This window comes from Pseudomonas sp. R9.37 (assembly GCF_963878885.1).
Lineage (GTDB): Bacteria > Pseudomonadota > Gammaproteobacteria > Pseudomonadales > Pseudomonadaceae > Aquipseudomonas.
The window spans coordinates 1-95181 of sequence record NZ_CAWNZA010000009.1; the positions used below are offsets into that span (position 1 = coordinate 1).

The following is a 95181-nucleotide window of genomic DNA, read 5'->3' on the forward strand; positions in this document are numbered from 1 at the left end:
TATCGCTATGACGATGTTGGGCGACAGGTTGCGCGTGAGGATGAGCATGGGGCGCTGACCCAGTATCAGTGGGACAGCGTCGGCCGGTTGATTCTTGTCGTACTTCCTGGCGGCGCAACGCGGGAATACAGCTACAACCCGTACGGAAAAATCACCTCCGAACGTGACGAATTGGGTCACGTCACCCGTTACGAATACGCCGACGGTTTGCACCTGATCAGTCGCCGTCTCAATGCAGATGGCACCCAGGTTAAATACCGCTACGACAACGTGCGGTTATTGCTGACCGAGATCGAAAACGAAGTCGGCGAGACCTACCGGCTTGATTACCACCCCAACGGCCTGATCCAGCAGGAAATCGGTTTTGACGGCCAGCGTACGGCCTACGTGTATGACCTCAACGGCAACCTGCTGGAAAAAACCGAACACGGCGACGATGGCAGTCAGCTAGTCACTCGCTACGAGCGAGACCCTTCCGGGCGGCTCGTACGAAAAACCCTTCCAGACGGTGGAGTGGTTGAATACGCCTACGACCGCCAAGGCAACCTCCTCAGCGTCGACGACGGCCACTGGGCGTTAGCCTACGAATACGACAGCCAAAACCGCCTCACCGCCGACCACCAAGGCTGGGGCACCTTACGCTACGGCTACGACGCCTGCGGCCAACTGAAAAACCTGCGCCTGCCGGACAACAACCGCCTCACCTTCAACCACGACAAAGGCGGCCACCTCGCCACCGTCGAACTGAATGGCAAAACCCTAACATCCCACCTGTTCAACACCGGCCGCGAACGCCAGCGCCAGCAAGGCGAACTCCTCAGCCACTACCACTACGACGACCAAAACCGCCTGCACGCCCACGCGGTGACCCAGGAAGAACACAAGCACTACCGCCGCCACTACGACTACGACAAAACCGGCAACCTCACCCGCCTGCTCGACACCCGCAAAGGCGAACACCACTACCACTACGACCCCCTCGCCCGGCTCACCCGCGCGGATCACTCGCAAGACCAGCAAGAGCGTTTCGGCCACGACCCGGCTGGCAACCTGCTGATGCAGGACCGCCCCGGCCCGGACATCGTGGCGGGGAATCGGTTGGTGATTCAGGGCGATCATCATTATGACTATGACGCGTTTGGCAACCTGATCCGCCAAAGACGCGGTAAAGGGCACCAACTCGTCACCGAGTATCGCTACGACTGTCAGCATCGGTTGATCGGCATCACCCAACCGAACGGGCAAACCGCTAGTTATCGCTATGACCCATTCGGTCGGCGGATCAGCAAAACCGTTGATGGGATAACCACAGAGTTCTTCTGGCAAGGCGACAAGCTGATTGCGGAGCATCACGCGGATCGGCATCGCAGTTACATCTATGAACCGGACAGCTTTCGGCCGCTCGCCCTGCTGGAAGGTTTTGGCCCGAAAGACACAAAGCCCTTCCACTATCAACTCGACCACCTAGGCACACCGCAAGAACTCACAGCGCCCGACGGCGAAATCGTCTGGTCCGCGCACTACCGCGCCTACGGCCAGATCAGCCGCCTCGACATCAACAAAATCGACAACCCACTGCGCTTCCAAGGCCAATACTTCGACCCGGAAAGCGGGCTGCACTACAACCGCCATCGCTACTACAATCCAGATATTGGTCGCTACCTGACACCCGACCCGGTGAAGCTGGCGGGTGGGGTCAATGCGTACCAGTACGTGCCTAATCCTACGGGGTGGGTTGATCCGTTAGGATTGTCTTGCATCGCTGGTGGCTGCCCTGGACAGTTAGAAAAAAAGTCACCGAAAAATCCAGAGCAAAGACCTCCGGGAACGAGCGATTCTGCGCAGTCATCTACGTATGAGCAGGCGTCAAATAAAGCCTTGAACTGGCTGCTCGAAAATGATTTTCGCGCAGAAAAACCAACCCTAGGAAAATTCGGCCCACGCAAAGGAGAACCAATCGGGATGCAAACGGCTGACGGTAAAACTGGCTACCGCGTTGAATACGACGACAGAAGCGGTGCTCACATAAACGTTTGGTCTGGAAAGCAAAAAGGACCTCATTATCTTTTTAATGGAAGTCCCAAAATGGTACTTCAACTGACAAAAAGGTTCGTAAAAAAATGAACTACCTAGACGAAGAGGTAATTGGAGACCTTGAGGGTCTAAAAATAACATTTAGCATTTTGCCCGAGCTAGAGCACGAAAAACTTGTTGACAGCATTAATGGGAATATCCCTTTTTCCGGAAGCCAAATTGCGTGGTCAAAACTACAGAACAGCATAAATTTTGACTCAAGCACCTCGATCAACCCACTACTATTACTGACCCAAGAAATCAACAAGACAAATACGGAGAAAATGTATTTCGTAGGTGATTCCTGTTCGGTAGCTTACTCAGTAGGGCGTGAAAGTCTGGGCGAGGTGCTCAAGGTTTTCTCCGAATTGCCTCAGCATACTTATATAGTGCCAGAGCCCATGACCTGGATCGCATGCCTATCGTTCGAAGGCTATATTGACTTCGCAAAACTTCTCGCAAAGTGAAATCAGCCAATCAACATTCGACTATGAGCAGTTGACATGAGGATAAGAATAGCTGACGTATTCGAAGGAAAAAATACTTTAATTATGAGATTCCACTCACCCGTCGGAAGTGGCACCGCCCTATGGAACGACGCTGTGCCAAAATCCGGTGACATCGTTGATGTTGAGTTCGATTTGGATGAGGTTTTTTCTTGGGGAAAAAATATGACGCCCTCCTCTGAGAAAACGCCAAAAATCATTGCGATAGGCGACATCACTTATATAACCGCTGAGCTATTCCATAGCGAAAATGAAGAATGCACCGCATTAAGACTCGGCGATTCAACAATCCTCATCGAGCTTGATGGGCCTATACCTCAGGCACCTGGATTCGTTGAGATTAGAGCAGCTAGAATTCAGCTCTACCCAACAAACGTTTAACCCCACGCCACCACCAACAACCCCACCCCCAACACCAAACACAACGGCGAATAAAAATACGTATCCAACTTGGCAAACCTCGACCCACCCACCTTTTTGAAAAACCCCACCAACTCCGAATCGCCAATCGCCCTGGCAAACATCACCACGGCAATCGCGCTGATCCCCCACTGCAGCGCGCCATGGGACACCGGCGAGAAATACAGCCCGGCCCGCAGGCAGACGAGCAATGCAATCGCCACCAAGCCCATCGCGACGAGGAAGGTGCCGAGTGCCGAGGGTTTGAACGCTGGTCGCGGCCCGTGGGCGAATTCGCCGGGCAGTTGGGGGATGGCGGCGAGGCTGCCGAGTTTGCCGCCGGCGGCCCAGTACAAATGCACCATGCTGATGCAGGTAAAAACCCCGACGATCCATCGCGCGATGACAAAGCTCATGGCGGGCGCTCCCTGAAAATGTGCGAATGATGATAGTCGCCCTGAGATTTTTTGTAGGCATTTCGTCGGCGGCTGATGGTAAAGTGCCGCCCCATGAAAATCGCCCGTGCCGACCGCTCGCTCATTGCCTGGATGCTTTACTGCTGCGTCCTGTTCAATGTGTTCGCGTGCAGTATTGGGCATGGGCAGATGCTGGGGATGCAGCTTAACGGCATCGGCGGCCAGTTCTGCACGGTGGACCCGCGTACCCAGGCACCCGCGCAAACCAACTCCACGGATGAGAATCTGCCGACGTTGTCCAAGGCGTTCGGTTGCCCGTTGTGTTCGACCGGCGGTATGGGCCCGGCACTGAGTTCCAGCCTGAATGTGGCGGTGTTGCCACAGCCCCATGCGCCACCACCGGCGGTGGTGCTTGCCGCTGACATCCCTGCCCGTTTCACCTGGCCTGCGGCCAACCCGCGCGCGCCTCCCGCTCTCGCCTGATCCCTTCGCTTTCTGATTTGCACTGGCCACCGTTCCCCTCGGGGAGTACGTACGGCTGTGCGTTGTTTTCAAGCCAAGTTTTTCAGGATTCAACCATGAAATATTTACCCCTGTTGGCGGGCCTGTTCGGCTGCCTGCCTGTCTGTGGCTGGGCGCTTGAGTTGGCCCCCACCACTATTGATGGTGAGCAAGCCGCCGAGCCCGGCCTGGCGCTCGACCAATCCAGCGGCATGGCGTCGCGGCTGGGCTTGAGCGTGCGGGAAACCCCGGCGTCAGTGGCCATCGCCACGCGCAACGATATTGAGCGCCATGGCGCCAAGACCTTCCGCGATGCGGCCAACACCTTGCCCGGCGTTAACGCCAGTGCGCCGCCGGGGTTTGGCGGGTTTGTGTCTTACCGTGGGTTTACCAGCAGCCAAATCACTCAGATGTTCAATGGCATCAACGTCGCCACCGGCTTGGCTCGGCCGGTGGATGCGTGGATCTATGACCGCGTCGAACTGGTCGGCGGCCCCTCCTCCTTGATCAACGGTGCCGGCTCCGTGGGCGGCTCGCTGAACTACGTGACCAAGCTGGCAACCCGCGAGGAACAGGCGGCCGAAGGCCAACTCACCTACGGCAGCTACGACACCGCCGGCATGGCCTTTGGCCTCAACCACGCACTGACCGAACCGGGCGCCGAGGTGCAGCATTACGCTCGACTGGATGTGAGCCGCAACACCAACCACAGTTACATCGACCGCGACCAGCGGGATGCCTGGAGCGTGGCGTTTTCGCTGCTCAGCGACCTGACGCCCAACCTGTCCCACACCTTGGCGCTGGAATATCAGGATGAACATGAGGACAGCCCGTACTGGGGCACGCCGGTGCTCAACCCCAAGGCGGGTGAGTTGAAAATCGACCGGCACAACCGGTTCAACAACTACAACGTTGCCGATGGTCGTTACGAGCAGCGCACGATCTGGGCGCGTTCGATCATTGATTATCGGATCAACGACAGCACCACGCTGAAGAACACGCTCTATCACTTGGACAGCCAGCGCGACTACCGCAACCTGGAGACCTACCAATACAACGCCGATAACAGCGCGGTGAACCGTTCAACGGCCTACCAGGTGCGTCATCAGGGCGAACAGAACGGCAACCAGTTCGAACTGCGCCATGACGATACGTTCTTCGGCTTGTCGACCACCTGGTCCGGCGGCTTCGAGTACAAGGTCAACAGCACCACCAACAACCCACTGAACGTGCCGGGTAACAGTAGCGTGGACCCGAACCATTACACCCCGGGGCACTTCTACGATATACCGGGCACCCGGCCGGGCTTCGTCAAGGACAAAACCAATGCGGTCACCACCAAGGCACTGTTCGCCGAAAACCGTCTGGGCCTCACCGACAAACTCTCGCTGCTGACCGGCCTGCGCTACGACGCTATCGACCTGGACGTTACCAACCACAGAACGGTGACGGCCACCAACCCACGTCACTTCAAGCGCAGCTGGGAGCCGGTGACCGGTCGCGTGGGCCTGACTTACCAGTTCATCCCATCGGCCAATGTGTATGTGCAATACAGCACCGCGGCCGAGCAGCCGTCGACCACCACCCAAGTGTTCGACGTGTCGACCGGCAAACAGTGGGAAGTAGGCAGCAAGTTCGATTACCTGGACGGTCGCGGCTCGGCCACCGTCGCGGCCTACAAGATCGAACGCAAGGATTTTGCCGTCACCGACCCGCTGGACCCGAACAACAGCATTCCAGTGGGCGCGCAGTCCTCCAAGGGCATTGAGTTGGCCAGCTCATTGCGCATCACGCCAACGCTGCTGGCCGAGGGCAATTTCGCCTGGGTGGATGCCGAATACGATGATTTCAACGAAAAAATCGCCAGCGGCGCGGTGGTCTCACGCAAGGGCAATACGCCCACCAACGTACCCAAGCGCGTGGGCAACGTGTGGCTGACTTATGACTTTACGCAAGATTGGCAGGGGGGCGTGGATGCGCGGTATGTCGCGCAGGTGTATGCGGACAATGCCAATACCCTGACGGTGCCGGCCTACACGCTGTTCGGGACGTTCCTGCGCTACCGGGTCGACTCGCACACCTCGGTCACCGGCCGGGTGCGCAACCTGACCAACGAGGTGTATGCCGAGTTTGCGCACGTGTCGCCAGCTTATTATTTGGGGTCGCCACGCACATTTGAAGTGGCCGTTCAAACCAAGTTCTAAGCCTGAAATACAATAAAAATGTGGGAGCGGGCTTGCCTGCGATAGCATCACCTCGGTCTACCTGATAAACCGAGGTGCCTGCATCGCGGGCAAGCCCGGCTCCCACACAAGCCCACATTTGGATGCTCATCCATGCAAGGCCGTCGGCTTACTTCAGACTCGCCTCAACCTTCTGCGCCACATCCTCCGTCAACCACGCCTTCCACACCTCAGGATGCTCCTTGAGAAACGCCTGGGCCACTTCGCGTGGCGCCGTATGATTCTCGCTCATGGTCGCCAAGGCCTTGTTCAGCGGCTCGATGGGAAACTGAACCTTGGTAAAAAATTCGGCAATCTGCGGGTTTGCCTGCTGGAACGGCGTCGATACACCAATGCTCAACTTGGACGCTAATGACCGAGTGGGCCTCGGGTTGGGATTATCCGCGTCGGTCAGGGTCTTCCAGGCATCGGCATCAAACGGCGGCTCTTCCAGCTGGATCAGTTTGTAACGCCCCATCAGCGGCGTCGGCGACCAGTAGTAGAACAACACCGGTTTGCCACGACGGATCGATGACGCAATCTCGGCATCCAGGGCGGCGCCCGAACCACTGCGAAAATTCACGTAGCTGTCGTCCAGGCCGTAGGCCTTGAGCTTCTGCTTGTTGACCACTTCCGAGGTCCAGCCGATAGGGCTGTTGAGGAAGCGCCCCTTGCCTGGAGATTCCGGGTCTTTGAACACATCCTTGTAACGCGCCAGGTCTGTGACGCTTTTGAGGTCTGGCGCCAGAGGCTTGAGGCCCTTGGCAGGGTCGCCCTTGACGACATACTCCGGCACCCACCAGCCTTCGGTGGCGCCCTTGACCGTGTCGCCCAGGCCTACCACTTTGCCCTCGGCCTCAGCCTTGATCCACACCGGGCTGCGGCCGGCCCATTCTTCGCCAATCACCTGGATGTCGTTTTTCGCCAGCGCGGTTTCCAGGGTGATGGTAGTGCCGGGCAAGGTATCGGTGGGCAGGTCGTAGCCCTTCTCAACGATAAAGCGCAGCACCTCGGTGATCAGGCTGCCACTTTCCCAGTTCAGGTCGGCAAAATGCACCGGAGCCTGGGCGGCCGATACCGGCAATGAAGCCACCGACAGGCTCAACGCCGTCAGGGACGCTGCCAACAGGGTTCTCAATCCTTTCATGCCTTTTGCACCTCGCATTTTCGCAGCCATGGCGGACGGCTTTGCTGCCAATGCGCGAAGCCTCTGATTAGTTAAGTCAACTCAACTGTAGTAGAGGTTCCGGAAGAGCAGAAATACACGCGAGGTTTATCGACTACTCACTGGCCTTGAAGGTCACCAGTTCACCCTTGCGCCACTTGGCGGCCTTGCCGGTCACGGCCTTGAGCGTTTTGGTGAGGTTTTCCTGCAGTTGTTCGTGTGCGGCAAACACCAGCATTACGCTGTGGCCTTCCTTGAATACGATGCCCTGGCCTTCGGCTGAAGAAACAAAGGCGTAATCGCCCAGGCCATACACCGTCAATTTGATATCACGGAACTTCAATTCGAATTTGCCGCCTTCACGGCTCGGCAGCACCGCCGCGCGAAAATGGTCGCCGACCTTGAGCTCCAGGCGCGGTTTGTCATCCACCACCATCGCCGCTTCGGTGTCGATTTCGGCAATGTAGATGCCTTCCGGCGTCTGTTCGGTGATGTAAACAAAACGGGATTGAAACTGCTTGACCAACTTTGCGCGCAAATCACCCAGCACGAATAACGCGTGCATATCCAGATTACTGACTGCCAAGGAAACGCCCCCACATCAAAAAAGCACGGACCGCCGCAGCGGACAGCACAAAAAAACGGCCGTAACGGCTCGATCACACATTCATTAAAAAACTGAAGAGAACCCGCTGCTGCGCTGTAAGACTGTACACAGATACGTGATGGACCTTGTGCAAGTCATCAGGCGCCACAGGAAATCACAGGTTCAAGGACCTGAGAATACAGGCCGGTCAGCTTCAGAGAATAACCCAATTAAAAACGCAGTTTCCGACAGCATACACATCACAAAATACCTGGCCATGGAACCAGGCCAACGCTGTGGACAATACTAAAACAGCAACGCGGGTCAAAACCACCTGAAAACGCTGCGGGCAAGTCAAACAAGATCGACCGACAGGAGCCGGCCATGCACACACGTCAACTCAATGCTACGTCTTCCCGCACTCGTTCATCATGTCCAGACGAGCGTCAATACTACTGCCTGGACAGCCCCGACGGGTACTCCAATTCCGTTCTTTACCAAGTTGTACCGGCGGGCCGCGATTTCTTTCATATTCTGGAAGTGACCAGCGGCAGGATCAGAGGCTTTCGCAGCAACCACATCCGGGCCTGCGAATTGGCTAAAAAGCTCGAAGCCAACCCGCTGACCTTTCACCCGGGAATCGTTTCGTCATCTGGATGAGTTTACTGCGCCGCCGCCCCTCAACAACTGCCATACTGGCCCGTCCATTGAAGTTTGCCCCTATCGGGTCAGGTTTTATCAGTGCAGTTACCTTGAAGGGAAGGCTATACGTGACGGAATTTGATATTGGCGAATTTTTCATCCATGGCGATGCGAGGGAAGTTGACGGTGAGTTTCAAGCGGTGATCATCATGCGGGCCAAACCACCGCTGACCACGGTCACAACACACCAGGTAGAAAAAGATCGTTGGTTCAAAACTGTCGATGCCGCTGTAACGGCGGCAAAAGATGCCGCCAAGGCACTTAAAACCGCCGTGGATTCAGGTGCACTCAATTCCTGACAATCCGATAGAACTCTGCCGCCTCCTGCGCCTCACATGCACAACGACCATCACCTTGCATGGAGAACACTATGGACGCGCCAATCCCCACTCTCGAAACGCTGTTTGAACAATTGGGCCTGGATTCAACTCCGGAGGCAATCGACGCATTCATCGATGCGCACCCGTTGGCTGAAGACGTGAAGCTGATCGATGCGCCTTTCTGGACGCCGCAACAAGCGGCGTTTCTGAAAGAAGAACTGCGTGAGGACGCCGAATGGGCTATCCCCGTGGACGAACTGAACCAGCGCCTGCATCAACCCCACTAAATAGCCTCAATGCAGGCTGTCGGATTGCTCCAGGCGTAGTAACGCCTCCCAGGCAGCCCTGCACTCCTGCGCTTCTTCGCGGCTGGCGAACGCCGTGCCGCGTTGCTCGCCATTGAGCAGCACAACCCAGCAGGCTTTCTGACCCAGCGAGCGCAGGGTTTCGGGAACACCACTGCCGATCATCACGGCGACATCGACTTTGTTTTGCATGGAGCTTCTCCGCCATATTAGTTAGCTACCTAACAATGTTGGCCATGCTACGGTTTTCTTCCCGTTGGAAAAAGCTATCCCTGGAATATCTCCCTTGCATAAACAGCAACAATCGCTAGCGCGCCGGCTTCGCCACCTCCGGTTTATAGCCCAAACGCAAGCCGCCCCAATGCCGCCCGTTGACCATGATCGGCACCGACAAGTCGTGCATCAATTCGCCGGTATCGCGGGTATAGGTCTGCAGTAGCACGGCCTGTTGATGGCTGCCACAGCGGATACCGGTACGGTCTTCGAACTTGCGTTTGGTGCGGTTCTGCACCGCATCGACGTGCGCGTCGCCGGTGAGCGCCTGGGAAAAAGCCTTGTTGTGTGTCGGTACATAACCCTGAGGCGTGCAGGCAATGGCGAATACCAACCCCTCATGGCGCGGCAGCAGCGCTTCCTGGATCGCCGGCAAAACCTCATCGGTGTAACGGTCAAAACGCGTGTGGTATTTGCTCGGGCTGGTATTCGGGATGGGCGTGTAACTGCGGTCAAACAAGTCCTGCAGGCTGATGCGGTTTTGCAATACATCGGCTTCGAACTGCTCGGCGATGCGGTGTGCGCCCTCGCGGGCTAAATCGTAGATGCGCTGGTGATAGTCATCCAGGCCGACTTCTGCCAAGCGCTCACTGATGGTTTCGGCTTGCCCTTCCATTTGCACGGCGGCGTCGGCCAGTTGGCGGGTTTGCTGGTCACTCACGGTCAGATCGCTGCGCATCTGCTCCACCGCATGGAACAGGCTGTCGAGTTGCGCGCGGTTGGTATCGGTGCCCTGCGCAATTTCATTCACCTGCCCTTCCACGTCCGCCGCCAGGCTGGCGATGCTCTCCAGTTGCTCGCCGGCGTGTTCCACCTGTTCGACGCCCGTGTGCAGGTCCGCCGACAACTGTCGAATCTGCTCCACCACTTGCGCCGTGCGTTGCTGGATATCGGCGACCATCACTCCAACCTCATCGGTCGCCGTGGCAGTACGCCCGGCCAGGCCGCGCACTTCATCGGCAACCACGGCAAATCCGCGCCCATGCTCACCGGCTCGCGCCGCTTCAATGGCCGCGTTCAAGGCGAGCAGGTTGGTCTGGCTGGCGATCGATTGGATCACCAGCGTGACGCGCTGGATTTCTTCACTGCGCAGGCTCAAGGCTTCAATCAACTGGCGACTGGCGTCGGCACGCTGGCTGAGCTGGCGCATGCGCGTGATTGACTCGGCCAGCACTTCACGGCCCTGCGTACTGTGCTGATGCGCCTGGCTGGCCGCACCCAAGGCTTGACGGCTGAGTTGGGAGGTGACCTGCTCAGTGCCGATCATGACTTCCGCGCTGCTGACGATTTGCCTGGCTGCGCTCAACTGCGATTGCAAACGGGCCGCCAATTGCTTGACCGAATAGGCCACGCCGGCAGCAGACAGCGCGTTATGGCTGGTGGTGTAGGAAAGATCGCGAGTCAGTTCGCCCATCGTATCGGCGACTGGGGCAGGCGCCACGCGGTGCGTTCGACTTTTAAGGGTGGGCAGCCATATCACCAGCAAGGCCAGCGGCAGGCACAGGTACAGCGGCAAGCCAGCCAACGCCAGGCCCAGCAGAACCAGCACCAGGGCGGTGCTCTGCAAAAGCGGCGTCAGCCAGCCGGGCAGCGCGCGCACCCGCGTGTGCACGGGCACTGCCGCGCCCATCAGAGATCCGTCTCCAGCCATCGTCGTTACCCCACTGCTTGTCGTTATTGTTTCTGCATTAAACGCCACTATCGGGCCATTATCCATGGGCCGTTAGTGGGAAGCTTGCAGCAGATCAATAGACAGGGGCGTAACCGGTATTGCTCTTGAGCGCCGCATCAGCAGCGCCCAACTTCAGAACATCAGGCTTGACGCTGATGCTTGTCGATCTGCTCGTGGCGCTCTTGCGCTTCGATGCAGTACTTGGTGGTCGGGCTGATCAGCAGGCGCTTAAGGCCGATAGGCTCGCCGCTGTCGTCGCACCAGCCAAAGGAGTCTTCCTTGATGCGTTCCAGTGCACGCTCAAGCTGCGGCAGCATGCGCTGGTCGCGATCGATGGCATTGACCAGCCAGGTGCGCTCTTCTTCAACGGAAGCCGCGTCAGCCGGGTCAGCCGGGGTGTCCAGGCTTTCGATGGCGATACGGTTCTGTTCAATGCGCTCGTGGTGTTCCACTTTCATGTCTTGCAGCAGCTGCTCGAAAAAAGCGTGCTGTTCAGCATTCATGTAGTCATCCGCCGGCATGGCCAGCAACTTTTCCTTTGTCATTGATTTCTCTATAAAAAATACGTGCATTAAGGCGAATAAGGGAGCGTTCCGGCAGACCTCTGCAGGCCTCGCAAAGGCGCCGTCCATTTCAAGCGCCACCCGGCACTCAATTTACGAGGGGCGGCAGTCTAAGGCCGACTTGAGGGCTCAGCAACTGAAAAGACAGGCATTTTTTCCCAATTAACCCCCAAAGGCACCAGGACGGGCTTGGCGAATGGTCATCGGAGTGCGTTTATAGCAAGAAATTCAGTGTTGTGGAGCTATATAGAAGACAGACGGTTGAATAAGGCCACCAGGCCTATGCGCAAGGGCGATTCAACAGATTCCAGCACGCGGTGGCGGCAGTTGGATACCTCCCGGCGAAAATTCGCCCCGGTATAGATAGAGGCTCCGAAGTTTCACTGCCGAACAGGACCTCTCATGCCCGCCATCCCCTCCGCCCATCGCGCGCTCCCCGCACAAGCTGTCAGCACACAATTTGCCTCACGCCCGACGCTGGACACTGTCACCCGGCAACTGCTGACAGAGCTGATCCGGCAACGCTATCCAACCTTGGTCATTGATCTGTCCCGTACACAATTGGCGATACCCCATCCCACCGGCGGCTGGACTCTGCATCCGCTCATGGCCCGCGTGCTCGAGTTTCTCGCCACCGGCACCGCGCTGGACTTAAGTGACCGTCACGGCGAGTCCTGCTACCTGACCGACGCCCCGCCTAGCCGTCTCAAGCTTGCCGCCCCGGCGACCTCCGCCCTCGACATGAACATCATCGAGAACCTGATCAAGGAATTACCCTTGACCCTGCCGACAGCCCTGCAAAACGCCCTGGCCACTTATTGGCGCGAAGAGGCCGACAACGGCGTGTCGCGCTGGCGCTGGCTCAGCGATTGGCTGGCCGACAACCTCAGGGTCGCCGCCATCAGCCAGGCGGAGTTGGACGGCCCTGAGCGTGAAATGCTTGAACAACTGATCAACTACCCCGACCGCGACGAACGTATCCGTCGATTCGGGGCCAACGCCGTGCGCGCCTATTACCCGCGGGCGACGCTCAAGGAAGGTCAACAGACACTCCCCCTGCTTAGCCCCCACCTGTTGTTGACCCAGGCAACCCGGGTCCTGCTCTGCCAAACCACCGGTGCCTGCGAACGTTTTTCGTCCATGGACGCCAGCCTCCAGGCCTGGGCCCTACAGGTTGCGCAGCCCTACGTGGTCGAGCACATCACCACCCAACAATGGGAGCCAGACGGCAACGTTTTCGACATCCAGGCGGCACTGATGCTCAATCAGCAACTGCAAGACCTGGGTGCCCTCACCCTGCCCACCCGCCTGGAACTCGATACACTTCGCGTGCTGTGCCTGGAGATCGGCAACCCCGCCCACTCTTTTCTTGATGCGCCGGCCTCTGCCGCGAAGCTACAGACGACACTGCGCCAACAAGCCCCGGCCTGGCTGCAACATGCCTGCGCGGCTGACCAGATACGCTATGGACGCTATAGCCTGGCCTTGGCCAGCGCCAAGAAACGCAGCAACGGCCACACCTTTCTCAGCGATATTCCAGACATCTACACCTTCGCAACCAATGCCCTGTTGCAACAGCTGAAACATGATGAGATCACCTTCGACAAGGTGACGCCCGAACAGTCGAAGGCCGCACAGTTTCACCCCGATGACCTGCAATTGACATTCAGCGTGGCCGTCGGATACCCAGGAGGCTCCGGCTTCGTCGAGCCCGTACACATGAGCCTCACTGACCTGGCCATCACCAACCTGCAGGGCCAGCCCCATGGGCAACTCACCGTACGACATCGCCGCTCGCTGCCCCTGCCAACCTGGCTGACGCCCGACTACATCAAAGGCCGCGGCGGCCTGATCGAGCAGGTCGATATTGGCAAGGCCTACCCCGAACTGCTCGACACCCAATTGCTCGGCGACAGTGACCAGGCGCGGCAACGCACAGAGCGCTTCGCACAACACACCGTCGCACAGTTGCCAATGCTGGCCCTGGAATGGGCGCTGAACAATCAGCACGGCATGACCCTGCGCGGGGCTGACTACGTGGCTGCACTGATGGGCGAGCGCATTGAGCAGCGCCAGGTCGAAGGCCAGGCCATCGTCATTCGCCACCTCGCCTTGGTGCGCAAATCCCAAGCGACACCGGATGTTGTCACCAATATGTACATCATCGAATCCGAGAGCGCCCTCGCCGGCCCACACCTGCTGTACCGGCCCTTGTATGCCGATCCCCTCCGGGAGTTCGCCAGCCGCGAGGACTTGCTGCAGGCCATTGCCCATCCTGGTGAATTGCAGACCAGTGTGCTGACCTGGTTGTCCGACGGCGCGAGGCCGGTCTACGCCAACGGTGGATTCCAGGAACCCCATTACCCGCGATTTGGCATGGGCGATGAGTTCAGCGTCCCTGACGTACCGCAACCCGCCACCCTGGCGACTGATGGCAGCAACGACGAGCTGAGGCAATTTCTGTCCAGCGGCCAACTGATGCAGTTTTTGTATGGCAGTAACGCACGGGCGCTGGTCGATCAGGCTGATCGCGCCTCGGTTTCCAACCACGAGAGCCGCTGGCGCGTGCTGCTTGAAGGCGCCGGCCTGCTGTTCAACACCCTGCTGCTGCCCCTGGCCAGAGGCCCCCTTATGCTCACGGGTTGGCTGCTCAGCCTGATGAGCAGTGCCAGCCATGATATTCCAGCCCTTGGCAGCGATGATCCGGTGACCCGTGAATTGGCGCTGGTTGACCTGTTGCTGAACATCGGCATGCTGATGCACCAATGGCTACCGCCGACGACATCGCCCTCGACACCGCTGGCTGACGATGTCAGGCAACAAGCGCTTCGTTCACCGCTTACCAGGCTGGGCAACGAGCACTGGCCACCCCCACCCGCCCCTGCGGTGCACCAAGGTTCTACCGTACTGGAAAACGAAGGGCTAGCGAGGGACGCCACGGTGTTCGATTTCAGCTTTTCCAACGCCCACCTCCAACTCACGCCCAGCCAACGCGAGCGGCTGGCCGGGTTCAGGGCACCCAAGCCCGAGCCATTGCCCACGCCCCAGTTGGACGGGCCACGCAGAGGGCTGTATTCGTACCTGGGAGACTGGTACGCCTTGCTGGATACCCAGTGGTACAAACTGAGCCCTGACCGCGACGCAGGCGTGGTGATTGTCGACCCCATCGACCCCACCCGGCTGGGGCCTTTCCTGCAAACCGACGGCTTGGGCAACTGGTCGCTGGACTTGCGCCTGCGCCTGCGCGGTGGGATGCCAGCCAAACGCATTGCCGCCGAACGAAAGCGCCAGGCCGAGCGCAAAATACAGCTCAACGCGCAATACGAGCAATTTTCCAACGACCAACAAGCCCAGCAAAAAAAAGCTGACGATGCAGAAATGCTCATGACCCTGGCGGCCGCCAACCCCAAGTACTCCGACGCAGCAAAGGCCAGCACCCGCAGGGCCTTCGACAGGGCTTTATACGAACAGAGTGAGGGGTATCGCAAAATACTCGACAGTCGCAAAGAGCGTGAAGCGTTGCACATCCCCTTCCCGGCCCAGGTCAGTGCCATACTTTTGGAAAACACCATCAATAACGCGCGCAAGTCAGTCGTGATCGCCGACATGGACCGCCAAGCGCTCTATGCCATGCACCGGGAGTTCATGGGCGGGAAGATCGAACCGACACCCGCCATGCTCGCCAACGTTGCCCATCACTTACAATTTCTCAATGAGATGAGTGAAATCAATGAGCGGCAGATAAAGGCCCTGGAACTCAAGGATCACTACCTGTTGGAATTATTCAATCTGGGCCAGCCCGGCCTGGAAAGCTATAACCGCCTGACCATGAACCGCCCTGCCGAGCTTGGCGCATTGGCGATCAAATACCAGCAACTCAATACCCTTAAATACCTGAGCGTCAAAACCTGGGAGCATAGCGCCAACACCGAGTTGTATTCCGTGCTTGAGTCACTGCACCCCCAAGTGCGCACTCATGCTGAACTCAGCACCCTTAGCCTGACGCCGGATGACCGCCTGAACGTACTGGACAGTCTCTTCCGGCACTACGGCCAGGCGCTGGACGCGCTGCAAAGCATCGCCATGGTTCATGCCGACAACTTGCACATGACGTCTTTCCAACACATACAAAAACTGCTGACAGAGCTGTACCAGGATGCCATGCAGCAGTTGGCCGCCGAGATCAAGCCTGAACCCAACGCGGTCAAGCACCCTCCCAAGCATCCTCGGCCTGCTGACGGCGGCCCGCAGAAAAAGGTGATCAAGACCCGCAAGCAAGGCGTTTTGATCGGCGACCTGAAGCCTGCCGACGCAACGTTGCCAATCGATCGGGTCGAAGTGCGCTCCGTAGAGGGTGACCAACTGTTGGGCACTTACTCACAGCACGAGCACCAATGGGACGAAATCATAGAGGTACGCCCCAGCGCCCCGCTGCTGCCGCCAGGCACGCGGGCACTGAGTGTGGTCAAAGGTGAAGCGCGCAAATACCTGCAAGAGCTCATGCCGATCCTCAAGCGTGAGGCCGGCTATGCAAAGGTTTCCAAGTTTCCTGTCGAGATCCAGGAGAGTCTGCAGAAGGAGGCTCGCCGATTCACCGAGCTGGCCGACGAACTCTATCGATCCATCCAGGCCAAGCCGGAGGATTCAAGAGTACTTACCGACCAGACCCTGCTGGACGAGATGCGAGCGGCGGTCACGACCTTGACCACCAAGGGCCAGGAACTGCGCGTCCAGTACTCGCTGGAACTGCCACCGAACGACGCTAACCTGGTGTACTTGCTGGGCCGGGACCTCGTACAACTGGCCAGGCTCGGCTCACGCATTGAGATGCGAGGCGTCCGGCAGGATTTCATCCAGGAGTACGCGGTCAACGACAAACGCGGCTATCCGCTGTGGTATGCACATTTTCATTACGCCAAAGCCGACACACCGAAGCACGACTACACCGTGGCCCACCTGAAAAAAAAGAATCAACGTAAGGACAGTTATTACTCGCTCCTGGCCAACGCCCGGGGCCCACAAAGCGTGGTGGATGTGCACCATGGCACAATCGGCCGTGAACTGGCAGAGCGCCGGTTCCTGCCTTTGGCTCCGTAAACCCTGGAGCGAGCTTGCTCGCCAGGATCGTCGACGATGCACGGGGAGTCTGGCACCGCGCAGCGCTCTCGGGTTCTTCGCGAGCCAGCTCCTCCATCGGCTCAGCGCTTGAGCTTGCGCTTATTGCGGTACTGGTCGATCACCACCGCGATCACGATGATCAGCCCCTTGATGATGTCCTGGATGTACGCATCCACGCCGACAAAGGTAAACCCGCTGGCCATCACGCCCAGGATCAACGCGCCGATCACGGTGCCGGTGATGCGCCCCACCCCGCCCGCCAGGCTGGTGCCGCCGATCACCGCTGCGGCAATCGCATCCAGCTCATAGGACATGCCCATGCCGGCCTGGCCGGTCGCGGCACGTGCCGAGGCGACGACGCCAGCCAGGCCCGCGAGCAACCCGGCGATGCTGTAGACGATGATCAAATGGCGCTTGACGTTGATCCCCGACGTGCGCGCCGCCTGCATATTGCCGCCGATGGCGTAGGTGTACTTGCCGTACTTGGTGTAGCGCAGCGCGATATGGAAGATCACCGCCACCACCAGAAAGATGATCACCGGCATCGCGCCATGGCCGATCGCCGTGTACGAATCCGACAGCATGCTCACCGGCTGGCCTTCGGTGTAGTAACGCGCCAGGCCGCGGGCCGAGACCATCATGCCCAGGGTCGCGATAAATGGCGGGATCCCCGTAACGGCAATGATGCTGCCGTTGATCGCCCCTGCAAGCAGCCCGACCCCCAAGCCCATCGCCACCGGTATCCACATCGGCAAGTTCGTCAGGCTGGGAAACACCGCGCGGGAAAAATCCGAAGTTTGCGCCAGGCTGGCGGCAATCATCGCCGACAGCGCCAGCACCGAGCCTGAGGACAAGTCGATGCCCGTGGTGATGATCACCTGCGTCACGCCAATCGCCAGCAGGCCGATGATCGACACTTGCAGGATCATCAGCACCAGACGCTGGGAGTTCATCAGAAAACTCTGGTCGCGCACGATCCAACCGAACAGTTCAAACACCAACCCGATGCCGATCAGCACCAGGAAGATGCTCAGCTCGGTGGGCAAGCGCCTGCGGTGCTTGACCGGTGCCGTGGCAGGCTTGTTGTCTGTTATTGCGTTCATAGCCAATCACCTTCTTGTTCTGTGGCACAGGCCAACCGCAGGCCTGCGCTGCTGTTCGTCAGTGGACTACGGTCATACCGGAAGCCAGCTGCATGACTTTTTCCTGCGTCGCCTCCGCACGGTCCAGGGTGCCCATCAGGTCGCCCTCGTGCATCACCATCACCCGGTCGCTCATGCCCAGCACTTCAGGCAGTTCGGACGAAATCATGATCACCGCCATGCCTTCGCTGGCGAGAAAAGAGATCAAGCGATAAATCTCGGCCTTGGCGCCGACGTCGATGCCACGGGTGGGCTCATCGAGAATCAGCAGGCGCGGGTTGGTCATCAGCCAGCGCGCCAGCAAGGCCTTTTGCTGGTTACCGCCGGACAAGGTGTCGATGCACTGCTCCAGAGACGGGGTTTTCACCCGCAGCTTTTTGCACATGTCTTCACACAACGCGCGCAACGCCTTTTGCTGGATAAAACCGTTGCCCGAGTAATGCGGCAGCACCGCCATTTCCATGTTTTCCAGCACCGACAGGCACGGGAACAGGCCGCTGAGCTTGCGGTCCTCGGTCAACAGCGCAAAGCCTTTCTCGATGGCCATGTGCGGGTCGCTGATGCGCACCGGCTTGCCGTCAAGGGTGATCTGCCCGCCAGAGCTTGGGGTAATGCCGAAAATCGTCTCCGCCACGTTGGTGCGGCCCGAGCCCATCAACCCGGCGATGCCGAGGATCTCCCCGGCGTGCAGGTCGAATGACACCCCCTTGAACACGCCGTCCAGTCGCAAGTCGCGCACCGACAGCAGCAGCTCGCCGATGGGCGTCTCACGCACCGGAAACAACTGGCTCAGTTCACGGCCGACCATCATCGAGATCAGGCTGTCGCTGTTCATGCTGTCGGCGCGCTGCAGGCCAATGTAATGACCGTCGCGAAACACCGCGACTTCATCGGCGATGGCGAACACTTCATTCATTTTATGCGTGATATAGACGATGCCTTTGCCCTGGGACTTGAGGTCGGCAATGATCGAAAACAGGTGGGCCACTTCCTTTTCGGTAATGGCCGAGGTTGGTTCATCCATGATCAGGATGTCGGAGTCGTAGGACACCGCCTTGGCAATCTCGACCATCTGCCGTTCGGCGATACTCAGGTTGCCGACGTGTTCTTCAGGGTCCAGGTTGATGCGCAAACGCGCCAGCAACTCGGCGGTGCAACGGTGCATTTCGCGGTGGTTGACCATGTGCAGGCTGTTGAGCTGCTCGCGGCCGATCCAGATGTTTTCGGCGATGCTCATGTGCGGCATCAGGTTGAGTTCCTGGTGGATCATCGCGATCCCGGCCTTTTGCGCCGCCAGCGGCGTTTCAAACACGATCGGCTTGCCGCGCAGACGTATTTCACCGGCGTCGGGCTGGTAGATGCCGGCGATAATCTTCATCAGCGTCGACTTGCCTGCACCGTTCTCGCCCATCAGCGCCAGCACCGAGCCAGGGCGAACGCGCAGTTGCACATCGGCCAGGGCCACGACGCCGGGAAAGCCTTTGCTGATGTTGAGGATTTCCAGCAGGTAGGGTTCTTCCGGCGCCAGGGGCTGGATACCGGGAGGCTGCGAGACAACCGCTTGAGCAAGCATATCGGGTACTCCATCAGCAGGACGACCGTGGCCGCCCTGCTCGCTTATTGTTGTTATGAAGGACTACTTGAAGTCTTTGACGTTGTCCGGCGTGATCAGCTTGAACGGAATAATCACGTTCTGCTCGACCGGCTCGTGCCTGGCCATCTTGCGCGCCGCTTCGACCGAGCCGACAGCCTGCCCTTTCGCGTCCTGGAACGCTGACGCGGCCATGTCGCCCTTGGTAATCGCGTTCAAGCCGTCCGGCGTGCCGTCGACCCCGGCGATCAACACGCTGCCCGGTTGGGTGCCCGCCGATTTCAGCGCCATGGAGGCGCCGATGGCCATCTCATCGTTGTTGGCCAGCACCGCATTGAACTCACGCCCCTGGGTCAGCCAGTCGTTGACCAGCGTCATGCCGCGGTCACGCAGCCAGGTGCCGGTCTGTTCCTGTTCGATGGTGATGCCGGGGTACTTGGCCAGAACCTCTTTCACGCCTTTGGTGCGGTTGGTGGTGGAGTTGTTGGCCAGGTCGCCCAACAGGATCACGATCTTGCCTTTGCCACCGAGTTTGTCGGCGATGTACTGCATTTGCAGGCGACCGGCCTCGACGTCATCGGAGGTCACGGCCACCACATCTTTAGGCAAGTCTTTCTGATCAGGCCGGCGGTTGACGAACACCAGCGGAATGCCCGCCTTGGTCGCCGCACTGATGATGTTCTTGGTCGACGCGGTATCCACCGGGTTGACGATAATCGCGTCGACTTTCTGGCTGATGAAGTTCTCGACCTGGCTCAGTTGCTTGACCACGTCGGCGCGGGCGTCTTCAAACTGCAGCTGCACGCCATCTCCCTTGGGGTAGGACTTGGCTTGCTTGTCCATGTCCTCGCGCAGGTAAGTCAGAAAGGTGTCGTCGAAGGCGGACATGCTCACGCCTACTTTGATATCGGCAGCCGAGGCAAAACCGCTGGCAAGCAGCATGGACAAGGCCAGCGCGGTGAAACGGATCGGGGTCTTCATGAACGGTCTGTCTCCAATTTCTTGTTGGTTTTGTGGACGTTGCGTTTTTCAGAGCGAGGAAGCCGGCAGCCGCACGATCGGTGCTCCCGGAATGCAGCACACCAGGGCGTCTTTGTTTTCGACGCACAGCACATTGAGGAAGGAGAAATAAAACGGCCGGGCGCGGGGCAGACCGCGTGGCGCTTGCTGGGCAGGGCGTAAAACTCGCAGTACAGCGTTGAAGATTTTCATCTGACGGTACCTGGTTGTTTTTGATCTTGTTTTTGTTGAGTCGCCTGGATCAAGCCCGAAGCGTACTTTTTGCAACCTGGAAAAGACTTTATTGGAAAATAATTTCCATATCAACCTGTTTTAGAATTTTATTCTATTTTTGTTGAAACCACCTGCTGGCGCTCGCTGCTAAGGCGTGCGGCGTCCAATATACGGGTGGTTTCCAGTGCGTCATAGGCGTTGACCGGCAGCGCTCCCTGCCCTTGCACGGCACTGTGCAACTGGCGATAGAACTGCGTCCAGCAGCCTTTCTCCGATGGCACACGCTCGCGTTCCGCACCTTGCTCAAACCAGCCCCAGCGTCGGTGCTCTTCAGCGCCCCAGTGCTCGCCTTCGGTTTTCGGCGTCTTGCCCGCCATCAGCGCTTCTTCCTGGCCATCAAGCCCGTCCACGGTGTAACACCCCCGGGTGCCGCTGACGCGAAAACGCGGGGCCTGGCTGTTCTGCAGCGCACTGCCCCACAGGTGGGAAATCACGCCGTTGGCGTGGGTCAGGGAAACGAAGAAACCGTGGTCCAGCGTCGGGTATTCCGCGCTGAAGTGTAATTGCGCGAACACCCGATCCACCGGGCCGAACAGTTGCAGTGCCTGGTCCACCAGGTGGCTGCCGAGGTCACGCAGCCAGCCGCCGCCGCTGGCATTGCCTACCGATTGCGGGTTGTAGCGCTCCACACACGATTCAAACCGGGTGATCTCGCCCAGCGCGCCGGTGTCGATCAGTTTGCGCAAGGTCAGGAAATCCGAATCCCAGCGCCGGTTCTGGTAGACGCTGAGCAACACACCCTGGCGTTCGGCAGCGGTGATCAGTGCCTGGGCCTGTTCGGCATTGCTGGCGAACGGTTTGTCGCTGACCACGGCGACGCCGTGTTCGATGGCTTCCAATACCAAGGCCGGGCGGCCTTTGAGGGTGGTGGAAATCACCAGGGCATCAACGCCGGCCTCGACGATCTGGCCGATGGAGTCGTAGGCCTTGAGGCCGGGATGGTCAGCCGCCAATTGCTGGCGCCGCTCAGGTGAGCGTGTCACCACGCCGACAAACGTTGCGCCGGGCAACGTTGCAATCAACGGTGCGTGAAAAAAACGGCCGCCGTGGCCGTAGCCAACTAGTCCGATTCGCATAGATGCGCTCCTTCATGAAGTGGAAACCCAGTTCAAATGTGGGAGCAGGCTTGCCTGCGAAAGCAGCGTGTCAGTCAATGAACCCGCCACTGAAAGACCGCTATCGCAGGCAAGCCAGCTCCCACACTGACTGCATTCCACCTGCCCGAAAATGATCCTTGATCGTTCCTGCGCAGAGCGTTGGAACGATCGGTTGCTTATTGGCACAGCTCGCGGGTCACCCGCTCCAGCATCATCCGGTTGGACTCATCCGGCCGGTCTTCCCAGGCAAACACCGAAACCGTAGCGATGCCGTCGAACTTGATCTCGCGCAAGGTGCCGAAAAACGCCTCCCAGTTGACCTCGCCCTGACCGATGTCCAGGTGCTGATGCACGGTGGCAGTAACGCCCGGCGGGTTGACGATGTAGCGCAGGTTCGACGACGCGCGGTGGTTATAGGTGTCGGCAATGATCAAGTGGCTGAGCTTGGAACCGGCGTACTTGAGCATCGAGGCGATATCGCCTTTGCCGTCGTCATAAAAGAAGGTGTGCGGCGCGGCGTAGAGGTAGTTGATCCAGTCGCGGTCGAGGCCGCGAATGATGTCCACCGATTCGTTGTTGCGCTCACAGAAGTCATACGGATGCGCCTGGATATCCAGCTTGATGCCTTCGCGCTCGAACTCCGGGATCAGCTCATCCATGGAGCGCATGAACTGGTTTTCGCACACCAGCGGGTTGTCGGACTGGCCGGTGAACTCGGTGTTGACCAGCTCGCAGTCCATTTCCACGGCGATCTGGATCGCACGCTTCCAGTTGCGCACGGCGGCGACGCGCAGGCCTTCGTCGGCCGCGGCCCAGTGGTACATCGGCAGCAGGGATGACAGGTGCACACCGGCGTCGCTCAAGGCCTTGCGAAATTCCTTGATGCGCGCACGGTCAACGCGAGCGCCTTTGTAGAACGGCAGGAAGTCTTCGCGGGGCGACAGCTCGATGTGCTGGTAGCCCAGCTCCGCGGCCTTGTCGACCATCTGGCCAAGGGGCAGATGGCGGTACATGTAGGGGTCTAAGGCGATACGCATGTTCAGAGGCTCCCACATTTAATGCATTTGAAGTGTGGATTTGGGCTTAGCCGTAAAAATGCGGGCGTGGCGGCAGGCCGACTTTCACGATCTGCTCACTGCGCTGCGCCTCAATGCACGCATCCGCCGCCACCGCTGCCGCAAACCCATCCCACGCCGACGGCCCACCCACTTGCCCGGCGCGTACGCTGTCGATGAAGGCCTGCAATTCGACGTCGTAGGCGCCGATGAACCGGTCCTTCCAATCCATCAAAATCGCATTCGACAGCTTGGCCTCGCTGCGCAGTTGCACTTGCGAAGGCTCAGGCAGTTTGGCAATACCGGTCTCGCCCACCACTTCGCACTGAATGTCATAGCCGTACTGGCAGTTCACGAACACTTCCACATCGATGCGCGTGCCCCTGGCGGTTTCCAGCAGCACGATCTGCGGGTCGCGCAAGTGGGCCAACGCCTTGCTCGATTTGCGCGGGAACACCACTTGCACTGACACGTAGTCGTCGTTGAGCAGCCAACGCAACACGTCGAGTTCATGGATCAAGGTGTCGGTGATCGCCATGTCGGTCTTGTAGTTTTCGCCCACCGTCGGGTTGCGGTGCGCGCAGTGCAGCATCAAAGGCTCGCCGATCTGGCCGCTGTCGATGACCGCCTTGAGGGCGCGATAACCTTCGTCGTACGGGCGCATGAAGCCTACCTGTACCAGGCGCTTGCCGAAGGCGACTTCGGCATCGACGATCTTGCGGCAGCCTTCGGCCGTCACCGCCAGAGGTTTTTCGCAGAATACCGGCTTGCCGGCGGCGATGGCAGCAAGCACGAATTCTTCGTGGCTCGGCCCCCAGGAAGTCACGAGAATTGCCTCGACCTGCGGCGAGTTGATCAACGCATGGCCGTCCGCGTACACCTCGGCGGTCAGCTTCAAATCAGCGACGACCTTGGCGGCTTGCTCAAGGTTGATGTCGGTCACCGCCACCACCTGGCTATTGAGCAAGGTCTGGCTGCACCGACGGATATGGTCCCGGCCAATGGCGCCTGTACCGATAACGCCCAACTTCAAAGACATACAAACACTCCTCTTGTTATTAGTACTGCCGGGCCTTGGCCAGGCGTTCATTGAGTTGTTTGGCCACCGCGTCAGTGCGCGCGCTGGTCGAGACCTGCGCCACACCGACCCGCCACCACGACAGGTATTTGTGGATCATGGTCTTGGGCAGAACCTTGATATCGATCAGCGTCGACACCGTTTGCGTACGCGCATCGGCCAACGCCGCCTGCAACTGCTCCACCGTGCCGACCTTGTAGGTCTTGCAGCCGTAGGCCGCCGCACTCATGGCGAAATCCACCGGCACAAAACCGCCGTCGAGCTTGCCCGTCTGCGGGTTACGAAAGCGGAACTCGGTGCCGAAGCTGTCCATGCCGTGTTCCATCTGCAGGTTGTTGATGCAGCCGAAGGTCATGTTGTCGAGCAGCACCACGTTGATCTTGCGCCGCTCCTGAATCGAGGTGGCCAGCTCCGAGTGCAGCATCATGTAGGAGCCGTCACCCACCAGCGCATAGACCTCGCGCGCCGGCTCGGCCAGCTTCACGCCCAGGGCCGCGTTGACCTCGTAGCCCATGCACGAATAGCCATACTCGACGTGGTAGGTGTTCACGCCCTTGCTGCGCCAGCTGCGCTGCAAGTCGCCGGGCAAGCTGCCGGCGGCGGCGACGATAATGGCGTCGTCGGCCAGGGTTTCGTTGAGCACCCCGAGCACGCGGCTTTGGGTCAGGCAGGAACCGGTCAGCTCGATAAACTCACGCAGCACGGCCGGGTCCATGTGGTCGTTGATTTCCGGGACGAAATTGTCCGTCTGGTAGTCGGCCTGGTAGATGCGGTCCACCTCGGCGTCCAGCTGCGCCTTGGCGTCGCGCGGCTGATCCGCCCAGTCGGAACGGTAGTCACCCAAGGCATCCGCCAGTGCTTCGAGGCCCACCTTGGCGTCCGCCAGCAGTTGCACGCCGTCCAGTTTCAGGGCATCGCACGGACTGATATTGAGGTTGAGAAACGTCACTTCGGGGTGCTTGAACAGTGACTTCGACGAGGTGGTGAAGTCGGTGTAGCGCGTGCCGATACCGATGATCAGGTCCGCTTCCGGGGCCAGCAGGTTTGCCGCCAGGCAGCCGGTTTCGCCGAGACCGCCCAGGTTCAGCGGATGGCTGGACACCACCGCGCTCTTGCCTGCCTGGGTTTCGGCGAAGGGGATGTCGAAGCGTTCGGCAAACGCTTGCAGCGCGGCATTCGCGCCGGCGTATTTGACCCCGCCGCCGCAGACGATCAGCGGTTTGCGCTTGCCTCGAAAGGCAGCCAACGCATCGCCGATCATCGCTTCAGTCGGCGGACGGCGTTCGATACGGTGCACACGTTTTTGCAGGAAGTAGTCGGGATAATCCCAGGCTTCAGCCTGTACATCCTGCGGCAGGGCCAACGTGACGGCGCCGGTTTCCGCGGGGTCAGTGAGCACGCGCATCGCATGGATCGCAGCGGTCATCAGTTGCTCGGGGCGGTTGATGCGGTCCCAGTATTTACTCACCGAGCGGAAGGCATCGTTGGTGCTGATGCTTAAATCGTGAAACTGCTCGATCTGCTGCAGCACCGGGTCAGGCTGGCGGCTGGCATAGACATCGCCGGGCAACAGCAGCAACGGAATACGGTTGGCCGTGGCGGTTGCGGCGGCGGTAATCATATTTGCCGCGCCCGGCCCCACCGACGAGGTGCACGCGTAAATCTTGCGGCGCAGGTGCTGCTTGGCAAACCCGATGGCGGCGTGGGCCATGCCTTGCTCATTGCGGCCCTGATGCACCACCAGATCGCCGCTGTCCTGCTCCAGCGCCTGGCCCAGCCCCAGCACGTTGCCGTGGCCGAAAATGGTAAAAACCCCGGCGACAAACTTGCTCTGCACGCCATCGACTTCGATGTACTGGTTATCCAGAAACTTCACCAGGGCCTGGGCCATGGTCAATCTTGTTGTGGTCATGTTCGCACCTTGTATGAATGCAAATCTGTCGATCAACAGTGAACCAATGTGGGAGCGGGCTTGCTCGCGAATGCGGTGGGTCAGTAAATAAATCGGGTGACTGACACACCGCATTCGCGAGCAAGCCCGCTCCCACAGTTTGGCCGGCGTCAGGTCCGGGGGTTTTGTAGATGGGCGATGCTCGCCCCCAATGCCTGCTGGATATCTGCCAGCGCATGCACGCTTTCGGCAAACGGCTCGAACGACAGATAACCGCCGTAGCCGGTGCTGAGCAAGGTGTCGATCTGCGCGGCATTGCCGAGGATATCGTCCTCGCCCACCAGCACGCGGTGGCCGTCGCGGATGGTATTGAGCGGTGCGTCGCGATCCTCGACGCCGGAGATATGCACCAGGCCGGTCAGCTGCGGGAAGAATTCCTGTTCGCCAGCCAAGTGATGGTGAAAGGTGTCATGCACCAGCCGGAACACATCCAGGCCGCCAATCGCCTGGATCGCATCCACGGCCACACGCTTGCGGCGCAGCGCGCATTCTTCAAAACCCAGTGGCTCGATGAAACCGAGAATCCCGTACTCGCGCAGGATCGGCGCCAACTCGCTCAACGCCGTGCGCAAACCGGCCGCGCGCTGGGCTGCATTGCGGGTATCGCCGCGCTCGTTCAGCGGGCACATCACCAGGCCTTGCGCGCCGCATTCACGCGCATAGGTGGCGAGTTTGAGCGCCTGGGCACGGCGCTCGTCATTCCACACGTCAAACGGGTACAGCGCGTTGATCGACAGCACCGTGATGCCGTGCACCGCGCACAGCTCACGCACGCGGCTGGCCGGGGTGCCGTATTCGATTTCATGACCTTTGAGGTCGTTGCGAATCTCGATGGCATCGCACTTGAGGGCCGCCGCCAACTGGATGAAATCCGGCAGGGAAAGGTCGGGCGCGACCATGCGGTTAAGGGCAAAACGTAGCGGCGACTTCATTGTTGTTGTTCTCCGTTCAAACCAGTCAGAGGTCCAGCAGCCAGCTGTGCTGCGGGTCGTTATGGAAATGCCAGGCGCGCTTGGGGCCGGCCATCACGTTCAAGTAATACGACTCGTAGCCATACGGCACACTGACCGGGTGATACCCCTTGGGCACCACCACCAGGTCGCTGTTTTCCACGGCCATGGCCTGGTCGATGCTGCGATCGTCGGTGTACACGCGCTGGAACACGAAGCCCTGGGGCGGGTTGATCTGGTGGTAGTAGGTCTCTTCGAGAAAACTTTGGTGCGGCAGGTCATCGGTGTCGTGCTTGTGCGGCGGGTAGCTGGACGAGTGCCCGGACGGCGTGCGCACTTCCACCACCAGCAGCGAATGGGCCGGCTCGCTGTCGGGCAGGATGTCGCACACATACCGGGTGTTGGCGCCCTTGCCGCGCACGCTGCGCTTGCACTGTTCAGGACGAATCAGGCGCGGTTCAAAACCTATGGCACCGGGTGCAGCGCACACGGCAATTTGCACATCGCTCAACGCGGTCACCTGCGCATCGGTGCCGGGCGGCAGGTAGGCGGCGAAGGGTGATTTGTCTTCAAAGACCGAGTGGCGATCACCGAGGTTCTGCCAGTTGAAACCTTCGCCCTCGATATTCACCCGGCCGCTGAGCAGAACCAGGCATAGCTCTTTATCGCCGGCGGTGACCGGCAGGGTTTCACCCAGGCTCAGGCGGTAGGCGGCAAAGCCTACGTACTCCAGGCGCCCTTCATCCAGGGCAACCATGGTTTGCCCGCGTTTGCTGCTTTTGACCAACAAGCTCATCACTTAAGTCCTCTCGCTGAGAAGCGTGCGCAACGTGTCGTAGCCCTTTTTCGCGTAGATATAGCTGGGCGCCACGGCCGGGTCCTGCTCGGCTTCCACCACCAGCCAGCCCTCGTACTTGGCCGCCAACAGCACGTCGAGCAACTCGGCAAAGTCGATATCGCCGTCGCCGGGCACGGTGAAGGTGCCGTTGACGATGCAGTCTGGAAAGCTCCACATCTGGTTGCGCGCCAGTTGCACCACCGGTTTGCGCACGTCCTTGAAATGCACGTGGCAGACGCGCTCGATGTGTTTGCGCAGCACCTCGACGGGCTCGCCGCCGCCCATGTAGCAGTGACCCGAATCGAACAGCAGGCCGACTTCCGGGCCGGTGCGGCGCATCAACTGGTCAATGTCTTCGGGGGATTCGACGTAGGCGCCCATGTGGTGGTGGTAGGCCAGGCGCACGCCCTGGGACAGGGTGAAACGCGCCAGCTCGGTGAGTTTGTCAGCGTAGGCCTGCCAGGCGTGTTCGCTGTGAAAACGCGGACGTTCGATCAGGCGCACCCTGGCGCCCTGAATCGAATCGGCGACTTCGCCGTAGACCAGCACCTTGGCGCCGTTGAGTTTGAGCAGCTCGACGTGGCCGGCGATGGCCTCGATTTCTTCCGCCACCGAACGCCGTGCCAGGCGGCTGGAATACCAGCCGGACACCAGCGCCAGGTCATAGGGGCGCAGCACGTCGCCGACGCCTTGGGCGTCCTTGGGGAATTTGCCGTTGAGTTCAAAACCTTCGTAGCCGATCTCCTTGCCTTCGCTCAGCGCAGTGCTCAAGGGCGTTTCACCGCCCAGGGCCGGCAGGTCGTCGTTGCTCCAGGAGATCGGGTTGATGCCAATTCGGATTGCGGGCATGGCTGCACCTTTTGTTTTTATCTGACTTAAGCCTGGTGAGGTTTGCTTTGTGTGGGAGCTGGCTTGCCTGCGATGGCATCAGCCCGGTCTATCTGATGGACCGAGTTGTCTGCATCGCAGGCAAGCCAGCTCCCACATTTGAACAGGTTTAACTTCTAGCACTGCGCCAGGCATTGATGAGCTGTTCGAACGTGCCCTGCACCTGTTGGATCAGCGTTTCATCATCAATCTCCCCCGCCATCCATGCGCGGCTGGGTTCCTGGAAGATCGTGCGGCCCACCGCGAACCCACGGCAGGTGCTGCTTTGGCTTGCTTGCTGGAAGCCGTCGGCGAGGCATTCGGCCGAAGCGTTCAGGCCCAGCAGCACCACGCCACGGCAGTACGGGTCGCGCTCCTGGATCAGTTCGTCGAGTTTTTTCCAGTCTTCGGCCGACTGCGCCTCGATCTTCCACCACGCCGGGTAGATGCCCAGGTTGTACAGGCGCTTGAGGCTGCGATAGAGCACGTCGGGATAGGTGGACGGGTGATCCTTGGGCGGGATGACTTCCAGCAGCAGCTCATGGCCGCTGACCAGCGAAGCCTCGTACACCGCCTTGAGCTGCGCTTCCTGTTCCAGGCGCAGCATCGGCTCATCGTCGGGGTGGTATTGCACCAGGCACTTGATGATTTGCTCCTGGGGCCAGGCAATCAGGTTGCTGCCCACCGAGCGCCCGTGTTCAAACGCCAGCGGCCGCGAGTTCTGCACTTCCACCGGGCGCGCGATCCACCAGCCGCGACCGCTGGCGGCGTTGAGTGCGTCCTGGCCGAAACGCTGGTCGGCCAACAGGCCCACATCGGCGTCGACGCCCTGCTCGCGCAGTTTGGCTTCGACGCGTTCGATGGCCTGGATAAACAGCTGCTTGATGTCGCTGATGCGGGTTGGGGCCTGGCCGCCTTTTTGCGCCAGGTCCACCAGTTGCCAGCGATGGTCGAAGGCAAACACGAACAGCTGCTTCCAGGCTTTGCGCGGCACCGTGACGCGGTGCAGACGCTGCAAGGTGACGTCTTGATCTGGCCGGGTGATGGGCACCGGGCTGTTGAACAGGTAATCCAGCTCGGCAGGCGTGGGCATGGCCGGCGCGCAGGCGTGGCGGGACACCACCAGGCCGCCACAGGCGTTGGCCAACTGGCTGCAACGCTCGTCGCTGGCATCGTTGATCCAGCCGCTGAGAAAGCCCGACATGAACGCATCACCGGCGCCCAGCACATTGAGCACCTCAACGCGCACGCCGGGGTAGATGGCGCCGTCTTCCAGCCGCGCGGGGATCGCGCCGTGGATCACCGTGCAGCCCTGCGGGCCGAGCTTGACCACCAGGGTGGCCGGGGTCAATTCACGCACAGTGCGCAGCGCGGTGAGCAAATCTTCACTGCCGCCAGCGATCAGAAACTCCTCTTCGGTGCCGACGATCAGGTCAAAGCGCGGCAAAATTTTCTGTACGTGCTGGCTGACGTTCTGGTCGGCGACAAACCGGGTCTCGCCGTCGGCCTTGCCCGCCAGGCCCCACAGCACTGGACGGTAGTCGATATCGAGCACGCGCTTGACGTTGTGCTTGGCCGCGTAGTCCAGGGCCTGGATGCTGGCCTTGTACACGCCATCGGTGGAGAAATGCGTGCCAGTGATCAACAAGGCTTTGCTGGAGGCAATAAAGGCCTCGCTGATGTCTTCGGCGCGCAAGGCCATGTCGGCGCAGTTTTCGCGGTAGAACACCAGCGGGAAGGTTTCGCGGTCCTTGAGGCCCAGCAGCACCAGCGCGGTGAGGCGTTCCGGGTCGACCTTGATACCGCTGACATCGCAGCCTTCGCGGGCCAGGGATTTCACCAGGAAGCGGCCCATGTGGTCGTCGCCGACCCGGCTCAACATCGCCGATTTAAGCCCCAGCCGCGCGGTGCCAAAGGCGATATTGGCGGAGGACCCGCCGAGGTACTTGGCGAAGCTGGACACGTCCTCAAGTCGCGCACCCACCTGCTGTGCGTAAAGGTCGACGCCCAGGCGTCCGAGGCAAATCAGATCCAATTGACGCCCACTGGCAAAACGAGTCTGGCCCATGCTGGCTCCTGTTATTTTTATCAGCCTGCGTGGTGCCGCCGTGGTGGCGGCACACGCTCTTGGTGAAAGCAGACTAGAACGTCCGGCGGCCGCAATCAATATTTATTCCATAATTATTTTTAGTGGAATATTTTTTCCAATAAGCCAGCATAATGGCCTGCCAGCCCTCCTGCATCGTTTCAGCAGGCCACGGCTGCCGTGATGCCGGGGTATTTTTTTGCGCCTACCCTGTAGACTTGCGCCCACCCATCAGCGCATCAGAAGAACACGCCAGAAGGATTGCCCATGTCCCGCACCGATCCCGAGACCACCCTGGAAGAGACTATTGCCAGCCCTCCGATCAATGCCGAGCGCCTGTTGCAGCTGATCACCGACGAATACGAAAGCCTGCCACGCCAGCTCAAACGCATCGCCAGCTACATGAGCCAGCAAAGCGACCGGATCATGGTCGACCGCATCAGCGACATCGCCCGCGAGTGCGAAGTGCACCCCTCGGCCATCGTACGGTTCTCCCAGCGGTTCGGTTTCAGTGGTTTCAGTGAGATGCAGGCGCTGTTTCGCGAGGCCTACACCCACAAGACCACGCCGGTGCAGAACTACCAGCAACGCATCCGCAGCATGATCGCCAACAAGTCGCAGAAGGCCAGCGGCGGCGACCTGGCGCGCGAATGCGTGAACGCCACCCTCTCCGGCATCGAACGCCTGGGGCTGGAACTCGATGATGTGGCCTTCGAGAAAGCCGTGGACCTGGTGGTCAATGCCGACAATATCTACGTGGTCGGCGTGCGTCGCTCCTTCGCGGTGGCCGATTACCTGGTCTATAACCTGCAGCACACCAACAAGCGCATTCACTTGATTTCCGGTTTGGGCGGCAGTTACCGCGAGCAGATGCGCAGCGTGCGTGCCAATGACCTGGTGATCGCCATCAGCTTTACGCCCTATGGCAAAGAAACTCAGCACTGCCTGCGTATTGCCCAGCATCATCAGGCCAAGACCTTGATCATCACCGACAGCAACCTGTCGCCCCTGGCCAAGCGGGCGAATGCGGTGCTGTTGGTGAATGAGGGGTCGTCGTTTGCGTTTCGCTCGCTGAGCGCCACCTTGTGCCTGTGCCAGGCATTGTTTATTGCGGTGGCGTATCGGTTGGAGTTGAAGGTCGATGAGATTCATGAACAGGTGGGGTTCGACGACTGATCTTCTGGCACGGCAGGTTCCCTGTGGACGCCGGCTTGTGTGGGAGCGGGCTTGCCGCGAATACGGTGTGTCAGTATCAGATAGGTTGACTGACGCACCGCTTTCGCGAGCAAGCCCGCTCCCACATAAAGCCAGTTCCTGTCGTTTGGTTAGTGTTTGGCTTTGCAACGGCGCATCAGGTGGTACGCCGCGGGGATGACGAACAGGGAGAGCAACGGCGCGGTGAGCATGCCGCCGATCATTGGCGCGGCGATGCGGCTCATGACTTCGCTGCCAGTGCCGTCGCCCAATAGCATCGGGAGCAAGCCGGCAATGATGACCGCCACGGTCATGGCTTTGGGGCGCACTCGCAGTACGGCGCCTTCGGTGATGGCTGCCAGCAGGTCACCGTCCTTGCGCTCGGCCCAGGCGTTTTTCAAGTAGAGCAGCATGATCACGCCGAACTCCGCCGACACGCCCGCCAACGCGATAAAGCCCACGCCCGTGGCCACCGACAGGTTGAAGCCCAGCCCGTACAGCAACCATACGCCGCCGGTGAGTGCGAACGGCAACGTCCCGAGAATCAACAGCGCCTCATCCGTACGACGGAAGGTCAGGTAGAGCAGCACAAAAATGATCAGCACAGTCGCCGGCACGACCAGTTTCAGACGTTGATTGGCGCGTTCAAGAAATTCGAACTGCCCCGAATAGCTGAGGCTCATGCCCGGCTGCAACTGCACTTGCCCGTTGATCGCCTCACGCAGATCCTTCACCACCGACGCCAGGTCACGGTCGCGCACGTCGATATAGACCCAGCCGGAAGGCCGCGCGTTTTCACTTTTGAGCATTGGCGGCCCGTCACTGATTTTGAGCCTGGCCACCGTACCAAGCGTGATCTGACTGCCTTGCGGCGTGTAGATCGGCAGGGTTTCCAAGGCCGTTACCGAGTCGCGCCATTCCCGCGGATACCGCAGGCTGATGGGGAAACGCGCCAGGCCTTCCACGGTCTCGCCAATGGTTTCGCCGCCAATCGCCCCTGACACGATCGACTGCACATCGGCAATGTTCAGCCCGTACTGCGCGGCGGCGCCACGGTCGATGTCCACGTCGATATAGCGCCCGCCAGTCAGCCTTTCAGCCAGCGCCGAACTCACCCCCGGCACACCTTTGGCGACCTTCTCGACAGCCTGGGTCACGGCATCGATCTGCATCAGGCTGGAACCTGCCACCTTCACGCCAATCGGGCTTTTTACCCCGGTGGCGAGCATGTCGATGCGGTTGCGAATCGGCGCAATCCAGATATTGGTCAAGCCTGGCACCTGCACCACGCGGTCCAGCTCTTTCACCAACTGTTGCGGGGTCATGCCGGCGCGCCATTGGTCCCGGGGCTTGAACTCGACAGTGGTCTCGAACATCTCCAGCGGCGCCGGGTCGGTGGCGGTTTCGGCGCGGCCGGCCTTGCCGAACACATGGGCGACTTCCGGCACGCTTTTGATCAGGCGATCGGTGCGTTGCAGCAGTTCGCCCGCCGTCTGCGTCGACAGCCCCGGCAGCGCCGAAGGCATGTAGAGCAAGTCCCCCTCATCCAGCGGCGGCAAAAACTCGCCGCCCAGCTTCGACAGCGGCCACACCACGCTGGCGACCATCAGCAGCGCCACCAGCAAGGTCGCGCGCGGCCAGCGCAGCACCGCTTCGAGGGCCGGTTGATAGAGCTTGATCAACCCGCGATTGAGCGGGTTGCGCTGCTCGTCGGGGATGCGCCCGCGAATCCAGTAGCCCATCAATACCGGGATCAACGTCACTGATAACCCGGCCGCTGCCGCCATGGCGTAGGTCTTGGTGTAGGCCAGCGGGCCGAACAGCCGCCCTTCCTGGGCTTGCAAGGTAAACACCGGGATAAACGACAGGGTGATGATCAGCAGGCAGAAAAACAGCGCCGGCCCGACTTCTACCGCCGCCTGCGTCATCACCGTCCAATGCTCCTCACCTTTGAGATCGCGTCCGGGATTGGCGTGGTGCCAGGCTTCGATTTTCTTGTGGGCGTTTTCGATCATCACCACGGCCGCATCCACCATCGCGCCGATGGCTATCGCGATACCGCCCAGGGACATGATGTTGGCGTTGATCCCTTGGAAGCGCATGACGATAAACGCGATCAACACGCCCACCGGCAACGAGATGATCGCTACCAGCGACGAGCGCAGGTGCCACAGGAATATCCCGCACACCAGCGCCACCACCAGGAATTCCTCGAGCAGTTTGTGGCTGAGGTTATCCACGGCGCGGTCGATCAGTGTGCTGCGGTCGTAGGTGGTGACGATCTCTACGCCAGGCGGCAGGCTGATTTTCAACTGCTCCAGCTTGGTTTTCACCGCAGCAATGGCCTCACGCGCATTTTTACCGCTGCGCAGGATCACCACGCCGCCGACCGCCTCGCCTTCGCCGTCGAGTTCACTGATGCCCCGACGCAGGTCCGGGCCGAGTTGAATCGTGGCCACATCGCCGAGGGTCACCGGCACATTGTTGCGGTCGAGACGCAGTGGAATGGCGCGAAAATCATTGAGCGTTTTCAGGTAACCGGACGCGCGCACCATGTATTCGGACTCACCCAGGTTCAGCACCGAACCACCGGTTTCCTGGTTGGCCTTGGCGACAGCGTCCGCCACTTGGGCTTGGGTGATGCCGCGACTGGCCATGGCCAGCGGGTCAAGCTGCACCTGGTATTGCTTGACCTGGCCGCCAATGGTCGCCACCTCTGCCACATTCGGCAGGGTCTTGAGCTCGAATTTGAGGAACCAATCCTGCAAGGCGCGCAATTGCGCCAAGTCGTGCTGGCCGGTGCGGTCAACCAGCGCGTATTGGTAGATCCAGCCAACGCCGGTGGCGTCCGGCCCCAGCGACGGCTTGGCCGACGCCGGCAGCCGTGCCTGCAATTGGCTGAGGTATTCCAACACCCGCGATCGCGCCCAATACAGGTCGGTGCCTTCGTCGAACAGCACGTACACGTAGCTGTCGCCAAAGAAAGAAAAGCCACGCACGGTCCTGGCGCCCGGCACCGAGAGCATGGTGGTGGTCATCGGGTAAGTGACCTGGTTTTCCACGATCTGCGGCGCCTGGCCCGGGTACGGCGTGCGGATGATCACCTGCACATCCGAAAGGTCCGGCAACGCGTCGACCGGCGTGTTCTGCAGCGCCCAAATGCCCCATGCGGTGATGAACAGCGTGGCGAGCAACACCAGAAACCGGTTGGCCACCGACCAGCGAATCAAAAGCGCGATCATGGCCGGGCTCCCGGTTGCATGCTCATTTCAGACGTGTCGGACGCTGGCGCTATTAACCCGCGTAAACTGGCTTCAGAGTCCAGCAGAAATTGCCCGGACGCGACCACCTGCTGACCTTCCTGCAAGCCACTGCGGATTACGGTCTGGTCCTGGTTCTCGGCCCCCACCTCGACTTCCAGCGGTCGATAATGCCCGCCCTCCTCGGCCAGCATCACCAGCACACGCTTGCCGGTGCGAATCAGGGCTTCGCTGGGCACCTGCAACACCGCTTGCCCGCTGGTTTGCGCCAGGCGCACCTGGGCGGTCATGCCAGGGCGCAAGCTGCCGTCGGGGTTGGGCAGTTCGACGCGAACCTGCACGGTGCGACTGTCCAGGGCGTTGGCCGGCAAGATCGCACTGAGGGTGCCGTTGATGGCCTCGCCCGGCAAACCGGCAAAGTGCGCCACCACGCGTTGCCCCACGGCTAACGTCGCGCCTTGCGCCTGCGGCACGGCGACCTGCAACCACACCTGCTCCAGGCCATTGACCCGCGCCAGGGTTTGCCCGGCTACCACGGTCATGCCGTCGCGCACCTCAAGGGTCTGCAGCGCGCCGCTCAAGGGCGTGTTGACGGTCATCACTGATTGCACCCGGCCACTGCGCTCCATCTGCGAGATCAGCCCGGCAGGCATGCCACTCAGGCGCAGACGCTGGCGGGCTGCCGCCAACAGGCCACTGTCAGCGCTGCGACGCAGCGCAAGGAACTCTTCCTGGGCGGCGGCCCACTCGGGCACCAGGATGTCTGCCAACGGCGCGTCGGCCTTGAGCACATCACCCGGCGCCCGCGCGTAAACACGCTCGACGAAACCACCGGCCCGGGCCTGCACCACTGCCACATCACGCTCGTTGAAGGCCAGGATGCCCGACACATCCAGCGAGGACGTCATCACGCCACGGGTGACTGTGGCCAGGCGCACGCCAATGGTCTGAGCCTGGCGCGGATCGATCTGCAGCGTTGGGGTATCCGCTGCGGCGCCCTCGGCGTAGCGCGGCACCAATTGCATGTCCATGAAAGGCGACTTGCCGGGCTTGTCGAACTTCTGCTGCGGGTACATCGGGTCGTACCAGTACAACGCGTGCTTGTCGTCGCTGACAGGCGCCAAGGTTGCGGGGTGCAACTGCGCCAATCCGTAGCCCGCACCCAGGCCGAGCAACAACACCGCGGCTGCGATTCGATTATTCATGCGTGGGCTCCCCGTAGGCGAAGTACAGCTGCGCGCCGACCAGGGCACGCTGCTCGATGGCATCGATCTGTTTGAAACGGGCTTGAACCAGTTCCCGGCGGGCGCTGACCACGCTGATCAAATCGCCTTTGCCCGCGCGATAACCGGCCAGGCTCAGGGCGACCTTCTCTTCGGCCAGCGGCACGAGGCTGTCCTGACTGCGTTGCACGGCGCGGTCCAGGCGCTGGTAAACCGCCAGGTCGTCATCCAGCCTCTGGGTATGTTCACGGGTGGCAGCTTCGCGTTCGGCATCCAGTTGATCGAGTTCGGCCAGCCTGGCGGCAATGCCCGGGTTCTGGCGGCGACCGGGGAAGATCGGCAGATCTACGCTCAATTGCAGGCTGACCATGTCGCCGTATTCACGGCCGCGGTGCTGGTAGTCCACTTCCCAACTCCAATCCGACGATTTCTGCGCCTTGGCTTCCTGCAAGCGCGCTTGGGCCTCGCGCGTGCGCGGCACGAAGGCTTGCAACTCGGGATGCTGATGCAGGTTGTGACTGTAGCCGCGGTTGTCGATGTGCCAGTTGGGCAATTGCCCGCTGGGTGCTTCGTTGGCGGCTGCGCCGATCCAGCGCTTGAGGGCGGCGCGGGCCTGGGCGCGTTGTTGGGTCAATTCGTCTTCGCGCTCGGCCAGCTCGGCGGCTTCCTGTCGGGGGATCACCGTATCGGCGGCCTGCCCGCGGCCACCGGCCAATTGCGCCCGCACACTGTCTTGCAGCAGGCGATTGTTTTCGTAGAAGTCCGCGAACAAGGCCTGCTTGCGCTCCACCGCGTAGGCGCGAATCCACGCCTGCGCCGTGGCCTGGCGCACGTTGAGGCGCTCGATTTGCCCTTCGGCCGCCGTGCGCTGCACCGTCGCATCCGCCAGCTCAACTCGGGCCTTGCGCTTGTCGCGGCTGGGCACCTGTTGCTGGAGGCCGACCATCTGATCGGTCATGTCGTCGCCATACAAGGTGCCGCGATTGGGCCCGCCGACGGGAAAATTCTGCAGGCCTACCAGCAGTTTCGGGTCGGGCAGTTCACCGGCCGGGATGGCGGCTTGCGTTGCCGCTTGCAGCCTGGCCGATTCGGCGCTCAGGGACGGCGCGTTGTTCTGCGCCAGGCGCAGGGCGTCATCCAGGGTCAACGCAGAGGCAAGCGCCGGCCATGTCAGCACGCCCACCACCAGGGCGCGCCTGTAGAGGGAATTCATCGTCAAGATTCCTGATCTGTTGCACTGCGTGCCGCTTTACGCGGCCCACAGCAAGGCCATCCCGAATCCGGGATGAAGCTTGAGGTTCAACAGAAATCAGTAACGGGGTGGGCGCCAGACGCCGGACGGCGTGCGGTCGGGGATGAAATCAGAAGTGAGGCTGGCCGTCAGCGGATGGGCCAGGGTCAGCGGTGCCTTGAGCACCGGCATCGACAGTTGCAGCAGGCCGCCGGTCTTGCATTCCTGCCCCGGTTTGCAGGCTTTGCCAGGGTTGGCAGCGTCCTGGCAGCAGTCCGGGGCCATGTCCGACATCATCTGCATGTCGGACATTTTCATCGGGCACGGCTCGGTGCTCGACGGCACACCCGCCATCCCGGTCAGGGGAAGCGTGAGGCTTAACAGCAGGACCAGGATTAAACGCAGTAGACGGCTCATGGGGCGCGAGTCTAGCCAAGCGCGGGTTAAGCCGCTATTAACAATTGCGTGAGCACTCGGCCGTGATAGCGAATCTGCGCCAGGGTCAGCGCGGTGTAGCCGATGATCACCGCCGGCGGCAAGCTCGCCGCGACGCAGAACTTGCCCAGTGGCTGCAAGGTCAGCCCGGCGGCGGCGGCGCGGGTGCAAAATTCGGTTTCCTCGACGCCGCTTGGCAGCCAGAGCACAAAGTGCAGCCCGGCTTGCTGGCCGCTCACCGGGTATTCGTCCGGCAGGCAGCCGAGCAGCGCATCGCGGCGCGCCTGATAAGCCTGGCGCGAAGCCCGCAGGTGCCGCACAAACGCGCCGCTGGCGAGAAACTCCACCAGCCCCAACTGATCCGTCGCGCCCACCGAATGCCCGGTGAGTTGCAGGGTGCGCAGCAACGCGGGGCGCAACGCCTTGGGCACCACCATGAAACCCACGCGCAGGCCCGGGAACAGGTTCTTGTTGAAACTGCCGCAGTAGATCACCCGGTCGCGGGAATCCAGAGCTTTGAGCGCCGCCAGTGGTGCGCTGTTGTAGTTGTATTCACTGTCGTAGTCGTCTTCGATCACCCAGGCGTGGGCGCGGGCGGCCCAATCCAGCAGCGCCAGGCGGCGCGACACCGACAGGGTCATGCCCAGCGGCGCCTGGTGCGCCGGTGTCACATAGGCCAGCCGCGCCGTGTCGGGGAGCTGCGCGGTATCAAGGCCTTCGGCTGTCACCGGGACCGGCACGACCTGCGCACCGGCCAGGCTGAACAGGCGGCGTGCCGGTGTATAACCGGGGTCTTCCACGCACGCGGTGTCACCGGGTTTGAGCAGCGTGCGCGCGATCAGGTCCAGGCCATGGCGAATACCGGTGGTGACAATGATTTCGTCCGCCTCGCAGTGCATGCCGCGATAACTGCGCGCGTAGTCGGCGATCTGTTCACGCAATGCGGGCAAGCCGCCCGGGTGGGCGGCCTCCAATACCCCTGTCCCCGCAGACAGCAAGCCTCGGGAGATGCACCGCGCCCAGGTTTTGAGGTCGAACAGGCTGGCGTCCGGGCGTCGCGCGACAAAAGGGACGTGGCTTTGCACGCCCGCGTCGGGCTGATCCGGTATGGCCGCGCGGCGTGGACGTGCGCTGGGCGCCGGCGCCGCAATGAATTGCTCGGGGATCACCGCGCTGACGCGCGTGCCCGAACCCGCCACGCGCTGCACGTAACCTTCACTGTGCAAGCGCTCGAACGCCGCTTCAAGCGTGCCGCGCGACACCAGCCAGCGTTCGGCCAGGCTGCGGGTCGACGGCAAGCGGCTGCCGGCGGGCAATTGCCGATTGAGGATGGCGGCGCGCAATGCGTCGTAGGCGCCCTGCTGCTTGCCGGCGTCCAGGCTATCGGGGCGCGGCAGGTCCAGGTGGGCGGCGGCTTTTCCTCGGCTCATAGTGGTCCCTTGGTTAGAGGCACAAGTGGCCCTGAGGATTAAACCACATACCCGCTAGAGTTCGAACTCGACTCCCTGCGAAGAAGCTTCCCATGACGCAACGCGCCCTCTCCTCCGGGTTCTGGCTGGTGCTACTGACCGTACTCATCGGCCTGCCACGTATCACCCTGGACATGCACCTGCCAGCCCTGCCGGCCATGGCCGACGACTTCCTTGCCAGCGACAGCCAGTTGCAGCTGACCCTCACGCTGTACGCCCTGGGCTCGGCCATTTCCTTGCTGATCAGCGGCCCGTTGACCGACCGCTTCGGGCGCCGCCCGGTGCTGCTGAGCGGGTTGTGTGTGTACGCGGTCGCCACCGTGGCCTGCGCGCTGGCCGACAGCATTGGTGTGCTGATCGTCGCCCGCCTGTTCCAGGCCCTGGGCGGCTGCTGCACCACGGTCATCGGCCGGGTGATCGTGCGCGATTACTTCGCCCGCGATGAACAGGCACGCCTGCTTGGCCTGATCTCCATGGCCATGGCGATTTCGCCGATGGCCGCACCGGTGCTGGGCAGCCTGATGCTGCCGTTCATCCATTGGCGCGGCCTGTTCATCGTATTGGCCGTGATCGGCGTGGCGCTGTGCCTGGTGGTGTTTCGCCGGCTGCCGGAAACCCGTCCACCGGAAGTCGCCGCCGCGCCGCCGAGCAACCTGCTGCGCCTCTACGGCCAGCTGCTGCGCGACCGTTATTTTCTGCGCTACTCCCTGGCGATCGGCTGCGTGTACAGCACGTATTTCCCATTTATCAGCGAGTCGTCGGCTCTGCTGCAACGCGGCTTTCACCTGTCTGCCACGGCCTACGCGCTGGTGTTTGCCGCGACGATCAGTGGCTACATGCTCGGCGCCAACCTGTTCCGCCGACGGGTGCTGCGCGTTGAAGCCAATCAGTTGATCAATGCCGCCATCGGCTTGAATGTGCTGGGTTGCGTGATGCTCGCAGGGGCCACGGTCGCCCTGCCGCAGGCCTGGCTGGCGATTGTGCTGCCGATGGTGGTGATCATGGTGTCGGTGGGGATGGTGATTCCGGCCTGCCAGCTGTCGGTGTTGCAGCCTTACGGCGCGATTGCCGGGACGGCGTCGGGGTTGTTCTTCTTTATCCAGATGTTCCTGACGGCCGTGAGCAGTTGGGCCACCGGGTGGCTCTCGGACGGCACCTCGCAACCCCTGGTGATCATGACGTCAGTGGCGAGCGCATTGCTGGTTGCAGGTTGGTGGGCCTTGCAACAAAAAGCCGCGCCTGTGGGTCAGGCGCGGCTTGGGTGAAGCGCGATCAGGATCAGTGCATGAAGATCGCGATCAGAATGATGACCGGGATAGGCACACCGAGGAACCAAAGCAGTAATGAGCGCATGTTGTTCTCCTTGATTAACGAACGTAGTTTTCAGTTTCGACGTACACCACGGCGTCACGACGACGACCGCCGAAGGTGGCAGCGAAACTGGCAAAGAAGGCACCGATCAACAGCGCAATGAAGGTCCACAGCGAGGTGTAGGCAGCCACTTTGGCGGCAGTGTCGGCAGCTTGCTTGGCTTTGACCTTGGCGTCTTCGATGGCTTTGCGGGCATCGCCGTACACCTTGTCGATACGCGCTTCGGCGTCAGCCTGGCTGAGGTTGGTGCGCTGGCTGATCAGCTGAGCGAGGTAGGTACGGTCTTCAGGGGCCAGTTGGCCATCGTTGCTCAGGGTGCGAGTGAAGATGCGCGCTACAACGCCATGCACGGCGTCATCGCTGACGGCGGCTGGGCGATCATCGCGAAACAGGCTGTCGACGTAGTAGTCAAAGTCGCCGCTGTTGGCGCCTTTGGCTGCACTGCCGGCTGCCTGAGTCAGTCCACTGGCGGCGCTCGAGGCGACACCGGCGCCGGCTTTAACGCCGCCGCTGACCACACTGCTCACCGAGCCGACGACCAGTACCGCGGTCACCAGCGTAGCGACTGCCCAAGCGAGGAAACCATGGGCGGTGTCGCGAAAGTACACCTCGTCACCGTGCATGTTGGCCCACTTCACACGCAAGCGGCCGGCAATGTAGCCGCCCAGGCCCGAAGCGACGATCTGGGTGAACGCCAGCCAGACAATTGTGGAAATGCCAAGCCCCTTGGCGCTGATACCGCTGTCGGCCCACGGCGACACCGCCGAAAAGCCCAGGCCGAAGCCCAGCAGCACCAGGATCAGCGACAGTGCGGCCGCCGCAGCGGCCCCGGCGAAAATCGCCCCCCAGGAAACCCCAGAGTGCGAGCTCGATTCTTGCAGCGTGGATGACGATGTGATCATTGTTGTTTTGCTCCCGGCAGGAAAAATAGTGTTACAACTCTCAAAAGGGACAGTGCAGGCACCATGCCAGCCGGGCGAAAAAATAAATTCGTTATATTTCAACAAGATACAAAAATTGAACTAACTTAAACCATGCAAGTTGCAAGAAATGATCGAAAACAGCGTGCTTTATGCAATCCCCCAACGCCCACGGCCTGTGTGGGCGCTGGCCGGCATGAAAGTTGTGTCAGTTTTGCCAAGATGAAGTTTAATTTAGGAAGCGTTCAGGCATTTCTTGGCAAAATGCCCCCACTTCTAGTGTGAATCGCTCACCAGGTAATCCTATGACCCGTATTTTGACCATCGAGGATGACGCCGTTACAGCCCGCGAGATCGTCGCCGAGCTGAGTAGCCATGGACTGGATGTAGATTGGGTGGACAACGGCCGTGAAGGCCTGGTCCGCGCTGTGAGTGGTGATTACGATCTGATCACCCTCGACCGTATGCTGCCGGAACTCGATGGCCTGGCCATCGTCACGACCCTGCGCACCATTGGGGTGTCGACGCCGATCCTGATGATCAGCGCCCTCTCCGATGTCGACGAGCGGGTACGCGGCCTGCGGGCAGGCGGCGATGACTACCTGACCAAGCCATTTGCGTCCGACGAAATGGCCGCCCGCGTCGAAGTGCTGCTGCGGCGCAAAAGCACGGTCAAGGAGTTCGAAACCGCCTTGCGCGTGGCCGACCTCGAACTGAACCTGATCAGCCGCGAAGCCAGCCGCGCCGATCAGCCGTTGAGCCTGCTGCCCACTGAATACAAACTGCTCGAATTCCTGATGCGCAATACCGGGCAGATCCTCTCGCGAATGATGATCTTCGAAGAAGTCTGGGGTTATCACTTCGACCCGGGCACCAACCTGATCGACGTGCACATCGGTCGCCTGCGCAAAAAAATCGACCCGCCGGGCCTCACGCCGCTGATCCGCACGGTACGAGGTTCCGGTTATGTCATTGCTGAACCCCTCTAAAGGCTGGCGCTCCTCCAGCAGCCGCTTGCTGGCGCTTTACAGTTCGTTGTTCGTGGCCTGGAGCTGCATCCTCATGGGGGTGCTGTATTACGAGGTCTCGGGTTACCTGGGTGACCTGTCGCGTCACTCGCTGATGCAGCGCCAGCACCTGTTTCAACGCTTTGACGGTGAAGAACTGGTGGAAGCCCTCACCACCAGCATGACCTTCGACATGAAAGGCGTGGACGCCTACGGCCTGTTCGATGAGCAGTTTCGCCCTTTGAGCGGGCCGATCCGCGCAGTGCCACCGGACCTGCCGCTGGACGGCAAGATCCACGCCCTGGCCAACTGTGTCGACTCCGACGACCCTAAATTGCCCAAGGACAGCTGCGATGCGGTGGCCACCCACACCGAAGACGGCCGCTGGCTGGTACTCGTGCGCGCCAACGGTTCACTGTTTGGCGTGACCCGGATCATCTGGCATGCGCTGCTGTGGGCACTCTCCCTGACGATTATCCCCGGTGCTGCCGGTTGGCATTTGTTACGCCGTCGCCCGCTGCGGCGCATCCGCGGCATACAGGCCAGCGCCGAGGCCATCGTCGCCGGTGACCTGACGCACCGCCTGCCGTTGTCTGACCGACGCGACGAACTGGACATGCTCGCCGCCATCGTCAACGCCATGCTCGACCGCATCGAGAAGCTGATGAACGAGGTCAAGGGCGTGTGCGACAACATCGCCCACGACCTGCGCACGCCGCTGACGCGCTTGCGCGCGCAGCTTTACCGCATCAAACAAGAGGCAGAGGAAAACTCCGTCTACGCAGTGAAACTGGACGATGCGATTGCCGAAACCGATACGCTGATGGCGCGCTTTCGCGGGCTGTTGCGCATCTCGGAGCTGGAAGACCACCAGCGCCGTTCGGGTTTCCTGGTGATGGACCCGCTGCCGCTGTTGCGCGAACTGCATGACTTTTACCTGCCCCTGGCGGAAGAAGGCGAATTGCAGCTGCGCCTCGAAGTGCCCGACTCGCTGCCGTGGATCACCGGCGACCGCGCACTGTTGTTCGAAGCCTTGGCCAATCTGTTGAGCAACTCGATCAAGTTCTCGCCACCCAACGGTGAGGTGATCCTGCGTGGCGTCAATGATGCCGGCAGCACGCGTATCGAAGTGCACGACTCCGGCCCGGGCATTCCGGCGGCGGAGCGCGACGCAGTGTTCCAGCGCTTCTACCGCGTGGATGAAAGCGACCAGCAAGGCGGGTTCGGGTTGGGCTTGTCGATTGTGGCGGCGATCATCAACCTGCATGGGTTCAAGTTGGAAGTCGGCAACAGCCAATGCGGGGGTGCATGCCTGCTGCTGGAGTGTCGGCAGCAATTGATGCCTGAAGCCTGAAAATCATCTCAGTAAAAATGTGGGAGCGGGCTTGCTCGCGAATGCAGAGTCTCAGTCACCGCAAGCCTTGACTGACCCACCGCTTTCGCGAGCAAGCCCGCCCCCACATCAGGCGTGTGTCGCCTGTTAGAAGTTGGCGCGCAGCGCCTCAAGCCCACCGCTGTACACGCCGGCGAACAACTCCTCCACCGCCGCGTCCGTGGTCCCCGCCGCCGGGGTGAACACGCCGGACCACGTCACTTTCGCCGACGCATCGGTCAACGCCTCAACCTGCAACGTCGCCAGGTAAGCACTCACCGGAAACGGCGACTGCTCGATGGTGTAGCTGTAAATGCGCGCCACGTTATCAAAGCTCTGCAAGCGCTCGACCACCACACCGCCGTCCGCGGTTTGCAAGTGCCGCACACGCCCGCCGTCGCTCGCCTCGCTTTTGACGATAAACGGCAGCCAATCGGGCAGCGTGTTAAAGCCGCCAATCAATTGCCAGACCTGATCGGCCGAAACCGGAACCTCAATCACAGAAGAAGCTGTCGCCACAATAAATACTCCAAAAAAATGACAAAAATTCAGATCGCCATGCTGTCGACAACACCACCGTCGACGCGCAATGCGGCGCCCGTGGTTGCAGAAGACAAGGGTGAAGCAATGTACGCCACCAGGTTGGCCACTTCATCCACATTTGCCGCGCGCTGGATGATCGACGTGGGCCGCGCATTGCGCACAAACACGTCCGCCTCTTCCCGCGCACTGCGCCCGGACTTGGCGGTGGCGTCTTTGAGCATCTGCTCCAGGCCGTCGGTAAAGGTCGGCCCCGGCAGCACCGCATTGACCGTCACACCGGTGCCGGCCAGACGCTTCGCCAAACCATGGGAGACCGCCAGGTTGGCACTTTTGGTCACGCCGTAGTTGATCATGTCCGCCGGCGTTGCCACCCCGGATTCCGACGACAGGAAGATCACCCGCCCCCAGCCCTGCTCAACCATGCCCGGCACATAATGGCGCGCCAGGCGCACGCCGGAGATCACATTGACCTCGTAGAAGCGCGTCCACTCGCTGTCCGGTGCGTCGAAGAAATCCACATCGTTGAAGATGCCCAGGTTGTTGACCAGGATGTCGGCGCGCGGTTCGGCAGCGAACAGTTTATCGGCACCTTCAGCTGTGCCGAGGTCCGCTACCAGCCCGCGCAGGTCAGCGTTCGGCACCGCCTGACGAATGCTCGCCAGGGCGTCGTCGACCTTGCCCGCGTCCCGCCCGATCACCACCACGGTGGCGCCGGATTGCGCCAGCGCCTGGCTGATGCCCAGGCCGATCCCGGCAGTGCTGCCGCTGACGATGGCTACTTTGCCACTTACATCGATTTTCATCTGAGAACTCCTGAAGTTAGCGCGGCAGCGGTGCGCTGGCCGAAATCAACTGTGCATCGCGCAACGCCTGCCAAAAGGCTGCCGGAATCTTCTCTGACAACGCCGCGACGTCTTCGGCAATCCGCCCCGGACGACTGGCACCCGGAATCACTGCGGCCACTGCCGGGTGAGCCAGGGAGAATTGCAGCGCTGCGGCTTTCACGCTCACGCCAAACGCCTGGGCAATCGCTTTGATCTGCTCGACCTTGCTGATAATCGCCGGGCTGGCCTTCTGGTATTCGAAGTGCGCACCACCGGCCAGAATCCCCGAGCTGTAAGGGCCGCCAACGACGATTTCGACGTTCTGCGCCAGTGCGGCATCCATCAGGCGTTGCAGGGCACGCTCGTGGTCCAGCAGGGTGTAGCGGCCGGCCAACAGGAAACCGTCGGGCTGCGCTTCGGTCAGGTCAAGGGTCAGCTCGCACGGCTCGACGCGGTTCACGCCCAGGCCCCAGGCCTTGATCACGCCTTCTTCACGCAAGCGGGTCAGCACTTTGAAGGCGCCGGTGCGGGCCTGGTTGAAGTAGTCCAGCCACTGGTCGCCGTAGAAATCCTGGGCGATGTCGTGAATCCACACGATGTCCAGACGGTCGGTCTGCAGGCGCTTCAGGCTGTCTTCGATAGAGCGCAGGGTGGCGTCGGCGCTGTAGTCGTTGAGCATCTTGTTCGGGCGGCCATGTTCGAACACACCGCTTTTTTCGCCGAGGTCGCGGGCGCTTTCTTCGACTTCGTCGAGAATCACGCGGCCGACTTTGGTGCTGAGCACGAAGTCATCGCGGTTGTACTGCGACAGGGCTTGGCCCAGGCGGATTTCCGACAGCCCCGAGCCGTAGAACGGCGCGGTGTCGAAGTAGCGCACGCCGCTGTTCCAGGCAGCCTCGACGGTGGCCTGGGCTTCGTCTTCGGGAATGGCGCGGAACATGTTGCCCAGCGGTGCGGTGCCAAAGCCCAGTTGGCCGGGCAGTTTGTCTTTCAAGCTCATGGTGGATCCTCAATCGGGTTCAGGGTCGCTGTGACCGTTGAGCAGATCCTAGATTGCATAGATCGGACCGTCCAAGACATACTGCGACCAACTTAAGTCCTGCGAGGTCTTACATGATTGATCTGCGCCAATTGCGCTACTTCGAAGTCGTTGCCGAAGAAGAACACGTCGGCCGCGCCGCCGAACGTTTGCACATCTCCCAGTCGCCCTTGAGCCGGCAGATCGCCCAGCTCGAAGAGCGTTTGGGCCTGACCCTGTTCGAACGCAGCCAGCAGCGCATCCGCCTGACGCGCGACGGCCAGACGTTTCTGGCCGAAACCAAGGCGCTGCTGACCCACGCCAATCGCCTGGAATCCCTGGGCAAACGCCTGGGCCGCGGTGAAGAAGGCGGTTTGTGCATCGGCTATATCGAAAACGCCATGCACGCCGGTGTGCTGCCCAACGCCTTGCGCGTGTTGAGAGACGACCGCCCCACCGTGCATATCAAGCTGTACAACTTGCCGTCGCTCGAACAGCTCGAAGGCCTGCGCCAGCGCAGCCTGGATATCGCCCTAGTCAGCGAGCCACCGGCCGCCGATGACCCGGACCTGACCGCGTTGCAAGTGCTGGACGACCCCATGCTGCTGGCCCTGCCTGAACATCATCCGCTGGCCAAACACAACGAACTGCTGCCCGAACATCTGGCCGATCAGGAATGGATTGGCGTGCAACGCAAAGCCGGCGCTAACCCTGCCGATGATTTCGTCGCGGCCTGCATTCGGGCCGGTTTTACCCCGCAAATCCCGATGGAAGCCAGCGAGCCGTTCACCGCATTGGGCCTGGTGGCCTCGGGCTTGGGCGTGGCCATGGTGCAAAAAGGCTTGAGCCGCAATGCCCCGCCCGGCGTGGTGTTGCGCGAGCTGCCGTGGATGACCTACACCACACCGTTGTGGGCGGCGTGGCATCGGGTCAACCTGCGCCCGCTGGTGGAAACCTTCCGCAAAGTGCTCACCGAACCCGAAGGCTGACAATACCTTAAAGGTGGGAGCGGGCTTGCTCGCGAACGCGGTGGGTCAGCAGCACATGCATCGCCTGACACCCTGTTTTCGCGAGCAAGCCCGCTCCCACCCGGGTCAGCCAAACCTCTCGCGCAGGCGCAACCACAACATCCCCAGCGCCAGCAGCGGCGAGCGCAAGGCCTTGCCGCCCGGAAACGTCATGTGCGGCACCTGGCTGAAAATGTCCAGCCCGTGGCTGTGGCCCGCATGAATGGCTTCGGCCAAAAGCGTTGCGCACCAGTGGGTCACGTTCAGTCCATGCCCGGAATAGCCCTGGGCATAGAACACATTCGGGTGCTGCTTGAGCCGCCCGACTTGCGCAAAGCGGTTGGCGGTAATGCCGATCTTGCCGCCCCACTGGAACTCGATGGTGGTGCCCGCCAACTGCGGGAATACCTTGAGCATCTTGGGCTGCATATACGCGGCGATGTCCACCGGATCACGCCCGGAGTAATGGCACGCACCGCCGAACAACAGTCGGCGGTCGGCGGAAAGTCGGTAGTAGTCCAGCCCGACTTTCTGGTCACACAGCGCCAGGTTCTGCGGGATCAATTGCTTGGCGACTGCCTCGGACAACGGCTCGGTGGCGATAATGTAACTGCCCGCCGGCAGCACCTTGCCGCTCAAGCGCGGTTCCAGTTCATCCAGGTGCGCATTGCACGCCAGCACCAGGTGGGCGGCGCGCACCGTGCCAGCGGCGCAGCGCACTTGCACGGTGTCGCCGTGGATCAGTTCGACGACCTGGGTGCGCTCGAAAATCCGCACCCCGAGCGACTCGGCCACCTGCGCCTCGCCGAGTACCAAGTTCAGCGGGTGCAGGTGCCCAGAGCCCATGTCCACCAAGCCACCGGCATAGACCGTCGAACCGACCACCTGCTGCATGTCCTGCGCTTCGACCAGCCGAGTTTCATGGGCATACCCAAGCGCCGCCAGGCTCTGCTGCTCGCCCTTGAACGCAGCGAATTGCGCGGTGGTATTGGCCAGTTCGCAAAAGCCCCAGCGCAGATCGCAGTCAATGCGGTGCTGACGAATGCGCTCGCCTACCAGCGCCACCGAATCAATCCCGGCCCGCTCCAGGTAACGCACGCCCTCCTCGCCTACGTACCTGGCGAACCCCGACACGTCATGGCCGATGCCACGAATCAACTGCCCGCCATTGCGCCCGCTGGCGCCCCAGCCGATGCGCCGAGCCTCCAGCAGAATCACCGAGAGCCCGCGCTGGGCCAGCTCGATGGCCGTATTGACCCCGGTAAAACCGCCGCCGATCACGCACACATCGGCGCTCAGGTCGGTGCCCAGCGATGGACGCTCAGGCATGGCATTGGCCGAAGCACGGTAATAGGACCGGGCGTGGTCACTGGATGAAATCATTTGTTGGTCTTCACTTTGCTCCAGGCGCGGGTCATCAGGCGCATGGTCGCCGGCGTCGGCGTGGTGGAAATGTAGAGTTTGTCGAGCACTTCCTGCGACGGGTACACCTCAGGGTTGTTCACCAGTTCCGGCGCCATGAACGGCTTGGCAGCGGGGTTGGCATTGGCGTAGCCGACCGAGGCACTGACCTTGGCGATCACTTCGGGGTCGAGCAAATAGTTGATGAACGCGTGGGCTTCTTTCGGGTTGCTGGCATCGGCCGGAATCGCCAGCAAGTCGAACCACAGGTTGGAGCCTTCCTTGGGAATTGAGTAGGCGATGTTCACACCGTTTTTGGCTTCCTTGGCGCGGTTGGCGGCCTGGAACACGTCACCGGAATACCCGAAGGCCACGCAGATATCGCCGTTGGCCAGATCCGAGATGTACTTGGAGGAATGGAAGTACGTGATGTACGGGCGCAGTGTCAGCAGCTTGGCTTCGGCCTGTTTGTAGTCCTCGGGGTTCTCGCTGCGCGGGTCCTTGCCCATGTAATTGAGGATCGCCGGGAACAGCTCGTCCGCCGAATCGAGGAAGGCGACGCCGCACTCGTGGAGTTTTTTGATGTTCTCGGGTTCGAACAGCACCGCCCACGAATCGATATGGTCGATGCCCAGCACTTGCTTGACCTTGTCGACGTTGTAGCCGATGCCATTGGTGCCCCACAGGTAGGGCACCGAATGCGCATTGCCCGGGTCGTTTTTCTCCAGCAGCTTGAGCAGTTTGGGGTCGAGGTTCTTGAAGTTGGGCAGCTGCGAGCGGTCGAGCTTGAGGAACGCGCCGGCCTTAACCTGGCGCGCCAGGAAGTGGTTGGACGGCACCACCACGTCATAGCCGGTGCGCCCCGCCAGCAACTTGCCCTCCAGGGTTTCGTTGGAATCGAAGACGTCGTAGACCACTTTGATCCCGGTCTTGGCCTGGAAATCAGCCAAGGTGGTCTCACCGATGTAGTCGGTCCAGTTATAGACGCTGACCGTCGGCGCGGCTTGGCTGGCACTGCTGAACGCGGCCACCAGGGCCAGCGGGAGAAGCTTTTTCACAAGACGCATATCGACACCCCTTTTGAGTTTTTTTAGACGCTCAACAGCAGGAACTCACGTTCCCAGGAACTGATCACCCGCTTGAAATTCTCATGTTCGGCGCGTTTGACTGCCACGTAGCCGCGCACGAACTTCTCGCCCAGGTACTGCTTGACCGTGTCGCAATCCTCCATCCGCGCCAGCGCGTCTTCGAGGGTGAACGGCAGGCGCAGGTTGCGGCGCTCGTAGGCGCGCCCTTCCACCGGGGCGCTGGGCTCGATCTTTTCGATCATGCCCAGGTAGCCGCACAGCAAGCTGGCGGCAATTGCCAGGTACGGGTTGGCGTCCGCGCCCGGCAAACGGTTCTCCACGCGCATTGCCTCGGGGCTGGAAGTGGGCACGCGCAGGCCGACGGTGCGGTTTTCTTCGCCCCACTCCACGTTGACAGGGGCCGAGGTGTCCGGCAGGAAGCGGCGGAACGAATTCACGTTCGGCGCGAACATCGGCAGCAGCTTTGGGATGTACGTCTGCAACCCGCCGATGTGGTGCAAGAACAGCTGGCTCATCGTGCCGTCGGCATCGACAAACACCGGTTTGCCGGTGGCGATGTCCACCACGCTCTGGTGCAGGTGCATGGCGCTGCCGGGCTCATCGGCCACCGGCTTGGCCATGAACGTCGCGGCCACATTGTGCTTGAGCGCGGCCTCGCGCAGGGTGCGTTTGAACACGGTGATCTGGTCGGCCAGGTGCAGGGCATCGCCGTGGCGGAAGTTGATTTCCATCTGCGCCGGGCCGTCTTCGTGGATCAACGTGTCGAGGTCCAGGCCCTGCAGCTCGCACCAGTCGTAGACGTCTTCGAACAGCGGATCGAATTCGTTGGCGGCGTCGATGGAAAATGACTGGCGGCCGGTTTCGGCGCGACCGGAGCGTCCCACCGGGGTTTTCAACGGCAGGTCCGGGTCCTCGCAGCGCTGGGTCAGGTAGAACTCCATTTCCGGCGCCACAATCGGCTGCCAGCCTTGCTCGGTATACAGCTGCAGCACCTTTTTCAGCACGTAGCGCGGCGACAGCTCAATCGGATTGCCCTGCTTGTCATAGGTGTCGTGGATCACAATCGCGGTGGGTTCGATAGCCCACGGCACCACGTACGTGGCGTTGGACACCGGGCGGCAGATCATGTCGATGTCGGCCGGGTCGAGCAGGTCGTAATAGATATCGTCGTCGACAAAGTCCCCGGTCACCGTTTGCAGCAACACACTTTCCGGCAGGCGCATGCCTCGCTCATGCAGGAACTTGTTGGTGGGCGCAATCTTGCCGCGTGCGATGCCAGTCAAATCACTGATCACGCATTCGACTTCGGTAATCTTGTGTTCTTTCAGCCAGGCGGACAGCTGATCGAAGGGGGCGTTCATAAGGACCTCGTCATGGGTTGGGTGCATGCGCCGGCTTGTACTCGCGGCGCATTGAGGTCTATCTTGATGCCGCCGCCCTGCGGCATCTATCCACTTTGCACCAACCACAACGCACCAATAGAGTGCGCCCAGGTTACCCATGACACAGGCAACAGCTTTGCGCGTACAGGCTTTCACTACCGGTGATGTGGCCGCTCAATGCAGTGCGACACCCGGTTGGGTGCAGCAGTATCAGCAGATGTCCCCGGGGCATTTTGCCGGGCAGATCCGTTACCTCGACCTGCAAGGCGTGCAGGTGTACGAAGAGTGCATGAACACGCGCGTGGAGCAGAACTTCAACGCGCCGCCCGGTGCATTGGCGTTCTGTTTCGATGGCAGCGACAACGCGCTGTACCTGCTCAATGGCGAAAGCCGCAACACCTGGATCACCCCGGAAAACTACCGCGAAGTGGCCGTGGTGTTCGGCCCGCAATTCGTGCAGCGCCATGGCCTGGATGTGGCCAAACTCGAAGGCCTGTTCATGGCCCCGCTGACCTGTCAGCAGAATGCGCTGTTCACCCGTTGGCTCAGCGGCACCCTGACGCGGTTGTCCGCCACACTCGACCCGATCAGCCGCGATGCCCTCACCCAGCAGTTGCTCGACGATTGCCTGTTCATCCTCGACAACGCCTGCGTGTGCTTGGACCGCGGCTCATTGCAGCGACGCAGCGAAGAACGCCTGCTGATGGCGCGCATCGGCGAGTGGGCAGCGGATGCGCCGGATGAAACCGTCAACTTGCTGGAGTTGGCGCAGATCGCCGGTGTGCCGCTGCGTCAGTTACAGCAAGGCTTCAAGACCTACACCGGAATGAGCCCGGCGCAGTGGTTGCGTCTGCGCCGGTTGAACGGCGCGCGGCGCGAGCTGTTAACCGCAGCCGACACCACCGTGGCCGAAGTCGCGATGAACTGGTCGTTCTGGCATTTGGGGCGGTTTTCGAATAGCTACCGCGCATTGTTCAAGGAACTGCCCAGTGAAACCCTGAAGCGCTCCAGCTGAAAGATGGGACGACAGAACCGTTCTCAGTAACTTGTAAAACCCCGCACTTCCCCCTAGCTTATGCGCCCCCCGTCCTGCGCTATAAGGCCCTGCCTCCATGGTTTTGCGTTTTCGTCCTGCCGTTCACTCACGTTTCGCCCTCGGCCTGCTGCTCAGCGGCGGCATCGGTAGCAGCCTGGCGGCTGAAATAGAGCTGCCGGCGGTGAACGTCCAGGGCCAGGACGAGTCCGGCTACCGCAGTGAAACCGCATCGGTCGGCGGCTTCGATGAGGCGCCGTTGCTGGACACCCCGGCCTCGATCACGGTGATCAACGCCGCGCTGATCAAGGACCAGCAAGCGCGTCTGCTCAGCGAAGTGCTGCGCAACGATGCCTCGGTCGGCGACAGCTATGCACCGATTGGTTATTACGAAAACTTCGTGGTGCGCGGCTTCTCGCTCAATGCGGCAAGCAGCTACAAGATCAATGGGCGTACCATCACCGGCGAGCAGAACGTCGCCCTCGAAAACAAACAGCAAGTGGAAGTGCTCAAGGGCCTGGCCGGTTTGCAGAGCGGCATTGCCGAGCCCAGCGGAGTGATCAACTACGTGACCAAACGCCCGCAAGACGTGCGCTCGGTCACGGTGTCCACCGACGATCGCGGCAGCGGTTACATCGCCACCGATGTCGGCGGCTGGTTCGGCAGCGGGCAGCAGTTTGGCCTGCGCGCCAACGTGGCCCATGAAGACCTCAACAGCTATGTGGAGCACGCCAATGGCCAGCGCGATTTCGTGTCCCTGGCGTTCGACTGGACTATCAGCCCCGACGCCGTGCTGCAACTGGATGCGGAATACCAGAACAAGCAACAGCGTTCGGTGCCCGGCTATCAATTGCTGGGCGGCACCGAGGTGCCCCACGATGCTTCGCCGAAAAAACTGCTGGGGCACCAGAGTGGTTCCAAACAGGTGGGCATCGACTCGCTGAACCTCAACGGCAAGTTCGAATACCGTTTCAGCGATCAGTGGAAAGGCACTCTCAGCGCCGCGCGCAGCAAGGTGGTGATTGATGACTACAGCGCGTTTGCCTGGGGCTGTTATGGCTCGACCAGCTGTAGTTCATCGAGCGTGCCCAACCATTTCAGCCCCGAAGGCAACTACGACGTCTACGACTATCGCAGCCCCGACGACACCCGCCGCGACGATGAAGTGCAGGCGGCGATGACCGGGCTGTTCGACACCGCAGGCATCGGCCATGAGCTGACCTTGGGCACCAGCGCGTTTCGCCGGGTGATCGACAAGCGCAAATCGGTCAATGAGTCCATTGGCACCAGCAACATCGACGCCGACTCACCGACATTCACGCCCACTGACGTGCCGCTCAATGATAGCCACCGCAACCTCGACAGCCGCCAATACGGGCTGTTCGTCACCGACCGCATCCGTTTCAACGAGCAATGGCAAACCATTCTTGGCGGCCGCGAAGTGCGCCTGGATGAAAAAGCCTATGACGATAATGGCAACCAGGCTCGCCACACCCAGCAATACGTGTTCCTTCCTCAAGCTTCGTTGATTTACAAACCAGTGGAAAACATCTCGCTGTACACCAGCTACAGCAAAGGCCTGTCGCTGGGCGGCACGGCGCCTTGGTTCGCTGAAAACGCCGACGATACTCTGGCTCCAACCGTCTCACGGCAAATCGAAGCCGGCGTGAAATACGACTGGCGCCGAATTAGCTTCGCCGCCGCCGTATTCCAGACACATCAGGCCTATCAGTACGCCAAACCGGAAGATGGCAAGTTCACCTACGTGCAACAAGGCCAACAGAAAAATACCGGCCTGGAACTCTCCGCCAACGGCTGGGCCACCGACCGCCTGCAAATCGCAACCAGCGTGGCAGCGATTCGCGCGCGCGTGAGCAACAGCGGCACGCCGGAATACGAGGGCCACCAGGCGATCAACGTGCCCACGCTGCGCGCCAGCGTGTACGCCGACTACGCGTTGCCGTGGGTGAACGGTCTGGCGCTGCTCGGCGGTGTGCAATACAGCGCGAAGAAATACGCCAACCGCACCGGCAATGTTGAGGTAGGGGATTATGCAGTGGTCAATGTCGGTAGCCGCTACACCACCAAAGTCGACGGCTACGAAACCGTGTTTCGCCTGAGCGTCGACAACCTGTTCGACAAGCGTTACTGGCGCGACGCCGGCGAATACATGGGCGATGACTACCTGTTCCAGGGCGCGCCGCTGACGGCGCGCCTGAGTGCTTCGGTCAACTTCTGAACACTCGCGGCGCTGCCAGACACAGCGCCGCCACGCCACAGATCAACAGGCTCCAGCCCAGGTTCTGGGCCCAGGCCACCAGCCCAAGCCCGGCGCCGATCATCAAGTAATACAGCAAGCCGAACACTGCGGCGGCCGTGCCAAGCCGGTCGGGATAGCGCACCAGTGCGGCACCCAGCACATTCGGGATTGCCATGCCGAATGCCAGCACCACCAACAGCATCGGCCATACAAACAGCCAGCTATCTTGCAGCAGCACGACGAGCAAGCCCCCCAGTGCCGCCAGGCCGGCGGCGGTCAGCACCAACTGCTCACCGTTCATGCCACGCTTGAGCAATCGCTTGTTCAGCCACGCCCCAAGCCCCGAACCCAGCGCCAGCAGCACGCCGCTGTAACCGAATTGGGCAGCGGACAAACCCAGCCGCGCAAAAATAAACGGCCCCACGCTGTAATAGCCGAACAGCGCAATATTGAACGCCGCCACCAGGCCGACCGAGCGCCAGATTCCTGCGTCCCTGAGCATCAGGCCCAGCGTTTCGGGCAGCGACGCCGTCGACACTGAGGCAGGACGCGTCTCGGGCAAGGCCCACAGGCACCAGCCCCACAACGTAAGCGCCGCCAGCAGCAACCCGGCCAGCATGCCGCGATAACCGAAGTACTGCACCAGCGTCGCGCCACTGAACAAACCCAGCGCAGGACTCGCAGCCAGAGCGATGCCCATTATCGAAAACACCTGGGCCAACTGCGCACCGTGGAAACGATCGCGCAGCACGGTCTGCGTCACCACCGAGCCGACCGCCGCACCGAACGCCGCCAGCGCCTGGGCCAGTAACAAGGCATTGAACGTGGTCACACTCAAGGCCAATACCGACGCCGCCACATATAAGGCCAATCCGGCCAACATCACCGACCGCCGCCCCCAGCGATCACACAGCCGGCCCCACACCACCACCCCGAATGCGAACGCCAGGAAATACACCGACAGGGTCTGCCCTGCCCGTTCGGGGCCAACCGCAAACGCTTCGCCGATATCACCCAGTGCCGGGCTGTAAAGGGTCTGGGCCAATTGCGGAAACATCAGCAGCGCCACGGTCAGCACCAGCAGGTTTTGAACTTTCATTGACGACTCCCTCGTATGAACAACGCGAGGAGTTTAAGGACCGGCAACTGGGGTATTATCCAAACTTCGCCATTTTATCGATCAAATCGGACAACCTATGGCCTGGCTTGCCGCCGACGCGTCTTTCGACCCCGACCGCCTCCCGGCGCCGGTCATCGGCATCGCCGCGCTGCTCGGCGACCATGACTCCGGCCTGCATCGCCACCAGCGCGGGCAACTGTTGTTTACCCAACAGGGTTGCACCCGCATCACCCTCGACAACCAACTGTGCCTGCTGCCGCCCTCCCGCGCGGCATGGATCCCCTGCGGTGTACCCCATCGCGCGGTGATGCACAAAACCGTGGATTACCGTTCGGTCTACCTGAGCCCGGCATTGGCTGATCAGTTGCCCAAACAGGTGCGGGTCATCGAAGTCAGCGCCTTGCTGCGGGCGGTGCTGGAGCCCATGGCAATGGCGCCGTTCGAGACCGATTGGCACGCCGGTCGGCATGCCCACCTACTGGGGTTGTGCCTGGATGAAATCCAGCAAGCCGCCGAGCAACCGATGCTCCTGCCCTTGCCGCAGGACAAGCGCCTGGCCCCGTTGCTGGCCGATCTCGACAGGTTGCCGCCAACGCTGCAAGCGCTGGAAAAACAAATTGGCGCCAGCACCAAGACCATCGGCCGGATTTTCCTGCGGGAAACCGGCCTGGGGTATCAGCAATGGCGCCAGCAGTGGCGCTTGATGCGGGTCATCGAACTGCTCGCCACCGGGCGCAGCCTGGGTTACTGCGCTTTCGCGCTGGGCTTTGCCAGTGACAGTGCGTTGATCGCCTTTTTCAAGGGCATGACCGGCACCACGCCACGTGGGTATTTCAAATCAAGCTGAAGGCTTACTTGGGCATCTTGCGAAAGCCCACGGCCAGGCGGTTCCAGCTGTTGATGGTGGCGATGGCCACGCTCAAATCGACCTGCTCCTGGGCGCTGAACTCGGCGGCCAGCGCGTTGTAGTCTTCGTCTGCGGCGTGGGTCTGGCTGATCAGGGTGAGGCTTTCGGCCCAGGCCAGGGCGGCACGCTCACGTGGGGTGAAAAACGGCGTTTCACGCCAGGCCGACACGGTGTACAAGCGGCGCTCGGTTTCGCCGCCCTTGCGGGCGTCGGCGGTGTGCATGTCGAGGCAGAAGGCGCAGCCGTTGATCTGCGAGACGCGCAGGCGCACCAGTTCCAGCAGCGGGAGTTCCAGAGACAGTTTGCCGACAGCGGCTTCCAGGGCGAGCATGGCTTTCATGGCATCCGGGGAAGCGGTGTAGAAATCGGTACGGGTTTGCATGGTGATACTCCAGAACGGTGGGGATTGATGGCTAGAGTAGTCACCGTGAGTGCCTGGAGAAATATCCAATTGCGGGGAAGATTGGGTGGCCAATGTGGCGCCCGTGCGGAAAGGTAAACGATCACCCCGGCAACGGAATCACCCGCAGCCGCCTGACCGACTTGTACGAAAAACTCGAATAGATCTCCTTGACGCAAGGCAACGTTTGCAACACCTCGCGCGCAAACTCCCCGAACGACTCAAGGTCCTTGGCCACCACCTCAAGCAAAAAGTCATAACGCCCGGACACGTTATGGCACGCCACAATCTCGGGAATTTCCAACAGCCGCTGCTCAAACGCGCGGGCGATTTCCTGGGTATGACTTTCCATCATGATGCTCACAAACGCGGTCACCCCATACCCCAGCGCCTTGGGCGACAGGATCGCCTGGTAGCCGCTGATCACCCCGCTCTCTTCCAGGCTGCGCACCCTGCGCCAACAGGGCGAGGTGGTCAGCGCCACCCGGTCAGCCAGCTCGGCCACCGTCAGCCGGGCATTGCCTTGCAGCGCGTTTAAAAGGGCTTTATCGGTGCGATCCAGACTCACGGGCATAATGTGCCTCTATTCATTGTTTTTATCGACGTTTCGACCCTTAACCCGCGCATTACCAGCAAACTTTGCAACGTTCATCTTTGGTTATGAGCATAGCATCGTAGGAAATAAGGAGCGTGCGACATGAACAATAAACACACTGCATTCGGCTTTTCCACTCGCGCCATCCACCACGGCTATGACCCCAAGGACCACCACGGCGCCCTGGTGCCGCCGATCTATCTGTCTGCCACGTTTGCATTCCCCACGGTCGAATACGGCGCTGCCTGCTTTGCCGGTGAAGCCAGCGGCCACTTCTATACGCGCATCTCCAACCCGACCCTGGCGCTGCTGGAGTCGCGCATGGCCACCCTGGAAAACGGCGAGGCCGCCGTGGCGTTCAGTTCCGGCATGGGCGCGATTGCCGCGACGTTCTGGACCCTGTTGCGTCCGGGCGATGAGGTGATTGTCAGCCAGACCCTCTACGGCTGCACGTTCGCCCTGCTGCACCATGGCATCGGCGAATTCGGCATCAAGGTGCGCCACGTCGACCTGACCGACCTGGCGGCCTTGCGCGCGGCGCTTTGCCCCGCGACCCGCATGATCTACTGCGAGACGCCGGCCAACCCCAACTTGCGCCTGGTGGACATTGCGGCGGTCGCCGCGCTTGCCCACCAGCAGCCCAACGTTACCGTGGTGGTCGACAACACTTACTGCACGCCCTACCTGCAACGGCCTCTGGAACTGGGCGCCGACGTGGTTGTGCACTCGGCGACCAAGTACCTCAGTGGCCATGGCGATATCACCGCCGGTATCGCCGTGAGCAACCAGGCCCTGGCGCAGCGCATTCGCCTGCAAGGCCTCAAGGACCTGACCGGCGCGGTGATGTCACCGCAGGATGCGTCGTTGCTGATGCGCGGCCTCAAGACATTGGCCCTGCGCATGGACCGCCATTGCAGCAATGCACTGGCGTTGGCCGAGGCGCTGCAGGCACACCCGGCCGTGCAGTGGGTGACCTACCCCGGGTTGCGCTCTTTCCCACAATACGAATTGGCGGCGCGGCAGATGAAGCAGTCCGGCGGCATGATCGCCTTTGAACTCAAGGGCGGCATTGCAAGCGGCCGCCGCTTCATGAACGCCCTCAACGTGTTCACCCGTGCGGTCAGCCTGGGCGATGCCGAATCACTGGCCCAGCACCCGGCCAGCATGACCCATTCCACCTACACGCCCGAAGAACGTGCGCAACACGGCATCAGCGAAGGCCTTGTGCGTTTATCGGTCGGGCTGGAGGACATCGCCGACCTCCTGGAGGATGTCCATCAAGCCCTGGCCAAGTGCACCCGCACCGTCGTACCCCGCCGGGCCCAAGTTGAAGAGCACAGCGTGAAATAAGCCTTGGGCACCCACCAACGCTTTCCTACAAACGGTGGTCGGACTGGTCTGACCATCGTTATGCGTTTTTAATCTGATTTTTTCCAGATTGGATCCCCATGCTTTCGCCAGGCTGTACTAGCATAGGTTCTCGACGGGTGCATTATCACTGCAGGTTATTCACCCTGGTTACCTTCTTAAATCCCGTCGCGATAAGGCTGAATACCTGCACTCGAAACTCATGGACGAATTGATGAACTCACACCTGTTCCCACATATAGGCAAGGTCATCGCCAGCACCGGCAGTCGCCATTTCCCACGCATGCTGCATGACCTCATCCTGACTCAACTGGCAGTGGACGCCACCCATATCACGCAATTGCGGGTCAGTGCCGAAGGCCACACCCGCCGCAGGATCAGCCCGGTCTACACCGATTCGGTAGCCGCATTGGGTGAAGAACAACCCGCCGCTCAACTGCACCTTACGCGCCGCAGGGACGATGTGCGCTATGTGCTGTCGGTGTACCGCTCGCACCAGTCAGAAAGCTTTTCGCCGCAGGAACGCAGCATGCTGCAGGACTTCTCCACGCTGCTGCTGCCCATGGTCGAAAAACACATCACCGCGATCCAGCCTTGCCGCCCGGCCAGCGAACCGCTGATGCCGGAAAACCAGGGCATCGAAACCCTGCGCCGGCGCATTGAAGAACGCCTGGTGCAATCGGGCCTGACGCTTTCCAACCGCGAACTCGAAGTGTGCGTCGGCCTGCTGGCCGGGCGTACCGCACCGCAATTGGCAGAGCAACTGGCACTCAAGGTCAACACCATCGAGAGCTACCTCAAACGTGCGGCGATCAAGCTGGGCATCAGCGGGCGGCATTCGTTGTTGCGGTGGATGTACGCGACCGAGGAAGGCACGCTCACCACCCTGTGAATCACCCAAAAACCTGTGGGAGCTGGCGTGCCTGCTCCCACATTTGACCGTTGCCGTCAGTCCCTGGCCAACGCCTCAATCGGGTCCAGCCGCGCCGCATTCCTGGCCGGGACAAAGCCAAACACAATGCCGATCAGGGTCGAACACGCAAACGCGGTAATGATCGAGCCCAGGGAAAACACCATTTCCCATTCCTTCACAAACAATGAAAACAGATAGCCGATCGCAAAGGACAACGAGATCCCGATCATCCCGCCGATCAAACACACCATCACCGCCTCCACCAGAAACTGCTGGCGGATGTCCGACTGGCGCGCGCCCACGGCCATACGAATACCAATCTCGCGCGTCCGCTCGGTCACCGACACCAGCATGATGTTCATCACCCCGATACCGCCCACCAGCAGCGAAATCACCGCGATCAGCGACAACAGCAGCGCCAGCGAGCGGCTGGTTTTCTGCACCGTTTGCATGATGCTGTCGAGGTTATTGGTGAAAAAATCCTTGGTGCCGTGACGTTGCAGCATGAGTTTATTGACGTTTTCTTCCACCACTTTGCTCGGCTGGCCGTCCTTGATGCGCACGGTGATGCTGTCCAGATGGCGCTGGCCCAACAGACGCCCCGCCGCCGTCTCATAAGGCACCCACACGTTCAGCGCCTTGCTGGCGGCAAACATGTTTTTGTTGTCGGCCGTCACACCAATCACCGTGCACGGCAGATTGCCGACCAGGATCACCTGGCCCAACGGGTCCACATTCGGTCCGAACAAGCGATGGCGGGTGTTGTGGTCGATCACCACCACCTGGGCCTGGCGCCGCGCGTCGCTTTCGCTGAAGGCAATCCCGGCTTCCAGCTTCAACCCCTTCACTTTGAAATAGCGGTCGCTGACGCCATTGACCTGCGCATCCAGGTCGATATTGCCAAAGCGCAGCAGCAGGTTGCGGCCCACCACCGGCGTGGCGCTGTCGACGTAATACAGCTGGTTCAACGCCTCCACGTCCGAGGGCATCAATGTTTCGATAGCGGAGGCGCGGCTGTCACCAAAACTGGTGCCGGAAAAGATATCGATGGTGTTGCTGCCAATCGCCTGGATGTCCTTGAGCACGTAACGCTTGGCGCCCTCACCAATGGCCGAGATCGACACCACCGAGGTGATGCCGATGACAATCCCGAGCATCGTCAGCAGGGTGCGCATGCGATGGGAAATCAACGCCACCCAGGCCATGTTGAATGCCTCCTTGAACAACCCCAGGCTCGCCACCAGACGCCGTGCACCGCTGCGCCGGGTCTCGATGGGCGCCTCAGCGGGCACCTCCAGGCCGACGCTGTCGTTGGCCTTGTCGCTGACAATCTCACCGTCACACACCTCGACAATGCGCTGGGCATTGGCGGCCACCTTGGGGTCGTGGGTGACGATAATCACTGTGTGCCCGGCGGCGTGCAGCTCGGCGAGGATGCGCATCACCTCCTTGCCGCTGTGGGTGTCGAGGGCGCCGGTGGGTTCGTCGGCGAGAATCACTTCACCGCCGTTCATCAACGCGCGGGCGATACTCACGCGCTGTTGCTGGCCGCCGGAAAGCTGGCTCGGCCGGTGGCTGGTGTGCCCCGCCAGGCCCAGGCGGGTGAGCAAATCCCGCGCGCGGCTGTGGCGTTGCGTCTCTGGCGTGCCGGCGTAGATCGCCGGCATTTCCACGTTGTGCAAGGCGCTCAGGTGCGCGAGCAGATGGTAGCGCTGGAAGATAAAACCGAAGTAATCGCGGCGCAGTTCCGCCAGTTGTTCATCACCGAGCGAGCGGGTTTCGATGCCATTGATTTTGTAGCTGCCGGCGGTGGCGTAGTCCAGGCCGCCGAGGATGTTCATCAGGGTGGATTTACCCGAGCCCGAGGCGCCGATAATCGCGACCATTTCTCCGGCATGGATGGTCAAGTCGATGCCCTTGAGCGCGATGAATTCGCGCTCGCCGGCCATGAAACTGCGGGTGATGCCCTTGAGTTCCAACAGTGGCTGGGTCATGCGTCAGTTCCCCGCCGCAACAGGCGATGCGTCACCGATCACGACCTTATCGCCCTCGACCAGGCCGTCCAGAATCTGCACTTTGACGTTGTTGTTGATCCCTGTCTTCACATCCCGCGACACGGCTTTGCCCTTGGCATCCAGCACGCGCAGCGGGTAGCTGCCATCAGCGTTGCGCGAGCCGAGTGCCGCCACCGGCACCATCAGCGCGGCCTGGGCGGTGTCGAGCACGATACGCACCTGAGCGGTCATGGCGATGCGCAGGCGATGGTCAGGGTTGGGCACGTCGAACAGCGCGTTGTAGAACACCGCGGTGTTCTGCTTGGGCGTGCCGGCGGTCTGGGTTTCGAGGAAGTTCTGCGGCGCCGGCTCGGTCCCGCGCAGCTTGGCGTAGTAGCGCTTGTCGGCCTCGCCGAGGATGGTGAAATACACCTGCTGGCCCGGGCTGATGTGGATCACATCCGCCTCGGACACCTGCGCCTTGACGGTCATGGTGTCCAGGTCCGCCAGCTTGAGCAGCACCGGCGCCAGCTGGTTGGCGATCACGGTCTGGCCTTCCTGGGTGACGATGCCGACCACATCCCCGTCAATGGGCGCGACGATGCGGGTATAGGCCAGGTTGACCTTGGCGGTGTCGATCTGGATGTGCGCACTCTTGATCTGCGCATCCAGGGACAGCAGGTTGGCTTGCTGCACCTGGAAGGTGGATTCCGCGTCTTCAAAATCCTGACGCGACACCGACTCGTCGATCTGCAAGCCTTTGTAGCGCTCGTAGACAGACTTGGCCTGCTTGAGCTGCGCCGCCGTGGCGCGGCGCTGGGCCTGCAGGTTCTCTTCATCGACCTGGGCTTTGCGCAAGGTGTTTTGCAGGATCAGCGGGTCGATTTCGGCGAGCCATTGGCCTTTTTTGACCTTGTCACCAACCTTCACCTTGAGCGACTTCAACTGCCCCGAAACCTGGGCGCCGACGTCAACCTGTTTGATGCCTTCGAGCACGCCCGTGGCCAATACGGCATTTTCGATATCGCCCCGTTCAGCCGTGGCGGTGAGGTATTGCGGTGTGTCGGCGGGCGCTTGCACCGTGTACACGACAAGGCCGATGGCAACCGCCAGTACCGCGAGCATTCCGAGTTTGCGAAACGTTGACTTATCCATAAATGACCATAAAAAGATGAAGAGGGTCTGAAGCGAAAACGGCCTGGCGTGGCCGCTGGATTACCTGCGGTTGCTGAGTGTCTGGCGCCCTACGTCGGGCTGATACGCCGCTGTCGCAGGCAAGCCAGCTCCCACCTCAGGAGCGCCACGCGTCAGGAACAGATCAAGCGGCTCTTGATTGGCTTTTGACCTTGATCTTGCTCTGAGACGCCCCGTTAAACCACGCTGGCCGAACGCAGGCTTTGGAGCGTGGGTAACCCGGCAGGACGCCGGGTTAGCCGCGTTGGGCCAAGGATGGCCCATCGCGGCGGCCCACGCTCCAAAGCCTGCATGAGGGCACACCGAGCCAAAGCGAGGTGCCGAGTGGTGGGGCGAAGACCTTTTGGTTACTTTTGTGTCTTTACAAAAGTGACCCGCTGTAAGAGCGGAACCATAAGTGGCCGTGACCGCAGCAATGGATAGGTACACTGCCGCACCGCTATCGCCGGCAAGCCAGCTCCCACCTTCAGATCGGTGTATGCCGCTCACGACACCACCTCCCCAATCACCACACCCTCAAGCCACCACCGCGCCAACCCCTGAACGTTCGGCGTTTTAAGCAACGTAAAGTGGTTCCCCGGCCCATACCAAACTTCCAGCCCGCTGCCCTGCCGTCGCCACCCCTCAATCATCAGGCTCTGTTCGCGCTGATTGCCCGCCGCATCCAGCGAAGGGTCCTCAGCCAACACCAACCGCACCACGCCGTGGTAACGCTGATGCGGCTGATACACCGTGCGCAACGCCGCGGCATAAGTGCGCGCCGGTCCGTCCATGGCATCCACCGCAGAGCGCCCCGGCAACAGCCCAACGCCCACCATTGCCGCATGCAGCCATTGCCGCTGCGCCACTTCATCACGCCCAGCAAAGTCCACACGGTCGATACCCAGCGACTTGCCGGCGGCCAGTTGCATCGCCTCGATCAATCGCAACATCGCCGCCGTGGTGGTGTAAGGCCGCCCGGCGCCGCCCGGCGCTTCGCTGTCAATCACCGTCAACGACGCCACCTCACGGCCCATCGCCTGCAACCGCAGCGCCATCTCCAACGCGATCCAGCCGCCAAACGAGTGCCCCACCAAGTGCACCGGCCCCTGCGGACACTCCTGTGCAAGCGCCGCCAGATAACACTGCGCCGCCGCTTCGACCTGGCTATGCGGCACCGCCTGGCCATCGAGCCCGCGCGGCTGCAAGCCGAACAGCGGCCAGTCACGCCCCAGCGCTTCGCTCAACCCCACATACCCGGTGACGCTATCGCCCGCACCCGGCACGCAGAACACCGGCGCATACCCTGCCCGCCCACTCTGAATGCGCAGCAGCGGTTGATGCGCCACCTGCGCCACCGGCAAACACTCGGCCAACGCCTCGCTCATCGCCCGCCCCAGCGCCTGAATATGCGGCGCCTGCATCATGCTCTGGTGATCGCCTGGCACCTCCACCCGGCGCAACTGCCCAGGCGCCAACGCATCCTCCCACCCCAGCGAAACACTGCGCCGCGACAACTCGGTGGGCCGCTCTTGCGCGCTGAACAAATGCACCGCGACCGGCAACGGGAACAGGCTGTAATGCGCCAGCGCATGCCCATGCCCGACCTCCCGTTCGATAAAACTCAAGAGGTCCGCGTCCGCAGCCGCTGCCATTTGCGCGTATAGCAAACCTTGATCGCGACAGCGTTGCAGCAGGCCCGCAAAGTCCAGCTGTCCAATGCCCGCCTCCAAGTATTCAAGGCTCGCCAGCTCATCCACACCTCCCTGTGCTTTCCAATACGCCGTGCACTGCAGCAACAAATGCCGTTTCAGCGCATCCGGCCCGCTCCAGCGCGCCTTGCCCTGATCGGTCATGCGCGGCACATAGCTGTCGATCAAGCCGAGGAAGGCCACCGCCTCATCCTGCCCGAGTAATTGCATCGCCACTTCATAGGCCAGCACGCCGCCAAACGACCAGCCCGCGAGCCGATAGGGCCCGTGGGGCTGGATGCGCCGAATCAACCCGACCAGGCGCGCGGCCAGGCCTTCCATGGTGTTCAGATGCGCTTCGCCAAGCGCCGCACCCGGCAGGCCATAAATGGGATAGTCGCCGGGCAGGTGTTGGCCCAGCGCCGGGAAGTACACGTCCATGCCACTGAATTCATGCAGCAGAAACAGCGGCGGCTGCGAACCGCTGCTGCGCACGGTAATCACCGACGTCTCGCGCGCCGGCGCCTGCGTGCGCTGCTGCAGCATCGCCGCGACGCCAGCCACGCTGGCATGCTGGAACAGCTCAGCCAGGGACACCTGCAACCCGGCCTCTTCCATCAGGTTGACCAGCCGGATTGCCAGCAACGAATGCCCGCCCAGCTCGAAGAAGCTGTCATGTCGCCCAACCTGCTCCAGCTTCAAGACTTCGGCCCACAGGTTGGCCAGTTGCTGTTCCAGCGCATCGCCAGGCGCTTCGAAATCACGGCGATTCAACGCGTCCAGCGCCGGAACCGGCAAGGCTTTGCGGTCGATCTTGCCATTGGCCGTCAGTGGCAAATGCGCCAGCGGTACATAGGCCGATGGCAGCATGTAGTCCGGCAGCTGGCCTTGCAGGTGCGCCCGCACGCTGTCGAGGTCAACAGGTAAGTCAGCCCAGGTGAAGTAAGCCGCCAGGCGCTTGTCACCCGGCACGTCCTCACGCGCCAGCACCACCACGTCCTGAATACCCGCGAAGGTCGCCAGGCGCGCTTCGATCTCACCCAGCTCAATACGAAAACCACGGATTTTCACCTGGTCGTCATTGCGTCCGATGCACTCCAGCAAACCCTCCTGGGTCCAGCGACCAAGGTCACCGGTGCGGTACATCAAGGCACCGGCGTTGAAGGGGTCGTCGACAAACTTTTCAGCGGTCAGCTCAGGGCGGTTCAAATACCCCCTGGCCACGCCATCGCCGCCGATGCAGATCTCACCGGTCACCCCCACCGGCACCGGCTGCAACCAGGCATCCAGCACGTGAATGTGCGTGTTGGAAATCGGCCGGCCGACGGGCACGCTGTCGGCGTCATCGGCAATCGCCTGCACTTCATGGGTGGTGGCATAGGTGGTGGTTTCCGTCGGCCCGTAGCAATGCACCAAACGCAGCCCTGGCGCCTGCGCCAACAGGCTGCGGAACGCCGCCGGGTCGGCGCGCTCGCCGCCGCAGAGCAACATGCGCAAGCCGGCCAGCGCTCGCGGAATCAGCTGCACGTACTGGTTGAACAGCGCCGTGGTGACGAACAGCACAGTCGCGCCCTGCAGCGCACTGCCGAACGCGGCCGGGTCGAGCAAGGTCGCGTGGTCGATCACCTGTACCTGCCCACCGTTGAGCAACGCGCCCCACACGTCCATGGTGCTGGCGTCGAACGCCGGGTTGGAGGCGAAGGCAATGCGGTCGGCCGCATTGAAGTCGGCGTAGCCGTTGTTGAGCACCAGCCGCGTGATACCGCGATGCGGCACCAACACGCCCTTGGGCGTACCCGTGGAGCCGGAGGTGTACATGATGTACGCCACACTGTCCGAGGACTGTGACAGGTCCGGGTTGTGGCTCGGTTGCGGGTCAAGAGTCAGGGTGTCCAGGTCCAGACGCCGGGCGGCGTAATCGATGGACGCGTCGCTGCGGGTCAGCAGCCAGCTCGCGCCGCTGTCCTGCAGCATAAAGCCCTGGCGCTCGGCCGGCGCGTGGATATCCAGCGGCACATAGGCTGCCGCGCATTTGAGAACCGCCAGTTGGCTGACCAGCAGATCGAGCGAGCGCGGCAGCAGGATCGCCACGTTATCGGCGGGCCGCACGCCCAGGCTCAGCAGGTGATGGGCCAGGCGATTGGCGCGGGTGTTCAATTGGCCGTAGCTCACTGCCTGCTCGCCATGCAACGCCGCCAGCGCGTCTGGCCGCGCCTGCGCCTGGGCTTCGAACAGGCGCTGTACCGTGTGCTCGCGGGGGAATGCACGCGCGGTGGCGTTGAACACCGCCAGCTGTTGGCGTTCGGCGCTGGGCAGTATCGGCAGGCGGCTGATGGCGATTTCACGGTTGTGCTCCAGCGCATGCGCCACGTGTTCGAGTGCCTGGTGCAGGTAGCCACACAAACGTCGGGCACCCTGCCCCATGGCGTGCACGCTGAACCCGTCGCCGAGGTCATCGACACTCACCGACAGCCCGTAGGTGGTGTGTTCCTCGGCCTTGAGCAACTCGATGCCCTGCCAGGCCTGCGCCACGCCGCCGGTTTGCGCCGCGCTGTGGCGGTAGTTGAACAGCACGCTGAACAGCGGCGTCGCCACCGGCACTGCGCTGCAACGCTGGGCCAGCGCCAGCGGCGCGTGCTCATGGCCGAGCAGTTGGGTCAGGCGAGCATGAGTCGCACGCAACGCCGTACGCACCGAGTGCTCACCCAGATCGACCCGCAGCGGCAAGGTGTTGATAAACACGCCCATGGCGCGCTCGGCGCCTTCGCCGCCCTGCAGACGGCCGAGCATCACGGTACCGAACACCACACGCTCGCGGCCGCTGACCTTGCCCAGCACATGGGCCCAGGCCAGGTGCATCAGGCTGGCGGCGCTCACGCCCGCTTGACGGGCCTGGGTGCGCAGGCGCTGGCTCAACTGAGGGTCGATGGTCAGATGCGCTTTTTCATCGACACCCAGGTTTTCGACCTCGGTGGGCTCGTCGATCTCAGCGAGCATGTCGCGGAAAAACGCCTCGTGATCGTTAACCGCCAAACGGGTCTGGGCCACGTAATTGCGGTACGGCACTGCAGCGCCCAACGCCGCGTCGCGACCCAACAGAAACGCCTGCAGTTCGTGCTGCAGGATGTCCAGCGCGATGTGGTCCATCACCAGGTGATGAAACAGCAAGGTCGCCACCACGCGCTGCGGTTCCTGCACGTAAACCAGGCGCATCAGCGGCGCTTGAGCCACATCGAGACGCGACGGCAACGGCCCTGTTTCGACGCTTAACGAGGCTTCACGCCAAACCACCTGCACCGGTTCATGAAGGCCATCCCAATGGAAAGAGGAACGCAGCACATCATGCCGCTGGATCACCGCCTGCAACGCCTGGGCAAAGGCCTGCAAGCGCACCCGGCTGTCGAACGCAAACTGCGCCTGCAGCAGGTACGCATCGCCTTCGAGTACGGCGCGGTGGTGATAGAGAATGCCGGCCTGCAACGGCGCCAGCGGGTAGATGTCCTGCACATTGGCCGCCCCGCCGGGGATGCGGGCGACAATGCGCTCGATGGCCGGCTGATCCAGCTGGATCAGGGGCAGCATGTCCGGCGTAATGTGCGTGCAGCCGGGTGCGATGCCATTGGCCGGCACCGCCACTTCACGCCCGCTGCCCAGCGCCGCCGCCAAGGCCGACAAGGTCGGCTGGCCAAACAGCACCTTCACATCCGCCGACAACCCGAGGCGGCGCATGCGCCCCATCAGGCTCACGGCCAGCAACGAGTGCCCGCCCAACTCGAAGAAGTTGTCGTGACGGCCCACACGTTCCACGTTGAGCAGCTCGGCCCACAGGCTGGCCAGGGCAATTTCGGTATCACCCTGGGGCGCCTCGTACTCGCGCACCACCACCGACTCCAGGCCTGGCTCCGGCAAGGCTTTGCGGTCGAGCTTGCCGTTGGGGCTCAGTGGCAAGGCGTCGAGATGGACGAAAATCGCCGGCACCATAAACTCCGGCAACTGGTGCAGCAGATGGCTGCGCAGCACGTCGATTTCGCAGTGCGCACCGGTGTAGTACGCCACCAGGCGTTGCTCGCGGGCGATGACGACCGCTTCATTGATCGACGGGTACTCGGTCAGGCGGGCCTGGATCTCGCCCAGCTCGATGCGTAAACCGCGGATCTTCACTTGGTCATCATTGCGGCCCAAATATTCGATATTACCGTCCGGCAAGTAGCGCCCGACGTCACCGGTGCGGTACATGCGTCCGCGGGTAAAGGGATCATTCAGGAAGCGCTCGGCCGTCAGCTCAGGCCGATTCAGATAACCGCGCGCCACTTGCACGCCACCGATGAACAACTCGCCGACCACCCCCAACGGCACCGGCTGCAACTGGCTGTCGAGCAGGTACATGCGCGTGTTGGCAATGGGTTTGCCGATTGGCGTGTTGTCCGGCGTCACTGCGCCCGCGCAATTCCACGCCGTGACATCCACCGCCGCTTCAGTCGGGCCATACAGGTTATGCAATTCACTGCCCGGCAACTGCTGCTTGAAGCGCCGCACCAGGCTGCCCGGCAGGGCTTCGCCGCTGCACATCACACGCACCAGCCCCGCCGCCTGGCGCACATCGCCATGGGCCAGGAATACATCCAGCATCGACGGCACAAAGTGCAGCGTGGTGATCTGCTCAGCCTCGATCACATCGCACAGGTACTCAGGCTCTTTATGCCCGCCAGGGCGCGCCATCACCAACCGTGCGCCCGTCAACAGCGGCCAGAAGAATTCCCACACCGACACGTCGAAGCTGAACGGGGTTTTCTGCAGCACCGAGTCCTGCGCCTTGAGGCCATATTCGTCCTGCATCCACAGCAGGCGGTTGACCACCCCGGCGTGTTCGTTGATCACGCCCTTGGGCTGGCCGGTGGAACCGGAGGTGTAGATCACATACGCCGTCACGCCCACTGCCTTCGGGTTATCCAGCGGCTGGTGCTGCCAGCAAGGGTGGTCCAGATCGACCACCGGCACCGCACCCAGCAACTCACGCGTAGAGCCTTGAGCCAACACCACTGCCGGCGCACTGTCCTGCAGCATGTAGGCAATACGCTCCAGCGGGTAGGCCGGGTCCAATGGCACATACGCGGCGCCCGCCTTGAGGATGGCGTACAGGCCCACGACCATTTCCAGGCTGCGCTCCACGCAAATGGCCACGCGCGAATCCGGCTGCACACCCAGCGCCAGCAAGTGATGGGCCAACTGATTGGCCTGCCCATTCAACTCGGCATAAGTCAGCTGCCGTTCGCCGGCCTTGACTGCAATCGCGTCCGGGGTGCGCTTGACCTGCGCCTCGAACATCCCGTGCAGGGTCTGGTCGAGGTTGTAATTGACCTCGGTGGCGTTGAAATCAAACAGCAGGTGCTGACGCTCACGGTCATCGACCAGCGACGCATGCTCAAGCACCGCCTGGTCGTTTTCGACCATCGCCTGCAACACGCGGGTGAAGTAGCCGACGTAACGCTGCACGGTCGACTCATCAAACAGCGCCACCGCATATTCCAGCGCGCCAAGAATGCTGCCCTGCACTTCGCCAAGGTTCAGCGACAGGTCGAATTTGGCAAAGTGGCTGTTTTCGACGATGCCTTCCAGGGCCAGGTCGCCCAATGCGAGGGTCGGTGCGCTGCTGTCCTGCCACGTCAACAGGGTTTGGAACAACGGGCTGTGGGCCAGGCTGCGCGGCGGCCGGGTGATTTCCACCACCTGTTCGAACGGCAGGTCCTGATGGGCCTGGGCTTCCAGCGTCAGCGCCTTGACCCGCGCCAGCAGCGCCTCGGTGCTCAACTCGCCCGAGGTGTCGATGCGCACTGCCAGCGTGTTGACGAACAGGCCGATCAGCCCTTCAACCTCGCTGCGCGTGCGGTTGGCCACCGGCGAACCGATCACCAGGTCGTGTTGCCCGGACAGCCGCGCCAGCAGCGAGGCCCAGGCACTCATCAAGGTCATGTACAGCGTGGTGCCATGGCGTTGGCTCAAGGCCTTGAGCCCGGCGGTGAGGCGTTCATCCAGGCGCACTTCGACGCTGCTGCCGGCGTAATCCTGCTGCGCCGGGCGCGGGCGGTCGGTGGGCAACGTCAGCAAGGCCGGCGCGCCTGCCAGCGCCTGCTGCCAATAGCTGCTCTGGCGCTGCAGCACGTCGCCGCTCAGCCACAGGCGTTGCCACACGGCGAAGTCAGCGTACTGGATCGCCAGCGGCGGCAACGGGTCGGGCAGGCCGTGACTGAAGGCCTGGTACAGCGCCATCAGCTCGCGGGTCAGCACGCCCATCGACCAACCGTCGGAGACGATGTGGTGCAAGGTCAGCAACAGCACATGGTGTTCGTCGGCCATCACCACCAGCCGCCCGCGCAGCAGCGGGCCGCGCTCCAGGTCGAACGGCGCCGAGGCTTCGCCGTGAATCAAGGCATCCAGCGCCTGCTGGGGTTGTGGGTGGCGGCGCAGGTCCTGCACTTGCAGCGGCAGCACGTCTTCGGCCGGCACAATCAGCACCTGGGCGTCGTCGCCGTGTTGAGCAAAGCGGCTGCGCAGGGTTTCGTGGCGCGCCACAATCCGCGCCAGCGCCCGTTGCAGCGCCTCGACATGCAACTGCCCACGCAGGCGCAGGCCAATGGGGATGTTATAGGCGGTGTTGGCGCCTTCCATCAGTGCCAGAAACCACAGGCGCTGCTGGGCGAACGACAGTGGCACGGGTTCATCGCGGCTGGCCGGGAGAATATCCGGCAACGTGCTGCGCCCCGATTGGGCCAGGACTTCGGCGACCGCCGCCAGCTCGGCATTGGCGAACAGGTCGCCAAGGATCAGCTCGACACCCAGACGCTGGCGCACCTGGGAAACCATGCGCATTGCCAGCAACGAGTGCCCGCCCAACTCAAAGAAATGGTCGCGACGCCCGACGCGCGCCACGTGCAGTACATCGGCCCAGATCTGCGCCAGCACGCTTTCGATCTCGCCCTGGGGCGCCTCGTACTCGCGGGTAAACACCGCAGCCATGTCCGGCGCGGGCAAGGCCTTGCGGTCGAGTTTGCCGTTGGCGGTGAGCGGCAATGCCACGAGCTTCACGTAGGCAACCGGGACCATGTAGTCCGGTAGCTGCGCCACCAGATGGGCGCGGATATCGCCAACCGCCAACGGCGCGAACGACGGGTTTTCAGTGAAATACGCCACCAGCCGGTCCTCACGGACCAGCACCACCGCTTCCTGAATACCCGGCAATTGGTTGAGCTGGGTTTCGATCTCGCCCAGCTCGATGCGCACGCCACGGATCTTCACCTGGTCGTCGTTACGCCCCAGGTACTCGAGATTGCCGTCCGGCAGCCAGCGCGCCAGGTCGCCGGTGCGGTACATGCGCCCAGCGTTGAACGGGTCCTGCACGAAGCGCTCGGCCGTCAGCTCAGGGCGGTTCAGGTAACCGCGCGCTACGCCTTTGCCGCCCACGTACAGCTCGCCGGCAACCCCCAGCGGCACCGGCCGTTGCTGCTCATCCAGCAAGTACACCGTGGCATTCGCAACAGGCTTGCCGATATGCAGCGGCTGGCCCGTCTCCACCTTGCCGGACGTGGCGACCACCGTGGCCTCGGTGGGCCCGTAGTTATTGATCAACTCAAAACGCTGGGTCCGCGCGAACTGGCGCAGGCGATCACCGCCGATCAGCAAGGTGCGCAAGGTCGGGTGTTCGATCTGTTGGCTGAAGGCGTACTCGGCCACCGGCGTGGGCAAAAAGCACACGTCCAACGGCTGCGCGCACCACCACGCGAGCAAGGCGTCGATGTCTTCGGTGCCGTCATTGGCCGGCGGCAGGTGCAGGGTCGCGCCGACACACAGCGCCGGCCACACTTCCCAGGCCATCGCATCAAAGCCGAAACCGGCGACACTGGCGGTGTGGCGCCCGGCACACAGGTCAAAGGCGCGGCAATGCCAGTCCACCAGGTTGGCCACGGTGTGGTGTTCGACCATTACGCCTTTGGGTAGGCCAGTGGAACCGGAGGTGTAGATCACATAGGCGAGGTTGGAGGGCGTGACATCGACCGTGGGGTTGCTCGCCGAATGATGCTGCCAGGTAAAGCGGTCCAGGTTGATCACCGGCACTGGCAGCGCGGGCAGTCGGTCCAGCAGCCCCTGTTGCGTCAGCACCGCCACCGGCGCGCTGTCGGTGAGCAAATAATTGAGGCGTTCGGCCGGGTGGGACGGGTCCACCGGCACATAGCAGGCGCCGGCCTTGAGGATCGCCAGCAACCCGGCCAGGGTATCCAGGCCACGGCGGGCGACGATGGCCACGCGGTCGTCGGGCTTGACCCCCAGCGCCAGCAGGTGATGGGCCAACAGGTTGGCTTGCTGGTTCAGCTCGGCGTAGGTCAGTTGGCGGCCTTGCTGCACGGCGGCGATGGCCTCGGGCGTGCAGGCCGTCTGAGCTTCGATACGCCCGTGCAGCGTGGTGCCTTGAGGGAAGTCGGCGTGGGTCGCGTTGAACTGCTCCAGCACTTGTTGTTGTTCGGCGGCGGGCACGACCGAGACTTGATTGAGCGGTGTCTGTGGCGCCTGCTCCAGCGCAGTCACGAGGTTTTCCAGCGCGGTTTGCAGGTAGGCGCAGACGCGCTGCGGGTCCACCTGGGTGCTGGCGAGCAAGCTCAAGGCAAAGCCTTCGCCGAGGTCATCCACGCTCAGGGTCAGCGGGTAGTTGGTGCGTTCTTCGGCGCTGAGTGCCGCGATACCTTGCCAGGCCGACACGGCAGCGGCGCTGGCGGCCGGGGCGCTGTGGCGGTAATTGAGCAACGCGCTGAACAGCGGCGTCGGCGCGACCACGCCGCTGCAGCGCTGGGCCAGGGCCAACGCGGCGTGTTCGTGGCGCAGTAAGGTGGTCAGCCGCGCGTGGGTGGCCTTGACCCCGGCGCGCACGTCCTCGGCGCCCACGTCCACGCGAAACGGCAGCGTGTTGATGAAAATGCCCAGTGCCCGATCGGTGTCATGGCTGCCCTGCATGCGGCCCATCAATACGGTGCCAAACACCACGTGCTCTTTACCGGCCAGTACACCCAGCACCTGTGCCCAGCCCATGTGGAACAGGCTGGCGGCGCTCACCCCCAGTTGCCGGGCCTGCGCACGCAGGCGCTGGCCCAGCTGTGGTGCCAGGGGCAGGCTGACTTCGGCAATCCCGCGGGCATCGCCTTGCACGTCGTGCAGGCCAAATGGCAAGGTCGGCTCGCTGATGTCGCCGAGCATCTGGCGGAAGAAACTTTCGTGCTCCTGCTCGCTGATCCCCAACCGCGCCTGCGCCACATAGTTGCGAAACGGCACCGCCTGGCCCAGCGCTGCGCCCTGCCCCAGCAGGCACGCCTGCATTTCATGGCACACCACTTCCAGGGCGCTGTGGTCGAGGGCCATGTGGTGAAACAGCAAGGTGGCGACGATGCGCTGATTGGCCGGATCTTCGGCACGCACCAGGCGCAGCAGCGGCGCCTGGGTCACGTCGAGGCGATAGTGGCGGGCATCGAACAACGCGTGCAACTGCGCGGCGATATCGCCGTCAGCCGGGTCCAGCGCCAACACCTGCACCGGCAGTTGCGCCTGGCGCCAGACCACTTGCGACGGTTCCTGCAACCCGTCCCAGACCACGCCGGTGCGCAGGATGTCGTGGCGGTTCATCACGCTTTGCAGGGCGTGGGCAAAGGCCTCAAAACGCGCCAGGCTGTCGAACGCAAACTGCGACTGCATCACGTACGGGTCGCCCTGCTCGGCGCTGACATGATGGAACAGAATGCCTTCCTGCAGCGGCGCCAGTGGGTAGATATCCTGGATATTCGCCACGCCGCCATCGACTGTGGCGACGATGCGGTCGATCTCGTCCTGGCTCAGGGTCGACAGGGTCAGCATGGCCGGCGTGATGCGCTCGGCGCCCGCCGGGATGCCATTGGCCGGCACCGTCACTTCACCGGCCTTGGTCGGCGAATACTCACCGGCCTTGATCAACTCGATCAACGCCGGCTTGTGCTCGCGCAACGCGGCAAGAATCGCCGGGTCGCTCAGCGCCTGTTTATTGCCCTGCACCGACAACTGTTCGCCCTTGAGCGCCAGTTGCACATCCTTGGTTTTCAGCGTCGCCAACAGCTCAGAAATGCTCACAGGACGATCTCCATTCGTTCGGTTATGGCGGCGTAGCCGGCCAGCGTCGGCTGTTCGAACAACGCCCGCACATCGGCTTCCAGGCCTTCCTGGCGCAGGCGTCCGATCAAGCTCACGGCCAGCAGCGAGTGCCCGCCCAGTTCAAAGAAGTTGTCATGGCGCCCGACCCGCTCGACGTTGAGCAACTCGGCCCACAGCCGGGCCAGGAGGATCTCGGTATCACCCTCTGGCGCCGCGTACTCGCGTACGATCAGCGCGTCCATGCCCGGCGCAGGCAAGGCCTTGCGGTCGAGCTTGCCGTTGGGGCTCAGCGGCAGCGCGTCAAGGTGCATGAACAGCGCGGGCACCATGAAGTCCGGCAGGTGCTGCAGCAGGTGCGCGCGCAGTTGCTCGATGTCGGTGGGTACGCCGGTGTAGTAAGCGACCAGCCGGTCTTCGCGGGCCACCACCGCAGCCTCGTTGACCTGCGCATGTTCGAGCAGTCGCGCCTGGATTTCCCCCAGCTCGATGCGCAGGCCGCGGATTTTCACCTGGTCATCGTTGCGGCCCAGGTACTCGATATTGCCGTCGGGCAAGTAGCGGCCAACGTCGCCGGTGCGGTACAGGCGCCCATTCGTGAAGGGGTCCTTGAGGAAGCGTTCGGCAGTCAGCTCGGGGCGATTCAAGTAGCCACGCGCCACTTGCACGCCGCCGATAAACAGCTCGCCGACCACGCCCAACGGCACCGGCTGCAACTGCGGATCCAGCAGGTACATGCGCGTGTTGGCAATCGGCTTGCCGATCGGCGTGTTGTCCGGCACCTCGGGACGCGCGCAGTTCCAGGCGGTCACGTCCACGGCCGCTTCGGTGGGGCCGTACAGGTTGTACAGGCCGATGCCCGGCAGTAGCTGCTTGAAGCGCCGCACCAGGCTGCCCGGCAAGGCTTCGCCGCTGCACATTACGCGCACCAGGCCGGCCGCCTGGCTGACATCGCCGTGGGCCAGGAACACGTCAAGCATCGAGGGCACAAAATGCAGCGTGGTGATCTGTTCGGCCTCGATCACTTCGCACAGGTACTCAGGCTCTTTATGGCCACCCGGGCGCGCCATGACCAGGCGTGCGCCGGTGAACAGCGGCCAGAAGAACTCCCACACCGACACGTCGAAGCTGAACGGGGTTTTCTGCAGCACGCTATCACTGGCCTTGAGACCGTATGCGTCCTGCATCCACAGCAGGCGGTTGACCACCCCGGTGTGCTCGTTGATCACGCCTTTTGGCTGGCCGGTGGAGCCGGACGTGTAGATCACATAGGCCTGGTGCCGGGCGGTAAGGCCCGGCACGTGGGGGTTGCCAGCGGGTTGGTGCTGCCAGGTGGAGTGGTCCAGGTTGATCACCGGCACCTCACCCAGCAACGCGCGGGTGGTGTCTTGCGCGAGCACCACCACCGGCGCGCTGTCTTGCAGCATGTAGGCCAGGCGCTCGCGAGGATAGGCCGGGTCCAACGGCACATAGCCGCCGCCGGCCTTGAGGATCGCAAACAGGCCGATGACCATGTCCAGGCCGCGCTCCACGCAGATGCCTACGCGCGAATCCGGCTGCACGCCCCTTTCACGCAGCTGATGGGCCAGGCGGTTGGCGCGCTCGTTGAGCGCGCTGTAGGTCAGTTGCTGATCGCCGGACTTGACCGCCACAGCCTGCGGCGTGCGCTCGACCTGGGCTTCGAACAGGCCGTGCAGGGTTTGGTCGAGGTTGTAGTTGACGTCGGTGGCGTTGAATTCCACCAGCAGTTTTTGCCGTTCCTCACTGCCCACAATCGGCAGGCGATTGAGCGGTTGATGCGGCGCCTGCTCAAGGGCTTCAACCAGCCCTGACAAAGCGGTCTGCATGTAAGCGCACACGCGTTGCGCGTCGATTTGCGCCAGCGCGGTGACGTCATAACCATCGCCCAGGTCATCCACGTTCAAGGTCAGCGGGTAGTTGGTGCGCCCGTCGTTGACCAGCGTCTGCATGCCTTCCCAGGCCTGCTGCGCCTCGACCGACCGCGTGGCGGCGCCGCGATGGCGGTAGTTGAGCATTGAGCTGAACAACGGCGCCGGGGCTGCCACGCCGCTGCAGCGCTGGGCCAGCGCCAGCGACGCGTGTTCGTGCCCCAGCAGCGCGGTAAGCCGTGCATGGGTGGCCCGCACCGCAGCGCGCGCACCTTGTGCGTCGATGTCCAGGCGCAGCGGCAAGGTATTGATGAACACCCCCAGCGCGCGGTCGGCGCCCTCGCCGCCTTGCATGCGACCCACCAGCACCGTGCCGAACACCACGCTGTAGCGACCCGAGGTGGCCGCCAGTACCTGGCCCCACGCCAGGTGGAACAGGCTCGCCGTGCTCACGCCCAGCAACCGCGCCTGGGCGCGCAGCCGGCGGTTGAGGTCACTGTCCAGGCGCAGGCGGTGTTCCTGGATCGCGTTGCCGTCGCCGCGCACATCCTGCAAGCCGAACGGCAAGGTCGGCTCATCGACATCCCCGAGCATCTGGCGAAAGAACGCTTCATGTTCCTGTTCGCTTACGCCCAAACGCGCCTGGGCCACGTAGTTGCGGTACGGCATCGGCGCCGCTGTTGGCGCGGCGTGGCCAAGCAAGTGGCCCTGCATTTCGCGCAGCACCACGTCGAATGCGGTGTGGTCGAGGGCGATGTGGTGATAGAGCAGCACCACCACCACCCGCTGGTTGGCCGGGTCCCGGGCGTACTTGAGGCTGATCAACGGCGCCTGGCTGAGCGTCAGGCGATAGCGTCGCGCATCGAAACGCTCATGCAGGCCGGCCAGTACATCGCCTTGCAGGTGCAGCTCTTCACGCGGCAGTTCAGCCTTGCGCCACACCACTTGCAGCGGTTGCGCCAGGCCTTCCCAGACCACGCCGGTGCGCAGGATGTCATGGCGGTCGATGACCTGTTGCAGCGCCTGGGCAAAGGCGTTCAGGCGCTCAATGCTGTCGAACGCCAGGTGCGATTGCAGCAGGTACGGGTCGCCCTGCTCGGCGGTGATGTGGTGGTAGAGAATGCCCTCCTGCAACGGCGCCAGCGGGTAGATATCCTGCACATTGGCAGCGCCGCCGGGCACGCGGCTGACGACGTCGTCGAGGGTTGAGGGGTCGAGTTCCACCAACGGCAACATGTCCGGGGTGATGCGCTGGCAGTCGGCGGTGATGCGGTTGGCCGGCACCTGCACTTCGCGGCCACTGCCCACGGCGGTGGCCAACGCCGCGAGCGTGGGCTGGCTGAACAGCACACGCACGTCAGCACTGAGGCCGACCTGGCGCATGCGTTCGATCAGGCTGACCGCCAACAGCGAATGACCGCCCAATTCGAAGAAGTGGTCATGCCGGCCGACTTGCTCCACCTGCAACACCTCGGCCCAGATCCGCGCCAGGGTGGTTTCCACCGCGCCTTCCGGCGCTGCGTAATCGCGGCTCGGCAACGCGGCTTGGTCGGGTTGCGGCAAGGCCTTGCGGTCCAGCTTGCCGTTGGCGGTCAGCGGCAGCGTGTCGAGCCTGACGTAGGCTGCTGGCACCAGCGCGTCGGGCAGCTGTTGCTGCAGTTGCGCACGCACGGTTTCAATCGCCAGCGGCCAATGTTCGGTGAACCAGGCCACCAGACGCCCCTCGCGCACCAGCACCACGGCTTCGCGGATACCGTCCAGCGCGGCCAGGCGGCTTTCGATTTCGCCGAGTTCGACGCGCACACCGCGCACTTTGACCTGGTCGTCGTTACGGCCCAGGTACTCGATATTGCCGTCGGGCAGCCAGCGCACCAGGTCACCGGTGCGGTACATGCGCCCAGGGTTGAACGGGTCCTGCAGGAAGCGTTCGGCGCTCATCTGCGGGCGGTTCAAATACCCCCGCGCCACGCCACGGCCGCCCACATACAGCTCACCGGCGACACCCACCGGCACCGGGCGCAACTGTGCGTCGAGCACGTACACGCTGGCATTGGCGATGGGCCGGCCGATATGCAACGCCTGCCCGGCGCGCACGCGGCCGGAGGTGGCGACCACCGTGGCCTCGGTAGGCCCGTAATTGTTGATGACCGCAAAGCGCCGCTCCTGGGTAAATTGACGCAGGCGATCACCGCCGATCAACAGGATGCGCAAGGTCGGGTGGTGCAGGTTCTGACTGAAGGCGTACTCGGCCACTGGCGTGGGCAGGAAGCTGACGTCCAGTGGCTGCGCCAGCCACCAGGCGAGCAATTCGTCGATGTTTTCATTGCCGACCTCCGCAGGCGGCACGTGCAAGGTCGCGCCTGCACAGAGTGCTGGCCAGACCTCCCAGGCCATCGCGTCAAAGCCAAACCCGGCGACGCTGCTGGTGTGGCTGCGCGCGTCCAGGCCGAAGGCCTCGCAATGCCAGTGCACCAGGTTTTCCACGGTGCGGTGTTCGACCATCACGCCTTTGGGCTGGCCGGTGGAGCCGGAGGTGTAGATCACGTAAGCCAGGTGCGCCGGGGTCAGGCCGGCCAGCTGCGGGTTGCTGACGGCGTGGTGCCGCAAGCACTCGTCGAACAGGTCGACAGTGGCCTGCGTGCCCAGCAGGTCACGGGTGCTTGCCTCGGCCAAGACCGCTACCGGCGTGCTGTCCTGCAACAGGTAGGCGATACGTTCGGCGGGGTAAGCCGGGTCGATAGGCACGTAGCCGGCGCCGGCTTTGAGAATGCCCAGCAGCCCGACCAGCATCTGCGGGCCACGGCGACAGCAGATCGCGACACGGTCATCCGGCTGCACGCCGAGTGTCAACAGGTGGTGGGCCACCTGGTTGGCGCGTTGATTGAGCTGCTGATAGGTCAGGACTTCGCCGTCCTGCTGCACGGCAATCGCGTGAGGCTGACGTTCGACCTGGGCTTCGAAGGCGCCGTGCACGGTGTGCCCGGTCGGGAAGTCTGCGGCCGTTGCGTTGAATTCGCGCAGCAGGGTTTCGCACTCTGCCGGCGGCAGCACTGGCAATTGATTTAGCGGGGTGCTCACCGAGCGTTCCAACGTCGCCACCAACTGCTCCACGGCGCCGTGCATGTAGCCACACAAGCGCTGGGCGCCGATCTGCGGCAGTGCCAGCACGCTCAGGCCAAAGCCTGTGCCGAAGTCATCGACGCTGAGGGTCAGCGGGTAATTGCTGCGTTCCTCACCGCCCAGCAGTTGCACGCCTTCCCAGATGCCGTGGCCATCGCGGGCCATTTCGCCGGGGGTGCTGTGACGGTAATTGAGCAAGGCGCTGAACAACGGCACGGCCGTCGGTACGCCGCTGCAACGCTGGGCGAGGGCCAACGACGCATGCTCGTGCCCCAGCAGCGCGCTCAAGCGGGTATGAGTCGCCTTGACGGCCGCCGCAGCAGCGCACGCCACATCGACGCGCAACGGCAAGGTGTTGATGAACATGCCCAACGCACGGTCAGCGCCCTCACCTGCCTGCATGCGCCCCATCAGCACCGTGCCGAACACCACCTCATCACGCCCGGACACCAGCCCCAGCACTTGCGCCCACGCCAGGTGCATCAGGCTGGCCGCACTCACCCCCAGCACCCGCGCCTGTTCACGCACCCGCATTGCCAACGCGGCGTCCAGCGGCTGTTCGGCCTCTTCGATAGCGCGGCCGTCGCCCTGCACGTCCTGCACGCCAAAGGGCAAGGTCGGCTCATCGACATCGGCGAGCATGTCGCAAAAGAACTGCTCGTGTTCCGCCACGCTGACACCGAGGCGCGCCTGGGCCACGTAGTTGCGAAACGGTGCAGCGTCAGGCAGTGCCTCGGCCTGGTTGAACAGGAACGCACGCATCTCCTGGCCGACCACTTCCATGGCGGTATGGTCGAGCGCCAGGTGATGGAACAACAGGATTGCCGCGACCCGATTATTCGCCGGGTCCTGGGCATAGACCATGCGCAGCAGCGGCGCCTGGGTGATGTCCAGGCGATAGTGGCGGGCATCGAAACGTTCGTGCAGTTGCTCGATAACGCCGCCCTCAGCCGGGTCCAGAACAACCTCTTGCACCACCAGCCGAGCCTCGCGCCAGACCACTTGCACCGGGCTGTCCAGACCCTCCCAGACCACGCCGGTGCGCAGGATATCGTGACGGGCCGCCACCTGTTGCAGCGCGCCCATGAAGGCGTGCAAACGCTCAAGGCTGTCAAACGCCATGCGCGACTGCAACAGGTACGGGTCACCCTGCTCGGCGCTGATATGGTGATAAAGAATGCCTTCCTGCAGCGGCGCGAGCGGGTAGATATCCTGCACATTGGCCGCGCCACCCGGCACCGTGGCGGCGATGCGCTCGATCGCCGCCTGGTCGAGTTGCACCAGGGTCAGCATCGACGGCGTTATCTGGGCGCAGCCGGCTGGAATGCCATTGGCAGGCACCTCGACCTCACGCCCGCTGCCGACTGCCGCTGCCAGCGCCGCCAGGCTTGGCTGGCTGAACAGCACACGCACATCCGCGCTCAAGCCCACCTGACGCATGCGCTCAATCAGGCTCACCGCCAGCAAGGAATGCCCGCCCAACTCGAAGAAATGATCATGCCGGCCGACACGCTCAAGCTTGAGCACGTCCTGCCAGATCTGCGCCAGCAAGGTTTCCACCTCGCCCTCCGGCGCCTCGTAACCCCGGCTGAGCAGCGCGCTCTGATCGGGTACGGGCAGGCCCTTGCGGTCGAGCTTGCCGTTGGCGGTCAGTGGCAACAGTGCCAGCCACACGTAGGCCGACGGCACCATGTAGTCCGGCAACCGGCCTTGCAGATGAGCGCGCAGTGCCTGGATGTCCAAGGGTGCCTGGGCGGTGTAATACGCCACCAGGCGCTTGTCGCCCGGCTCGTCTTCGCGGGCCAGCACCACCGCGTCTTTTACGCCGGGGAACGCGGCCAGGCAGGTTTCGATTTCGCCCGGCTCGATACGAAAACCGCGGATCTTGACTTGCAGGTCGTTACGCCCCTGGTACAGCAAGGTAGCGTCGGCCTGCCAGCTGGCCAGGTCGCCGGTGCGGTACAGCAGGCCTTCGCCGAAGGGGTTGGGAATGAATTTTTCTGCCGTCAATTGCGGCTGGTTCAAATACCCGTTGGCCACACCGGCGCCGCCGATATACAGCTCGCCAACCACACCCAGCGGCAGCGGTTGCTGGCGCGCGTCGAGCACGTAGGCCTGGGCATTCGCGATGGGGCGACCAATCGGGATACTGCCCGCACCCGGCGCGGTGATTTCAAAGGTGGTGGAGAACGTGGTGGCCTCGGTTGGGCCATAGCCATTGAGCAGATGCTGGGGTTTGCCGTGCTGCAGCACACGGCCGATCACCTGCGGGTCGAGTACATCGCCGCCGACGATCAGGTAGCGCAGTTGGCGGAACACCGGCAGCAACGCATCGGCGTATTGATGGAACAGGCCTGCGGTCATCCACAACACGCTGACGGCTTGCTCCTGCAACAGCGAGGCAAACGCCGCCTGGGACAGCAGCACCGCATGCTCGACCACCACCACACAACCGCCGTTGAGCAACGGCGCCCACACGTCGAGGGTGCTGGCATCGAAGGCCGGGTTGGAGGCGAATGCCACGCGGTCGCGCTCATTGAAATCGGCATAGCCGTTGTTCAGCACCAGGCGCGAGATCGCGCGGTGCGGCACTTGCACGCCTTTGGGGGCACCGGTGGAGCCGGAGGTGTACATGATGTACGCCACGCTTTGCGCCGACTGGGCCAGGTCGGGGTTGCGCGGCGACTGCGCGTCCAGGTTCAGGTCGGCCAGGGTATTGAGCACGCGGTGCGCACCGCTGTCCTGCACCATGAAGGCCTGGCGCTCGACCGGCGCATTGACGTCCAGCGGCACATACACCGCCGCGCACTTGAGGATCGCCAGTTGGCACACGAGTAAATCCAGCGAGCGAGGCAGTGCGATCGCCACGCTTTCGCCCGGCTGCACGCCCTGGCTGATCAGGTGGTGGGCCAAGCGGTTGGCACGGCGATTGAGGTCGCGATAACTCAACGACAGCGCGCCCTGCACCGCCGCCACAGCGTCGGGACGGGCCAGCGCCTGAGCTTCGAACAGTTGGTGCGCCGTGAGCTGCGACGGGTAGTCACGCGCGGTGGCGTTGAAAGCCACCAACAGTTGGTGGCGTTCGGCAGCCGGCAGGATCGACACGGCCTGCAAGGGTGTGGTCGGCGCTTGTTGCAGCGCGGTCACCAGATGGCTCAACGCGGTGAGCATGTAGGCGCCCACGCGCTGTACATCCAGGCTGTTCACGCCCTGCACGGTCAGGGAAAACCCGCTGCCCAGGTCATCGACGTTCAGCACCAGCGGATAGTTGCTGCGTTCTTGCGAACTGAGAATCTCGATCCCGGACGCGGCGAACGGGCTGTCTCCCGGGGCTTCGCCCGGCGCGCTGTGGCGGTAATTGAGCAGCGTGCTGAACAGCGGCAACGAACCCGGTACGCCGCTGCAACGCTGTGCCAGCGACAGTGAGGCATGCTCATGCCCAAGCAACTGCGCCAGGCGCGCGTGGGTGGCGCGCACGCCGGCTTGCACACTGACGGCGCCGAGGCTGACGCGCAGCGGCAAGGTGTTGATGAACATCCCCAGCGCACGGTCGGCACCTTCGCCGCCCTGCATACGGCCCAGCAACACGGTACCGAACACCACGTCCTGCTGGCCGGAGACCTGGGCCAACACCTGGGCCCAGGCCAGGTGCACCAGGCTGGCGGTGCTCACGCCAAGTTGCCGCGCCTGTTCGCGCAGGCCATGACTGAGCGCCGGCTCCAGTGGCACGTGCGCGTCGACGATGCCGCTGCCGTCGCCATTCACGTCCTGCAAACCGAACGCGAGCGTCGGCTCGTCGATATCGCCCAGCATGTCGCTGAAGAAGGCTTCGTGTTGCGCCTGCGTCACCCCCAAGCGCGCCTGGGCCACGTAGTTGCGGTACTGCACCGCGTCCGGCAGTTGCGCGCTGGTGCCGGCGAGGCTGGCGCTCATTTCTTCGACCAGCACTTGCAAGGCGGTGTGGTCGAGCAGGATGTGGTGCAGCAGCAGAATGCCGACGTAACCGCCCTGCTGCTCGGCGTAGCCAAAGTGCATCAGTGAAGCGCGCGACAGGTCGAGGCGATAATGGCGTGGATCGAAGCGTTGTTGCAGTAGCGCCAGGGCATCAAGGCCGTGCGCGTCAATGCGCTCAACCGCCAAGGGTGCCTGGCGCAGCACTACCTGCACCGGTTCATCCAGGCCTTCCCAGACAATCCCGGTGCGCAGGATGTCGTTGCGTTCAATCACGCTGTGCAGCGCCTGGATAAACGCATCCACCGCCGCTTGGTCGGCAAAGCGCAACTGCACCTGCAACACGTAGGGGTCGCCCTCGGTGGTTGCCAGGTGGTGGTAAAGAATGCCGGCCTGCAACGGCGCCAGACCGTAGATGTCCTGCACGTTGGCAATGCCGCCAGGCACGCTTTCGAGGATGTGATCGATAGCGGCCTGGTCCAGGACCACCAGAGGCAGCATGTCCGGTGTGATGCGCTCGCAGGGGTCGACGATCAGGTTGGCCGGCACCTGCACCTCCTGCTGCCCGCCCACCGCCGCGGCCAGTGCAGCCAACGTGGGTTGGCCGAACAGCACGCGCACATCACAGCTCAAGTCCACTTGACGCATGCGTTCGATCAGCTTGACCGCCAGCAGCGAGTGGCCGCCGAGTTCGAAGAAATTATCGTCGCGGCCGACCTTGTCGAGCTTCAACAACTGCTGCCAGATACTGGCGATGGCGGCTTCAACCGCACCTTGCGGGGCGGCATAGTCACGCCGCGCCAGCGCGTCGGCGTCCGGTGCGGGCAAGGCCTTGCGGTCGAGTTTGCCGTTGGTGGTCAGCGGGAATTGATCCAGCCGTACGAAGGCGCTGGGCACCATGTACTCGGCCAGGCTGAGCAGCAGGTGATCACGCAGCTCGGCAGCCCCAAGTTCACGCTCGGCGATCACGTAGGCCACCAGGCGTTTGTCGCCCGGTGCGTCTTCACGGGCAATCACCACCGCATCACGCACGCCGTCGGCGGTGGCCAGACGCGCCTGGATTTCACCCAGCTCGATACGGAAACCACGGATCTTCACCTGGTCGTCGTTGCGGCCCAGGTACTCGACACTGCCGTCGGGCAGCAGGCGGCCAAGGTCACCGGTCTTGTACATGCGCAGGCCGGTGGCCGGGTCGGCCAGGAAACGCTCGGCATTGAGCGCGTCACGGTTGAGGTAACCCCGCGCCACCCCGGCGCCGCCGACGTACAGCTCGCCGACCACACCAAACGGCAACGGCTCGCGACGCTCATCCAGCACGTACAGCTGCAGGTCGGGAATGCGCACGCCTATCGGGCTGACGCCGACCAACTGCGCGTCCGCGGCCTCCAGCGCGCGATAGGTCACGTGCACGGTGGTTTCGGTGATGCCGTACATATTGACCAGTTGCGTACCGGCATTGATGGCGCGGGCGTACCACGGCTTAAGCATGCCGGGCTCAAGGGCTTCGCCGCCGAAAATGACCTGACGCAAGGAGTGCGACTGGGCGCTTTGGGCCGCAATCAACTGGCGGAACGCGCTTGGCGTCTGGTTGAGAATGCTCACGCCCGCGTCGCAGATCAGCGCGTAGCACTCATCCGGCGAACGGCTGACCAGTTGCGGCACGATCAGCAATTGGCCGCCGTGCATCAGCGCGCCCCAGATTTCCCACACCGAGAAATCGAACGCGAAGGAATGGAACAGCGCCCATACATCATTGCGGTTGAAACCGAACCAGTGGTCAGTGGCGGTGAACAGCCGTGCGACCTGGCGATGTTCGATCATCACGCCTTTAGGCAGGCCGGTGGAGCCCGAGGTGTAGATCACGTAGGCCAGGTTCGCCGGGCTGAGGGGGATGCGCGGGTTGACGATGGATTCGCCGCGCAGGCTGTTGAGGTCGATCTGCGCCAGCTCGCCCACCAAGTGGCGGGTGTTGGCTTGCACCAGCACGGCCAGCGGTTCGCTGTCAGCCAGGGTGTAGGCGATGCGCTCCAGCGGGTAAGCCGGGTCAATCGGCACATAACCGGCGCCGGCCTTGAGGATGCCCAACAGACCGATGATCATCTCGGGGCCACGTTCAACGCAGATCGCCACGCGGTCATCCGGGCGCACACCTTGCGCAAGCAAACGGTGGGCGACCTGGTTGGCGCGTTCATTGAGTTGGCGATAGGTCAGGCGCTGAGTGTCGAAGCGCACGGCGATGGCTTCGGGACGGGCGGCGGCATGGGTTTCGACTTGCTGATGGATCAGGGCGGTGTCGGCGTAGTGCGCGGGGCTTTGATTGAGGCGGTGCAGCAGGTGGTGGCGCTCGGTGTCAGGCAGGATATTCAGGCCGCTCAGCGGCTGATCCGGTCGCTGCTCCAACGCATCGGCCAGGCTGTGCAGCGCGGTGTGCAGGTAAGCCGCGACATGTTTTGCGCCGATGACGGCATCGACCATCACCGTCAGTGCAAAGTCTTCGCCCAGGTCATCCACGTTGACGGTCAGCGGGTAGTTGGTGCGCTCCTGGGCGCCGAGCACCTGGATGCCTTCGGCCACGTCGATGACAGCGGCCATATCGGTAGCGGCGCTGTGACGGTAATTGAGCATGGCGCTGAACAGCGGCGTCGGCGCCGCCACACCACTGCAACGCTGAGCCAGGGCCAGCGACGCATGTTCGTGGTTGAGCAAAGCCGTCAGACGCGCATGGGTGGCCTTGACCCCGGCGCGCACGCCCTGCTCGCCCACATCCACGCGTAATGGCAAGGTATTGATAAACATGCCCAGGGCCCGCTCACCGCCTTCGCCGGCGCCCATACGGCCAAGCATTACCGTGCCGAACACCACCGCGTCACGACCGGACACCACGCCCAATACACGCGCCAATGCCAGGTGCATCATGCTCGCCACGCTCACGCCCAATGGTCGCGCCAGGCTGCGCAGACGCCGGCTGAGGGCGCTGTCCACGGGGATGCGTGCCTCGTCGATGCCCTGCCCATCGCCTTGCACATCCTGCAAACCGAAGGGCAAGGTCGGCTCATCGATATCGGCCAGCATTTCGCGGAAGAACGCCTCGTGCGCCTGCTCGCTGACGCCGTGGCGCACCTGGGCGATGTAGCCGCGAAACGCGACCGGCGCACCCGCCTGGGCTTGCTCGCCGGCCAGGTACAACTGGATTTCATGGCGCACCACATCAAGGGCGGTGTGGTCGAGGATGGTGTGGTGGAACAGCAGCATCGCCACCACCCGACTGTTGGCCGGGTCGTCGGCAAACACCAGGCGCAGCAGCGGCGCCTGGCCAAGGTCCATGCGGTAGGTGCGTGCGTCGTAGCGCGCGAGCAATTGGGCCAGGGCGTCGCCGCCCTTGAAGTGCGCTTCTTCGCACACCAGGTTTGCCTTGCGCCATACCACTTGCAGCGGCTCGTCGAGGCGCTCCCACGCCATGGAGGTGCGCAGGATATCGTGACGGTCGATGACCCATTGCAACGCTTGCGCAAAGGCGCTCAGGCGTGCGCGGCTGTCGAACACAAACTGCGCGTGCAGCACGTAAGGGTCGCCCTGCTGCGCCGAAAGGTGATGGTAAAGCATGCCTTCCTGCAGCGGCGCCAGCGGGTAGATGTCCTGCACATTCGCCGCGCCGCCGGGGATGGCCGCGACGATACGGTCGATGGCCGACTGGTCGAGGCTGACCAGCGGCAGCATGTCCGGGGTAATCCGGTAGGCCGGGCTCAGCCAGTCGCCGCCCTGCTCGGCCACCCACTCAAGCAAGCGCGGCTTGTGCGCGATCAGTTGATCCCACAGCGCATCATCCAGCGCTTCGTCGTCGCCCAGGATGATCAGGTCGCCTTCTTCCAGTTGCAGACGGATCGCGTGGGTGGAAATCGCTGCCAATAATTCGCTGAACTGCATGGGGGTAACCTGCCTGATAAGTCACGGTGAAGGAGAAAGTCCGTTTTCAGCTGCCGTTAGGATCGGGTGTGCTGGGCGCCTGAAAAAAAGCAGGCGCAGCCGCAAGCCTGAAGAGGCTTCCGGCAGGCTTGGAAAATTAAGGGATTTGGCAGGCGGGGAGTGACATGGGAAGCGGGGACAAGCGGAAATCGGCCAGAGTTCAGTTTTATTGACGCTACAGACTGTCGATATGCCGATAGTCCAGGTTCAGCGCCAGCGCCAGCTGTGCTGCTCGCCCAAGTGTGATCGGGCCGCGCTCAATATCCACCAGCAGCCCCGGGCAATCGAGCGCTGGCAAACCGGCAATATCCTTGAGCCGGCCATCGGTGATCACCAGCAGACGCTGTCGCTCGGCGGGGTAACGCTGGCGTCGCGCCTGCAGCCAATGCCCCGCCTCGGACAGCGCCGCCAGCAACGGCGTGCCGCCACCCGCGCCGAGTTGCGCCAGCCATCCGGTCAAGCCTTTGGCGGCCTTCAAGCCCTGCACTTGCCAGGTGGGCGACGGCCCGCTGGCCGTGAGTAATGCCATGCGCGCGCGTTGGCGGTAGGCATCGTCGAACAGCTGCGCGAGCAGGCCTTTGGCGTCGCTCAACGCACCATGGCGCCGCGTGGAGGCCGAGGCATCGACGATCACCAGCCACAACTCGTGGGCCGCGCGGGTGCGCAGGTGGTAGCGCACATCCTCACGGCAGTGCGGCCGCCCGCCGAGCAAGGTGCCCGGCCAGTTGATCGTGCCGTGTTTGGCGCTGCGCGCCTTGCCGTGCCTGCCGTTGTCCAGTCGCCCCGCCTTGGGCCGGGCATCCGCCCCCGCGTCAGGACGAGGGCGAATGCCTAAGGCTTTTTTGGCCAGGCAGGCACTTCCCGGCGTGCGCCCGTGGGCAAGGCTGGCGCGGGCATGTCGCCCCACTGGCCCTGGCCGGGTGAAGAGTCGGAAGGTTTGGGGGCCTGGCCTTGATTGGGCGGGCTCGCCGGCGGGGATTGCTCTTGCCGACGATGGCGCAAGGCAAACTCGGCCACGGCTTCGATGTCTTGCTCGGCGATGGCGGTCGCGCCACGCCAGGCGGCATGGGCGCGTGCGCCGCGCAACCACACCAGGTCCGCGCGCAGGCCGTCGACACCGGCGGCGAAACAGCGCTCGGTGATCTGCGCCAGGGATTGGTCATCCAGCTCAATGCTGTCGAGCCGCGCCCGCGCCTGCGTGCAACGCTCACGCAAGGCGCCTTGCTGCTCGGCCCATTGGGCGCAGAACGCGGCGGGATCGCTGTCGAAATCCAGGCGCCGACGAATGATTTGCCCACGCTCGGCGGGCAGGGTTTGCCCGCTCAACGCCACGTTGAAGCCGAAACGGTCGAGCAGTTGCGGGCGCAACTCGCCCTCCTCCGGGTTCATGGTGCCGATCAGCACGAAGCGCGCCGAATGCCGATGCGAGATGCCATCGCGCTCGATCAGGTTGGTGCCGCTGGCGGCGACGTCCAGCAGCAGGTCCACCAGGTGATCGGCGAGCAAATTGACTTCATCGACGTACAGCACACCGCCGTCGGCCTTCGCCAGTACGCCAGGGGAAAACTGCGCGCGGCCTTCGCCCAATGCGGCGTCCAGGTCCAGCGTGCCGACCAGGCGTTCTTCGGTGGCGCCCAACGGCAGGGTGACGAACTGGCCGCTGGCGAGCAGGTCCGCCAGACCACGCGCCAGGGTCGACTTGGCCATGCCGCGCGGGCCTTCGATCAGCACGCCGCCGATTTTCGGGTCGATGGCGGTCAGGCACAGCGCCAGTTTCAGTTCATCGGCGCCGACCACGGCGGACAGCGGGAAATGTGGAATGTCGGTCATGCAAGTTCTCGTTAAATTCTGCGGCACAGGCAATCCCCTGAGGTGGCCGGGCTTATCGTGGCTAGCGCTCGCCACAACAAGCCCGCTCGCCACATGTCTGCTTGCCACAACAAAGCTGCTCGCGACAACAGTCGGTGCTCGTACGCTAGCTGTCTTCTTCTATGTCCAGCAACAGGTTTTCCAACGCCTCGCGGTATGCGCCGGGTTCTTGCCACAGGCCACGTTGCTGGGCTTCGAGCATGCGTTCGGTCATGTCGCGCAACGCGTCAGGGTTGTGCTGCTGCACGAAGGCTCGGGTGTCAGCGTCAAGCAGGTAAGCGTCGGCAAGCAAAGCGTATTGGTGATCATCGATCAGCGCCGTGGTGGCATCGAACGCGAACAGGTTGTCTACCGTCGCGGCCATTTCGAACGCACCTTTATAGCCATGGCGCTTCACGCCTTCGATCCACTTGGGGTTGGCCGCGCGGGCACGGATCACCCGGTTCAGCTCTTCCTTCAAGGTGCGGATCTTGGGCAAGTCCGGCTGGCTGTGGTCGCCATGGTAACTGGCGGCCTTGTCGCCGCTCAGGGTTTCCACAGCGGCGAGCATGCCGCCCTGAAATTGGTAGTAGTCGTTGGAATCGAGCAGGTCGTGCTCGCGGTTGTCCTGGTTTTGCAAGACCGCCTGCACCTGGCTCAGGCGCTGGGCGAACTGTTCGCGGGCGGCGGTGCCTTCATCGGAACCACCGTAGGCGTAGCCGCCCCAGTTCAAGTAGACCTCGGCCAAATCCTCGCGGCTCTGCCACAGCCGTGCGTCGATCGCGCCTTGGACGCCTGCGCCGTAAGCCCCCGGTTTGGCGCCGAAGATGCGCCAGCCGGCTTGTTTTGCAGCGGCGCTCTCATCCAGACCGGCGCTGAGCAGTGCCTCACGTTCGCTACGCACCTTGGCCGCCAGCGGGTTCATGTCATCCGGTTCATCCAGCGCCGCCACCGCCTGCACCGCCGCGTCGAACAGGCGGATCAGGTTGGCGAAGGCATCACGGAAGAACCCGGACACGCGCAGCGTTACGTCAACGCGCGGACGGTCCAGGAGGCTGATCGGCAGGATTTCAAAGTCGTCCACGCGCTGGCTGCCCGTGGCCCAGACCGGGCGCACGCCCATCAGCGCCATGGCCTGGGCGATATCGTCGCCGCCGGTGCGCATGGTCGCGGTGCCCCATACCGACAGGCCGAGCTGGCGCAGATGATCGCCGTGGTCCTGCAGGTGCCGTTCAAGGATCAGGTTGGCGGACTGGAAGCCGATACGCCAGGCCGTGGTGGTGGGCAGGTTGCGCACATCCACGCTGAAGAAATTGCGCCCGGTGGGCAGCACGTCCAGGCGTCCACGGCTCGGCGCGCCGCTGGGGCCGGCCGGTACGAAGCGACCGCTCAAGGCATCCAGCAAGCCGCGCATTTCCGCCGGCCCGCAGGCATCCAGGCGTGGCGCGACGACGATGCGCAGGCTCTCGATGACCGACTTCACGTCTTCCCAGCCGGGCTCTTCAAGCTGCTCAAGCGGCCCTTCCAGCGCCTGTTCGATCAAACGCGCGGCATACAGCTCCAGGCGCTCGCGGGTATCACCGGCGGTGCGCCACAGCTGTTGATCGATCTTTTGCAAGACCTCGGGTCGGCGCCCGGTCCAGGGCTCGGCCAGGGCGCAATCGAGCGGGTCAAAACCCAGCTCGAAGGCCTTGGCCAATACGCGCAGCAAACTCGATTGCGGGCCACGGCCATCGCCGCGCGGAATGCGCAGCAAGGCCAACAAGGTGTCGATGCGCAAGCGGCCGTCGGGCGACTCGCCAAAGATATGCAGACCGTCGCGGATCTGCGACTCCTTCAAGTCACACAGGTAGGTGTCCAGGCGCGGCAGCCAGACCGCGGCGTCGGCGTCGTTATCCAGCTCAAGTTCCTGGTCGATACGGGTTTCGCGTACCAGCTTGAGGATGTCTTTTTGCAGTTCGAGCGCGCGGCGCGGGTCGAGCAATTGCGCCTCGTAGTACTCGTCCGCCAACAGCTCAAGGTTGCGCAACGGGCCGTAGGTTTCGGCGCGGGTCAGCGGCGGCATCAGGTGGTCGATGATCACCGCCTGGGTGCGGCGCTTGGCCTGGGCGCCCTCGCCCGGGTCATTGACGATAAAGGGATAGATGTTCGGCAGCGGCCCCAGCAGCGCATCGGGCCAGCAATTTTCCGACAGCCCCACGCCTTTGCCCGGCAACCATTCGAGGTTGCCGTGCTTGCCGACGTGGATCACGCCGTGGGCGCCGTAGGTGTGGCGCAACCAGAAGTAAAACGCCAGGTAGCCGTGCGGCGGCACCAGGTCCGGGTCGTGGTACACCGCACTGTGGTCGACCTGATAACCGCGCGCGGGCTGGATGCCGACGAAGGTCTGGCCCAGGCGCAGGCCGGCGATCATCATGCGCCCGTCGCGGCACATCGGGTCGTTGTGCGGCGTGCCCCAGCGCTCCATGACCGCTTGGCGATTGGCCTCGGGCAAGCGTTTGAACATTGCCTCGTAGTCGTCCAGGCCCAGGCTTTGATGACACGGGCGCAGGTCGAGGCTGTCCAGGTCATTGGTGACGCCACCGAGCAGTTCATGGATCAGCGCGGTGCCGCTGTCGGGCAATTCACTCGGCACCGGGTAACCTTCGGCTTGCAGCGCGCGCAGGATATTCAGCGCTGCTGCCGGTGTGTCCAGCCCCACGCCATTGCCGATGCGGCCGTCACGGGTCGGGTAGTTGGCGAGGATCAGCGCAATACGTTTTTGTGCATTCGGCACCCGCGCCAACTCGACCCAGCGCCGTGCCAGCTCGGCGACAAAATCCATGCGCTCGGGCGCGGCGCGGTAGCACACCACGTCGGACTGGCTGCGCTCGCTGCGCCAGGCCAGGTCCTTGAAGCTGATCGGCCGGCTGATGATGCGCCCGTCCAGCTCCGGCAAAGCGATGTGCATGGCCAGGTCGCGCGGGCCGAGGCCTTGTTCGCTGGCCTCCCAGCCGGGCTGATTGTCCTGGGCGCAAATCGCCTGGATCACCGGGACATTGCGACGAAACGGGCGCAGGTGCGGCGCTTCGGGGCTGGATTGGGCAAAGCCGGTGGTATTCAGAATCACCGCCGCCTGCACTTCATCCAGCAAGTCCTCGACCACTTTCAGGCAGCCGGGCTCTTTCAGACTGGCCACCGCCATCGGCAACGGGTTGAGGCCTGCCGCCTGCAAGCGCTGGCAGAACACGTCGATAAAACCGGTATTGGCCGCCTGCAAATGCGAGCGGTAGAACAGCACCGCCGCCACCGGAACATCGGCCTGCCAGTCCGCCAGCCAATCATTGAGGCGAGCGTTGGCTTTGTGCGGGTGATAAATCGCGGTGCGCGGCAGGGTTTGCGGCTCGGACCAGACGTAGTCGCGGCCCAGGTAGCTGCTCGCCAGGCAGCGATAGAAATCCAGCGCATTGCCCAGGCCGCCCTGGCGCAGGAAGTGCCAGAGCCGATCGCGCGCTTGAGCGTCTACGGTGCTCAAGCCGCTGAGTTCCGGGTCTGGGCGATCATCGCCCGGCACCAGAATCAGTTGTACGCCGCGCTCGGCCAGCTCCACCAGGCGTTCAATGCCGTAGCGCCAATAACCGATGCCACCGTGCAGCGAAATCAGGATGACCTTGGCGTGGCGCAGCACCTCATCGACGTACAGGTCGACCGAGGCATGGTTTTGCACCTGCATCGGGTTGGCCAGGCGAACGCTGGGGTAGTCGTCGGGCAACTGCTGAGCCGCTTCGGCCAGCAGCGCCAGGCTGGAGTCGCCGCTGCACAGGATCACCAGTTCAGCGGGGGTTTGGCCTAAGTCGGCGATATTGTCGTCCGAGACGAAACCACCGGGCTGGGTCCTGAGAAGGTGCATGGGTTAAACGCTGAGGGCGGCGCGCAGTTGCGCTTCAAGACCCGCCGCATCCAGTTCCTGGCCGATCAGCACCAGGCGCGTGATGCGCGCTTCGTCGGCGCCCCAGGCGCGGTCGAAGTGTTTGTCGAAACGCGTGCCCACGCCCTGAATTAACAGGCGCATCGGCTTGTTCGGGATTGCCGCAAAACCTTTGACGCGCAGGATGCCGTGTTGCACCACCAACTGGGTCAGGGCGTCGAGCAGCAGCGCTTCGTCGGCTTGCGGCAGGTCGATGGAGATGGAGTCGAAGGCGTCGTGATCGTGGTCATGGTCGTCTTCACCGTCGTGGTGATGATCGTGATGGCTGTGGCGACCGTCGATGTGTTCTTCGGAGCCGGCGCCCAAGCCAATCAGCACATCCAGTGGCAGGCGACCGCTGCTGGCTTCGATGATTTTCACCGCGGGCGGCAGCTCTTCGGCGACTTCCAGGCGCACGCGGGCCAGGTCTTCAGGGCTGATCAGGTCGGACTTGTTGAGGATCACCAGGTCGGCGCTGGCCAGTTGGTCGGCGAACAGCTCGTGCAGTGGCGACTCGTGGTCCAGGTTCGGGTCGAGTTTGCGCTGGGCGTCGACCTGGTCCGGGAACGCGGCGAAGGTACCGGCGGCCACGGCCGGGCTGTCGACCACGGTGATCACGGCGTCAACCGTGCAGGCGCTGCGGATTTCCGGCCACTGGAAGGCCTGCACCAACGGTTTTGGCAGGGCCAGGCCTGAGGTTTCGATGAGGATGTGGTCGAGGTCGCCGCGACGGGCGACCAGTTCGCGCATGACCGGGAAGAATTCTTCCTGCACGGTGCAGCACAGGCAGCCGTTGGCCAGTTCGTAGACGCGGCCGTTGGCTTCTTCTTCGGTGCAACCGATGGAGCACTGCTTGAGGATTTCACCGTCGATGCCCAACTCGCCGAACTCGTTGACGATCACGGCGATGCGACGGCCCTGGGCGTTGTCGAGCATGTGGCGCAGCAAGGTGGTTTTGCCCGAGCCGAGAAAGCCGGTAACGATGGTGACGGGGAGTTTGGCCAGTGTTTTCATCGGATGCCCTTTGGGGCGGGCATACGGGACGATAGGCCCTGCGGCGGCGCGCAGGAGCGGATTTCGTCACCGGATCACCCCGCCCGGTTGAAGTAGAAAATCGGTTACGAGGCAGGTCTCCTGGCTTGGGGCTTGCGGGTCTTGCGACCGGCGCTGGCTGCGCCTTCCCGCCATGGGTTAATGGCAGTGGCGTGGCAGGCAGTTGAACCCTTTACAGTTGCGGGGGCAGCCGCGGCTTGGACCGCGTTCCCTTCTTAGCTTCGGCGTGGGCCGAAGAACCTCGAGGGTGCAAGGCTACGCAGTGCGTGGGGGATGGTCAATGAT

General features: G+C 62.5%; 61 protein-coding genes and 1 riboswitch. Of the genes, 20 read left to right on the forward strand and 41 right to left on the reverse strand.

The window, feature by feature from the left end:
- From AACU78_RS06035 to AACU78_RS06045, 3 genes are all read left to right on the forward strand, one after another.
- Positions 1 to 2124, forward strand: a 2124-nt coding sequence (locus AACU78_RS06035; protein ID WP_146151472.1) for an RHS repeat-associated core domain-containing protein, incomplete at its 5' end; no start/stop codon positions are given.
- Positions 2121 to 2540 (forward strand): hypothetical protein, encoded by a 420-nt coding sequence (locus AACU78_RS06040; RefSeq protein ID WP_106580269.1) that lies wholly within the window; start codon positions 2121 to 2123, stop codon positions 2538 to 2540. The genes AACU78_RS06035 and AACU78_RS06040, both read left to right, overlap by 4 nt.
- 36 nt (positions 2541 to 2576) lie before the next feature.
- On the forward strand, positions 2577 to 2960 hold the full coding sequence (locus AACU78_RS06045) for a hypothetical protein (protein WP_106580270.1): 384 nt from the start codon (positions 2577 to 2579) through the stop codon (positions 2958 to 2960).
- Here the strand turns inward: AACU78_RS06045 and AACU78_RS06050 are convergent.
- Positions 2957 to 3394 carry a DUF3995 domain-containing protein gene (locus tag AACU78_RS06050; RefSeq protein ID WP_106580271.1) on the reverse strand — a complete coding sequence of 146 codons (438 nt, stop codon included), beginning with the start codon at positions 3392 to 3394 and terminating at the stop codon, positions 2957 to 2959. The genes AACU78_RS06045 and AACU78_RS06050 overlap by 4 nt on opposite strands.
- Positions 3395 to 3487: 93 nt before the next feature.
- Here AACU78_RS06050 and AACU78_RS06055 point away from each other — a divergent pair, with 93 nt between their 5' ends.
- Positions 3488 to 3877 carry a DUF2946 domain-containing protein gene (locus AACU78_RS06055; protein WP_106580272.1) on the forward strand — a complete coding sequence of 130 codons (390 nt, stop codon included), beginning with the start codon at positions 3488 to 3490 and terminating at the stop codon, positions 3875 to 3877.
- 95 nt (positions 3878 to 3972) lie between these two features.
- Complete coding sequence (locus AACU78_RS06060) at positions 3973 to 6099, forward strand: TonB-dependent receptor (protein WP_106580273.1); 2127 nt, start codon at positions 3973 to 3975, stop codon at positions 6097 to 6099.
- Positions 6100 to 6247: 148 nt separating this feature from the next.
- Here AACU78_RS06060 and AACU78_RS06065 read toward each other — a convergent pair whose 3' ends face one another.
- Both AACU78_RS06065 and AACU78_RS06070 read right to left on the reverse strand, forming a co-directional pair.
- On the reverse strand, positions 6248 to 7264 hold the full coding sequence (locus AACU78_RS06065) for an ABC transporter substrate-binding protein (RefSeq protein WP_106580274.1): 1017 nt from the start codon (positions 7262 to 7264) through the stop codon (positions 6248 to 6250).
- Between the two features lie 133 nt (positions 7265 to 7397).
- Complete coding sequence (locus AACU78_RS06070; RefSeq protein ID WP_177410138.1) at positions 7398 to 7847, reverse strand: hypothetical protein; 450 nt, start codon at positions 7845 to 7847, stop codon at positions 7398 to 7400.
- Between the two features lie 405 nt (positions 7848 to 8252).
- Between AACU78_RS06070 and AACU78_RS06075 the strand changes: the two genes are divergently transcribed.
- From AACU78_RS06075 to AACU78_RS06085, 3 genes are all read left to right on the forward strand, one after another.
- Positions 8253 to 8528, forward strand: a complete 276-nt coding sequence (locus AACU78_RS06075; RefSeq protein WP_106580276.1) for a hypothetical protein — start codon at positions 8253 to 8255, stop codon at positions 8526 to 8528.
- A 110-nt stretch (positions 8529 to 8638) separates the two neighbouring features.
- Positions 8639 to 8869 (forward strand): hypothetical protein, encoded by a 231-nt coding sequence (locus tag AACU78_RS06080; RefSeq protein WP_106580277.1) that lies wholly within the window; start codon positions 8639 to 8641, stop codon positions 8867 to 8869.
- 71 nt (positions 8870 to 8940) lie between these two features.
- Complete coding sequence (locus tag AACU78_RS06085) at positions 8941 to 9177, forward strand: DUF2789 domain-containing protein (RefSeq protein ID WP_106580278.1); 237 nt, start codon at positions 8941 to 8943, stop codon at positions 9175 to 9177.
- 6 nt (positions 9178 to 9183) lie between these two features.
- Here AACU78_RS06085 and AACU78_RS06090 read toward each other — a convergent pair whose 3' ends face one another.
- The 3 genes from AACU78_RS06090 to AACU78_RS06100 all read right to left on the reverse strand — a co-directional run bounded on the left by AACU78_RS06090 (position 9184) and on the right by AACU78_RS06100 (position 11685).
- Positions 9184 to 9387 carry a hypothetical protein gene (locus AACU78_RS06090; RefSeq protein WP_106580279.1) on the reverse strand — a complete coding sequence of 68 codons (204 nt, stop codon included), beginning with the start codon at positions 9385 to 9387 and terminating at the stop codon, positions 9184 to 9186.
- Between the two features lie 115 nt (positions 9388 to 9502).
- Positions 9503 to 11185 carry a methyl-accepting chemotaxis protein gene (locus AACU78_RS06095; protein ID WP_371924201.1) on the reverse strand — a complete coding sequence of 561 codons (1683 nt, stop codon included), beginning with the start codon at positions 11183 to 11185 and terminating at the stop codon, positions 9503 to 9505.
- A 95-nt stretch (positions 11186 to 11280) separates the two neighbouring features.
- Positions 11281 to 11685, reverse strand: coding sequence for a TraR/DksA family transcriptional regulator (locus AACU78_RS06100; protein ID WP_010564800.1), 405 nt, complete (start codon positions 11683 to 11685; stop codon positions 11281 to 11283).
- A gap of 420 nt (positions 11686 to 12105) precedes the next feature.
- Between AACU78_RS06100 and AACU78_RS06105 the strand changes: the two genes are divergently transcribed.
- Complete coding sequence (locus AACU78_RS06105; protein WP_106580281.1) at positions 12106 to 16800, forward strand: dermonecrotic toxin domain-containing protein; 4695 nt, start codon at positions 12106 to 12108, stop codon at positions 16798 to 16800.
- 101 nt (positions 16801 to 16901) lie between these two features.
- Here AACU78_RS06105 and AACU78_RS06110 read toward each other — a convergent pair whose 3' ends face one another.
- From AACU78_RS06110 to AACU78_RS06165, 12 genes are all read right to left on the reverse strand, one after another.
- Positions 16902 to 17924, reverse strand: a complete 1023-nt coding sequence (locus tag AACU78_RS06110) for an ABC transporter permease (protein WP_106580282.1) — start codon at positions 17922 to 17924, stop codon at positions 16902 to 16904.
- Positions 17925 to 17982: 58 nt separating this feature from the next.
- The gene (locus tag AACU78_RS06115; RefSeq protein ID WP_106580283.1) at positions 17983 to 19536 is read right to left on the reverse strand and encodes a sugar ABC transporter ATP-binding protein; all 1554 of its coding nucleotides are present in this window, start codon (positions 19534 to 19536) and stop codon (positions 17983 to 17985) included.
- Positions 19537 to 19599: 63 nt separating this feature from the next.
- Entirely contained in the window at positions 19600 to 20535 is a 936-nt protein-coding gene (locus AACU78_RS06120; RefSeq protein WP_106580284.1) for a sugar ABC transporter substrate-binding protein, read from the reverse strand.
- 48 nt (positions 20536 to 20583) lie between these two features.
- Positions 20584 to 20766: a hypothetical protein gene (locus tag AACU78_RS06125; RefSeq protein ID WP_106580285.1), complete on the reverse strand. Its 183-nt coding sequence runs from the start codon at positions 20764 to 20766 to the stop codon at positions 20584 to 20586.
- A gap of 128 nt (positions 20767 to 20894) precedes the next feature.
- Entirely contained in the window at positions 20895 to 21923 is a 1029-nt protein-coding gene (locus AACU78_RS06130; RefSeq protein ID WP_106580286.1) for a Gfo/Idh/MocA family protein, read from the reverse strand.
- 197 nt (positions 21924 to 22120) lie between these two features.
- Complete coding sequence (locus tag AACU78_RS06135; RefSeq protein WP_106580287.1) at positions 22121 to 22981, reverse strand: sugar phosphate isomerase/epimerase family protein; 861 nt, start codon at positions 22979 to 22981, stop codon at positions 22121 to 22123.
- 46 nt (positions 22982 to 23027) lie between these two features.
- The gene (locus AACU78_RS06140; RefSeq protein ID WP_106580288.1) at positions 23028 to 24038 is read right to left on the reverse strand and encodes a Gfo/Idh/MocA family protein; all 1011 of its coding nucleotides are present in this window, start codon (positions 24036 to 24038) and stop codon (positions 23028 to 23030) included.
- A gap of 19 nt (positions 24039 to 24057) precedes the next feature.
- Positions 24058 to 25989, reverse strand: a complete 1932-nt coding sequence (iolD, locus tag AACU78_RS06145) for a 3D-(3,5/4)-trihydroxycyclohexane-1,2-dione acylhydrolase (decyclizing) (RefSeq protein ID WP_106580289.1) — start codon at positions 25987 to 25989, stop codon at positions 24058 to 24060.
- Between the two features lie 149 nt (positions 25990 to 26138).
- On the reverse strand, positions 26139 to 26960 hold the full coding sequence (locus tag AACU78_RS06150) for a TIM barrel protein (RefSeq protein ID WP_106580290.1): 822 nt from the start codon (positions 26958 to 26960) through the stop codon (positions 26139 to 26141).
- Positions 26961 to 26985: 25 nt separating this feature from the next.
- A complete protein-coding gene (gene iolB / locus AACU78_RS06155; protein ID WP_106580291.1) occupies positions 26986 to 27774 on the reverse strand; it encodes a 5-deoxy-glucuronate isomerase in 789 nt (262 codons plus the stop codon).
- A gap of 3 nt (positions 27775 to 27777) precedes the next feature.
- Positions 27778 to 28665, reverse strand: coding sequence for a myo-inosose-2 dehydratase (gene iolE / locus AACU78_RS06160; protein ID WP_106580292.1), 888 nt, complete (start codon positions 28663 to 28665; stop codon positions 27778 to 27780).
- A 148-nt stretch (positions 28666 to 28813) separates the two neighbouring features.
- Positions 28814 to 30751, reverse strand: a complete 1938-nt coding sequence (locus AACU78_RS06165) for a bifunctional 5-dehydro-2-deoxygluconokinase/5-dehydro-2-deoxyphosphogluconate aldolase (RefSeq protein WP_106580293.1) — start codon at positions 30749 to 30751, stop codon at positions 28814 to 28816.
- On the opposite strand from AACU78_RS06165, the gene AACU78_RS06170 reads away from it, so the two are divergent.
- Together AACU78_RS06170 and AACU78_RS06175 are read left to right on the forward strand one after the other, a co-directional pair.
- A complete protein-coding gene (locus AACU78_RS06170; protein WP_146151475.1) occupies positions 30750 to 30953 on the forward strand; it encodes a hypothetical protein in 204 nt (67 codons plus the stop codon). The genes AACU78_RS06165 and AACU78_RS06170 overlap by 2 nt on opposite strands.
- An 83-nt stretch (positions 30954 to 31036) precedes the next feature.
- Complete coding sequence (locus AACU78_RS06175; protein WP_106580294.1) at positions 31037 to 31945, forward strand: MurR/RpiR family transcriptional regulator; 909 nt, start codon at positions 31037 to 31039, stop codon at positions 31943 to 31945.
- Between the two features lie 149 nt (positions 31946 to 32094).
- Here the strand turns inward: AACU78_RS06175 and AACU78_RS06180 are convergent, their stop codons facing one another.
- The 5 genes from AACU78_RS06180 to pdxR form a co-directional block, all read right to left on the reverse strand.
- Complete coding sequence (locus AACU78_RS06180) at positions 32095 to 35205, reverse strand: efflux RND transporter permease subunit (protein ID WP_106580295.1); 3111 nt, start codon at positions 35203 to 35205, stop codon at positions 32095 to 32097.
- Complete coding sequence (locus tag AACU78_RS06185; RefSeq protein WP_106580296.1) at positions 35202 to 36428, reverse strand: efflux RND transporter periplasmic adaptor subunit; 1227 nt, start codon at positions 36426 to 36428, stop codon at positions 35202 to 35204. Before AACU78_RS06185 ends, AACU78_RS06180 begins: the two co-directional genes overlap by 4 nt.
- Positions 36421 to 37659 (reverse strand): TolC family protein, encoded by a 1239-nt coding sequence (locus AACU78_RS06190; protein ID WP_106580297.1) that lies wholly within the window; start codon positions 37657 to 37659, stop codon positions 36421 to 36423. The genes AACU78_RS06185 and AACU78_RS06190 overlap by 8 nt, the downstream gene beginning before the upstream one ends.
- A 96-nt stretch (positions 37660 to 37755) precedes the next feature.
- Complete coding sequence (locus AACU78_RS06195) at positions 37756 to 38094, reverse strand: hypothetical protein (RefSeq protein WP_106580298.1); 339 nt, start codon at positions 38092 to 38094, stop codon at positions 37756 to 37758.
- A gap of 26 nt (positions 38095 to 38120) precedes the next feature.
- On the reverse strand, positions 38121 to 39542 hold the full coding sequence (pdxR, locus tag AACU78_RS06200; RefSeq protein WP_106580299.1) for a MocR-like pyridoxine biosynthesis transcription factor PdxR: 1422 nt from the start codon (positions 39540 to 39542) through the stop codon (positions 38121 to 38123).
- Between the two features lie 92 nt (positions 39543 to 39634).
- On the opposite strand from pdxR, the gene AACU78_RS06205 reads away from it, so the two are divergent.
- Positions 39635 to 40846, forward strand: a complete 1212-nt coding sequence (locus tag AACU78_RS06205; RefSeq protein ID WP_106580300.1) for a multidrug effflux MFS transporter — start codon at positions 39635 to 39637, stop codon at positions 40844 to 40846.
- A 102-nt stretch (positions 40847 to 40948) separates the two neighbouring features.
- On the opposite strand, the gene AACU78_RS06210 is transcribed toward AACU78_RS06205, so the two are convergent.
- Complete coding sequence (locus tag AACU78_RS06210; protein WP_106580301.1) at positions 40949 to 41854, reverse strand: hypothetical protein; 906 nt, start codon at positions 41852 to 41854, stop codon at positions 40949 to 40951.
- 323 nt (positions 41855 to 42177) lie between these two features.
- Here AACU78_RS06210 and AACU78_RS06215 point away from each other — a divergent pair, with 323 nt between their 5' ends.
- Positions 42178 to 42861 carry a response regulator transcription factor gene (locus tag AACU78_RS06215; RefSeq protein ID WP_010564812.1) on the forward strand — a complete coding sequence of 228 codons (684 nt, stop codon included), beginning with the start codon at positions 42178 to 42180 and terminating at the stop codon, positions 42859 to 42861.
- Positions 42839 to 44233 (forward strand): sensor histidine kinase, encoded by a 1395-nt coding sequence (locus AACU78_RS06220; RefSeq protein WP_106580302.1) that lies wholly within the window; start codon positions 42839 to 42841, stop codon positions 44231 to 44233. Before AACU78_RS06215 ends, AACU78_RS06220 begins: the two co-directional genes overlap by 23 nt.
- A gap of 126 nt (positions 44234 to 44359) precedes the next feature.
- Here AACU78_RS06220 and AACU78_RS06225 read toward each other — a convergent pair whose 3' ends face one another.
- Genes AACU78_RS06225 through AACU78_RS06235 form a run of 3 tightly spaced genes read right to left on the reverse strand, consistent with a single transcriptional unit; the run spans position 44360 to position 46618 of the window.
- The gene (locus AACU78_RS06225; protein ID WP_106580303.1) at positions 44360 to 44770 is read right to left on the reverse strand and encodes an SRPBCC family protein; all 411 of its coding nucleotides are present in this window, start codon (positions 44768 to 44770) and stop codon (positions 44360 to 44362) included.
- Between the two features lie 29 nt (positions 44771 to 44799).
- The gene (locus AACU78_RS06230) at positions 44800 to 45597 is read right to left on the reverse strand and encodes an SDR family NAD(P)-dependent oxidoreductase (protein ID WP_106580304.1); all 798 of its coding nucleotides are present in this window, start codon (positions 45595 to 45597) and stop codon (positions 44800 to 44802) included.
- Positions 45598 to 45613: 16 nt separating this feature from the next.
- Positions 45614 to 46618 carry an aldo/keto reductase gene (locus AACU78_RS06235; protein ID WP_106580305.1) on the reverse strand — a complete coding sequence of 335 codons (1005 nt, stop codon included), beginning with the start codon at positions 46616 to 46618 and terminating at the stop codon, positions 45614 to 45616.
- 113 nt (positions 46619 to 46731) lie between these two features.
- Between AACU78_RS06235 and AACU78_RS06240 the strand changes: the two genes are divergently transcribed.
- Positions 46732 to 47625: a LysR substrate-binding domain-containing protein gene (locus AACU78_RS06240; RefSeq protein ID WP_106580306.1), complete on the forward strand. Its 894-nt coding sequence runs from the start codon at positions 46732 to 46734 to the stop codon at positions 47623 to 47625.
- A gap of 105 nt (positions 47626 to 47730) precedes the next feature.
- Here the strand turns inward: AACU78_RS06240 and AACU78_RS06245 are convergent, their stop codons facing one another.
- From AACU78_RS06245 to AACU78_RS06255, 3 genes are read right to left on the reverse strand one after another with little or no spacing between them, the layout of a single operon-like run.
- A complete protein-coding gene (locus AACU78_RS06245; protein ID WP_106580307.1) occupies positions 47731 to 49026 on the reverse strand; it encodes an NAD(P)/FAD-dependent oxidoreductase in 1296 nt (431 codons plus the stop codon).
- A complete protein-coding gene (locus tag AACU78_RS06250; protein WP_106580308.1) occupies positions 49023 to 50111 on the reverse strand; it encodes a polyamine ABC transporter substrate-binding protein in 1089 nt (362 codons plus the stop codon). The genes AACU78_RS06245 and AACU78_RS06250 overlap by 4 nt, the downstream gene beginning before the upstream one ends.
- A gap of 23 nt (positions 50112 to 50134) precedes the next feature.
- Positions 50135 to 51493, reverse strand: a complete 1359-nt coding sequence (locus AACU78_RS06255; RefSeq protein ID WP_106580309.1) for a glutamine synthetase family protein — start codon at positions 51491 to 51493, stop codon at positions 50135 to 50137.
- 139 nt (positions 51494 to 51632) lie between these two features.
- Here AACU78_RS06255 and AACU78_RS06260 point away from each other — a divergent pair, with 139 nt between their 5' ends.
- Both AACU78_RS06260 and AACU78_RS06265 read left to right on the forward strand, forming a co-directional pair.
- Positions 51633 to 52529, forward strand: a complete 897-nt coding sequence (locus tag AACU78_RS06260) for a helix-turn-helix domain-containing protein (protein ID WP_106580310.1) — start codon at positions 51633 to 51635, stop codon at positions 52527 to 52529.
- A 97-nt stretch (positions 52530 to 52626) separates the two neighbouring features.
- A complete protein-coding gene (locus AACU78_RS06265; RefSeq protein WP_106580311.1) occupies positions 52627 to 54786 on the forward strand; it encodes a TonB-dependent siderophore receptor in 2160 nt (719 codons plus the stop codon).
- Here AACU78_RS06265 and AACU78_RS06270 read toward each other — a convergent pair.
- Positions 54776 to 55906, reverse strand: coding sequence for an MFS transporter (locus AACU78_RS06270; protein ID WP_106580312.1), 1131 nt, complete (start codon positions 55904 to 55906; stop codon positions 54776 to 54778). The genes AACU78_RS06265 and AACU78_RS06270 overlap by 11 nt on opposite strands.
- A 97-nt stretch (positions 55907 to 56003) precedes the next feature.
- Here AACU78_RS06270 and AACU78_RS06275 point away from each other — a divergent pair, with 97 nt between their 5' ends.
- Positions 56004 to 56774, forward strand: a complete 771-nt coding sequence (locus tag AACU78_RS06275) for an AraC family transcriptional regulator (protein ID WP_106580313.1) — start codon at positions 56004 to 56006, stop codon at positions 56772 to 56774.
- Positions 56775 to 56778: 4 nt separating this feature from the next.
- Here the strand turns inward: AACU78_RS06275 and AACU78_RS06280 are convergent, their stop codons facing one another.
- Both AACU78_RS06280 and AACU78_RS06285 read right to left on the reverse strand, forming a co-directional pair.
- Positions 56779 to 57216, reverse strand: coding sequence for a carboxymuconolactone decarboxylase family protein (locus AACU78_RS06280; protein WP_106580314.1), 438 nt, complete (start codon positions 57214 to 57216; stop codon positions 56779 to 56781).
- A 121-nt stretch (positions 57217 to 57337) separates the two neighbouring features.
- Positions 57338 to 57808, reverse strand: coding sequence for an Lrp/AsnC family transcriptional regulator (locus AACU78_RS06285; RefSeq protein ID WP_106580315.1), 471 nt, complete (start codon positions 57806 to 57808; stop codon positions 57338 to 57340).
- 123 nt (positions 57809 to 57931) lie between these two features.
- Between AACU78_RS06285 and AACU78_RS06290 the strand changes: the two genes are divergently transcribed.
- Together AACU78_RS06290 and AACU78_RS06295 are read left to right on the forward strand one after the other, a co-directional pair.
- Entirely contained in the window at positions 57932 to 59179 is a 1248-nt protein-coding gene (locus AACU78_RS06290; RefSeq protein ID WP_106580316.1) for a methionine gamma-lyase, read from the forward strand.
- Positions 59180 to 59411: 232 nt separating this feature from the next.
- Positions 59412 to 60089, forward strand: a complete 678-nt coding sequence (locus AACU78_RS06295) for a response regulator transcription factor (protein WP_106580324.1) — start codon at positions 59412 to 59414, stop codon at positions 60087 to 60089.
- A 56-nt stretch (positions 60090 to 60145) separates the two neighbouring features.
- On the opposite strand, the gene AACU78_RS06300 is transcribed toward AACU78_RS06295, so the two are convergent.
- From AACU78_RS06300 to cobW, 8 genes are all read right to left on the reverse strand, one after another.
- Entirely contained in the window at positions 60146 to 62104 is a 1959-nt protein-coding gene (locus AACU78_RS06300; RefSeq protein ID WP_106580317.1) for a MacB family efflux pump subunit, read from the reverse strand.
- Positions 62105 to 62107: 3 nt separating this feature from the next.
- Entirely contained in the window at positions 62108 to 63259 is a 1152-nt protein-coding gene (macA, locus tag AACU78_RS06305; RefSeq protein WP_106580318.1) for a macrolide transporter subunit MacA, read from the reverse strand.
- 524 nt (positions 63260 to 63783) lie between these two features.
- A complete protein-coding gene (locus AACU78_RS06310; RefSeq protein ID WP_106580319.1) occupies positions 63784 to 75108 on the reverse strand; it encodes a non-ribosomal peptide synthetase in 11325 nt (3774 codons plus the stop codon).
- Positions 75105 to 88010, reverse strand: a complete 12906-nt coding sequence (locus AACU78_RS06315) for a non-ribosomal peptide synthetase (RefSeq protein ID WP_106580320.1) — start codon at positions 88008 to 88010, stop codon at positions 75105 to 75107. The genes AACU78_RS06310 and AACU78_RS06315 overlap by 4 nt, the downstream gene beginning before the upstream one ends.
- Positions 88011 to 88224: 214 nt before the next feature.
- A complete protein-coding gene (locus AACU78_RS06320) occupies positions 88225 to 88827 on the reverse strand; it encodes a vWA domain-containing protein (RefSeq protein WP_106580325.1) in 603 nt (200 codons plus the stop codon).
- A 53-nt stretch (positions 88828 to 88880) separates the two neighbouring features.
- Complete coding sequence (locus AACU78_RS06325; RefSeq protein WP_106580321.1) at positions 88881 to 89879, reverse strand: ATP-binding protein; 999 nt, start codon at positions 89877 to 89879, stop codon at positions 88881 to 88883.
- A gap of 145 nt (positions 89880 to 90024) precedes the next feature.
- Positions 90025 to 93786: a cobaltochelatase subunit CobN gene (cobN, locus tag AACU78_RS06330; RefSeq protein ID WP_106580322.1), complete on the reverse strand. Its 3762-nt coding sequence runs from the start codon at positions 93784 to 93786 to the stop codon at positions 90025 to 90027.
- Positions 93787 to 93789: 3 nt separating this feature from the next.
- The gene (gene cobW / locus AACU78_RS06335; RefSeq protein WP_106580323.1) at positions 93790 to 94857 is read right to left on the reverse strand and encodes a cobalamin biosynthesis protein CobW; all 1068 of its coding nucleotides are present in this window, start codon (positions 94855 to 94857) and stop codon (positions 93790 to 93792) included.
- 93 nt (positions 94858 to 94950) lie between these two features.
- A riboswitch (cobalamin riboswitch) is annotated at positions 94951 to 95155 on the reverse strand.
- Positions 95156 to 95181: the final 26 nt, after the last annotated feature.

What these genes read in the sequence shown, in the direction of transcription:
- iolD (WP_106580289.1), bottom strand. Translation starts at nt 25,989, where the DNA reads ATGACCACAACAAGATTGACCATGGCCCAGGCCCTGGTGAAGTTTCTG.
- AACU78_RS06260 (WP_106580310.1), top strand. Translation starts at nt 51,633, where the DNA reads ATGACACAGGCAACAGCTTTGCGCGTACAGGCTTTCACTACCGGTGAT.
- AACU78_RS06255 (WP_106580309.1), bottom strand. Translation starts at nt 51,493, where the DNA reads ATGAACGCCCCCTTCGATCAGCTGTCCGCCTGGCTGAAAGAACACAAG.
- AACU78_RS06140 (WP_106580288.1), bottom strand. Translation starts at nt 24,038, where the DNA reads ATGTCTTTGAAGTTGGGCGTTATCGGTACAGGCGCCATTGGCCGGGAC.
- AACU78_RS06165 (WP_106580293.1), bottom strand. Translation starts at nt 30,751, where the DNA reads ATGGGCCAGACTCGTTTTGCCAGTGGGCGTCAATTGGATCTGATTTGC.
- AACU78_RS06125 (WP_106580285.1), bottom strand. Translation starts at nt 20,766, where the DNA reads ATGAAAATCTTCAACGCTGTACTGCGAGTTTTACGCCCTGCCCAGCAA.
- AACU78_RS06110 (WP_106580282.1), bottom strand. Translation starts at nt 17,924, where the DNA reads ATGAACGCAATAACAGACAACAAGCCTGCCACGGCACCGGTCAAGCAC.
- AACU78_RS06120 (WP_106580284.1), bottom strand. Translation starts at nt 20,535, where the DNA reads ATGAAGACCCCGATCCGTTTCACCGCGCTGGCCTTGTCCATGCTGCTT.
- AACU78_RS06235 (WP_106580305.1), bottom strand. Translation starts at nt 46,618, where the DNA reads ATGAGCTTGAAAGACAAACTGCCCGGCCAACTGGGCTTTGGCACCGCA.
- AACU78_RS06105 (WP_106580281.1), top strand. Translation starts at nt 12,106, where the DNA reads ATGCCCGCCATCCCCTCCGCCCATCGCGCGCTCCCCGCACAAGCTGTC.
- AACU78_RS06055 (WP_106580272.1), top strand. Translation starts at nt 3,488, where the DNA reads ATGAAAATCGCCCGTGCCGACCGCTCGCTCATTGCCTGGATGCTTTAC.
- AACU78_RS06045 (WP_106580270.1), top strand. Translation starts at nt 2,577, where the DNA reads ATGAGGATAAGAATAGCTGACGTATTCGAAGGAAAAAATACTTTAATT.
- cobN (WP_106580322.1), bottom strand. Translation starts at nt 93,786, where the DNA reads ATGCACCTTCTCAGGACCCAGCCCGGTGGTTTCGTCTCGGACGACAAT.
- AACU78_RS06130 (WP_106580286.1), bottom strand. Translation starts at nt 21,923, where the DNA reads ATGCGAATCGGACTAGTTGGCTACGGCCACGGCGGCCGTTTTTTTCAC.
- iolE (WP_106580292.1), bottom strand. Translation starts at nt 28,665, where the DNA reads ATGCCCGCAATCCGAATTGGCATCAACCCGATCTCCTGGAGCAACGAC.
- AACU78_RS06295 (WP_106580324.1), top strand. Translation starts at nt 59,412, where the DNA reads ATGAACTCACACCTGTTCCCACATATAGGCAAGGTCATCGCCAGCACC.
- AACU78_RS06315 (WP_106580320.1), bottom strand. Translation starts at nt 88,010, where the DNA reads ATGCAGTTCAGCGAATTATTGGCAGCGATTTCCACCCACGCGATCCGT.
- AACU78_RS06195 (WP_106580298.1), bottom strand. Translation starts at nt 38,094, where the DNA reads ATGAGCCGTCTACTGCGTTTAATCCTGGTCCTGCTGTTAAGCCTCACG.
- AACU78_RS06190 (WP_106580297.1), bottom strand. Translation starts at nt 37,659, where the DNA reads ATGAATTCCCTCTACAGGCGCGCCCTGGTGGTGGGCGTGCTGACATGG.
- AACU78_RS06180 (WP_106580295.1), bottom strand. Translation starts at nt 35,205, where the DNA reads ATGATCGCGCTTTTGATTCGCTGGTCGGTGGCCAACCGGTTTCTGGTG.
- AACU78_RS06210 (WP_106580301.1), bottom strand. Translation starts at nt 41,854, where the DNA reads ATGATCACATCGTCATCCACGCTGCAAGAATCGAGCTCGCACTCTGGG.
- AACU78_RS06075 (WP_106580276.1), top strand. Translation starts at nt 8,253, where the DNA reads ATGCACACACGTCAACTCAATGCTACGTCTTCCCGCACTCGTTCATCA.
- AACU78_RS06095 (WP_371924201.1), bottom strand. Translation starts at nt 11,185, where the DNA reads ATGGATAATGGCCCGATAGTGGCGTTTAATGCAGAAACAATAACGACA.
- AACU78_RS06070 (WP_177410138.1), bottom strand. Translation starts at nt 7,847, where the DNA reads ATGCACGCGTTATTCGTGCTGGGTGATTTGCGCGCAAAGTTGGTCAAG.
- AACU78_RS06250 (WP_106580308.1), bottom strand. Translation starts at nt 50,111, where the DNA reads ATGCGTCTTGTGAAAAAGCTTCTCCCGCTGGCCCTGGTGGCCGCGTTC.
- AACU78_RS06205 (WP_106580300.1), top strand. Translation starts at nt 39,635, where the DNA reads ATGACGCAACGCGCCCTCTCCTCCGGGTTCTGGCTGGTGCTACTGACC.
- AACU78_RS06325 (WP_106580321.1), bottom strand. Translation starts at nt 89,879, where the DNA reads ATGACCGACATTCCACATTTCCCGCTGTCCGCCGTGGTCGGCGCCGAT.
- AACU78_RS06290 (WP_106580316.1), top strand. Translation starts at nt 57,932, where the DNA reads ATGAACAATAAACACACTGCATTCGGCTTTTCCACTCGCGCCATCCAC.
- AACU78_RS06230 (WP_106580304.1), bottom strand. Translation starts at nt 45,597, where the DNA reads ATGAAAATCGATGTAAGTGGCAAAGTAGCCATCGTCAGCGGCAGCACT.
- AACU78_RS06085 (WP_106580278.1), top strand. Translation starts at nt 8,941, where the DNA reads ATGGACGCGCCAATCCCCACTCTCGAAACGCTGTTTGAACAATTGGGC.
- AACU78_RS06300 (WP_106580317.1), bottom strand. Translation starts at nt 62,104, where the DNA reads ATGACCCAGCCACTGTTGGAACTCAAGGGCATCACCCGCAGTTTCATG.
- AACU78_RS06175 (WP_106580294.1), top strand. Translation starts at nt 31,037, where the DNA reads ATGTCCCGCACCGATCCCGAGACCACCCTGGAAGAGACTATTGCCAGC.
- AACU78_RS06090 (WP_106580279.1), bottom strand. Translation starts at nt 9,387, where the DNA reads ATGCAAAACAAAGTCGATGTCGCCGTGATGATCGGCAGTGGTGTTCCC.
- AACU78_RS06065 (WP_106580274.1), bottom strand. Translation starts at nt 7,264, where the DNA reads ATGAAAGGATTGAGAACCCTGTTGGCAGCGTCCCTGACGGCGTTGAGC.
- AACU78_RS06280 (WP_106580314.1), bottom strand. Translation starts at nt 57,216, where the DNA reads ATGCAAACCCGTACCGATTTCTACACCGCTTCCCCGGATGCCATGAAA.
- AACU78_RS06150 (WP_106580290.1), bottom strand. Translation starts at nt 26,960, where the DNA reads ATGAAGTCGCCGCTACGTTTTGCCCTTAACCGCATGGTCGCGCCCGAC.
- AACU78_RS06245 (WP_106580307.1), bottom strand. Translation starts at nt 49,026, where the DNA reads ATGATTTCATCCAGTGACCACGCCCGGTCCTATTACCGTGCTTCGGCC.
- AACU78_RS06270 (WP_106580312.1), bottom strand. Translation starts at nt 55,906, where the DNA reads ATGAAAGTTCAAAACCTGCTGGTGCTGACCGTGGCGCTGCTGATGTTT.
- AACU78_RS06265 (WP_106580311.1), top strand. Translation starts at nt 52,627, where the DNA reads ATGGTTTTGCGTTTTCGTCCTGCCGTTCACTCACGTTTCGCCCTCGGC.
- macA (WP_106580318.1), bottom strand. Translation starts at nt 63,259, where the DNA reads ATGGATAAGTCAACGTTTCGCAAACTCGGAATGCTCGCGGTACTGGCG.
- iolB (WP_106580291.1), bottom strand. Translation starts at nt 27,774, where the DNA reads ATGAGCTTGTTGGTCAAAAGCAGCAAACGCGGGCAAACCATGGTTGCC.
- AACU78_RS06050 (WP_106580271.1), bottom strand. Translation starts at nt 3,394, where the DNA reads ATGAGCTTTGTCATCGCGCGATGGATCGTCGGGGTTTTTACCTGCATC.
- AACU78_RS06220 (WP_106580302.1), top strand. Translation starts at nt 42,839, where the DNA reads ATGTCATTGCTGAACCCCTCTAAAGGCTGGCGCTCCTCCAGCAGCCGC.
- AACU78_RS06240 (WP_106580306.1), top strand. Translation starts at nt 46,732, where the DNA reads ATGATTGATCTGCGCCAATTGCGCTACTTCGAAGTCGTTGCCGAAGAA.
- cobW (WP_106580323.1), bottom strand. Translation starts at nt 94,857, where the DNA reads ATGAAAACACTGGCCAAACTCCCCGTCACCATCGTTACCGGCTTTCTC.
- AACU78_RS06215 (WP_010564812.1), top strand. Translation starts at nt 42,178, where the DNA reads ATGACCCGTATTTTGACCATCGAGGATGACGCCGTTACAGCCCGCGAG.
- AACU78_RS06040 (WP_106580269.1), top strand. Translation starts at nt 2,121, where the DNA reads ATGAACTACCTAGACGAAGAGGTAATTGGAGACCTTGAGGGTCTAAAA.
- AACU78_RS06060 (WP_106580273.1), top strand. Translation starts at nt 3,973, where the DNA reads ATGAAATATTTACCCCTGTTGGCGGGCCTGTTCGGCTGCCTGCCTGTC.
- AACU78_RS06115 (WP_106580283.1), bottom strand. Translation starts at nt 19,536, where the DNA reads ATGCTTGCTCAAGCGGTTGTCTCGCAGCCTCCCGGTATCCAGCCCCTG.
- AACU78_RS06100 (WP_010564800.1), bottom strand. Translation starts at nt 11,685, where the DNA reads ATGACAAAGGAAAAGTTGCTGGCCATGCCGGCGGATGACTACATGAAT.
- AACU78_RS06285 (WP_106580315.1), bottom strand. Translation starts at nt 57,808, where the DNA reads ATGCCCGTGAGTCTGGATCGCACCGATAAAGCCCTTTTAAACGCGCTG.
- pdxR (WP_106580299.1), bottom strand. Translation starts at nt 39,542, where the DNA reads ATGAGCCGAGGAAAAGCCGCCGCCCACCTGGACCTGCCGCGCCCCGAT.
- AACU78_RS06135 (WP_106580287.1), bottom strand. Translation starts at nt 22,981, where the DNA reads ATGCGTATCGCCTTAGACCCCTACATGTACCGCCATCTGCCCCTTGGC.
- AACU78_RS06275 (WP_106580313.1), top strand. Translation starts at nt 56,004, where the DNA reads ATGGCCTGGCTTGCCGCCGACGCGTCTTTCGACCCCGACCGCCTCCCG.
- AACU78_RS06170 (WP_146151475.1), top strand. Translation starts at nt 30,750, where the DNA reads ATGCTGGCTCCTGTTATTTTTATCAGCCTGCGTGGTGCCGCCGTGGTG.
- AACU78_RS06185 (WP_106580296.1), bottom strand. Translation starts at nt 36,428, where the DNA reads ATGAATAATCGAATCGCAGCCGCGGTGTTGTTGCTCGGCCTGGGTGCG.